Origin of the sequence: Mycolicibacterium aubagnense (assembly GCF_010730955.1) — a bacterium.
GTDB classification, from domain to species: Bacteria; Actinomycetota; Actinomycetes; order Mycobacteriales; family Mycobacteriaceae; genus Mycobacterium; species Mycobacterium aubagnense.
Map to the genome: position 1 here is coordinate 3,082,090 of NZ_AP022577.1, position 114,044 is coordinate 3,196,133.

Annotated in this window: 112 protein-coding genes and 1 pseudogene (2 of these 113 only partly in view); 49 read left to right on the forward strand and 64 right to left on the reverse strand. The window is 65.7% G+C overall.

The annotated features are described in order from the left end of the window. From pks13 to glf, 10 genes are all read right to left on the reverse strand, one after another. A protein-coding gene (gene pks13 / locus G6N59_RS15040) for a polyketide synthase Pks13 (protein WP_268815834.1) crosses the window boundary here: on the reverse strand, window positions 1-997 show its 5' portion. The gene continues 4,454 nt to the left of window position 1, outside the view; 997 of the gene's 5,451 nt are visible here — the first part of the coding sequence; its start codon is at window positions 995-997; its stop codon lies beyond the left edge, outside the window. Window positions 998-1,053: 56 nt separating this feature from the next. Next, complete coding sequence (gene fadD32 / locus G6N59_RS15045; RefSeq protein WP_138233049.1) at window positions 1,054-2,949, reverse strand: long-chain-fatty-acid--AMP ligase FadD32; 1,896 nt, start codon at window positions 2,947-2,949, stop codon at window positions 1,054-1,056. 219 nt (window positions 2,950-3,168) lie between these two features. Continuing rightward, window positions 3,169-4,191, reverse strand: coding sequence for a carboxylesterase Culp6 (culp6, locus tag G6N59_RS15050; RefSeq protein ID WP_138233050.1), 1,023 nt, complete (start codon window positions 4,189-4,191; stop codon window positions 3,169-3,171). Between the two features lie 116 nt (window positions 4,192-4,307). Next, entirely contained in the window at window positions 4,308-5,198 is an 891-nt protein-coding gene (locus tag G6N59_RS15055; protein WP_138233316.1) for an alpha/beta hydrolase-fold protein, read from the reverse strand. 235 nt (window positions 5,199-5,433) lie between these two features. Next, the gene (locus G6N59_RS15060) at window positions 5,434-6,435 is read right to left on the reverse strand and encodes an esterase family protein (RefSeq protein ID WP_138233051.1); all 1,002 of its coding nucleotides are present in this window, start codon (window positions 6,433-6,435) and stop codon (window positions 5,434-5,436) included. A 163-nt stretch (window positions 6,436-6,598) separates the two neighbouring features. Continuing rightward, entirely contained in the window at window positions 6,599-8,653 is a 2,055-nt protein-coding gene (gene zomB, locus G6N59_RS15065; protein ID WP_138233052.1) for a terminal beta-(1->2)-arabinofuranosyltransferase, read from the reverse strand. Next, complete coding sequence (locus G6N59_RS15070) at window positions 8,650-9,564, reverse strand: decaprenyl-phosphate phosphoribosyltransferase (protein WP_138233053.1); 915 nt, start codon at window positions 9,562-9,564, stop codon at window positions 8,650-8,652. Before G6N59_RS15070 ends, zomB begins: the two co-directional genes overlap by 4 nt. Then, window positions 9,561-10,133 (reverse strand): phosphatase PAP2 family protein, encoded by a 573-nt coding sequence (locus G6N59_RS15075; protein WP_138233054.1) that lies wholly within the window; start codon window positions 10,131-10,133, stop codon window positions 9,561-9,563. Before G6N59_RS15075 ends, G6N59_RS15070 begins: the two co-directional genes overlap by 4 nt. Continuing rightward, on the reverse strand, window positions 10,130-12,079 hold the full coding sequence (locus G6N59_RS15080) for a glycosyltransferase (protein ID WP_138233055.1): 1,950 nt from the start codon (window positions 12,077-12,079) through the stop codon (window positions 10,130-10,132). Before G6N59_RS15080 ends, G6N59_RS15075 begins: the two co-directional genes overlap by 4 nt. Window positions 12,080-12,084: 5 nt before the next feature. Further along, window positions 12,085-13,320, reverse strand: coding sequence for a UDP-galactopyranose mutase (gene glf, locus G6N59_RS15085; RefSeq protein WP_138233056.1), 1,236 nt, complete (start codon window positions 13,318-13,320; stop codon window positions 12,085-12,087). 240 nt (window positions 13,321-13,560) lie between these two features. Between glf and G6N59_RS15090 the strand changes: the two genes are divergently transcribed. Together G6N59_RS15090 and G6N59_RS15095 are read left to right on the forward strand one after the other, a co-directional pair. Continuing rightward, window positions 13,561-14,544 carry a hypothetical protein gene (locus G6N59_RS15090; protein ID WP_138233057.1) on the forward strand — a complete coding sequence of 328 codons (984 nt, stop codon included), beginning with the start codon at window positions 13,561-13,563 and terminating at the stop codon, window positions 14,542-14,544. Window positions 14,545-14,701: 157 nt separating this feature from the next. Next, window positions 14,702-16,318 (forward strand): N-acetylmuramoyl-L-alanine amidase, encoded by a 1,617-nt coding sequence (locus tag G6N59_RS15095; protein ID WP_138233058.1) that lies wholly within the window; start codon window positions 14,702-14,704, stop codon window positions 16,316-16,318. A gap of 78 nt (window positions 16,319-16,396) precedes the next feature. Here the strand turns inward: G6N59_RS15095 and G6N59_RS15100 are convergent, their stop codons facing one another. The 3 genes from G6N59_RS15100 to G6N59_RS15110 are packed head-to-tail and all read right to left on the reverse strand — an operon-like array spanning window position 16,397 to window position 18,727. Further along, complete coding sequence (locus G6N59_RS15100) at window positions 16,397-17,209, reverse strand: HAD family hydrolase (protein WP_138233059.1); 813 nt, start codon at window positions 17,207-17,209, stop codon at window positions 16,397-16,399. Beyond that, entirely contained in the window at window positions 17,209-17,949 is a 741-nt protein-coding gene (locus G6N59_RS15105; RefSeq protein WP_138233060.1) for a lysophospholipid acyltransferase family protein, read from the reverse strand. The genes G6N59_RS15100 and G6N59_RS15105 overlap by 1 nt, the downstream gene beginning before the upstream one ends. 4 nt (window positions 17,950-17,953) lie before the next feature. After that, complete coding sequence (locus tag G6N59_RS15110; RefSeq protein ID WP_138233061.1) at window positions 17,954-18,727, reverse strand: lysophospholipid acyltransferase family protein; 774 nt, start codon at window positions 18,725-18,727, stop codon at window positions 17,954-17,956. A 70-nt stretch (window positions 18,728-18,797) separates the two neighbouring features. Between G6N59_RS15110 and G6N59_RS15115 the strand changes: the two genes are divergently transcribed. Genes G6N59_RS15115 through G6N59_RS15125 form a run of 3 tightly spaced genes read left to right on the forward strand, consistent with a single transcriptional unit; the run spans window position 18,798 to window position 21,429 of the window. Then, window positions 18,798-19,475, forward strand: a complete 678-nt coding sequence (locus G6N59_RS15115) for a phosphotransferase (RefSeq protein ID WP_163911340.1) — start codon at window positions 18,798-18,800, stop codon at window positions 19,473-19,475. A 59-nt stretch (window positions 19,476-19,534) separates the two neighbouring features. After that, window positions 19,535-21,085: a Rieske 2Fe-2S domain-containing protein gene (locus G6N59_RS15120; protein WP_138233062.1), complete on the forward strand. Its 1,551-nt coding sequence runs from the start codon at window positions 19,535-19,537 to the stop codon at window positions 21,083-21,085. After that, on the forward strand, window positions 21,082-21,429 hold the full coding sequence (locus tag G6N59_RS15125) for a hypothetical protein (RefSeq protein WP_138233063.1): 348 nt from the start codon (window positions 21,082-21,084) through the stop codon (window positions 21,427-21,429). The genes G6N59_RS15120 and G6N59_RS15125 overlap by 4 nt, the downstream gene beginning before the upstream one ends. Here G6N59_RS15125 and G6N59_RS15130 read toward each other — a convergent pair. Further along, window positions 21,426-23,153 (reverse strand): CocE/NonD family hydrolase, encoded by a 1,728-nt coding sequence (locus G6N59_RS15130; RefSeq protein WP_138233064.1) that lies wholly within the window; start codon window positions 23,151-23,153, stop codon window positions 21,426-21,428. The genes G6N59_RS15125 and G6N59_RS15130 overlap by 4 nt on opposite strands. Window positions 23,154-23,238: 85 nt before the next feature. Here G6N59_RS15130 and G6N59_RS15135 point away from each other — a divergent pair, with 85 nt between their 5' ends. Beyond that, a complete protein-coding gene (locus G6N59_RS15135; protein WP_234884441.1) occupies window positions 23,239-23,868 on the forward strand; it encodes a TetR/AcrR family transcriptional regulator in 630 nt (209 codons plus the stop codon). An 84-nt stretch (window positions 23,869-23,952) separates the two neighbouring features. Here G6N59_RS15135 and G6N59_RS15140 read toward each other — a convergent pair whose 3' ends face one another. Together G6N59_RS15140 and serS are read right to left on the reverse strand one after the other, a co-directional pair. Then, complete coding sequence (locus G6N59_RS15140) at window positions 23,953-24,765, reverse strand: DUF5718 family protein (RefSeq protein WP_138233066.1); 813 nt, start codon at window positions 24,763-24,765, stop codon at window positions 23,953-23,955. A gap of 68 nt (window positions 24,766-24,833) precedes the next feature. Continuing rightward, the gene (serS, locus tag G6N59_RS15145) at window positions 24,834-26,090 is read right to left on the reverse strand and encodes a serine--tRNA ligase (RefSeq protein WP_138233067.1); all 1,257 of its coding nucleotides are present in this window, start codon (window positions 26,088-26,090) and stop codon (window positions 24,834-24,836) included. A gap of 110 nt (window positions 26,091-26,200) precedes the next feature. Between serS and G6N59_RS15150 the strand changes: the two genes are divergently transcribed. From G6N59_RS15150 to G6N59_RS15160, 3 genes are read left to right on the forward strand one after another with little or no spacing between them, the layout of a single operon-like run. After that, a complete protein-coding gene (locus G6N59_RS15150) occupies window positions 26,201-27,658 on the forward strand; it encodes a septum formation family protein (RefSeq protein ID WP_138233068.1) in 1,458 nt (485 codons plus the stop codon). 2 nt (window positions 27,659-27,660) lie between these two features. Continuing rightward, window positions 27,661-28,011, forward strand: a complete 351-nt coding sequence (locus G6N59_RS15155) for a metallopeptidase family protein (RefSeq protein ID WP_138233069.1) — start codon at window positions 27,661-27,663, stop codon at window positions 28,009-28,011. 49 nt (window positions 28,012-28,060) lie between these two features. Continuing rightward, window positions 28,061-28,258: a hypothetical protein gene (locus G6N59_RS15160; RefSeq protein WP_138233070.1), complete on the forward strand. Its 198-nt coding sequence runs from the start codon at window positions 28,061-28,063 to the stop codon at window positions 28,256-28,258. Between the two features lie 3 nt (window positions 28,259-28,261). Here G6N59_RS15160 and G6N59_RS15165 read toward each other — a convergent pair whose 3' ends face one another. Together G6N59_RS15165 and pheA are read right to left on the reverse strand one after the other, a co-directional pair. Beyond that, window positions 28,262-28,936, reverse strand: a complete 675-nt coding sequence (locus tag G6N59_RS15165) for a histidine phosphatase family protein (RefSeq protein WP_138233071.1) — start codon at window positions 28,934-28,936, stop codon at window positions 28,262-28,264. Then, window positions 28,933-29,838, reverse strand: coding sequence for a prephenate dehydratase (gene pheA, locus G6N59_RS15170; protein WP_138233072.1), 906 nt, complete (start codon window positions 29,836-29,838; stop codon window positions 28,933-28,935). The genes G6N59_RS15165 and pheA overlap by 4 nt, the downstream gene beginning before the upstream one ends. A 121-nt stretch (window positions 29,839-29,959) precedes the next feature. Here pheA and G6N59_RS15175 point away from each other — a divergent pair, with 121 nt between their 5' ends. The 3 genes from G6N59_RS15175 (at window position 29,960) to G6N59_RS15185 (ending at window position 32,292) form a co-directional block, all read left to right on the forward strand. After that, window positions 29,960-30,763 (forward strand): DUF2470 domain-containing protein, encoded by an 804-nt coding sequence (locus tag G6N59_RS15175; RefSeq protein WP_138233073.1) that lies wholly within the window; start codon window positions 29,960-29,962, stop codon window positions 30,761-30,763. A gap of 60 nt (window positions 30,764-30,823) precedes the next feature. Further along, on the forward strand, window positions 30,824-31,591 hold the full coding sequence (locus G6N59_RS15180; protein WP_138233074.1) for a CPBP family intramembrane glutamic endopeptidase: 768 nt from the start codon (window positions 30,824-30,826) through the stop codon (window positions 31,589-31,591). A gap of 152 nt (window positions 31,592-31,743) precedes the next feature. Continuing rightward, window positions 31,744-32,292, forward strand: coding sequence for a ferritin (locus tag G6N59_RS15185; RefSeq protein WP_138233075.1), 549 nt, complete (start codon window positions 31,744-31,746; stop codon window positions 32,290-32,292). A 14-nt stretch (window positions 32,293-32,306) separates the two neighbouring features. Here G6N59_RS15185 and G6N59_RS15190 read toward each other — a convergent pair whose 3' ends face one another. The 3 genes from G6N59_RS15190 to G6N59_RS15200 are packed head-to-tail and all read right to left on the reverse strand — an operon-like array spanning window position 32,307 to window position 34,525. Then, entirely contained in the window at window positions 32,307-33,158 is an 852-nt protein-coding gene (locus G6N59_RS15190; protein ID WP_138233076.1) for a glycerophosphodiester phosphodiesterase, read from the reverse strand. Window positions 33,159-33,162: 4 nt separating this feature from the next. Then, on the reverse strand, window positions 33,163-34,164 hold the full coding sequence (locus G6N59_RS15195; RefSeq protein ID WP_138233077.1) for a DUF4328 domain-containing protein: 1,002 nt from the start codon (window positions 34,162-34,164) through the stop codon (window positions 33,163-33,165). A 19-nt stretch (window positions 34,165-34,183) separates the two neighbouring features. Then, window positions 34,184-34,525, reverse strand: a complete 342-nt coding sequence (locus tag G6N59_RS15200; protein WP_138233078.1) for a rhodanese-like domain-containing protein — start codon at window positions 34,523-34,525, stop codon at window positions 34,184-34,186. Between the two features lie 329 nt (window positions 34,526-34,854). Between G6N59_RS15200 and G6N59_RS15205 the strand changes: the two genes are divergently transcribed. The 4 genes from G6N59_RS15205 (at window position 34,855) to G6N59_RS15220 (ending at window position 37,409) form a co-directional block, all read left to right on the forward strand. Beyond that, window positions 34,855-35,076, forward strand: a complete 222-nt coding sequence (locus G6N59_RS15205; protein WP_138233079.1) for a hypothetical protein — start codon at window positions 34,855-34,857, stop codon at window positions 35,074-35,076. Between the two features lie 145 nt (window positions 35,077-35,221). Further along, window positions 35,222-35,845, forward strand: coding sequence for a superoxide dismutase (locus G6N59_RS15210; RefSeq protein ID WP_020099575.1), 624 nt, complete (start codon window positions 35,222-35,224; stop codon window positions 35,843-35,845). Between the two features lie 184 nt (window positions 35,846-36,029). Continuing rightward, window positions 36,030-36,563, forward strand: a complete 534-nt coding sequence (locus G6N59_RS15215) for a peptidase (protein ID WP_138233080.1) — start codon at window positions 36,030-36,032, stop codon at window positions 36,561-36,563. 447 nt (window positions 36,564-37,010) lie between these two features. Further along, window positions 37,011-37,409, forward strand: coding sequence for a helix-turn-helix domain-containing protein (locus tag G6N59_RS15220; protein WP_020099577.1), 399 nt, complete (start codon window positions 37,011-37,013; stop codon window positions 37,407-37,409). A 47-nt stretch (window positions 37,410-37,456) separates the two neighbouring features. Here the strand turns inward: G6N59_RS15220 and G6N59_RS15225 are convergent, their stop codons facing one another. From G6N59_RS15225 to G6N59_RS15235, 3 genes are all read right to left on the reverse strand, one after another. Beyond that, window positions 37,457-38,620, reverse strand: a complete 1,164-nt coding sequence (locus tag G6N59_RS15225; RefSeq protein ID WP_138233081.1) for a hypothetical protein — start codon at window positions 38,618-38,620, stop codon at window positions 37,457-37,459. Then, window positions 38,617-39,108 (reverse strand): ImmA/IrrE family metallo-endopeptidase, encoded by a 492-nt coding sequence (locus G6N59_RS15230; RefSeq protein ID WP_138233082.1) that lies wholly within the window; start codon window positions 39,106-39,108, stop codon window positions 38,617-38,619. The genes G6N59_RS15225 and G6N59_RS15230 overlap by 4 nt, the downstream gene beginning before the upstream one ends. 62 nt (window positions 39,109-39,170) lie before the next feature. Continuing rightward, entirely contained in the window at window positions 39,171-40,172 is a 1,002-nt protein-coding gene (locus G6N59_RS15235) for a hypothetical protein (RefSeq protein ID WP_138233083.1), read from the reverse strand. Window positions 40,173-40,939: 767 nt separating this feature from the next. Here G6N59_RS15235 and G6N59_RS15240 point away from each other — a divergent pair. Genes G6N59_RS15240 through rraA form a run of 3 tightly spaced genes read left to right on the forward strand, consistent with a single transcriptional unit; the run spans window position 40,940 to window position 42,546 of the window. Beyond that, complete coding sequence (locus G6N59_RS15240; RefSeq protein ID WP_138233084.1) at window positions 40,940-41,596, forward strand: DUF6474 family protein; 657 nt, start codon at window positions 40,940-40,942, stop codon at window positions 41,594-41,596. A 20-nt stretch (window positions 41,597-41,616) separates the two neighbouring features. After that, on the forward strand, window positions 41,617-42,042 hold the full coding sequence (locus G6N59_RS15245) for a hypothetical protein (protein WP_138233085.1): 426 nt from the start codon (window positions 41,617-41,619) through the stop codon (window positions 42,040-42,042). 24 nt (window positions 42,043-42,066) lie between these two features. Continuing rightward, a complete protein-coding gene (gene rraA, locus G6N59_RS15250; RefSeq protein ID WP_138233086.1) occupies window positions 42,067-42,546 on the forward strand; it encodes a ribonuclease E activity regulator RraA in 480 nt (159 codons plus the stop codon). 85 nt (window positions 42,547-42,631) lie between these two features. On the opposite strand, the gene G6N59_RS15255 is transcribed toward rraA, so the two are convergent. Further along, the gene (locus tag G6N59_RS15255) at window positions 42,632-44,101 is read right to left on the reverse strand and encodes a flavin-containing monooxygenase (protein ID WP_138233087.1); all 1,470 of its coding nucleotides are present in this window, start codon (window positions 44,099-44,101) and stop codon (window positions 42,632-42,634) included. 78 nt (window positions 44,102-44,179) lie between these two features. On the opposite strand from G6N59_RS15255, the gene G6N59_RS15260 reads away from it, so the two are divergent. Beyond that, window positions 44,180-44,821: a TetR/AcrR family transcriptional regulator gene (locus G6N59_RS15260; protein WP_138233088.1), complete on the forward strand. Its 642-nt coding sequence runs from the start codon at window positions 44,180-44,182 to the stop codon at window positions 44,819-44,821. A 43-nt stretch (window positions 44,822-44,864) separates the two neighbouring features. Here the strand turns inward: G6N59_RS15260 and G6N59_RS15265 are convergent, their stop codons facing one another. The 3 genes from G6N59_RS15265 to G6N59_RS15275 are packed head-to-tail and all read right to left on the reverse strand — an operon-like array spanning window position 44,865 to window position 47,160. Further along, window positions 44,865-46,049 carry an FAD-binding domain gene (locus G6N59_RS15265; RefSeq protein WP_138233089.1) on the reverse strand — a complete coding sequence of 395 codons (1,185 nt, stop codon included), beginning with the start codon at window positions 46,047-46,049 and terminating at the stop codon, window positions 44,865-44,867. Continuing rightward, the gene (locus G6N59_RS15270) at window positions 46,046-46,555 is read right to left on the reverse strand and encodes a nitroreductase family deazaflavin-dependent oxidoreductase (protein ID WP_138233090.1); all 510 of its coding nucleotides are present in this window, start codon (window positions 46,553-46,555) and stop codon (window positions 46,046-46,048) included. The genes G6N59_RS15265 and G6N59_RS15270 overlap by 4 nt, the downstream gene beginning before the upstream one ends. Window positions 46,556-46,593: 38 nt before the next feature. After that, the gene (locus tag G6N59_RS15275; RefSeq protein ID WP_407665891.1) at window positions 46,594-47,160 is read right to left on the reverse strand and encodes a TetR/AcrR family transcriptional regulator; all 567 of its coding nucleotides are present in this window, start codon (window positions 47,158-47,160) and stop codon (window positions 46,594-46,596) included. Window positions 47,161-47,282: 122 nt separating this feature from the next. On the opposite strand from G6N59_RS15275, the gene dinB reads away from it, so the two are divergent. After that, complete coding sequence (dinB, locus tag G6N59_RS15280) at window positions 47,283-48,503, forward strand: DNA polymerase IV (RefSeq protein ID WP_138233092.1); 1,221 nt, start codon at window positions 47,283-47,285, stop codon at window positions 48,501-48,503. On the opposite strand, the gene G6N59_RS15285 is transcribed toward dinB, so the two are convergent. The 4 genes from G6N59_RS15285 to G6N59_RS15300 are packed head-to-tail and all read right to left on the reverse strand — an operon-like array spanning window position 48,500 to window position 50,675. Beyond that, on the reverse strand, window positions 48,500-48,892 hold the full coding sequence (locus G6N59_RS15285; protein ID WP_138233093.1) for a hypothetical protein: 393 nt from the start codon (window positions 48,890-48,892) through the stop codon (window positions 48,500-48,502). The two genes, dinB and G6N59_RS15285, sit on opposite strands and share 4 nt — an antisense overlap. Further along, a complete protein-coding gene (locus G6N59_RS15290; protein WP_138233094.1) occupies window positions 48,889-49,209 on the reverse strand; it encodes a DUF4333 domain-containing protein in 321 nt (106 codons plus the stop codon). Before G6N59_RS15290 ends, G6N59_RS15285 begins: the two co-directional genes overlap by 4 nt. Window positions 49,210-49,237: 28 nt before the next feature. After that, on the reverse strand, window positions 49,238-49,660 hold the full coding sequence (locus G6N59_RS15295; protein WP_138233095.1) for a hypothetical protein: 423 nt from the start codon (window positions 49,658-49,660) through the stop codon (window positions 49,238-49,240). Between the two features lie 10 nt (window positions 49,661-49,670). Continuing rightward, on the reverse strand, window positions 49,671-50,675 hold the full coding sequence (locus G6N59_RS15300) for a PHP domain-containing protein (protein WP_138233096.1): 1,005 nt from the start codon (window positions 50,673-50,675) through the stop codon (window positions 49,671-49,673). Between the two features lie 72 nt (window positions 50,676-50,747). On the opposite strand from G6N59_RS15300, the gene G6N59_RS15305 reads away from it, so the two are divergent. Continuing rightward, window positions 50,748-51,599 (forward strand): LLM class F420-dependent oxidoreductase, encoded by an 852-nt coding sequence (locus G6N59_RS15305; protein ID WP_138233097.1) that lies wholly within the window; start codon window positions 50,748-50,750, stop codon window positions 51,597-51,599. Between the two features lie 142 nt (window positions 51,600-51,741). Here the strand turns inward: G6N59_RS15305 and G6N59_RS30580 are convergent, their stop codons facing one another. The 4 genes from G6N59_RS30580 to gltB all read right to left on the reverse strand — a co-directional run bounded on the left by G6N59_RS30580 (window position 51,742) and on the right by gltB (window position 59,269). Continuing rightward, on the reverse strand, window positions 51,742-51,882 hold the full coding sequence (locus G6N59_RS30580; protein ID WP_138233098.1) for a hypothetical protein: 141 nt from the start codon (window positions 51,880-51,882) through the stop codon (window positions 51,742-51,744). Window positions 51,883-52,128: 246 nt separating this feature from the next. After that, window positions 52,129-52,920 (reverse strand): polysaccharide deacetylase family protein, encoded by a 792-nt coding sequence (locus tag G6N59_RS15310; RefSeq protein ID WP_163912030.1) that lies wholly within the window; start codon window positions 52,918-52,920, stop codon window positions 52,129-52,131. A gap of 282 nt (window positions 52,921-53,202) precedes the next feature. After that, a complete protein-coding gene (locus G6N59_RS15315; RefSeq protein WP_138233100.1) occupies window positions 53,203-54,669 on the reverse strand; it encodes a glutamate synthase subunit beta in 1,467 nt (488 codons plus the stop codon). After that, window positions 54,662-59,269 carry a glutamate synthase large subunit gene (gene gltB, locus G6N59_RS15320; protein WP_138233101.1) on the reverse strand — a complete coding sequence of 1,536 codons (4,608 nt, stop codon included), beginning with the start codon at window positions 59,267-59,269 and terminating at the stop codon, window positions 54,662-54,664. Before gltB ends, G6N59_RS15315 begins: the two co-directional genes overlap by 8 nt. Before the next feature lie 550 nt (window positions 59,270-59,819). Between gltB and aqpZ the strand changes: the two genes are divergently transcribed. Continuing rightward, window positions 59,820-60,539, forward strand: a complete 720-nt coding sequence (gene aqpZ / locus G6N59_RS15325; RefSeq protein WP_138233102.1) for an aquaporin Z — start codon at window positions 59,820-59,822, stop codon at window positions 60,537-60,539. Between the two features lie 83 nt (window positions 60,540-60,622). On the opposite strand, the gene G6N59_RS15330 is transcribed toward aqpZ, so the two are convergent. The 3 genes from G6N59_RS15330 to hxlB form a co-directional block, all read right to left on the reverse strand. Continuing rightward, window positions 60,623-61,648 (reverse strand): 6-phosphofructokinase, encoded by a 1,026-nt coding sequence (locus tag G6N59_RS15330; protein ID WP_138233103.1) that lies wholly within the window; start codon window positions 61,646-61,648, stop codon window positions 60,623-60,625. A gap of 297 nt (window positions 61,649-61,945) precedes the next feature. Next, window positions 61,946-62,308, reverse strand: a complete 363-nt coding sequence (locus tag G6N59_RS15335; RefSeq protein ID WP_138233104.1) for a cupin domain-containing protein — start codon at window positions 62,306-62,308, stop codon at window positions 61,946-61,948. A gap of 95 nt (window positions 62,309-62,403) precedes the next feature. Next, window positions 62,404-62,997, reverse strand: a complete 594-nt coding sequence (gene hxlB, locus G6N59_RS15340) for a 6-phospho-3-hexuloisomerase (protein ID WP_138233105.1) — start codon at window positions 62,995-62,997, stop codon at window positions 62,404-62,406. 475 nt (window positions 62,998-63,472) lie between these two features. Between hxlB and G6N59_RS15345 the strand changes: the two genes are divergently transcribed. From G6N59_RS15345 to G6N59_RS15370, 6 genes are read left to right on the forward strand one after another with little or no spacing between them, the layout of a single operon-like run. Beyond that, entirely contained in the window at window positions 63,473-63,814 is a 342-nt protein-coding gene (locus tag G6N59_RS15345; protein WP_138233106.1) for a hypothetical protein, read from the forward strand. Continuing rightward, complete coding sequence (locus G6N59_RS15350; protein WP_138233107.1) at window positions 63,811-64,236, forward strand: hypothetical protein; 426 nt, start codon at window positions 63,811-63,813, stop codon at window positions 64,234-64,236. The genes G6N59_RS15345 and G6N59_RS15350 overlap by 4 nt, the downstream gene beginning before the upstream one ends. Next, window positions 64,233-64,433 (forward strand): hypothetical protein, encoded by a 201-nt coding sequence (locus tag G6N59_RS15355; protein ID WP_138233108.1) that lies wholly within the window; start codon window positions 64,233-64,235, stop codon window positions 64,431-64,433. Before G6N59_RS15350 ends, G6N59_RS15355 begins: the two co-directional genes overlap by 4 nt. After that, on the forward strand, window positions 64,430-65,857 hold the full coding sequence (locus G6N59_RS15360) for an APC family permease (protein WP_138233109.1): 1,428 nt from the start codon (window positions 64,430-64,432) through the stop codon (window positions 65,855-65,857). The genes G6N59_RS15355 and G6N59_RS15360 overlap by 4 nt, the downstream gene beginning before the upstream one ends. Then, complete coding sequence (locus G6N59_RS15365) at window positions 65,857-66,543, forward strand: hypothetical protein (RefSeq protein WP_138233110.1); 687 nt, start codon at window positions 65,857-65,859, stop codon at window positions 66,541-66,543. The genes G6N59_RS15360 and G6N59_RS15365 overlap by 1 nt, the downstream gene beginning before the upstream one ends. Continuing rightward, a complete protein-coding gene (locus tag G6N59_RS15370) occupies window positions 66,540-66,803 on the forward strand; it encodes a hypothetical protein (protein ID WP_138233111.1) in 264 nt (87 codons plus the stop codon). Before G6N59_RS15365 ends, G6N59_RS15370 begins: the two co-directional genes overlap by 4 nt. Window positions 66,804-66,912: 109 nt before the next feature. Here G6N59_RS15370 and fbaA read toward each other — a convergent pair whose 3' ends face one another. The 5 genes from fbaA to tkt all read right to left on the reverse strand — a co-directional run bounded on the left by fbaA (window position 66,913) and on the right by tkt (window position 72,567). Then, the gene (gene fbaA / locus G6N59_RS15375) at window positions 66,913-67,932 is read right to left on the reverse strand and encodes a class II fructose-bisphosphate aldolase (RefSeq protein WP_138233112.1); all 1,020 of its coding nucleotides are present in this window, start codon (window positions 67,930-67,932) and stop codon (window positions 66,913-66,915) included. 81 nt (window positions 67,933-68,013) lie between these two features. After that, window positions 68,014-68,487 carry a ribose-5-phosphate isomerase gene (locus tag G6N59_RS15380; RefSeq protein ID WP_138233113.1) on the reverse strand — a complete coding sequence of 158 codons (474 nt, stop codon included), beginning with the start codon at window positions 68,485-68,487 and terminating at the stop codon, window positions 68,014-68,016. Window positions 68,488-68,523: 36 nt separating this feature from the next. Further along, the gene (gene rpe / locus G6N59_RS15385; RefSeq protein WP_138233114.1) at window positions 68,524-69,195 is read right to left on the reverse strand and encodes a ribulose-phosphate 3-epimerase; all 672 of its coding nucleotides are present in this window, start codon (window positions 69,193-69,195) and stop codon (window positions 68,524-68,526) included. A 2-nt stretch (window positions 69,196-69,197) separates the two neighbouring features. Continuing rightward, window positions 69,198-70,316, reverse strand: a complete 1,119-nt coding sequence (tal, locus tag G6N59_RS15390) for a transaldolase (RefSeq protein ID WP_138233115.1) — start codon at window positions 70,314-70,316, stop codon at window positions 69,198-69,200. A 112-nt stretch (window positions 70,317-70,428) separates the two neighbouring features. Beyond that, entirely contained in the window at window positions 70,429-72,567 is a 2,139-nt protein-coding gene (gene tkt / locus G6N59_RS15395) for a transketolase (protein ID WP_138233116.1), read from the reverse strand. Window positions 72,568-72,738: 171 nt separating this feature from the next. Between tkt and G6N59_RS15400 the strand changes: the two genes are divergently transcribed. Next, the gene (locus G6N59_RS15400) at window positions 72,739-74,025 is read left to right on the forward strand and encodes a helix-turn-helix transcriptional regulator (protein WP_138233117.1); all 1,287 of its coding nucleotides are present in this window, start codon (window positions 72,739-72,741) and stop codon (window positions 74,023-74,025) included. Between the two features lie 42 nt (window positions 74,026-74,067). Here the strand turns inward: G6N59_RS15400 and G6N59_RS15405 are convergent, their stop codons facing one another. The 3 genes from G6N59_RS15405 to hxlA (G6N59_RS15415) all read right to left on the reverse strand — a co-directional run bounded on the left by G6N59_RS15405 (window position 74,068) and on the right by hxlA (G6N59_RS15415) (window position 77,295). Next, window positions 74,068-75,000, reverse strand: a complete 933-nt coding sequence (locus tag G6N59_RS15405) for a glucose-6-phosphate dehydrogenase assembly protein OpcA (RefSeq protein WP_138233118.1) — start codon at window positions 74,998-75,000, stop codon at window positions 74,068-74,070. After that, window positions 74,997-76,526, reverse strand: a complete 1,530-nt coding sequence (zwf, locus tag G6N59_RS15410; protein ID WP_197907886.1) for a glucose-6-phosphate dehydrogenase — start codon at window positions 76,524-76,526, stop codon at window positions 74,997-74,999. Before zwf ends, G6N59_RS15405 begins: the two co-directional genes overlap by 4 nt. A gap of 145 nt (window positions 76,527-76,671) precedes the next feature. Continuing rightward, window positions 76,672-77,295 (reverse strand): 3-hexulose-6-phosphate synthase, encoded by a 624-nt coding sequence (gene hxlA, locus G6N59_RS15415; protein ID WP_163911344.1) that lies wholly within the window; start codon window positions 77,293-77,295, stop codon window positions 76,672-76,674. A 751-nt stretch (window positions 77,296-78,046) separates the two neighbouring features. Here hxlA (G6N59_RS15415) and G6N59_RS15420 point away from each other — a divergent pair. From G6N59_RS15420 to G6N59_RS15450, 7 genes are all read left to right on the forward strand, one after another. Continuing rightward, window positions 78,047-78,430: a cupin domain-containing protein gene (locus G6N59_RS15420; RefSeq protein ID WP_163911347.1), complete on the forward strand. Its 384-nt coding sequence runs from the start codon at window positions 78,047-78,049 to the stop codon at window positions 78,428-78,430. A 286-nt stretch (window positions 78,431-78,716) separates the two neighbouring features. Continuing rightward, window positions 78,717-80,198: a trimethylamine monooxygenase gene (locus G6N59_RS15425; protein WP_138233355.1), complete on the forward strand. Its 1,482-nt coding sequence runs from the start codon at window positions 78,717-78,719 to the stop codon at window positions 80,196-80,198. A gap of 109 nt (window positions 80,199-80,307) precedes the next feature. Continuing rightward, complete coding sequence (locus G6N59_RS15430) at window positions 80,308-80,895, forward strand: TetR/AcrR family transcriptional regulator (RefSeq protein WP_138233364.1); 588 nt, start codon at window positions 80,308-80,310, stop codon at window positions 80,893-80,895. A 367-nt stretch (window positions 80,896-81,262) separates the two neighbouring features. Then, window positions 81,263-81,556, forward strand: a complete 294-nt coding sequence (locus G6N59_RS15435) for a cupin domain-containing protein (protein ID WP_234884470.1) — start codon at window positions 81,263-81,265, stop codon at window positions 81,554-81,556. Between the two features lie 160 nt (window positions 81,557-81,716). Next, window positions 81,717-83,222, forward strand: a complete 1,506-nt coding sequence (locus tag G6N59_RS15440) for an APC family permease (protein WP_138233357.1) — start codon at window positions 81,717-81,719, stop codon at window positions 83,220-83,222. Between the two features lie 165 nt (window positions 83,223-83,387). Further along, the gene (locus G6N59_RS15445) at window positions 83,388-84,212 is read left to right on the forward strand and encodes a FadR/GntR family transcriptional regulator (protein WP_138233358.1); all 825 of its coding nucleotides are present in this window, start codon (window positions 83,388-83,390) and stop codon (window positions 84,210-84,212) included. A gap of 12 nt (window positions 84,213-84,224) precedes the next feature. Beyond that, a complete protein-coding gene (locus G6N59_RS15450; protein WP_138233359.1) occupies window positions 84,225-84,947 on the forward strand; it encodes a cache domain-containing protein in 723 nt (240 codons plus the stop codon). Between the two features lie 31 nt (window positions 84,948-84,978). On the opposite strand, the gene G6N59_RS15455 is transcribed toward G6N59_RS15450, so the two are convergent. Further along, window positions 84,979-86,631 (reverse strand): APC family permease, encoded by a 1,653-nt coding sequence (locus G6N59_RS15455; protein ID WP_235678685.1) that lies wholly within the window; start codon window positions 86,629-86,631, stop codon window positions 84,979-84,981. Window positions 86,632-87,186: 555 nt separating this feature from the next. Between G6N59_RS15455 and G6N59_RS15460 the strand changes: the two genes are divergently transcribed. The 5 genes from G6N59_RS15460 (at window position 87,187) to gndA (ending at window position 91,628) form a co-directional block, all read left to right on the forward strand. Further along, a complete protein-coding gene (locus G6N59_RS15460; protein ID WP_163911347.1) occupies window positions 87,187-87,570 on the forward strand; it encodes a cupin domain-containing protein in 384 nt (127 codons plus the stop codon). A 13-nt stretch (window positions 87,571-87,583) separates the two neighbouring features. Further along, complete coding sequence (locus G6N59_RS15465) at window positions 87,584-88,051, forward strand: dimethylamine monooxygenase subunit DmmA family protein (RefSeq protein ID WP_138233361.1); 468 nt, start codon at window positions 87,584-87,586, stop codon at window positions 88,049-88,051. Beyond that, window positions 88,048-89,037 (forward strand): PDR/VanB family oxidoreductase, encoded by a 990-nt coding sequence (locus G6N59_RS15470; protein ID WP_138233362.1) that lies wholly within the window; start codon window positions 88,048-88,050, stop codon window positions 89,035-89,037. The genes G6N59_RS15465 and G6N59_RS15470 overlap by 4 nt, the downstream gene beginning before the upstream one ends. Beyond that, the gene (locus G6N59_RS15475) at window positions 89,034-90,032 is read left to right on the forward strand and encodes a heme-dependent oxidative N-demethylase family protein (protein ID WP_138233363.1); all 999 of its coding nucleotides are present in this window, start codon (window positions 89,034-89,036) and stop codon (window positions 90,030-90,032) included. Before G6N59_RS15470 ends, G6N59_RS15475 begins: the two co-directional genes overlap by 4 nt. A 141-nt stretch (window positions 90,033-90,173) precedes the next feature. Next, window positions 90,174-91,628 carry an NADP-dependent phosphogluconate dehydrogenase gene (gndA, locus tag G6N59_RS15480; RefSeq protein WP_163911350.1) on the forward strand — a complete coding sequence of 485 codons (1,455 nt, stop codon included), beginning with the start codon at window positions 90,174-90,176 and terminating at the stop codon, window positions 91,626-91,628. 207 nt (window positions 91,629-91,835) lie between these two features. Here gndA and G6N59_RS31600 read toward each other — a convergent pair whose 3' ends face one another. The 3 genes and pseudogenes from G6N59_RS31600 to hxlA (G6N59_RS15490) form a co-directional block, all read right to left on the reverse strand. Then, window positions 91,836-91,964, reverse strand: coding sequence for a hypothetical protein (locus G6N59_RS31600; RefSeq protein ID WP_268815839.1), 129 nt, complete (start codon window positions 91,962-91,964; stop codon window positions 91,836-91,838). Window positions 91,965-92,128: 164 nt separating this feature from the next. Further along, window positions 92,129-94,704: pseudogene (locus G6N59_RS15485) on the reverse strand (heterodisulfide reductase-related iron-sulfur binding cluster); the annotation flags it as partial. A 274-nt stretch (window positions 94,705-94,978) separates the two neighbouring features. After that, window positions 94,979-95,602, reverse strand: coding sequence for a 3-hexulose-6-phosphate synthase (gene hxlA / locus G6N59_RS15490; RefSeq protein WP_163911344.1), 624 nt, complete (start codon window positions 95,600-95,602; stop codon window positions 94,979-94,981). 389 nt (window positions 95,603-95,991) lie between these two features. Here hxlA (G6N59_RS15490) and G6N59_RS15495 point away from each other — a divergent pair, with 389 nt between their 5' ends. After that, window positions 95,992-96,639 (forward strand): helix-turn-helix domain-containing protein, encoded by a 648-nt coding sequence (locus tag G6N59_RS15495; RefSeq protein ID WP_138233121.1) that lies wholly within the window; start codon window positions 95,992-95,994, stop codon window positions 96,637-96,639. A gap of 7 nt (window positions 96,640-96,646) precedes the next feature. On the opposite strand, the gene G6N59_RS15500 is transcribed toward G6N59_RS15495, so the two are convergent. Then, window positions 96,647-97,201: a carbohydrate kinase family protein gene (locus G6N59_RS15500; protein WP_138233122.1), complete on the reverse strand. Its 555-nt coding sequence runs from the start codon at window positions 97,199-97,201 to the stop codon at window positions 96,647-96,649. A gap of 359 nt (window positions 97,202-97,560) precedes the next feature. Here G6N59_RS15500 and G6N59_RS15505 point away from each other — a divergent pair, with 359 nt between their 5' ends. Both G6N59_RS15505 and G6N59_RS15510 read left to right on the forward strand, forming a co-directional pair. Beyond that, the gene (locus tag G6N59_RS15505; protein WP_138233123.1) at window positions 97,561-98,760 is read left to right on the forward strand and encodes an NAD(P)/FAD-dependent oxidoreductase; all 1,200 of its coding nucleotides are present in this window, start codon (window positions 97,561-97,563) and stop codon (window positions 98,758-98,760) included. 141 nt (window positions 98,761-98,901) lie between these two features. After that, window positions 98,902-99,525 carry an MBL fold metallo-hydrolase gene (locus tag G6N59_RS15510; RefSeq protein ID WP_138233124.1) on the forward strand — a complete coding sequence of 208 codons (624 nt, stop codon included), beginning with the start codon at window positions 98,902-98,904 and terminating at the stop codon, window positions 99,523-99,525. 175 nt (window positions 99,526-99,700) lie between these two features. Here G6N59_RS15510 and G6N59_RS15515 read toward each other — a convergent pair whose 3' ends face one another. The 6 genes from G6N59_RS15515 to G6N59_RS15540 form a co-directional block, all read right to left on the reverse strand. Continuing rightward, window positions 99,701-100,684 (reverse strand): HAD-IIA family hydrolase, encoded by a 984-nt coding sequence (locus G6N59_RS15515; RefSeq protein ID WP_138233125.1) that lies wholly within the window; start codon window positions 100,682-100,684, stop codon window positions 99,701-99,703. Between the two features lie 201 nt (window positions 100,685-100,885). Further along, entirely contained in the window at window positions 100,886-102,220 is a 1,335-nt protein-coding gene (locus tag G6N59_RS15520; protein WP_138233126.1) for an FMN-binding glutamate synthase family protein, read from the reverse strand. Continuing rightward, window positions 102,220-102,903 carry a GltB/FmdC/FwdC-like GXGXG domain-containing protein gene (locus tag G6N59_RS15525; RefSeq protein ID WP_138233127.1) on the reverse strand — a complete coding sequence of 228 codons (684 nt, stop codon included), beginning with the start codon at window positions 102,901-102,903 and terminating at the stop codon, window positions 102,220-102,222. The genes G6N59_RS15520 and G6N59_RS15525 overlap by 1 nt, the downstream gene beginning before the upstream one ends. Next, window positions 102,891-103,787, reverse strand: coding sequence for a class II glutamine amidotransferase domain-containing protein (locus tag G6N59_RS15530; protein ID WP_138233128.1), 897 nt, complete (start codon window positions 103,785-103,787; stop codon window positions 102,891-102,893). The genes G6N59_RS15525 and G6N59_RS15530 overlap by 13 nt, the downstream gene beginning before the upstream one ends. A gap of 19 nt (window positions 103,788-103,806) precedes the next feature. Further along, complete coding sequence (gene glnT / locus G6N59_RS15535; RefSeq protein ID WP_138233129.1) at window positions 103,807-105,129, reverse strand: type III glutamate--ammonia ligase; 1,323 nt, start codon at window positions 105,127-105,129, stop codon at window positions 103,807-103,809. Window positions 105,130-105,452: 323 nt separating this feature from the next. Beyond that, complete coding sequence (locus tag G6N59_RS15540; RefSeq protein ID WP_138233318.1) at window positions 105,453-106,631, reverse strand: ROK family transcriptional regulator; 1,179 nt, start codon at window positions 106,629-106,631, stop codon at window positions 105,453-105,455. A gap of 284 nt (window positions 106,632-106,915) precedes the next feature. Between G6N59_RS15540 and gap the strand changes: the two genes are divergently transcribed. Next, a complete protein-coding gene (gene gap / locus G6N59_RS15545; protein WP_163911354.1) occupies window positions 106,916-107,938 on the forward strand; it encodes a type I glyceraldehyde-3-phosphate dehydrogenase in 1,023 nt (340 codons plus the stop codon). A gap of 121 nt (window positions 107,939-108,059) precedes the next feature. After that, entirely contained in the window at window positions 108,060-108,434 is a 375-nt protein-coding gene (locus G6N59_RS15550; RefSeq protein ID WP_138233130.1) for a WhiB family transcriptional regulator, read from the forward strand. 17 nt (window positions 108,435-108,451) lie between these two features. Here G6N59_RS15550 and G6N59_RS15555 read toward each other — a convergent pair whose 3' ends face one another. From G6N59_RS15555 to G6N59_RS15565, 3 genes are all read right to left on the reverse strand, one after another. Further along, window positions 108,452-109,348, reverse strand: a complete 897-nt coding sequence (locus G6N59_RS15555; RefSeq protein WP_138233131.1) for a DNA-3-methyladenine glycosylase family protein — start codon at window positions 109,346-109,348, stop codon at window positions 108,452-108,454. 9 nt (window positions 109,349-109,357) lie between these two features. After that, complete coding sequence (locus G6N59_RS15560; RefSeq protein WP_138233132.1) at window positions 109,358-109,723, reverse strand: DUF427 domain-containing protein; 366 nt, start codon at window positions 109,721-109,723, stop codon at window positions 109,358-109,360. Between the two features lie 97 nt (window positions 109,724-109,820). Then, on the reverse strand, window positions 109,821-110,456 hold the full coding sequence (locus G6N59_RS15565; RefSeq protein WP_138233133.1) for a chitin-binding protein: 636 nt from the start codon (window positions 110,454-110,456) through the stop codon (window positions 109,821-109,823). 149 nt (window positions 110,457-110,605) lie between these two features. Here G6N59_RS15565 and G6N59_RS15570 point away from each other — a divergent pair, with 149 nt between their 5' ends. Beyond that, window positions 110,606-111,076, forward strand: a complete 471-nt coding sequence (locus tag G6N59_RS15570; RefSeq protein WP_138233134.1) for an SRPBCC family protein — start codon at window positions 110,606-110,608, stop codon at window positions 111,074-111,076. A gap of 66 nt (window positions 111,077-111,142) precedes the next feature. On the opposite strand, the gene G6N59_RS15575 is transcribed toward G6N59_RS15570, so the two are convergent. The 3 genes from G6N59_RS15575 to G6N59_RS15585 form a co-directional block, all read right to left on the reverse strand. Next, window positions 111,143-111,964, reverse strand: a complete 822-nt coding sequence (locus G6N59_RS15575) for a class I SAM-dependent methyltransferase (RefSeq protein ID WP_138233135.1) — start codon at window positions 111,962-111,964, stop codon at window positions 111,143-111,145. Window positions 111,965-112,027: 63 nt separating this feature from the next. Then, complete coding sequence (locus G6N59_RS15580) at window positions 112,028-113,047, reverse strand: NAD-dependent epimerase/dehydratase family protein (protein WP_179970206.1); 1,020 nt, start codon at window positions 113,045-113,047, stop codon at window positions 112,028-112,030. Continuing rightward, on the reverse strand, window positions 113,044-113,556 hold the full coding sequence (locus tag G6N59_RS15585; protein ID WP_138233137.1) for a nuclear transport factor 2 family protein: 513 nt from the start codon (window positions 113,554-113,556) through the stop codon (window positions 113,044-113,046). Before G6N59_RS15585 ends, G6N59_RS15580 begins: the two co-directional genes overlap by 4 nt. A 92-nt stretch (window positions 113,557-113,648) precedes the next feature. Between G6N59_RS15585 and msrA the strand changes: the two genes are divergently transcribed. Further along, window positions 113,649-114,044, forward strand: partial view of a peptide-methionine (S)-S-oxide reductase MsrA gene (msrA, locus tag G6N59_RS15590; RefSeq protein ID WP_138233138.1) — the 5' portion only. Its footprint extends 108 nt past the window's final position; 396 of the gene's 504 nt are visible here — the first part of the coding sequence; the start codon lies at window positions 113,649-113,651; its stop codon lies off the right edge, out of view.

A 114,044-nucleotide genomic window follows, 5' to 3' on the forward strand; every position in this document is an offset into this window, starting at 1 on the left:
GGGTCACCAGGGCGTTGACGCCACCGGCCACGACGACGTCGGCCTCGCCGGAGCGCAGCGCCTTCACGCCCTCGTGCATCGCGACGAGCGACGAGGAACACGCGGTGTCGATGGTCATCGACGGCCCGCGGAAGTCGAAGAAGTACGAAACCCGGTTGGCGATGATGGAGCTCGCGGTGCCGGTGATGGCGTACGGGTGCGTGATCGACGGATCCGAGACCGACAGGAAGCTGTAGTCGTTGGTCGAGCTGCCGACGAATACACCGACCGCCTCACCGCGCAGCGCCGACGCCGGGATGCGGGCGAATTCCAGTGCTTCCCAGGTCAATTCGAGCGCCATCCGCTGCTGCGGATCGATGTTGTCGGCTTCCATCTTGGCCAGCGCGAAGAACTCGGCGTCGAAGCCCTTGATGTCCGACAGGTACCCACCGCGGGTGCGGGCCTGGGCCACGCGTTCGGCGATCCGCGGCTCGGCCAGGAACTCTTCCCAGCGGCCCTCGGGCAGATCGGTGATGGCGTCGCGGCCTTCCAGCAGCGCCTGCCACATCTCGTCGGGGGTGTTCATGTCACCCGGGAAGCGGGTGGCCAGACCAACAATGGCTATGTTCGCGATGTCCTCATCGACGTCAGCGTCGCGGGACCAGTCCTCGGCGTTCGCGGCAGCGGTGTCCACCTCCGGCTCGCCCTCGACGATCACCTGCGCCAACGTCTCGATGGTCGGGTGCCGGAACAACACCGTGGCATTCAACGTGACCCCGGTGAGGTCCTCGATGTCGCTGGCCATGGCCACCCCGTCGCGCGAGGACAGACCCAGCTCGACCAGCGGCGTGCTCTCGTCGATCGAGTCCGCCGACTGACCGGTGGCTCGCGAGACCGCGTTGCGCAGCCACTCGCGCATCTCCGGCACCGTAATGCCATTTGCCCGCGACACGGCCGCGCTGCCACCCTCCTGCGGCGAAGTGTCGAGTTCGTTCGAATTGTCTTCGGTGTCAGTCATTTTCACTGTTCACTTTCGCCGCCGGACGGGGTAGTTCGGGCCCGGGATAGAGGAGTTCAGTTCAGATCGTCGGGGAATGCGTTGGCCACCTTGCCGCTGCGCAGCGAGCCGTCCAGGTAGGCCTGACGGGTGGCGCGGCGGCCGATCTTGCCGCTGGAGGTACGTGGGATGGCGCCGGCCGCGGTCAACACCACGTCGCGCACGGTGACGCCGTGCCGCACGGCGATGGCCGCCCGGATGTCGTCGATGATCGGCTGGGTCTCCAGCTTGTGCGCACCCGGGGCCCGCTCGGCGACGATGACCAGCTGCTCGGAGCTGTCGTCGGGATCGCGCTTGAGGCCGACGTGGGCGTCGGCGAAGACCTCGTCGGGCAGCTGGTTGGCCGGCACCGAGAACGCCGCCACGTAGCCGACGCGCAGTGCCTTGCTGGCCTCCTGCGCGGAGTACTCGAGGTCCTGCGGGTAATGGTTGCGGCCGTCGACGATCACCAGGTCCTTGACCCGGCCGGTGATGTACAGCTCACCGTCGTGGTAGGCCCCGAAGTCACCGGTGCGCACCCAGGTGGCGTCGTCCGCAGCGCCTTCGGCGTGCGACGGGCTGGTGCGCGACTTGAGGGTGTTCTGGAACGTCTCGATGGTCTCTTCGGGCTTGCCCCAGTAGCCGGTGCCCATGTTGGCGCCGCTGATCCAGATCTCACCGATCTGGCCGTCCGGCAGCTCGGTGGCGGTCTCGGCGTCCACGATCACGGCCCACTCATCGACGCCGATCTTGCCGGCGCCGGCCTGTGCCACCGCTTTCGGCGAGTCGTCCGGGACCACCACGAAGGTGCCGGTGTTGAGCGCGTCGCGATCCACCGACACGATGGTCGGCTCTTCGGACGACGGCGTGGTGGACACGAACAGCGTGGCCTCGGCCAGACCGTACGACGGCTTGATGGCCTTGGACGGGAAGCCGAAGGGGCCGAACGCCTCGTTGAACCGGCGCACGGTCGCGGCCGAGATCGGCTCGCTGCCGTTCAGCACGGCCTTGACGTTGGATAGATCCAGCGTTGCCGCGTCCTCCCCCTTGGGCACGCCGCGCGCAGCGGCATGGTCGAAGGCGAAGTTCGGGGCCACCGAGATGACGCCGCCGGTGTCGCCTTCCTTGCGGGCCATCTCGCGGATCCAGCGTTCCGGGCGACGCACGAAGGCGGCGGGGGTCATGAAGGTGAAACTGTGGCCGATCATCGGCGCCAGCAGCGCGGTGATCAGGCCCATGTCATGGAAGAACGGCAGCCAGGACAGACCGCGGTCGCCCTCTTCGCCTTCGAGGGCCTCAACGACCTGCACCACGTTGGTGGCCAGGTTGAGGTGCGTGATCTGCACACCGGTCGGGATGCGGGTGGAGCCCGAGGTGTACTGCAGGTAGGCCACGGTGTTGTCGTCGACGTCGTCGAACGGCACCCAGGTGACGCCGACCTCCTCCGGCACGGCGTCGACCGCGATGACGCGCGGCCGCTCGTTGGCCGGGCGGCTGCGGAAGAACTTGCGCACGCCTTCGGCGGCGGCGGTGGTGGTGAGGATGGCCGACGGCTTGCAGTCGTCGAGCACGGCGTGCAGGCGGCCGACGTGGCCCGGCTCAGACGGGTCGAACAGCGGCACGGCGATGCGGCCGGCGTACATGGCGCCATACATCGCCACCAGGTAGTCGAGGTTCTGCGGGCACAGGATGGCCACCCGGTCACCGGGCTGCGTCACCTGCTGCAGGCGGGCGCCGAGGGCGCGGTTGCGGGCACTGAACTGGGCCCACGACAGATCTTTGGCTTCGCCGTCACGCTCGGTGGAGTAATCCAGGAACCGGAAGGCCAGCCGGTCGCCGCGGACCTTCGCCCAGCGTTCGACGTGCTTCACGATGCCGGCACCGTCCGGGAAGGTGATCTTCCCGTTCTTGACGAACGGGTTGTGGAACGCCATCAAAATCTCCTGTCACAGCCTGCCGCGCCGGCCACGTCGTGTGCAGCCAGTCACGCCAAATCCCGGCAAATGGTACCGGGCAGTAGCGATATGCCACCCCAAGATGCACCGGTCAGCAATACGACCGTGCTCTTAGTTATCTCTTAATGTTAGGTGACGCGTATTCGCAGGCCAAATCGCCCCACCGGTTTGGTACTCGCCAGTAGCCAACCAGTGATGTCAGCCGTGTTTGGGGTGCGGCGCGTTGTCGACGAGCTGCTTGGCCCAGTCCAGTGTCCACTGCGTCGAGGTCTGGCCGTCAAGGCTCCAGAACTGCGGGGTGTTGTACAGCGCGTGCACCGGTCCCGCGGCGCTGCCGGACAGCGTGGCGAGGGTGCTGGGGAGGTTGACGACGTTGAACGCCTCGGTCGGCGCCGCGCAGATCAGGTCGCCCTTTCCGCAGATCTCGTTGACGCGGTCGTTGAGCGCACCGAAGCCACCGACGCGCGGTCCGGTCATGTTGAGCCCCAGCATCCCGAGCGGCAGTTCGTGCAGCGTGATCTCGGCGCCCTGTCCCGGCGGGTTCGGGCCGATGTCCTTGCCCACGTCGGGCTGACGCCGGCCGTCGGCGATCAGCGTCACCCCGAGCACCAGGTCCTGATCGATGGGTCCGCGGCCGTTGCCGATGTCACTGGCGATATCGCCGGCGATGACCGCGCCCTGCGAGAAGCCGACGATCACGAAGCTGGTCAGCGGGCATTTTTCGTTGATCGCCGCGATTTCTTCTACAGCCTTCTTCTTGCCCTCTTCGCGGCTGTCGTTGTACGACATCTGGTTGTCCGCGGCCAGCGGGTTATGGAACTGCGCGGTGTACGGCACCGTGTACTGCGCCAACCGGTCGGCACCGAAATCCTGGCCCAGCGGGTTGCTGACGTTCAGCAGCAGCGCGATCGGGAACGACGGCGTCGGGTTCAGCGGGTCGAGGGCCCGTGACGATTCCCAGGTGCCCGGGATCGAGATCAACTGCACGTCGGGGCAGTCGGCCGACTGGTAGGCAGGCCGCGGCTTGGACGGCTTTGTCGTGGGTCCCGAGGGGGAGGCAGTCGGCGGCTGCGCCGAGGGCGGTGTCGGCCCGGGAATCTCGCCGGGCTGACGCAGCCACACCACGATCGCGAACGCGACCACGATGACCAGCAGAGCTACCGCGCCCGCCGCGGCGATGGCAAGGATGCGGTGGCGGCGACGCCGATTGTTGGTGGCCATGTGGTGTGAAGTCTCCTGCGGGCAGAGTCGATCCGGTTGCGTTCCGAATGTACTCAGCGCTCGTCACGTCGAGGTCACGCCGACGGGTTCCGTCGGCAAGATCACTCCGGCCGGAGCTAGCGGATGACGCTCACCAATTCACCTGACATGGCGCCGAGCTGGCCGCTCCAGCTGCCCCAGTCGTGCTGCGGGCCATCCGGGAAGTCGAAGTGCCCGTTGTGGCCGCCGACGCTGCGGTAGTGCGCGTAGAACGCACGGTTGCTGCCCTGGGCCTGGTCGCAGTAGCCGATCATGGCCGCCGGGTCACTGCAGGTGACCGTCGACGGGCTGAACACCCAGATCCGGGTGTTGTTCTGGTTCAGCAGGCTCACGTGGACGTCCGGGTCGTGCCACTTCCAGCGGCCCAGCTGCGGGGCGCCCCACATGCCGTAGGTGTCCACACCACCGAACTCGCGCATACCGGCGGTGATGGCGCCGTTGAACGTCGTCGACGACGGGGTCAGGAAACCCGACAGCGAGCCCGCGAAGCGGAAGCGGTCCGGGTGGAACTCGGCCAGCGCCAGCGCGGCGGTGCCACCTTGGGCCGCACCGACCACACCGTGACCGTTCGGGGCCAGACCCTTGTTGGCCGCCAGCCAGTCCGGGAGCTCCTGGCTCAGGAACGTCTCCCACTGCTTGCTGCCGTCCTGCTCCCAGTTGGTGTAGAAGCTGAACGCGCCACCGGCCGGGGCCACCACGGAGATGCCCTTACCGGCCAGCGTGCCCATGGCGTTGCCGGCGGTCACCCAGTTGCTCACATCGGGGCCCGCGTTGAAGGCGTCGAGAAGGTAGACCGCGTGCGGACCGCCGCCGGAGAACGTCACGGGGATATCCCGGCCCATCGAGGCCGAGGGCACCATCAGCGTCTCCACACCAGCAGCCCGGGCGGTTCCGGTACTCGTCAGCAGGCCCGCGGTAAGTGCCACCGCGGCTGCGCTCGCAGCCATCGTCCGGAACATCCCCCGCATTGCCTGCAGCCCCATAACCAACCTCACCTGTCGTGTGTCGTCCGAGCGTCCTGAACCCGCGTTGTAGTGAACCACATCACCTCGGTGGCTGGTGACCGAACAATGGGAGGGAACGTTGCCAGTGGCCGGCCGGATGTGCGTCTGCCCGGAGATAAACGACTGGCGGCGACGACCCGTGAAGGTCGCCGCCGCCAGTGCGAGTTGTTGCCAGAGGCTTTACCTCAGGAGCAAGGGCTTACGCCTGTCCCGAAGCACCCAGCACGCGCTGCATGTCAGGCTTCATGGCCTGCAGCTGCTGGCCCCAGTAGCCCCAGTCGTGGGTACCGCTGTTGGGGAAGTTGAACACACCGTTGGTGCCACCGGCAGCCAGGTAGTTCTGCTGGAAGGTGCGGTTGGTGCGGATGGTCAGGCCCTCGAGGAACTTGGCCGGCACGTTGTCGCCGCCCAGGTCGCTCGGGTTGCCGTCGCCGCAGTAGACCCACAGGCGGGTGTTGTTGGCGACCAGAGTGGCCATCTGGACCATCGGGTCGTTGCGCTTCCAGGCGTTGTTCGGGTCACCGGTGGAGCCCCACATGTCGTCGGCCTTGTAACCGCCGGCGTCACCCATCGAGATGTTGACCAGGAACGGCCACCAGCCCTCGGACAGGTTCAGGAAGCCCGACATCGAGCCCGCGTAGATGAACTGCTGCGGGTGGTAGATGGCGAGGGTCATCGCGGCCGAACCGGCCATCGACAGACCGACAGCAGCGCCACCGGTCGGCTTGACCGACTTGTTGGCCTGCAGGTAAGCGGGCAGCTCCTGGGTCAGGAACGTCTCCCACTTGTAGGTCTGGCAACCGGACTTGCCGCAAGCCGGCTTGTACCAGTCGCTGTAGAAGCTGGACTGGCCGCCGACCGGCATGACCATCGAAATGCCCGAGCCGTTGTACCACTCGAAGGCGGCGGTGTTGATGTCCCAGCCGTTGTAGTCGTCCTGCGCACGCAGGCCGTCCAGCATGTAGACGGCCGGCGAGCCCGCGCCACCGCTCTGGAACTGGATCTTGATGTCGCGACCCATGGCCGCAGACGGAACCTGCAGGTACTCAACCGGCAGACCGGGACGCGAGAAAGCCCCTGCAGTCGCCGTTTCACCGACAACCCCGACAAGACCGGGCAGCGCTGCCGCGGCAACGGCCGCGACGGCCATCCGGCGCGGCATGGCCTTGGCCATCGACCGCATCTTCCCAACGAAACTCATACCGCTCCCTAATCTTTCCTATGACGGCGTACGGACAACCCTCATCACCGCCTCTGCCGTTGAGGTGACGATCAGGCCGGGCGCATACGCCCGAGTGGTTATCGCCGCATGGTTCCCCGGCGTTACCTACGCTTCAGGCCAGGTCAGCGCTCATGCGCCGAAACTACGGCCCGGTAGCCGGTAAACCAGTGTAAGGGGTCGACAGCCTCGGAGGCACATCGAGTTTGCACCTGTACAACTCGTATAACGGCACGCGATCGATCCGGTAACGCGTAAATGTGAACGCGTGTACCAGATTTGACGTGAACCGGTGGAAGCTCATCGGCGCGCGCACCGAGCTCAGCATCGTCTCGGTCTCCGGACACGTCAGCGCGACCGCTGCCTGCGCCACCCAGTCCTGGTCCAGATACGTCGGAATCCACGGCGGCTTGCGCAGGAACGGGCCCTCGGCCACCGCCCAGTCCGGGAACAGGTCCTTGTCGTGACCGATGCGCGCGTCGTCCAGCCGCGCCGTGTGCGCGGCCAGCGGATTGGCCAGCCCGATCTGGTCGATCACCCGGACCTCGAGCGGCAGGTTCATGCCCATCATGCCGAGGTTGGTGAAAAAGACTGTGTGCGGACCCTTTTCGAACCAGTTGGGCGGCGGCGGCGACTTCGGGTCCGGTACGGGCGGCGGCATGGCCGGAACCACGTCCCACTGGTCGTAATTGCCCGACGGCAGCAGCAACGCACCCACCGGGGTGTTGTCGATGGCCGTCAGCACCGCCCGCATGCGCGGGTAGTCCAGGTAGTCCGCGGCCGTCAGCGGGTGCGCGTGCCCAGTGGCCTGCGAGTAGAAACGCCGTTCGTCGACGATGCCGGAGTAGGTGACCCGCGTGGCGTCGTATCCGAGCCCCGGCGAGTTGGCCGCCCACAGCGACCAGCCGACCACCGCCAGCCACAGGGCCGCCGTCGTACCGGCCAGCGCGTAGCCGACCTCGCGGGCGATGTTCTTGCCGTCCGGGAGCACGATCGGAATCAACGCGATAGGCGTGACCAGGCAGAACAGCGGGACCAAGAGCACCCGGCCATGCATGAAGTCGCCACCCTGGCGCAGCCAGTACAGCGCCTGCACCAGACCACTGCCCGCCATGAAAATCACGACGGCAGTGGGGCTTTGGACCCGACGAGCCAACGAGCTGTCACCGCGCGACGCCGACTGGCCCCACCACGGCCGGCTGTGAGTGACGAACAACACAATTGCCAGGGCCGCCGTCAGCACCGCCGGAATCCACAGCAGGTACGGGCGGTTGAAGTTGCTGAGATAGATGAAGCCCTGCTGCCATTTGGAGCCGGTGGCGTCCTTGGCCAGCGCGGTGATCGGCACCAACAGGCCGTAGTAACCCATCCGGAAGATCTCGTATGCAATCGGGATCAGGCCGCCGGCCACCATGATGATCACGCGGCGACGCCGGCCGCGGGCTGCGATCAGCAGCATCACCAATGCCACGCCACCGATCAGTGCCAACTCCGGCCGCACCATGACCGACAGGCCCGCCAGGCAGGCCAGTGCGCCGTCGAAACGGGCACTGGTGGCATTGGCGTCGGCTTCGCTCGGGCCGCTGCGGACGTGAGGAGCAATAAGGCCACTGCGGACGTGAGGAGCAATGAGACTGCTGCGGACGTGAGGAGCAATCGGCCCCTGTGACCAGCACACCATCATCCACCAGAGCAGTCCCAGGTAGGCCATGATCAGGCCGTTCTCCAGGCCCGAGGTGGCGAAGTCACGGGCGGGCGGCACGGCCATGTAGACCAGCGCGCCGGCCGGGACCAGCAGCGCGCGGCGGCCCCGCAGGCCGGGGGCGTACAGCCGGCCGGTGCCGAGCATCGCGAAGACCAGGCCCGCCACACTCAGCGTCAGAGCGAGGGCCAGGGCCACGTACTCGAGCTGCACCGAGCCACCGATCCAGGCCCCGAGCGTGACCAGATAGGTCCACAGCGTCGAGGTGTTGGATTCGACCCGCTCACCGACGTTGAAGACGGGGCCGTTGCCGGCCAACAGGTTTCGCACGGTACGCAACACGATGAGGCCGTCGTCGGCGATCCACCGGCGCTGCCAGGCGCCCCAGCCGAACAGTGCCGCACACACCACAACGCTCAGCCACAGGCTGATCCGCGCGGCCCGGCCATACGGGAAGACCGGCCCGCGCAGCAATTGCTGAGCGGGCGAGTCACTCACCGGATCAGTCCGGGCAGAATCGCCGCACCGAGGCTTGCGATCAGCGCCACGCCCAGCAGCTGCAGCACCCGGTCATTCAGCACGATCTCCTCGGGCTCACCGCCCTGGCCGCCGTCGACGTCCACGGCGTACCGCAGGATCGCGATGGTGAACGGCACCATGGACACCGCGAACCACACGCCCTTATTGCCTTCAAAGGCCCACAGGCCGTAGCAGAGCACCACCGCTGTGGCCGACAACGTCCAGATGAATCGCAGATAGCTACTGGTGTAGGACTCCAGCGACTTGCGGATCTTGGCACCGGTGCGCTCGGCGAGTTGCAGTTCGGCGTACCGCTTGCCACCCACCATGAACAGCGAGCCGAATGCCATCACCAGCAGGAACCATTTGGACAGCGGGATGCCGGTGGCCGCGCCACCGGCGATGGCGCGGATCAAATACGCCGATGAAACGATGCAAATATCAAGCACCGGTTGATGTTTCAGGCCGAAGCAGTAGGCCAGTTGCATAACGATGTAGACCGCGATGACCACCGCCAGATTCGGGGTGAGCAGATACGCGCCGACCAGCGCGACCACGCCCAGCACAACCGCCAACCCGTAGGCCAAGGGCACCGACACCACGCCGGCCGCGATCGGTCGGTACTGCTTGGTCGGGTGTGCCCGGTCGGCTTCCACGTCGCGGGCGTCGTTGACCAGATAGATGCACGATGCGGCGAGACTGAACACCACAAAGGCAATACCGACCTGCTTGAGCACCAGTTCGTAGTTCTGGTGGGCGTTCACCCCGAGTGCGGCCAGAGGGGCGGCCAACACCAGCACGTTCTTCACCCATTGCCGGGGCCGCATCGCCTTGACGATCCCAGTCGCCAGGTTCTTCGGCGGCCCCAGTTCTTGCGTCTGTTCGGTCATGCCTTCACCTCTGCAGTTCGCGCTTTGGCCGATCGATCGGAAACCGCCCCGACTGATTCGGCGACCACGGCTCCCACCACGACACCGGTCAGCACATCACTGGGATAGTGCACGCCGAGAACCAAGCGCGACAACGCCATCGGCGGCACCAGGAACCACGGCAGCGGCAGGCCCGTGGCCCGGCCGATCAGGATCGCGGCCGCCGCGGTCGACGTCGCATGCGCCGACGGGAAGCTCAGCCGGCTCGGAGTGCCGACGTTGACGGCGATGGCTGGGTGCTGCGGGCGCTCACGCTTGACCACCCGCTTGATCAGCACCGCGGACGCATGGGCGACGAAGGTGCCGACACCGGCCGTCACCCAGGCCCGGCGGCGCTGTGGCTGGAGCAGCGCACCCAGGCCGCAGACGGCGAACCAGCCCAGGCTGTGTTCACCGAAGTGGGACAGCACGCGGGCGCCGGCGAGCACGCCGGGACGACCGGTCAGCGCAGACTGAACGCCGACCAGGATGGCGTCCTCACCGCGGGGGGTACCAGCGGTGGCTTCGCCTTCGACGCCTTCGAGGCTCATCTGGCACCGGCCGATTCGGTCTGGGTGGCCAGCAGCACGCTCTCCCACTTCTCCTTGCTCGTCAGCTCCGGCAGTGCGTTGCGGTACACCTTCCGCAAGCGGTTGAACTTGCGCGCCAATAGCGCCTGACGCTTGAGCGACTCGCGCAGCAGTTCGAACATCTTCTCGCGATCGCGCTGCCGGTAGACCACACCGCGGCCGTCGGCGGTGGTGACGGTCACACCGTCGACCATGCACAGCGAGAACCAGCGGGCATCCTGCGTCGCGACGTTGATCTGCGGCCGCACATGATGTTCCGGATCGTGCGGCTTGAGCTGGTTCACGACACCGCGCCCCAGACGGTACGCGATCGACGGCAGACTGGTCGGAATCTTGACCTTCCGGCGCCACTTCTTGTCCGACGGCGCGGGCAGCGCGGTCGCGCTCTCCAGCACGACCGCGTCCGGGTACGCGGTACGCATGGCACGTACCTCGGGCAGCGCGGACTCGAGGATCGAGAACAGGTTGTCCGGCCCGGCGAGGAAGTCGTCCATCGCCCGGTTCTGGATCGCCACTGTCGAATACTCAAGGCACAGAAGGTGTTTGAACGTCGCCTTCAGGTGGCTGGCCAGCAGACCCCGGATGTTGCCGTCCCAGTGCAGGGCCGCCACGACGAGGCGGTTACGCAGGTGGAAGTACGCCTGCCAGTCGATGGCATCGTCCTTGTCGCTCCACGCCATGTGCCAGATCGCCGCGCCGGGCAGGGTGACCGTCGGGTATCCGTGCTCGCCGGCCCGCAGTCCGTAGTCCGCGTCATCCCACTTGATGAACAACGGCAGCGGCTGGCCCAGCTCCTCGGCGACCTTGCGCGGGATCATGCACATCCACCAGCCGTTGTAGTCAACGTCGATGCGGCGGTGCAGGATCCGGCTGCGGTACTGCTCTTCGTCGTTGAGCGGATATTTGGCGAAGTTGTGGTCGTACTCGGTGTTGATCGCGCCGGTCCACATGAAGTTCTCGGCGTCGACCATCTCGCCCATCACGTGCAGGTGCGAGGGCTCCTGCAGGTTGAGCATCTGACCGCCGACCAGGGTGGGGACCTTGGCGAAGCGGCTCAGCGCCAGCGCCCGCAGGATCGAGTCCGGCTCGACGCGGATGTCGTCGTCCATGAACAGAATCTGTTCGCAGTCGGTGTGTTGCAGCGCTTCGTACATCACGCGGCTGTAGCCGCCGGAACCGCCGAGGTTCGGCTGGTTGTGGATGGCCAGCCGGTCGGCCAGCGGGGCTGCCGCTGCGGCGAAGTCTGGGTGGTCCTTCACCTTGCTGGTGCCCTGATCGGACACGATGACCGCGCCGATCACGCTGTCCACCAACGGATCCGATGTCAGGGCCGCGAGCGCGTTGACGGCGTCGGCCGGCCGGTTGAAGGTCGGGATACCGATCGTGACGTTCGCCCGCCCGGGCGCTTCCACCGGCGCGTACCAGCCAGCGTTGTGCACGGTTACCGCGGTGTCGGTGGTGATGTCGAACCAGATCCAGCCGCCGTCCTCGAACGGCTCCAGACCGATCTCGAACTCGACGACCTCCGGGAGGCCGTCCTCGCCGCTGACAATTTCGGTGCCGCCCACGGTGATTCGCGCGCCGGTCGACTTCGACCGGTAGACGTCGACACGGGCGCTACCGGTCAACTCGACGCGCAGCACCACGGCAGCCAGGATCGACCAGCGCCGCCAGTAACTGGCCGGGAAGGCGTTGAAGTAGGTCGCGAACGAAACCTCGGACTCCGCACCGATTTCCAGTGTGGTGCGGGTCGGGGCGTGGGCGCGCCGGGCGTTGGTGGCCGACTCCTCGATGTAGAGCTTGCGGACGTCGAGGGGCTCACCCGGCCGGGGCAGGATGACGCGAGACAGCAGACTCACGGCACGGGACTGCCCCGACGCCAGCGCGCCGGATGGAATGTCACTCATGGTTTTCAGCTACTTTCTGTGACGGCATCGCCGAGCGCTGCGCCGTCACGCAGATGCGGCATCAGGACGTTGTCGTACATGTTCAGCGCACTGGCGATGGCCATGTGCATGTCGAGGTACTGGTAGGTGCCCAGACGGCCCCCGAACAGCACCCGGTTCTCCTCGGTCTCGGCCTTGGCGCGGGCCCGGTAGGCGGCCAGGATCGCGCGGTCCGAATCGGTGTTGATCGGGTAGTACGGCTCGTCGTCGTCACCCGCGAAACGCGAGTACTCCCGCATGATGACGGTCTTGTCGGTCGGGTAGTCCCGTTCCGGGTGGAAGTGCCGGAACTCGTGAATCCGGGTGAACGGCACGTCGGGGTCGTTGTAGTTCATGACCGGGGTGCCTTGAAAATCCCCGACGGGCAGCACTTCCATCTCGAAATCCAGGGTGCGCCAGCCCAGCCGGCCCTCGGAGTAGTCGAAGTAGCGGTCGAGCGGGCCCGTGTACAGCACCAGAGCGTCGGGGGACGCAACACGGAGTTCTTGGCGGACGTCGAACCAGTCCGTGTTCAACACCACGTCGATGCGCTCGTCGGCGGCCATGTTCTCCAGCCAGGCGGTGTATCCGTCGACCGGCAGACCCTCGTAGGTGTCGTTGAAGTAGCGGTTGTCGAAGTTGTAGCGCACCGGCAGGCGGCTGATGATCGACGCGGGCAGGTCCTTGGGGTCGGTCTGCCACTGCTTGGCGGTGTAGCCCTTGACGAAGGCCTCGTAGAGCGGTCGGCCGATCAGCGAGATGGCCTTCTCTTCGAGGTTCTCCGCATCGTCGGTGTTGATCTCGGCGGACTGCTCGGCGATCAGGGCGCGCGCCTCGTCCGGGCTGAAGTAGCGCCCGAAGAACTGCGACACCAGGCCCAGCCCCATCGGGAACTGGTAGGCCTGGCCGTCGTACATGGCAAACACGCGGTGCTGGTAGCCGGTGAAGTCGGTGAACTGCCGCACGTAGTCCCACACCCGCTGATTGGAGTTGTGGAACAGGTGGGCACCGTACTTGTGCACCTCGATGCCGGTTTCCGGCTCGGCTTCCGAGTAGGCGTTACCGCCGAGATGGTGCCGGCGCTCGACTACCAGCACCCGCTTGTCGAGTTGAGTTGCCGCGCGCTCGGCAATCGTCAGCCCGAAGAATCCGGAGCCGACGACGATGAGGTCATATGGGCCGGAGGACTGGGTCGCAGCGCCCCGGGAATCAGCGGAGGTCATCGGCGTTCAGGGTATCCGACCGAGGCCGTTCGGCCCGAAAACACCCTGTCGGCCCAGCCAGTGCGCGGGCCGGTCGCAATTCGCTCACGATTCCGCATCGTCACTCTAATCCCACCAATCACAGCTTTAACATCAATTGCGTCGGAGCTGTCGACTCGGCAAGCCGGCCGAACCAGACAGCCACCCACACCGAACATGCGCCTCACGGCGGCATGTGCCCCACAGATTGAGGAGACTTCCGTGCCGAACCGACGTCGACGCAAGCTCTCGACAGCCATGAGCGCAGTCGCCGCAGTGGCCGTCGCAAGTCCGATCGCACTCGTGGCGGTCGCCGAGATGACTCCGGCAAACCCGACTCCGCAGCACCGGGAATTCGTCCAGGCCGCGCTGGTCACCGACCTCCCCAACGAGGTCATGTCCGCGCTGTCACAGGGCCTGTCCCAGTTCGGGGTCAACCTGCCGAACCTCATGGGTGGCGCCGCGGGCTCCCCCAGCCCGTTGACCGGCCTCACGCCCGGACTGTCACCGCAGGCCGGCCTGACCCCTGGCCTGGGCGCCACCCCGGGCCTGACCTCGCCGGGTGGGCTCACTCCGCCGGCCGGTCTGACCCCCGGCCTCGGGACCACCCCGTCCACCGGTCTGACCACGCCGACCGGGCTGACCGCGCCCGGGTTGACACCACCGACCGGGGCGACCGCTCCTGGCCTGACCCCGCCGGCCGGCCTGGGCACCACCAGCCCGTCAGCGCTGACGCCGGGCCTGACGACTCCGGGCCTGCCGACCCCGGGCCTGACAACTCCGGGCCTGACGACTCCGGGTCTGAGCACGCCCGGGCTGACCGCACCCGGCCTGAGCGCCACGGGTCTGACGACCCCGTCCCTCGGCGCGAACCCGGCAGGCCTCGGCGCCGCGGGGATGCCGATGGCCGACCCCAACGCCAGCCTGGGCCTCGGCCCCGGCCAGGGGCTGGGCGGCAGCTACCCGATCCTCGGTGATCCGTCGGTCGGACTGGGCGGTGGCGAAGGTCTCGGCGCAGCCCCGAGCGGCGGCGGCGGGCTGATCAGCGACCTGACCAGCGCAGCCAACCAGCTGGGCGCGACCCAGGCGATCGACCTGCTCAAGGGCATGGTCGTGCCGGCCATCACCTCCGCGGTGAAGTCCGCGCAGGCCGCCCCCGCGGCAGCCGCCGCGGCCGCACCGGCACTGCCGGCACCCGCGGTCTGACATCGCGTCACCACACAACTGAAGACCTGTAACCAAGACGGCACCGCAGAAGCCCCACGGCTCTGCGGTGCCGTTGCGGCGTCTCGCAAGGAATTGACAGCTCAGTAACCCGTGTCGAAACACTGGTAACAACTGGCACATACGTAACATTCGCGCTGTGCCGCCCCGTCGCCCTGCACCGTCAATACTGCTGTCCGCCCTGGCGGCGACCGTAGTAATGGTGCCGTTGGCCGTCAGCGGCATCCCGAACTTCCCCGGCCTGACGGACGACAAACCGTCAGCGCCCGAGCTCCACACACAGCCGCTGGCCGGTGTCGGCGGCGGACAGACCGTCCGGGAAATCCACCAGGACACCCCGTTCTCTCTGGTCGCGCTCACCGCCTCGGACTTCACCGGTACCTCGGCCCGGGTCCGGGCACAGAAGGCCGACGGGTCCTGGGGCCCCTGGTATGTGGTGGAAGCTCCCGACGGCGTCGGCGAAGCGCACGCCACCACCCGCGGCACCGAGCCCGTGTTCGTCGGCCGCACCACGACCGTCCAGATCGCGGTGACCCGGCCCGCCGAGGCAGCTGCCACGCCACCCGCCGCCGACCGGCCACAGGGCCCCGGCCTGGGGTACCGACCCGTCGACGTCGAAAAGCCCTTGGGCCCGAGTATGAAAGCGGTGCTCATCAGCCCGCCGGAAGCGCCGGCCGACGTCCAGTTCCAGCCGACCGCGGTGTCGGCGCCGAACCAGCCGCCGAACATCATCAGCCGTGCCCAGTGGGGCGCCAATGAAAGCGTCCGCTGCGGACAACCGGTCTATGACCGGGGTGTGCGCGCGGCGATCGTCCACCACACGGCCGGCAGCAACGACTACGCACCCGAAGATTCCGCGGGCATCGTGCGCTCGATCTACGAGTACCACACTCGCGAATTGGGTTGGTGCGACATCGCTTACAACGCGCTGGTCGACAAATACGGCCAGGTTTTCGAGGGCCGGTTCGGCGGTATGACGAAGCCGGTCGAGGGGTCGCACACCGGTGGATTCAATGTCGATACCTGGGGCGTGGCCATGCTCGGCGACTTCGACGCCGTGCCACCCACCCCGTTGCAGCTGAAGATGACCGGCAGGCTCATCGGCTGGCGGCTGAGCCTGGACCACGTCAATCCCCTGGGCAGCGTGGTGCTGACCTCCGGCGGCGGCACCTTCACCCATTTCCCCGCCGGCGCGACGCCCACGCTGCCGACGATCTTCACCCACCGCGACGTCGGCAACACCGACTGCCCCGGTAACGCCGCGTACGCCGCGATGGGCGAACTACGCGACATCGCAGCATCTTTCACCGCCCCGCCGGGCGCGCTGAGCGCGATGGACATGCTGCGCGGCGGTGCGATCTTCGACAAGTGGCAGGCCATGGGCGGAGCTTCCGGCCCACTCGGCGTGGCGACCTCACCGGAGGCTGCGGCCGACGGCCACACCCGGTACGCGACCTTCGACCACGGCGCCATGTACTGGTCACCGGCCACCGGCGCCCAGCCACTGACCGGAGCCCTGTATGACGCCTGGGGCGCACTGGGTTTCGAGCGCGGCGCCCTCGGACTGCCGACCAGCGGCGAGATCCCGGAACCGCAGTGGATCGTGCAGAACTTCCAGCACGGCACCCTCAACTTCGACCGCGAGAACGGGACCGTTACCCGCGTCATCGACGGTGTGCCACAAGAACTTCCGCCGCCGCCGAAGCAGGAGCCGGTGCAACTCGAGCGGTTCAGCCGCATCGAGATGCAGGGCTAGCTTCTCCGCCGAAACGGCATTCCAGCAGCAAAAGTGCGAGAACAGGCCTGCTGGAATGCCGTTTCGACGGAAAGTGGGCTACAGCCACCAGCGCTCGAGCACCCGCGCCACACCGTCGTCGCTGTTGGTCGTGGTGACCTCGTCGGCGGCCGCCACGGCCTCCGGGTGCGCGTTGCCCATCGCGACGCCCAAGCCGGCCCAGGTCAGCATCGGGATGTCGTTGGGCATGTCGCCGAACGTCACCACGTCCTCGGCGCCCAGCCCCAGCGGGTGGATGATCTCGGCCACGCCGGTGGCCTTGCTGATACCCAACGGCACCACTTCGATCAGCCCGTTGTTGGTCGAATAGGTCAGGTCGCCCGTGATGCCGACATGCGGAGCCAGTGCCGCGGCCAGATCGGCGCTGTGCGCGCCGGCCTTGCGGATCAACAGCTTCACCGCCGGCACGCTGAGCATGTCCTCGACCGACACCTCGGTGTTGTCCGGGTTGTGCCAGGCGTGCTCGTAGCCGGGTGAGCTCGCGAACTGGGGCATGGACTCGTCGAACGCGGTGCGGCCCACCCGCTCGACTGCCAGTCCGACACCCGGGATCACCCGTGTGGCGATTTCGGCCAACTCGCCCAACGCATCCGGGCTCAAGGTGTGAGCCGAGATGATCCGGTCCGTGGCGGAGTCGTAGAGCACCGCGCCGTTGGCGCACACCGCCAGCGGCGCCAGCCCCAGCCCCTCCACCACCGGCGGAATCCAGCGGGGCGGCCGGCCGGTAGCGAGCACGAACTTGGCGCCGTTCGCGACCGCGGCTTGCACGGCGGCGCGTGTTCGCGGCGTCACCCGCTCATGGCTGTCGAGCAGCGTGCCGTCGACGTCGGTGGCGATCAGCGCCGGCAGCATCAGTGGCCCCCGGCTTCCCGGCGGGCACGTTCGGCCTTCTCCAGCACTTCTGCCTCCTCGGGCGTCGGGGCACCTCCGCCCAGCCGGCGCGGTACCCAGTACTCACCTGCCGGGTGCGGGTATTCCTCCTGCACGGCATGCAGTTGATCGGTCATGGTCTGCTGCAACATCGCCATCACCTCGGCGACCGGGCCGGCCGCCGAGGTGATCGGCGCTCCCACCCGAACAATGACCGGAATTTTCTTACGCCCCAGGCGCTTCGGGTGATCCTTGGTCCACACCCGGTGCACGCCCCACACGATCACCGGGATGATCGGCACCTGCGCGTCGAGCGCCATCCGCGCCACGCCGGTCTTGAACTCCTTGAGCTCGAAACTGCGGCTGATCGTGGCTTCCGGATATACCCCGACCAGTTCGCCCGCGCGCAGCCGCTCCACCGCGATCGGATACGCGTCGCCGCCGGAACTGCGGTCGACCGGGATGAGCCCCGCCTGTTTGACCAGGAAATTGCCCATCGGCACCTGCTGCACCTCGGCCTTGAGCATGAAGCGGACCCGACGCCGCCGATGGGTGGCGGCCAGCCCGGCCGGCAGGAAGTCGACGTAAGCGGTGTGGTTGATGGCGATCACCGCGCCACCGGTATCCGGAATGTGTTCCAGCCCTTGATAAGTGATCCGGGTTCCGGTAGCGACGACCACCGCCTTGGCGGCAATCTCGATGCCGCGGAAGACTGGCTCCATGGCGCTACTCAGGCGCCCCTTCCGCCTGCCGCGCCGCCCGCCGGGCCGCCTTCTCGCGAGCTTCGTCGAGATCCATCTGGTCGGCCTCGGCCAGCGTCGGCGCACCGCCGCCCAACCGGTGCGGCACCCAGAACTCGCCGGCCGGGTGCTCCCCGTAGGCGTCCTGGACCTCCGACAGCAGGTGCTGCATGCGGGCGTGCAGCAGCGCGGTCAATTCGGCCGCCGGCAGCGTCGGGTAGATGGGCTCGCCGACGTGGATGTAGATGGGCACCTTGGGGCGGCGCATGTTGCGCGGATGACCCTTGGTCCAGATCCGCTGAGCACCCCAGATGATGTGCGGGACGATCGGCACGTCGGCCTCGATGGCCATGCGGGCCGCGCCCGACTTGAACGCCTTGATCTCGAAGCTGCGGCTGATCGTGGCCTCGGGGTAGACGCCGACGAGCTCTCCCAGTTTGAGTTGCTTGACCGCCTCTGCATACGAGTCGGCGCCGCTGCCGCGGTCGACGGGGATGTGGCGCATCTTGCGCATCAGCCAGCCGCCGTACTTGTTGTCGAAGACTTCCTTCTTCGCCATGAACCGCACCTTGCGGCCCCGCTTCTGCAGGACAGCGGGCAACCCGGCGAAGGTGAAGTCGAAGTAGCTGGTGTGGTTGATGGCGACCACCGCACCGCCGCTGACCGGCAGGTTCTCTACGCCCGTGACGGTGAACTTCAAGCCCTGCACGCGCCACACCGTGCGCGCCAGCTTGATTGCCGTGCCATATACCGGTTCCACGGGCAACAGCCTAGTGCGGACCGTCGGTACCGTGCGTGGAAGGCATACGAAGGTAGGCCACCCTGTAGAGGTGACCTTCCCAACCGGCCCGGTACCTGTTCCCGACGTCGTCGACGCACTCGCCGCCGGCCGTCCTGTGGCCCCGGTCTGGGTGAACGAACTCGGCGGCGTGACGTTCGCCATCGGCACCGGCGACGAGTATGTGAAGACCTACCCGGCCGATCACGCACCACTGCTGACCGACGAGGCGGTCCGGCTGCGCTGGGCCGGGCAGTACATCGCTGTCCCGCCCGTGCTGGGCGAGGGCGCGGGCTGGCTGCACACCGCGGGGTTGCCCGGGTATTCCGCCGTCGACCCTCGGTGGGCCGACGATCCCGAGACCGCGGCCCACGCGATCGGGGCCGGCCTGCGTGCCATGCACGACGCGCTGCCCGTCGAGGACTGCCGGTTCGGGCGCCCGTCGTGGGTCCCCGCCGACCCGGCCGGGCCGGACCCGGACCGGCTCGTCGTCTGCCACGGTGACGCCTGCGCACCCAACACCCTGATGAGCGCCGACGGCGCGTTCATCGGACACGTCGACGTCGGGGACCTCGGGGTAGCCGACCGGTGGGCGGACCTGGCCATCGCCACCATGTCCCTCGACTGGAGCTACCCCGGCAACTACGAGGCCGCCCTGCTGGACGCCTACGGGGTGGCACGGGACGAAGCCCGCATCGACTACTACCGCGCGCTCTGGGACGCCGGCTGACACAGCTGGACATCCAGCTAGACTCGCTGGCGAACTCGTCACCGCCAAAAGGGGCATTTGTGCAGGTCACAAGCGTTGGACACGCCGGATTCCGGATCGATACGGCCGCGGGCAGCATTCTGTGCGACCCGTGGGTGAACCCTGCCTACTTCGCATCGTGGTTCCCGTTCCCGGACAACAGCCAGCTGGACTGGGACGCCCTCGGCAACTGCGACTACCTGTACGTCAGCCACCTACACAAGGACCACTTCGATCCGGAGCACCTGCGCGCCCACGTCAACAAGGACGCGACGGTGCTGCTGCCGGACTACCCGGTGCCGGACCTGCGCCGCGAACTCGAAGCCCTGGGCTTCCATTCGTTCTTCGAGACCACCGATTCGGTGAAGCACCGCGTGAGCGGCCCGAAGGGCGATCTGGACGTGATGATCATCGCCCTGCGCGCCCCGGCCGACGGCCCGATCGGCGACTCGGGCCTGGTGGTGTCCGACGGCGAGACGGTCGCGTTCAACATGAACGATGCCCGCCCCATAGATTTGGATGTCCTGGACTCGGCCTTCGGCAACGTCGACGTGCACATGCTGCAGTACTCGGGCGCCATCTGGTACCCGATGGTCTACGACATGCCGGCCCGCGCCAAGGAAGCGTTCGGCACCCAGAAGCGGCAGCGCGGGATGGACCGGTGCCGCCAGTACATCGCGCAGGTCGGGGCCACCTGGGTGGTGCCCTCGGCCGGCCCGCCCTGCTTCCTGGACCCCGAATTACGTTGGCTCAACGACGATCACGACGACCCGGCGAACATCTTCCCGGACCAGGTGGTGTTCCTGGATCAGCTGCGCCGGCACGGCCACGACCGCGGGCTGCTGATGATCCCCGGCACGGTGGCCGCGTTCACCGGCTCCACGCTGGACTCACTGGTGCACCCGATTCCCGACGCCGAAGCCGAAGCCATCTTCACCACCGGCAAGGCCGAGTACATCGAGGCCTACGCGCAGCGCATGGCGCCCGTACTCGCCGCCGAAAAGGCCTCGTGGGCACCGGCTTCCGGTGACTCCCTACTGGAGCCGCTGCGGGCAAAGTTCGAGCCCATCATGGTGCAGAGCGACCAGATCTGCGACGGCATCGGCTACCCTGTCGAGCTCCGGATCGGCGCCGAAACCGTGGTGCTGGACTTTCCGAAAAGGGCGGTGCGGGAAGCGATTCCGGACGAGAAGTTCCGGTACGGCTTCGGCATCGCGCCCGAACTGGTGCGCACCGTGCTGCGCGACGACGAGCCGGACTGGGTGAACACCATCTTCCTGTCCACGCGCTTCGAGGCGTGGCGGGTCGGCGGCTACAACGAGTACCTGTACACGTTCTTCAAGTGCCTCACCGACGAGCGCATCGCTTACGCCGACGGCTGGTTCGCCGAGGCACACGACACCTCGGCGTCGATCGAGCTGGGCGGCTACGAGATTCAGCGCCGGTGCCCGCACCTGAAGGCCGACCTGTCGAAGTTCGGGATCGTCGAGGGCAACACCCTGACCTGCAATCTGCACGGCTGGCAGTGGAACCTGGACAACGGCCGCTGCCTGACGTCCAAGGGCCACGAATTGCGGAGCGCCAAGCGGTGACCAGCGCCCACTCGGACGCGCACTACGACGACGGCCAGATCTTCCTGGACCGGCAGGCGATCACGTTGCGTCGCTATCACTTTCCGTCGGGCACATCGAAGATCATCCCGCTGGGCTCGATCCGCGGCTACAGGTCGGAGTCGCTCGGTTTCATCATGGACCGGTTCCTGATCTGGGGCGGCACCGACCCGCGCCGGTGGCTGCCGCTCGACATCTGGCGGCCCATCAAGTCGACGCTGGTGACCCTCGACGTCGTCGGCACGACGCCCGCGCCGGCATGTACTCCATTGCGGCCCAAGGAGTTCCTGAAGGTGCTCGACGAGTTGTTGGCCAGCCGCGACTAGCGCGAAGGTTCGGGCGCATCACCGAGCCCCGCCGTCAGACCTGCCCCGGGGATAGCGGGTACCCGCAATAGTGCGGGTCGGTCGGCACCCCAATGCAGGGTGCATAGTGCCGGCCTGCCGCTGACATACCACCCCGGAAAGCCGCCGAAGAGCGGGTTGCGTGGTGCCAACGGCCGACCCGCGACGATGAGACGGAGTTGCTCCCCGGCACGAAAAATGGTGGCTGAGGGGCCCAGCGCTACCCGGACCGGGACGATCTGGCCCGGCTCAAGCGGTTGGGGTCGGAGAAATGTATGTATAGGCGCAACCGGTGTGCCGTGCACTGGATCAAGTTCTCGCAGGGACGCCCGCTGCCAGCCGGTGGCGATGCGGTCGCGACCGAAACCGTATGAACCTTCGAACGGAATCCATTGATTGCCAACCCATTTCTCGACACCGACGAACAGTCCGACGTCGTCGGCGCCATCCACCGACACCCATAGGTCCAGGCTCATCGGTCCGGTCAGTTCGAGATCGCCACGGACACCGACGGTGAACGCAGCGGCACGGCGTCGGGTGTGGAAGGTGACCGATCCGTCGACCGCCACCGGCGCGGTGGTGAGTACGCCACCGTCGGCCAGGTACAGGCTGCGCCACTCGGTCTGCGGCAACGGCCACTCCTGCTCGGTGCGAACCTGGGCGATGACGTCGCCACGTTCCCGGACTTCGAGCCGGACCACCGGAGGCTTGGGCACCTCGCGGTGTTTGAGGTATCGATCGAAGAAGCCCAGCTGCGCCTGCGGTGCATCGTCGCTGTAGAACGTCGCCCACTTTCCACCGCGGTGGGTGTACATGAATTTGTCTGTGGAACTGACGTTTTCGAACGCACGGAAAGACCCGCGGCTGTGCAGGTTGTTGTCGGAGAAGCTGGCGCAGACGAGCATTGGCACCTCGATCTTGGCCAAGTCGGGCACCATCGATTGCCACCACTGATCCCGTAGCGGGTGGGCCTTGCGCTGCGTGCCGAGGTCCTCGGCGCACCGCATGCCGCGTCGCACCGCCGTCTGCCAAATTCGGGAGAAGCCGTTCTCGACAATCCCTCCGGGGGTGAACAGGTCCCGATAGGCGTCGGTCAGCCCTTCCCAAGGACAGATCGCCTTGAGGCTTGGCGGGTGCAGTGCGGCCGCCTTGTATTGCGACATCGCAAGATAAGACACTCCCAGCATTCCGACGTTGCCGTCAGACCATGGCTGCGCCCCGGCCCATTCGATGATGTCGTACACATCGCGACCCTCTTGGTCGGAGAACAATGCACCGATGCCGCCCGAGGTACCCGCCCCCCGCAGATCGGCGTTGACCACGGCATAGCCCCGCGCTACCCACCACGCCGGATCCGGCGCTTCCCAAGAAGTCAGTGCCGAAAACCGCACCGCGTGTGGCTGGCGCAGGATGCGGTATTGCGAACTGAAGCGCCACCGGCCCCACACGCGTGTGGGCAACTTGTCCTTGCCGTACGGGTGCGCGGACAGGATCACCGGAAACGGTCCGTCGCCCGGTGGGCGGTACACGTTGACCCGCAGCGTGACGCCATCGCGGACCCGGACCGCGACGTTGTGCTCGATCAGCAACTCGGGCGGCCGCGACACCTGCACGGGCGGCCGGACGATGCCGCGAATGCGCGCGGCGGCGTAGCGCACCGCGCCGGCACGCTTCCACGGACGGTCATAGATCTGATTCGAGCTCATGCCGGGACCTCCAGTTCACGCATTGACTTGAGTGGCACTCAATTCGATTAGAGTAGCACTCAATCAATCGCATAGAATGTGCGTTGTGAGCGACAAGCGGACGAGGAACGTCACCCGACGACGAGAGGCGGGGGCGGCCTCGCGCGCGCAGACGCGACGGCTGCTGGTAGTAGCGGCCGGCGAGGAGTTCGCTCGCGTCGGGTATGTCGCGGCGACGGTGAGCCGGATCGCCGAGAATGCCGGGGTCACAGTGCAAACGCTCTACCTGGCATGGGGTAGCAAGCACGCACTGCTGCGGGCCTATCTGGAGAGCACCTTGGCCCCCGACGCCTCGCCATCCGGGGAACACTTCGCGGCCCAGCTCCACCCCGATACGCCGGCGGGAGTTGTCACCCAGATTGCCGCGCTGTTCTGCGGTGTCGCGCAACGCTGCGCGGTGGCCTGGCAGGCCTACCGCGACGGTGCCGCAGTGGACGCGGCCATCGCCGAGGACTGGCGGCAGATCCAGGCACTGCGCCGGAACACGCTGTCTACCCTGTTGGCCACGATTCCCGATGGGGCACTGCGGGTTTCGCGAGAGGATGCCATCGACACCGTATGGGCCGTGGCCAGTCCAGCCATGTATGCAGTGCTGATATCGGACGCCGGCTACACCATCGAACGATTCCAAACCTGGATCGCCACCACCCTGCAGGCCGCGATCCTGCACCCCTAGACCCCAGAGGGGGGTCTGACGCCGCGGTGCGCAGCGCCGGCTGAACGCGAAGCCATCACACGCGGCGTCCCGCTGGGATGCGGGCTAGCTTCCCGCGGCGCGCACCGTCTGCCGCAGTTCCGAGACGTCGTCGGAGACGGTGTCGTACACGCGCACGACGGCCTGGTCACCCGGCTTGAGGTAGGTCGACTCGCCCAGCTCGGTGTAGCGCGTCGCGCCGATGCCGACGAGCAGGCGCGTCGGGTGACCGCTGGCGACCATCAGGGCACCGACGTCTTCCAAAGGCGTGTCGTCCGAACCCTTCTGGTTGGCCAGCCGGTCGACGATCCAGTCCAGCAGCTGCGTCCCGTAGTACGAGTAGCCCAGCAGCGGGCTGTCCTGGCCGTACGCGTGCTCGGTACCGGTGCCGTCGTCCAGGAAGCTGGCCAGCCGCAGCGACGACGTCGGGCCGTCGGGGCTCAAGTCGTCGATCTCGAAGAACCGAGGGGCCACGCCCTTGGACGCCGGACCCCAGTTCTTCTTGTGGCTGATCTTCGGGGCACCCGGCCGGCGGATCGAGCAGTCGTTGAACGCACCCAGTGCGAACGGCCGCAGCCCCACCACCCGGTCGCCCGACCACGACACCTCGCACGCCAGCCCGACCTCGGGCTCGATCTGCAGGTTCAGCGGGGTGTCACTCACCGGCAGGATCACCGCGTCCGTCGACAGCGGGAACTCCCCGAGGAAGGTGCCACTACCCGGCGCGTACCACGGGAAGATGCCCTTGGGCGCCCCGCCCTCCGATCGGACGTTCACGAAATCGACTGCCTCCCCGGCCTGTTCGAGGTGCCCGGCGAAGTTACCCGCCACCCCGAAGCCGAACCAGCCGCGCATGTCGTCCAGGTCGAGATCGATCATGGCTGCCACCCTACTGGGGCCGTGACCAGCACCGGGTTTCCACCGTCATGCCCCCGCCGACGTGGTTCCTACTTGGGCTGTAACACCGAGGTGCCGACGTACGGCACCAGCGCCTCGGGCACCCGGACGCTGCCGTCGGGCTGCTGGTGGTTCTCCAGGATGGCCACCAGCCAACGGGTGGTGGCCAGGGTGCCGTTGAGCGTGGCTGCCGTCTGCGGCTTGCCGTTCTCGTCGCGGTACCGGGTGGACAGGCGCCGGGCCTGGAACGTGGTGCAGTTCGAGGTCGACGTCAGTTCGCGGTAGGCCTGTTGCGTCGGGACCCAGGCCTCGCAGTCGTACTTGCGGGCGGCCGACGAACCGAGATCGCCTGCCGCGACGTCGATCACGCGGTAGGGCACCTCGATCATGGCCAGCATCTGGCGCTGCCAGCCGAGCAGCTTCTGGTGCTCGGCCTCGGCGTCTTCGGGCTTGCAGTAGATGAAGGCCTCGACCTTGTCGAACTGGTGCACGCGGATGATTCCGCGGGTGTCCTTGCCGTAGCTGCCGGCTTCCCGGCGGAAGCACGACGACCAGCCGGCATACCGCAGTGGGCCCGCGGACAGGTCCAAGATCTCGTCGGAGTGGTAACCGGCCAGCGGCACCTCCGACGTCCCGACGAGATACAAGTCGTCGGCTTCGAGGCGATAGATCTCGTCGGCGTGCGCACCCAGGAATCCGGTGCCGCGCATGACTTCCGGGCGCACCAGCACCGGCGGGATCATGAGCGTGAACCCGTTCTCGGTGGCCAGCCGGACGGCCAGTTGCAGCAAGCCGAGCTGCAGCAGGGCGCCCTGGCCCGTCAGGAAGTAGAACCGCGAGCCGGACACCTTGGCGCCGCGCTCCATGTCCAGCAGCCCGATGGCCTCGCCCAGTTCCAGGTGGTCCTTCGGGTTGTCGATGGCCGTGGGGGTACCCACGACGTCCAGCACCTCGAAGTCGCTCTCGCCACCGGCGGGCACGCCGTCGATGATGACGTTGCCGATCGCCATGTGCGCGGCGGTGAACGCCTCTTCGGCCGCGCCCCCGCGTGCTTCGGCGGACTTGACCACCGCGGAAAGTTCCTTGGCCTTCTCCAGCAGTGCGGGCCGCTCTTCCGGTGAGGCCGCGCCGACGAGCTTGCTCGCCGCCTTCTGATTGGCTCGTGCGGTGTCGGCCTCGGCGATGGCGGCGCGCCGGGCCGCGTCAGCATCCAGCAGCGCATCCACAAGGCCAGGGTCTTCGCCACGGGACCGCTGCGACGCCCGCACCCGGTCCGGATCTTCGCGCAACAGCTTGAGGTCGATCACGGGCGTCAGACTACTTTTCGCACCGCGACCATGTCCCTAGCGGGGCCGGGCCACAACCACATAACGTTACAACTGCAACTCTTGTCACAGCTCTAGCTGCGACTGTCACAATGGAACCGATGTTGGACGCACCCGCGGCGGTCGAACCGGGCCTGGATACGCCCCCCGACGAACCGAAGACGACGACCACCTGGCGGCAACGCATGCACGGCATGCATGTCACCGGGACTCAACGCGCGCTCGTCCTCACCGCGCTCGGCGGACTGCTCATCGCCGGGATCCTCACCGTCATGCCCGACGGCTCGCTCGGCCCGACCGGGCTCGGCTTCACAGGCGGCCGCGTCAACGCCAGCCGGGTCAGCGACACGCTGGACCACGCCAAGCCCGGCGACTGCCTGAACTGGCCGGACCGCTCGCCGGACGCCGTCGAGATCGTCGACTGCAAGAACGAACACCGCTTCGAGGTCGCTGAATCGCTCGACATGCGCACCTTCCCGGGCAGTGAGTACGGCCCCAACGCCGCGCCGCCGTCCGACGCCCGGATCAAGCAGATCAGCCAGGAGCAGTGCCAGAACGCGGCGCGCGACTACCTCGGACCGCGCTTCGATCCGAACGGGAAGTTCGCCGTCAGCCTGGTCTGGTCCGGTGACAAAGCCTGGAAGACCAAGGGCCAGCGCCGCATGCTGTGCGGTCTGCAGTTGCTCGGCCCGAACAGCCAGCAGCTGGCCTACAAGGGCAAGGTCGCCGACGTCGACCAGTCCAAGGTCTGGCCGGCCGGCACCTGCCTCGGCATCGACCCCGCGACCAACCAGCCCATCGACATCCCGGTCGACTGCTCGGCGCCGCACGCCATGGAGGTCACCGGTGCGGTCAACCTGGGCGACAAGTACCACGACGTCATGCCCGCCGAGCCTGACCAACTGGCTTACATCAAGGACACCTGTACCAAGTCCACCGATGAGTACCTGGCTCCGGTTCAGCTGCGCGGCACCACGCTGACCCTGGTCTACAGCTCGATCTCGCTGCCCAGCTGGACGGCCGGCAGCCGCCAGGTGTCGTGCAGTATCGGCTCGTCCCTCGGCAACGGCGGCTGGTCGACGCTGGTCAACAGCGCCAAGGGGCCGCTGATGATCAACGGGCAGTCGCCCGCCGCGCCGCCGGCCATCCCCGAGGAACGGCTGAACCTCCCGCCGATCCCGGTCATCGAGCCGCCGGTGGACACGTCGTCGCAGGGCGCGTCCTCGTCGCAGGGCTCCTCGTCGCAAGGTTCGCAGTCCGGCCAGAACCAGAGCGGCCAGCAGACCTCGCAGACGCCGCAGGGCAACCAGCACATGCCGGGCCAGACCGACACGTCGAACCAGCACGGCACCACCCCCGCAGGCACCCCTCAACAGCAACAGGGCAACACCTTCCTCAACGGTCCGCCGCCCCCACCGGCCGTGCCGGGCTCCGGCGCTCCCCTCGAGGGCCCGATGGAGGATGAGCCCGCACCTGCCGCACCGCCGGCCGGGCCCGTGGGCGCCGGGGCACCCCCTGGGCCGGTCGTGGCGCCGCCACCCGCGCCGTAACCATGCCCGTACGCATGGGTCGGCAGCGGTTCGAGGAACTGGTGTCCGACGCGCTCGACCTGATCCCGCCCCGACTCGCCGCGGCGCTCGACAACGTCGTGGTGCTGGTGCAACCGCGGCACCCGGACGAACCCGACATCCTCGGGCTATACGAAGGCGTCGCCCTCACCGAGCGCGATTCGTTCTACGCGGGCGCGCTGCCCGACACCATCACGATCTATCGCGATGCCCTGCTGGACATGTGCGACTCCGAGGAAGAGGTGGTCGACGAGGTCGCCATCACGGTGATCCACGAGGTCGCGCACCATTTCGGCATCGACGACGCGCGACTGCACGAGCTGGGCTGGGGTTGAGCAGCGCGGCACCCCGATTTTGTCGGACCGCGGTGTTACAACAGAGGCCATGAGCACCACCTGCCGCAACTGCGTGGACGGGCTGGCGCACTGCCACGGCACGGTCATCGTGCACGTCGGTCAGCCCGCCGAATGCACCGATGAAACGTGCGCGCTGCCCGAATCCGAACACGCGTTGCGCATCGACTGCGACGTCGTCGGCTGCGGCTGCGCAGAGCCCGCTGTGGGACTGCGCGCCACGGGGTAGTCGTCAGCCCATGGGGTCGGGCGCCGGAGGCGCCTCGGGATCATGTCCCGGGTAGAACGGCGGCAGCACCGCTCCCCACTGCACGCAGCTCCATCGCCCATCCGTGATCGGGCTGAGCACCACGCATTGCCCGTTGCCCAGGTGATGCTCCAACGCGAAATCCGCGTCCACACCGGCCATTTGCGCGGCCACCAGGCGGATCGCGGCGCCATGGCTCACCACCAGGATGTCGCCGGCCCAGTCGTGGTTGTCCAGATTGCGCAGCCGCAGGTTCGTCAGCACCGGTACATACCGGTCCAGCACCTCGCGCCCGGTCTCCCCACCGGGCATCGCGACATCCAGCTTGCCCCGCTGCCAGTCCTCGTACCGGGCTTCGAACTGCTCGATGGCCTCTGCGTCACTCCGGTCTTCCAGGTCGCCGACCTGCACCTCGTGGATGCCGTGGGCCTCGACCGGTTCGAGTCCGAGCCCGTCCGCGATGTCGGCGGCCGTTTGAATCGCGCGCTGCGCCACCGAATGCACCACCAGACCGACGGGGTGCGCCCAATCGATCCCGAAGTCGCGCGCCTGTTGATGGCCGAGCTGCGTCAGCGGCGCGCCGGGCGGCCGGGTGTCCAACCGCTTGGCGACGTTCGCCTCCGACTGCCCGTGCCGCACCAGAACCAAGCGCCCACTCATGTCCGGTCCCCCTCTCTCAACTCCGCCAACCACTGCGCCGCCTCATCGGTGACCGGCGGCGCCGCGCCGGCGGCCACCCCCGTCGGCCACGAACCCAGGTACCGCACGTCGGCCACCCGCCGGTGCAGCGCCTTCAGTGCCTCGGCGACCGGTGCGTCGTCGATATGTCCGACGCAGTCCAGGAAGAAGATGTAGGTGCCCAATTCCGTTCTGGTGGGCCGAGATTCGATGCGGGTCAGGTCGATGTCCCGGATGGAGAACTCGGTCATGGCAGCCACCAGGGCACCTGGTTCGTTGCGCAGCCGAAGGACGACGGACGTGCGGTCGGCGCCGGTGCGCGGCGGCGGCGGACCGGGCCGGCCGACGAGCACGAAACGTGTTCTGGCATTGGGTTCGTCGACCACACCGTCGGCCAGCGAGTCCAATCCCCACCGCGCGGCCGCCAGCGCGGTACTCACACCCGCGTCGACCGTGCCTTCGGAAACCTGCTGCGCCGCACCGGCATTCGAGATCGCAGGGACCAGGGTGGCGTGCGGCAGCCGTTCGGCCAGCCAGCGGCGCACCTGGGCGGCAGCCACGGGGAACGCCGCGACCGTCGACACCGCGTCGGCGGCCACCCCGGGCCGGACGACGATGCTGAACGCGACGTCCAGCGTGTGCTCGGCGAAAATCTGCACCCCGCTGCCGGACGACAGGCTGTCCATGGTCGGCAGCACCGAACCCTCGATCGAGTTCTCGATCGGCACGCACGCGTAGTCCGCGGCCCCCAGGCGAACGGCTTCCACGGCCGCGCTCGAGCTGTCACAAGCGACTGGTTCGAAACCCGGCTTGTCCGCGACCAACTGCAGCATGGCCGCTTCAGTGAAGGTGCCTTGCGGCCCGAGATAGGCGATGCGTGCCACGCCGCAACCCTACTGGCTACCGGTCCGGCAGAGCTCGCGACGCGGTCCTTTCGATGGGCCTTGCGCCGACACCCATCGGTAGTTAACTTAGGCTTACCTCACTTACTAGCGAAGGCGGGACATGCGCGACCTCACGACGACAATCGCAGCACCGACCACAGCCGAACGCGTCCGTAGCGCGTGCGCCCGAGCTGCAGACGCGATGCTGGCCGCCGACGGCGTCACTCCGACCACCACACCGGTCCACCACCTGCTCGCCGACGGCTCCGTCGCGCTGACGATGCCGGCAGCAGGACCACTCGCCGCCACGGTGACCGCCGCCGGAACCGGCGGCGTCGCCGCCATGCTGGAGCTCACCGACCTGGCCGCCCTGCCGCTGCGCGAGCGGGTGCGCTCCCTCGTCTGGTTCCGCGGCCGCCTTCTCGAGGTCCCCCCGGCACGGGTCCCGGCCATGCTCGACCTGGTCGCCTCCGAGAACCCTCACCCGGCATTGCTCCAGGTGAACGCCGGCTCTGGCCACGACGAAACCGACCCGCCCTCCGCGCTGGTCCGCCTCGAGATCGAGTCGGTCGTGGTAGCCGACGCCACCGGCGCCGAGTCAGTGCCCGTCGGGGCGCTCCTGGACGCCCGGCCGGACCCGTTCTGCGCCATGGAGTCGCATTGGGTGCAGCACATGGAGAGCGCACACCGCGACATGGTCGACCGGCTCGCCAGCCGGCTGCCGATGGCGCTGCGCCACGGCCACGTGCGCCCGCTGGGCCTGGACCGCTACGGCGTGCAGCTACGCGTCGAGCGCGAAGACGGCGACCACGATGTCCGGCTGCCGTTCAGCAAGCCCGTCGACGACGTCACCGGCCTCAGCCGCGCCATCCGCATGCTGATGGGCTGCCCGTTCCTCAACGGGCTGCGGGCACGCAGGATCTGAGCGCGCCGATGAGCCGCTTGCGCGACGAGCGATAGCTACGCGCCGGTTACGGTAGCTGCGATGACCGGGCCGCAGCAGGAGCACACCGAACGTCGCGCGCTGCGCATCGAGATCGCCGTGGTGCTGGCGGTGACGTTCGGCCTGTCGGCCTACACGGCAATGGTCAGCCTGGCCGAGGCCGTCATTCTCGGCTTGTCCGGGCAGAAGGTCGCGCTCAATCACCGTCGCTCGCCGATCGACTTCATCGACTTCTTGCTCAATCTGAGCCCGGTCCTCACCCTGGCCGGTTGGGGTTGCCTGGCCCTGTACCTGTTGTGGCGCACCGGCTTCCGGCCCGCGGCGATCGGGCTCGGCCGGTTCCGGTGGCGCCCCGACCTCTTGGGCGGCCTGGGACTCGCCGCGCTGATCGGACTGCCCGGACTCGGGCTTTACGTGGCCGGCAGGGCTCTGGGCATCGGCGTCGACGTGGTGCCGAGCACGCTCGGCGACACCTGGTGGCGGATTCCGGTCCTGCTGCTGACGGCGTTCGCCAACGCCTGGGCCGAGGAGATCGTCGTCGTCGGGTTCCTCCTGACCCGGCTCCGCCAATTGGACGTGTCCCCCACCAAATCGCTGGCCTTGTCGGCGCTGCTGCGCGGCAGCTATCACCTGTACCAGGGGTTCGGCGCCGGGCTCGGCAACATCGCGATGGGGCTGGTGTTCGGCTACGCCTGGCGTCGCACCGGCCGGTTGTGGCCGTTGATCATCGGACACGGCGTGATCGATGCGGTGGCATTCGTCGGCTACGCGTTGGCCGCCCACCATTTGGGTTGGTTGCACTCGGCGTAATTCCCGCGGCCCCGGCCAAGCCTTACCTGTATTTCCATTCAGCAATTCGAATTTCAATATATTGCGTCGGTCACACCCGGTAAGGATACGCTTTCCTGAATTAGGTTGACCTTGCATGACAGGGCCCTCTGACCTGCACTATCTTCGTTTCCATGCCCGACGTGACGCGCCTCGAGACGAAATTCCACCAGCTCCTGCAGGAACAGATTCGGAGCGAATTCGGCGCGTCTCAGCAATACATTGCGGTCGCCGTTTACTTCGACGGAGAAGACCTGCCCCAGCTCGCCAAGCACTTCTACGCACAGGCCGTCGAGGAACGCAACCACGCCATGATGCTGGTGAAGTACCTACTCGACCGGGACATCGAGGTCGAGATTCCCGGCGTCGATCCGGTGCGTAACAGCTTCACCTCGCCGACCGACGCCCTCAAGCTCGCGCTCACCCAGGAACGTGTGGTCACCGAGCAGATCAGCCGGTTGGCCAGCGTGGCCCGCGAAGAGGGCGACTACCTCGGCGAGCAGTTCATGCAGTGGTTCCTCAAAGAGCAGGTCGAAGAGGTCGCGACCATCACCACGCTGGTGAAGATCGCCGACCGCGCCGGGGAAAACCTGTTCAACCTCGAGGATTTCGTCGCACGTGAGCTTGCCGGTGCCGGTGCCGCCGACCCGACCGCACCCGAAGCCGCCGGTGGCAACCTCTAGGCCGGACGACGTACCTAGGTTTCCGCGTCCTGGCCGGCGGGACCCGCGCCGGTGAGCCCGTTCTGCAACCAGTCCTTCGTGCGGCCCGGGTGATTGGTGGCGACCCAACCGACGCCGAGATCCGCGCAGTAACGCACGTCCTCGTAGTGGTCGACGGTCCAGCAGTACAGCGCACGCCCATGCGCGGCGGCGTGGTCGACCAGTTCGGGATGCTCACGCAGCGTCGTGATGGAGGGACCCACCGCCGTCGCGCCGACGGTCGTCGAGGCACTGCCCCCCAGGTACCGCGACGTCTCGCCGAGTAGCACGGTCGGCAGCATCGGCGCCGCGCGGCGGATCCGCCACACCGCGGCCGCCGAGAACGACATCACCACGGCGCGAGCGAGATCTGCCGACGCCGGCGCCGCGATACCGTAGCGGTGCAGAAGCGCCAGCACCTTGCTCTCGACCAGCGCTCCGTACCGCACCGGATGCTTGGTCTCGATGAACAGCTTCACCGGGCGGCCCCACTCGAGCGCCAGCCGGATCAGCTCGTCGAGGGTGAGCAGACCGGCCGCGCTCTGGCCGCCTTCCGCACGACTGGAATGCCACGCGCCGTAATCCAATTCGCGAAGCTGGGCCAGGCTCATCTCGCTGACCAACCCGGTGCCGTTGGACGTGCGGTCCACCTTGCGGTCGTGCACGCACACCAGATGCCCGTCGCGAGTCAGCCGGACATCGCATTCGAGACCGTCCGCGCCCTGGCTCAGGGCCAGCTCGTAGGCCGCCAGGGTGTGCTCGGGCCGCTCGGCCGATGCCCCGCGGTGCGCCACCACGAAAGAGTTGTTGCGCGTGCCGTCTGTGCCGCCACTGCCGTCCACGCCCATGGTCCTATGCTGCCGGTTCCTCCGGCGCGGGCTCAACCGGAACCGCCGATTCGGTGGCCGACACCTCTGTTTCGTCTGTTTCTTGTGCCCCGACGACCACCCAGCGGTGTGCGGGTGCATCCGCCTGCGTGCGTTCGAAGGCGTCATAGACGCGCAGGACCGTGGCCAGCGCCAGCATGCCCATCAGGTACGCGATGACCGTCACCTCGGTGTTGTCGGCGATGCCCTGCGGGTCGGTCGCGAACATGCCCCCGATGGACCAGACGACAACCAGACCCGAGACGGCCCAGATGGACCACCAGATGCCGATGGGACGGCGCAACGCGCTCATCCGGTTCTCGGCCGTCGCCATCTCGCTGACGAACACCGGTGCGAGGAACATGTTCACCACGGGGACGAGGCAGCCCGCCCGCAAGACCCAGAGGCGGCGCGGGTCGGTGGTGCCGGCCCGGTGGTAGGCGGCTGCGCGGCGGGCGATCAGCCAATTGGTCAGCACGATTGCGACCGCAAGCACCGTGAACAGCGCGACGACGCTGGCCGCGACGCCCAGCCAACTGCCCGCGATCGCCACCCACGGGTTGAGCAGCACCGTGCGGTTGATCAGTAACAGGATGTAGCGCACGACGTGCATCAGGGCCGCGGCACCGAGCGCGATCATCGCGATGGCCGCGACGCCCTGCACCGTCCCGATCGACGGTCCACGGCGGGTCGTTTCCGGCTCCGCAGCCTGCCCAGAGACCTGCTCGTCGAACTCCTCGGTCAGGCCCCATCGCGGAATGTGATCGTAGTGAGGCGTCGGCCCCAGCGGCGGTTGGTGTCGCCGCGGCTTCGGCGCCGGGCCGGGACGGACTGCGATCCACCGGTATCCACGCGACGACTTCGCCTGCCCGGCGGCCGGCACCTGCGCGACAGGCGCCAACAACGGACCGCGACAGCGCGGGCACCACTGACGCTGGCGATCACGCACGTTCCAACGCGTCGCGCACCGGGAGCAGACCTGGATCACGGAACCAGCCTACGGGCCGTCAGACGGCGCCGGGGGCGCCGTCGTCGGTGACGACGGCGCGGCCGGAACCCGACCAGGCCAGCATACCGCCGTTGACGTTGACCGGCTCGAACCCGTTGCGGGCCAGGTAATGCGAGACCTTCAGCGATCGGCCACCGGCGTGGCAGATGACGTACAGCGCAGCATCACCGTCGATCTCGCCGAGCCGGGCAGGCACCTCGCTCATCGGGATGTGCTGCGCCCCGGCGGCATGGCCGCGGGCCCATTCGTCGTCTTCCCGCACGTCGAGGAGGACGGCGTTCGCGTCGAACTCGGTGGGCAACTGATCGACGTCAATCTGCGGCACATGCACATCGTCCATGGGGTACATGCTGGCACGAGTCGCACTCGCGCGACCACGGGACGCCACGACAGCAATCGGCCAACTATCCACAGTTTCCACAGGTTCATCCACAGGCTTGCAAGGAGCAATCAGCCGTCCGTACCGGCCAAAGCGCACCGAACCGGAAATTGACTGGGGATAAACAAGGGCCGTTGGTCCCAACTGATCAACAGGCCGATGTGCGGCACGAGCGAAAAAGCTTGCCGAGCTAAGTAATTCTGGTGCCGCAAACCCGACCCACCGCCGATGGCGCCCGATTTCGCCCTCCCGCCGGCAAATGGTTATGATCGGCGTCACAACATCCGGTTGTGACAATCCTCACTCCGCTCGAGATCGGGAACTCAGGATTGTTCTGGCAGGTCAGGGAGTATGCAATGGCGGCACATCCGTTGCGTCCAGGCTCGGGCGCATCGCCGGAGTGGCATTCCGCTTTCCCGTCCCGCACCCACAGTCAACTCATCGCCTGCATCCGCGCCGGCATCATCGCGCTGTTCCTGCTTGTCGTGCTCGTTCTGATCGTTCTGGTCTAAAGCCCCAACCGGCATCGACCACATCCCTGTTACGGGGGGTGTCCTTGCGGTGTGCGCACCGATGGAGCAATGTGGTCTCGGATCTGTGGACGAACCCCAACTAGGGTCGTTGATCCCGCACGCGATCATCTAAGGAAGGAATCCTGTGGCTGAGTACACCCTGCCGGAACTGGACTACGACTACGGCGCTCTGGAGCCGCACATCTCCGGTCAGATCAACGAAATCCACCACAGCAAGCACCACGCGGCCTACGTCAAGGGCGTCAACGATGCGGTGGCCAAGCTTGAAGAGGCGCGGGCCGGAGACGACCACGCCGCGATCTTCCTGAACGAGAAGAACCTGGCCTTCCACCTCGGCGGCCACGTCAACCACTCGATCTGGTGGAAGAACCTGTCCCCCAACGGCGGTGACAAGCCGACCGGCGAGCTGGCCGCGGCCATCGATGACCAGTTCGGTTCGTTCGACAAATTCCGCGCACAGTTCACCGCGGCCGCCAACGGCCTGCAGGGCTCTGGCTGGGCGGTACTGGGCTACGACAGCCTCGGCGGCCGGCTGCTGACCTTCCAGCTGTACGACCAGCAGGCCAACGTGCCGCTCGGCATCATTCCGCTGCTGCAGGTCGACATGTGGGAGCACGCCTTCTACCTGCAGTACAAGAACGTCAAGGCCGACTACGTCAAGGCGTTCTGGAACGTCGTCAACTGGGCCGACGTGCAGGAGCGCTTCGCCGCTGCCACCACGAAGACCAACGGCCTCATCTTCGGCTGATCTCGCGTTTTCCGGTTAACGGGGCGTCGCGCTTCTGCGCGGCGCCCCGTTCTCGTTCACAATGGGCCCAGGGGACACATCTGGCACTCGTGCACTCTTGCGTGCTAACCCGCCACTGCCGCACCCTGTACTGATCGATCCACGGTCGTATCGACATATTGCCGAGCGAGCACCGGAGGCAGCCATGGACAGCGGATCTGGTCAAGCGGTCGAAATTGCACCGTTCCATTCCGGCGGCGCGCTGAAGGGCTTCGTGGTCTCCGGGCGGTGGCCTGATTCCACCAAGGAATGGGCCCAGCTACTGATGGTCGCGGTACGGGTGGCCTCCTTGCCCGGCTTGCTGGCAACCACCACCATCTTTGGCGCGCGGGAAGAACTTCCAGAACATCCACAGCCTGGGACGGTTGGGCTGGTTCTCGCCGAAGGCCCCGTTATCGGCGAAGCTGCGGTGCCACCCGGATACTTCGCCGACCGCCAGCCGCCGGCACTGCTGATGCTCCACCCGCCCGCCGAGACGACACCATCGCTCCCAGAGTGCCGCGGCGCCGCGTCCGGCTGCCTGCTCCTACCCGGGCTCCCTTACCTGGGACTTGATCACCGCGCCGCCTGGGTTGAAGCCGAGGCGGACGGCACCATCACCTCGATGGTCAGCAGGGTCGGGGTGGACCCCATCAGTCACCCCGATACCGCAATTCTGGCGATGCTGCTTGCCGCCTAGCCCAACAGTGGTTTAACAGCAAAGTAGTCCACATTTCCGCCGCGCCTCCGCCATGCCGCTTCGGTGGCTCGACAACCGGCATGAGCGGTTACCGCTTCATGCCGCCACGGTTAATCCCCGGTACGCTAACGGCAAATACTCCGGACGACACCGACCGCCCCATACCCCGATTGCTGAATCGTCCACCACCCGACAGCGACTGCGACGCGACAGGTAGCCGAAGTCCGGGCAAAATAGCATACGCGTCAAAATTTGCCCCACCCGGCTGCAGGTGAGGGCTCGGATCCGCACCCAGAATCCCAGCTCGCGGGCCTATGGACCGACAAATTTGGTAGCTGGACCGGGTTTTCCGTGGTTTGCACTTGGCTCTCGGCGCAACTCTCGCTACGATAGTCAGCAAATAGTGACACTGACGCCTGCAGATATCGCTAAGTGGAGGAATAACCGATGAGCATGACGTTCGCCGCTCGGCTGAACCGGCTGTTTGACACCGTCTACCCGCCAGGACGCGGTGCCCACACATCTGCCGAGGTTATCGCTGCACTCAAGGCCGAAGGTGTGACCATGTCCGCCCCGTACCTGTCGCAGCTGCGTTCGGGCAACCGGACCAACCCGTCCGTCGCGACCATGGCCGCGCTTGCCAACTTCTTCCGGATCAAGCCGGCCTACTTCACCGACGACGAGTACTACGAGAAGCTCGACAAGGAACTGACCTGGCTCGCCAACATGCGCGACGAGGGCATCCGCCGCATTGCCGCTCGTACCGTCGGCCTGTCCCCCGAAGCCAAGAAGGACCTCGCCGACAAGGTCGACGAGCTTCGTCGTCAAGAGAACCTCGACAGCTAATCCGGTTAGCCCGATCGGGCTGACCACAGTACGACCAGCGGATTCCGTTAATCCGCTGGTCGTACTGCTTTAGCCCGGCTTACAGACGCCTTGGCGGTCGTTCTCGCCGCGTCGGCCTTCCCCTGCCGATCCAGCTCGCGGTACTGCGCGGCAATCGCCAGGATCCATTCGCGATCCGAGTACGTCACGGGCTGCCGCAGCCAGGCCGGGCCGGGGAACTTTGTCCGCGACCCACCCTTCGGCCGGTCGCTGCGACCGTCGTAAATCCAGCCGGCCACGCGTCGAGCCTGGGTGTCCGGCGCCACGTCGACGCGCTCGCCGCCCGCAACATGGCCACCGTCCAGCACGGCCGTGGCTTCCAGGTACAGCGCATCGGAGATCAGCGACATCTGCTCCGCGACCCGGAACAGAAGCGGGCCGCGCGGACGCACGCCGATGCCGATGTTCGGATGACGGCGACTCAGTTCGGCGAGCAGCGGAGCGATGGTCCGCAATTCCCGCCGCGCCCCGAACCAATCCTCGACGCTGGGCAGCAGCGAGCCACTGGCCACCACCAGCATGGCGCAGCCGAGGATGGTCGCTGCCGCCCCGACGCCGACCAGCTGGGTGCTGCCCACGGCGCGTAGCAGGATGAAGGCGCTGGCCAGCACGATCAGCACGATGCCGACACTGAAAACGAACAGAGCCCGGCCCCGCCGGGTCCGGTTGGAGTTGCGCACACCGGCCCACGCCACCAGCGTCAGCGCCAGCAGCACGTACAACAACGGCAGCAGCCACGACAGCGAGTTGCCGCCCGACCCGAGATTTCTGCGCAGGTACTCCTCCGGTGCCATCTCCGGCTGCTGCGGGGTCACGAAGAACAGCACCAACGTGAGCACCGCGATCGCCCCGGCGACGCTGTACTGAGCCAGGGCGATGCGGCGGATGACCAGCGGTTTGCGGCTCGACGACGCCGACGTGATCATCACGCAGCTGCCGGCGGCGCAGGCGATCAGTGCCACCTGGCTGAGCATGCTGGAGACGTTGGGCCAGTGCAGGATCGTGTCGAGCAGCAGCGTGAGCGGCTCCCAGTTCAGTGCCGCGACCAAACCCAGACTGCCGAGTGCCACGATCATCGCTGCACTGACGAGTGATTGCTTGTTGACCAGTGCCCAACCGATACGCAGGCCGGTCGCCAGGCCGAGCAGGCCGGCGATTACCCAGATGATCAACCAAACGCCTCGCCGAGACGGATCTGGACGATCGAGGACCGGTCAGAAGGCAGCCGACCCAGCCGGTGGATCAGCAGCGCGGCGAAATCCTCGGCCTCCTGTTCGGCTTCCTCACCAGCCGGACCCATGCAGCCGGTCCGCTGATTCAGCATGTAGCCGATGAGGTCGGAACTCGCCAGCTCCATCGTGTCCCGGGCGGCTTCGACCACGGACACGCCTTCATGGCCGAGCACCAGGTGGCCGAGCTCGTGCGCGAGGGTCCGATCCCCGGCCGGAAGGCCCCGCTGCATGAGGAACACGTCGCGGTCGTTGTACTGGCGCCACTGTCCGCATACCCCGGCCGGGAGGTCTGCCATGGTCACCTCGATGGGGCGGCCACGATCTTCACTGACTGCATCGACGAGACGGGCAAGTGAGACTTCACCACGTCGCGGGGCCAAATCCAGCACCGAATTGACTGCGCGTGTGACACGGCGGCTCGCGGGCATGCCGAACCCCCTTTCACTGCGATTGGCACGGTTGCCATCAATTGTGCCGCAGTCCCGTTCCGTCAGGTCATAAATCGTGCAGTGCCGCTGCGGCGGACCACATGACCAGCGCGCGCCTGCCGGTACCCGACCAGCCCACCGGCACCGGTCAGGATGAGGATGCCGGTGAAGCCGGGGACGGCCACCGCCGCCACCTCACCGAGACCGGCTGCGCGCAGGTAGTCAGGATATCCGGCGCGGAATGCGGGTTCGGCGATGATCTCGTTCTTGGCGCCGAATGTGGTCGGTTGCGGTGACCGCACCGCCGGGACTTCCGCCGGGGCACTGACGACGACCGGGCTGTCGAGTTTCAGGGCGGGAAACGCGGGCGCGTCCAGCACGGGCGCCGACGGCAAGCTCGCCGCCGGCGTGGGCATGCGGTTCTGGCGTCCGAGGTTCATGCTCGGCACGACTTGCTGGCCCAGCATCGAAAGCGACGTCTGCATGAACGGCAGCGACGTCGCCACGTCGAGCGTCGCGTTGGTGAGGCCCGCGACCAAGTCGTACACCGGCTCGAAGTGGGCGAGCACGAAAACCGGAATAGCGGCCAGCTGAGCGAGCACCGGAATGTTCGACATGTCGGGGAGCTGCGGGAGCTGGTCCCACAGCGGCAATCTCGGTACCAGCGACGCCAGCGGAATCTTCGTCAGGTCCACGCTCTGGACGGTGCCGGTCGGACTCATGTGGACCGCCGAGGCCGGCAGGGAGAACGTCAGGCCCATCAGGTTGAGGGTGGTCGTCGGGGCAGGAGTCGTTTTGACGGGCACTGTGGTGGGCAACGTCGGCGATGCGGGACTGGCCGAACCGCTTCCGGAAGTGACGCCGCTCGGGACCGGGAGGGCGGGCAGGCCCGGCAGCGCAGGCAGGTGGGGAAAAGCCGGGAGGCCGAGGAGGCTCGGGATGTTGGGGAGACTGGGGAGCTGAAGGCTGGGGAGGCCCACCGCGGTCGCCGGCGCCGGGCCGGTCACGCCCGTCGGTTCGGTTGCCGCGGCCGGAGCGGGCTGGCTTGTCCCGCCCGTCGTCACGGGCGCCGCGGTGCCGCCCGTCGTCCCGGTTTCGGTCTGCTGCGTCGACGAGCCCGCCGACGGCTGGTGTTCGCCAGCGGCCGGGTTTGACGTTCCGGATTCCTCGGATCGCCCCGGCGAACTTCCCGAATTTTGTTTGCTGGGAGGATTGCTTTCGGATGCATTCTTGCCCGATTCACCGGTATTGCCCGGACTCCGGACACCGGTTTGCGAACCACCGGCAGCAACGCCGCCGGATGTGTCGCGCTTATCCTTCTTCGCGCCCGAACCGGTACTACCGGCAGCCGGCGCCTCGGACTGACCGTCGGCGGGCTTGGTCGCCCGCTCTGGGGTCCCATGCCCGTCACCAGCGGCTGAGCCACCACTGGGCTTCTTGGAGTCGTGATCACCACCGCCACTGTGGTCACTAGAGCCACTACCGGAAGCAGCAGAATCAGCGAAGGCGTTCGCGCCCCCCATGCCAGCGATCAACAGCCCAGATGCCATCAGAGCGGCAGCTGTAGCTATTCGTTGGCGTGGCGCCATCGTCCCCTCCGCTTTCATGGCATCAAAAACCCGCTCAGATGAATTCCGATTAATTGTCTCACAGCGGCCGGACTTTGTTTGCTGGATAAAGTAGCCAGAAATGTGGGAAATTCCACCCTGGAATTGCGGCCGAATTCGACGTGTGACCCGGTGACCGATTCCGGCCCACGGACGATAAGGTGACGTCACCATCGCAGCAAGATCGTGCACACGTGTCGAGGAGACCGGGAGGTCAGCGGAGAATGGGCCTGTTCAAGCGACGCAAGAGCCGGGCAACCCGCCGAGCCGAGGCGAAGGCGATCAAGGCGAAGGCAAAACTCGAGGCGAAGTTGTCCGCGCGGAACGAGGCCCGTCGCATCAAGGCGGACGGCCGTCGGCAAACGAAGCGGGACCGGGCCGGCGTCAAAGCCCAGCGCGACAGCGACAAGATGGCGCTCAAAGTTGCTGAAACCCAGCTGCAAGCGGCCCGCGAGGGCAAGCTGCTGTCGCCGACCAAGATTCGCCGGCTGTTGCTGGTGTCGCGAATCCTCACCCCCGTCGTCGTGCCGGTGGCGTACCGGGCGGTGATCGCCGCGCGCGGAGTCCTGGACCAGCGCCGCGCAGACCAGCTGGGTGTGCCGCTGAGTCAGATCGGCCAGTTCTCTGGCACCGGCGGCGCGTTGTCCGCGCGAATCGCGGGAGCCGAGCGCTCGCTGCGCCAGGTGGCCGAGAACAAGCCCAAGGACGCCGAGACCAAGCAATTCGTGACGACGCTGACGAGCAAGCTGGCCGACCTTTCCGCCGCGGTGACGGCTGCGGAGAACATGCCGGCTCCGCAGCGACGGACCGCGCACGCAGCCATCGACAACCAACTCAATGGCATCGACGCGGACGTCCTGGCCCGGCTCGGGGTGTCGTAACCGCTCGGAGGAGCATCCGCATGGCAGACGAGCAGAATTCCCCCGACGAGTCGCAGCCCGGCGTTCCGGCGAAAGAGGCACCGGCCGCGAAGGCACCGGCCAAGAAGGGCCCCGCCAAGAAGGTGCCGGCGAAAAAGGCCGCTGCCAAAAAGGTGCCTGCCAAGAACGTGCCTGCGAAGAAGACGCCCGCCAAGAAGGCCGCCACCACCGCCCCGGCCAAGAAGGCGCCCGCGAAGAAGGCTCCGCCCAAAGTCGCGCCACCGCAACCGCCGGCACCCGAACCCGAGACCCCGACTGCCGAGCCCCAGGCACCGGCCCCGCTGCCCGTCCTCACGCTGGCTCCGCCAGCTCCCCAGCGCTCCCGGGTGCCGGCGCGCGCGATCATCGCCGCGAGCGTGCTGGTCCTGCTCGTCGTGCTGCTGGTCCGACGCCGCGCCGCGGACTGACACCGCCCCTGAGATAATCAGCGGGTGACCATCGAACCCCGCGCCACCGCTGACCTCGTCGACGAGATCTATCCCGATGTCCGCAGCTGCGATCTGCAGCTGCAGAACTACGGCGGTCGAGCCATGTTCGCCGGCCGGATCACCACGGTGAAGTGCTTCCAGGACAACGCCCTGCTCAAGTCCATCCTGTCGACGCCGGGCGATGGCGGCGTCCTGGTGGTCGACGGCGACGGATCACTGCACACCGCCCTCGTCGGCGACATCATCGCCGGCCTGGCTCACGACAACGGCTGGTCCGGCGTCGTCGTCAACGGACCGGTGCGCGACGCCTCGACGCTGCGCACCATCGACGTCGGTATCAAGGCCCTGGGCACCAACCCCCGCAAGGGCACCAAAACCGGTGCCGGCGAGCGTGACGTCGAGGTCACCTTCGGCGGCGTCACCTTCGTCCCGGGCGACATCGCCTACTGCGACGAGGACGGTATCGTCGTCGTCTCCCCCTAGTCACAAACCGGACCCGCTTGCGGGCACGGCGAAAACCCCCAAAATCCTTTGATTCTGGGGGTTTTCGCGACTGTTGGGCACCGAACTACGCGTTCACGGCCACCCGGTGTTTCGTGAACTGCAGGCCCTGCTCGTCGACCTTGCCGTACCGGATGGTCCGCATGTCGAAGAAGTAGTTCTGCTTCAGCTTCCACGGCGCTTCCGAACCCGACTTGGGCAGGCTGTCCATGGCCCGCTTGAAGTAGCCGGGGGTGAAGTCCATGAATGGCAGCTCGTCGACGCTGTCACCCGGGTGCTGCGGCTCGACGCGGTCAAACCCGTTGGCGTCCATGTAGTTCAGCACGCGGCAGATGAATTCGGACACCAGGTCGGCCTTGAGGGTCCAGGACGCGTTGGTGTACCCGAAGGTGATCGCCATGTTCGGGACGCCCGACAACATGAGGCCCTTGTAGGTCATGCACGACGGCAGGTCGATCGGCTCTCCGTTGCGGTGCGCGACCGCGCCACCGAACAGCTGCATGTTCAAACCTGTTGCGGTGACGATGATGTCGGCCTGCAGCTCCTCGCCCGAGCTCAGCTTGATGCCATTCTCGGTGAAGGTCTCGATGGTGTCGGTGACGACGCCGGCCTTGCCTGAGCGGATGGCCTTGAACAGATCACCGCCCGGCGCCAAGCAGACTCGCTCGTCCCACGGGTTGTAGCGCGGGCTGAAGTGCTTGTCGTAGTCGAAGCCTTCGGGCAGGCGCCGGGTCGCCATCTGGCGCAGCGCCTTCTTGAACACGGCCGGGAACTTGCGGGCGAGCTGGTACTGCCCGGTGCTGTAACCGATCTGCTTCCAGCGGTTCACGAAGTGCGCCAGGTGCTTCGGCAGGTACTTGTTGGTCTGCTTGGCCACCGGGTCCTCGAGCGGCAGCGCGCCGATGTAAGTGGGCGACCGCTGCAGCATGGTCACGTGGCCGACGCCACCGTTCACGAGTGACGGGATCAGCGTGACGGCCGTTGCGCCGGAACCGATCACGACGACGTTCTTGCCGGTGTAGTCCAGGTCCTCGGGCCAGTGCTGCGGGTGCACGATCTGTCCCTTGAAGTCGGCAGCGCCCGGGAACTCGGGCGAGTAGCCCTCGTCGTAGTTGTAGTAGCCGCTACACACCGACAGGAACGACGCGGTGATCTGCTTTTCCTCGCCACCGGCGGTGATGTTGATGGTCCAGCGGTTGTCGGCGTCCGACCAGTCCACCGAGGTGACTTGCTGGCCGGTGCGGATGTGCTGCCGGATGCCGTTCTCGTCGGCGGCCTCGTTGATGTAGTTCCAGATCGACTGGCCATCGGCGATCGACTTGGCCGACTCCCACGGCTTGAACCGGAAGCCGAGGGTGAACATGTCCGAGTCGGAGCGGATGCCCGGGTACTTGAACAGGTCCCAGGTGCCACCGATGTTCTCCCGGCGCTCCAGGATCACGTAGCTCTTGGTGGGACAGCGGTCCTGGAGATGCCAGGCGGTGCTGATGCCGGAGATCCCGGCGCCGACGATGACAACATCGAAGTGTTCGATCATGGTACCGACGGTATCAACACGGTGTTGAGTAGGTCAACGGTGTGTTGAAAAACTCGACAAACTGTTAGTCTCAGCTGCGTGAGTACCGCCGCACAGACCCGGGCGCCCCGGGGCCGACGCGCGGCTCGACCCTCGGGTGACGACCGCGAAGCAGCCATTCTGGCCACTGCGGCGACCCTGTTGGAGCAGCGCTCGTTCTCGGAGATTTCCGTCGACGACCTGGCCAAAGGCGCCGGAATCTCGAGGCCGACGTTCTACTTCTACTTCCCGTCCAAGGAAGCGGTGCTGCTGTCGCTGCTCGACCCGCTGATCAAGCGTGCCGACACCGGCTTCGACGGCGCGCTCGAAGACATGCCGGCCGATCCCAAGCGGGCCATCCGGCACGGCATCGAGATCTTTTTCAGCTCGTTCGGTTCCCACCCGGCCACCGCCAAGGCGGGCGTCGAAGCGGTCAGAACGGTCCCCGAACTACGCGAGTTCTGGGCCGGCCTCATGCACAAGTGGATCACCCTGACCGCCGCCCTGATCACCGCCGAGCGCGCTCGCGGCGCGGCACCCGAGACGCTGTCCGCCCGGGACCTGGCGACCTCGTTGAACTTGATGAACGAGCGCATGATCATGGCCACCCTGGCCGGCGAGCCCGGGGCCGTCGCCCACGACGACGTCGTGAACACCCTCACCCATATCTGGCTGACCAGCATCTACGGCGCCGCCCAATAGCCGTCACCGGCCGCCGTGATGATCACTTCGTGAGGCCGCACCGCTACATTGCGTACGCCGGCAACTCGATCTCGTCGCTGAATTCGCGTCGAATCGCCCACTGCGCCAACGCCGGGACGTCCAGCAGCCTGCTGACCCGGTTGCGCGTCCACAGGCCCAATGAGGTTTTCGGGGCGAGGGCGGCAGCGAATGCCCGCGCCGATTTCTGTTTGCCTTCGATGAGCGCGCGGAGCCGCTGCTCGTAGCAGCGAAACGCCTCACGGTGGTCGCCGCCCGCCTTGTCGAGTTCCCCGGCGAGGACATAGGCCTGCAGCATCGCAAGTCCGGTCCCTTCGCCGGCGAGGAGCGACACACAACACGCCGCGTCGCCGATCAGCGCCACCCGGCCGTTCGACCAGCAGTCCATACTGATCTGGCTGACCCGATCGAAATACAGATCGCCGGCCCGATCCAGCTGGGCGAGGATCTGCGGGCATTCCCACCCGTCGGCTCCGAAAACCTGGCGTAGAACCGTTTTTCCGTCTCGCGTGTCGCCGAGTTCCGCCGGGGCCACCTGGTCGTCGGAAAAGACGAACAGGAACATGGTGCGATCGTTGCGCAGGGCAAACCGCGCCACCATCCGCCCGGCCTGCGCGTAGGCAAGGTAGACGAGTTCGTCGCGCGGCCGGTAGCCCTCGGTTTCGAATGCGGCCACCCAGTACCCCAGATTTTTCGTGAACGCCACATCAGGGCCGAAAACCGCACCCCTTACCGAGGAATGGATGCCATCGGCGCCGATCACCAGGTCGAACTCGCGGTGCCGGCCGCTCCCGAACGCGACCTGCACACCGTCATCACGTTGGTCGATCGCCGCAATGCGGTCGTTGAAGATCGTTTCCACGTCGCCGTCGATGGCTTCGTAGATCAACCTCGCGAGCTCGCCGCGCGGCACGCTGGTGAAGCGCCCGTCGAAGACCTGCCTGAACGGACCCACCCCGAAACCGCCTGTCTTGCGGCCACTTCGATCGAGCAGGCGCACTTCCTCGATCGCGTAGCCCGCCTGCCGCACTGCCGGCGCCAGACCCATTCGGTCGGCGATTGCATAACCCGCGCCCCAGAAGTCGATGACGTAGCCGCCGGTTCGCAACTGCGGGGCGGTCTCGATGAGCACCGGCTCGTGTCCAGTGCGCGACAACCAGTACGCCAGGGTCGGTCCAGCGATGCCGGCACCGCTGATCGCGATCTTCATGAGCGGGCGTCGAGCCGCAGCGCCACCATCGGCAACGGCGTATTGGTCGCGGTCACTTCGGTGCCGAGGGTCTGGTCGAGGACTCCCCTCAACCGTGCCCAGGCGCGCGGGTGGCGGCCGATGTAGGCGCCGAGCGCGCGGTCGGCGTCCGGCTGGTCCAGCACCCGCGCCGTCGCAGCCGCGGGCCGGTGGCTCCCGGCATAGACCCGCACCCGGGGGTTGACCACAATATTGCGGAACCACTGGGCTCTTCCACCGAAACCGGAAGCCACCACGTAGGTATCCGGTGCCGGGTGGTCGATGACTTCCAGGACGACGTGTCGGCGAGCCCCCGACGCGCGTCCGATGTGTTCCAGCATCAACATCCGCGAGCCGAACAGCGCGCCCGCGCCGGCCCGATAGATCCAGATCGGCGCACGCACGAAGCGACGGCACCGCAAGAGTCTCGCCCCGCCGGCGGCCAATGCGCCGCCATCACCAGTCGGCGGAGTGTGGGGGGTGGACATGGTGTTCCCTGCCTTTCTGTAGTGGTGGCGCGGGGCGGTCAGGTGCCGCCCGGCGGCCCGGCCAGACCGTCGCGGTAGATCGCGAAGACCTCCGTGGCCCAGCGGCCCATCCCGGCGGCCGTCAGCGGATCGACGCCGAGCACTTCGGCGAGGTGCCGGCGCAGGATCAGCACCGCCAGGTCGTTGACCATGAGGAAAGCGGCACGCACCGCAGGATCGTCGCCGGCGCCGGCAGCTCCCGCCGTCACCATCGCCGCCAGGGCGTCCTTGCTGATCTCGTACAGCCGCGCGAACAATGTCGAGCCCACGGCGCCGCCCGTGATCAGCAGGCGGCCGAGGTAGTCCGGGATGGCCGACTGCGGCGGCAGATACAAGGCAAACGCATCGAGCATCGTCGGCACCCCGGTCGACTGCAGGCTGGCCTCGCCGCCCTGCTTGGTCACCTGGGTCAGCAGCGCCTCCAGGGTGGCCAGGACATGGTTGTCGACCGCCTCCACCAGACCGTCCTTGGACCCGTAATGCCGTATCACCAGTGCCGCGGAGACGTCGGCCGCAGCGGCGATATCGCGCATCGTGACCGCGTCGGGACCGCGCTCGGCGAACATCCGCAACGCCTCGTCGCGAATTCTGGCCCGCGCCGTCCGATCATCCGCAGCAGGTAAACGCACGTTTACTAATGTAAACAATTGTTTAGCATACGACAAGCCCCTAGGCGCCATACGAACGTATGTGCGAAGCTGATCGAGTGTCAGACCTCCGAGCGGCAATCCTGCATGCCGACCTCGACTCGTTCTACGCATCGGTGGAGCAGCGCGACGATCCCGCGCTGCGCGGGCGGCCGGTGATTGTCGGCGCCGGCGTGGTGCTCGCGGCCAGCTACGAAGCCAAGGCCTTCGGGGTGCGCACCGCGATGGGCGGGCATCAGGCCCGTGACCTCTGTCCGCAGGCCATCGTCGTGCCGCCGCGGATGTCCGCCTACTCGGAGGCGAGTCGAGAGGTCTTCAGGGTCTTTGACGACACCACTCCGTTGGTCGAGCCACTGTCAGTGGACGAGGCCTTCCTGGACGTCAGCGGCCTGGGCCGGGTGTCCGGCACACCGGTGCAGATCGGCGCGCAATTGCGCGACGCGGTCCGCGAGCGGGTCGGGCTGCCGATCACGGTGGGGATCGCCCGGACCAAGTTCCTGGCCAAGGTCGCGAGCCGGGAAGCCAAGCCTGACGGGCTCCTGCTGGTGCCGCCGGACCGCGAGCTGGCATTCCTGCACCCGCTGCCGGTCCAACATCTTTGGGGCGTCGGGGCGAAGACCGCGGACAAGCTCCGCGAACACGGCATCGAGACCGTGGCCGACGTCGCCGCACTGACCGAGTCGGCACTGGGCGCCATGGTGGGTGCGGCAATGGGACGGCAGCTGTACGCGTTGTCGCACAACATTGACCGCAGGCGGGTCACCACCGGTGTCCGGCGCCGCTCGGTCGGCGCTCAACGGGCGGTGGGACGGCGTGGAAACACCATGTCCGACAACGACATCGACGCCATGGTGATCAACCTGGTCGACCGCATCACCCGCCGCATGCGCAGTAGCGGACGGACCGGGCGGACGGTGGTCCTGCGGCTGCGGTTCGACGACTACGGTCGCGCCACGCGTTCGCACACCATGCGCCGCGCCACCGCGTCTACCGAGGAAATCCTCACCGCGGCACGCGGATTGGTAGCCGCTGCGGGGCCGCTGATCGCCGAACGCGGGCTCACCTTGCTGGGGTTCTCGGTGTCGAACGTCGACAACGCCGGCACCGAACAGCTCGAGCTGCCATTCGACGGCGAGCCGGACACCGCCGCGGTCGACTGCGCCGTCGACCTGGTCCGCCACCGGTTCGGCAACGCGTGCCTGACGCGCGGGATGCTGGTCGGCGCAGACCCGGGCTGGGAGATGCCGATGCTTCCGGACTAACCGGTCCGGTACGTCCACCCCGCGTCGGCAACGCACTGCTGGATCGGAATCTTCATGTCGTCGGTCGTGATGAGGTGGTGCATGCAGTTCGAGTTGCCTGACCAGAACAGTTGCAGGTCCCCGGTGTCGTGGCACTCGATCCACTGCCCTTCGGCATCCTGCCGCCATTCGACCAGGTGATCCACTACGTGCAGCAGTTGCTGCTCGGTATCCAGCCGCAGATGGATCTGGAAGGTCAGGGCCACCCCGAGGTCTTCGAGCACCTGCCGCCAGTCCGGATCGCCGAACTTCCACTCGGCCACCAGGTCGACGCCCTCAGCAGCGCCGTCGCGGATCTGCCACGGGCGTGCCGGGCTGTTCAGCTGCAGCAGGCTGTCGCGAAATGTCACTGGCCGGGAATGATCTCGATGCTGAGTGCGATGTCGGACCCCCGGGTGTCGGCAACTCGCACCATCGCGTGGCGAGACTTCGCCCCGGTGACCACGGTGCACGTCTGAGCGGCCCCAACCTTGCCCTCGAGACCGCCATCGCAGACCACGGAGTCGATATGCGATGTGGTCTGGCTGCTCAGTTTGTTCTTGACCGCCGTCTCCAACTGGTCTTTGGACATGGCGGTCACCTGGGAACCAACGTGCAGCGAGCACGAGGCCAGGAGGCCGGCGGCAGCCAACGCGGCGACCCGACGCGTCTTCGATCGAAGGGCCATGCTTACGGAGTATGCCCGCACGCGAGGCTCAGAACTGCGCAACCACGAAACCCGATAGCAGCACCAGGAAACCGCCGACCTCACCGAGGATCAGCGCAACCATCCCGGCATGCAGACCGACGCTCGAGTGCTCGAACTGGTTGGTGGTGTCGCGCCGGAGCCCATGCTGGATGTACGCGGCAATCGCGACGACGAAGAAGAACACCAAAACCATTGCGGCGGTGAGGTTCACCCACGACGGCCAGGCACTGAGCTGCACGAACACCGCGACCAGCAGGGTCGAGAACGAGTACATCAGCGCGGCCCGGTGCGCGATGTCCACATAGGGGTGCGCCAGATGGTCGGGGCCCGTGGCCATCTGCCGGTACTTCCAGATGCCGAGGATCAAGGCCAACAGGAAGATCAGGCCGGCAGCGAAAAGCGTGACGGCGGTGGCGGTACCGAGAAGCATGGGGCCGACGCTACGCGCCGGTCCACGACAGCAACCGATCGACCGGCCAGGTGTTGACGATCCGCTCCTGCGGCACACCGGCATCCAGTGCCCGCTGCGCCCCATAGCCGAGGAAGTCCAACTGGCCGGGCGCATGCGCGTCGGTGTCGATCGAGAACAGGCAACCGGTGTCCAACGCCAGGTTCAGCAGTCGGCTCGGCGGGTCGCGCCGTTCCGGCCGCGAATTGATCTCTACCGCAATACCATTGGTGGCGCACGCTTCGAATACCGCCGCCGCGTCGAATTTCGATTCCGCCCGGATGCCGCGCGAGCCTTCCACCAAGCGGCCGGTGCAGTGCCCCAATATGTTCGCCTGGCCGCCGGACACCGCGCTGACCATACGTCGGGTCATCGCCGCGGCATCCATGGACAGCTTGGAGTGCACACTCGCCACCACCACGTCCAGCCGTTCCAGCAACTCGGGTTCCTGATCCAGCGAGCCGTCGTCGAGGATGTCGACCTCGATGCCGGTAAGGATGTGCATCGGCTCGAAGCGGTCACGGATTTCGTCGATGATGTCCAGTTGCTGCCGGAGCCGGTCCGCACTCAGCCCGTTGGCTACGGTCAGCCGCGGCGAGTGGTCGGTCAGTGCGCAGTACTCGTGACCCAAACGCTGTGCGGTAGCCATCATTTCGCTGATCGGCGCCGATCCGTCGGACCAGTTGGAGTGCAGGTGCAGGTCCCCCTTCAGCGCCGTACGCAGCTCGGCGCCGCCCAAATCGGCTGCGGCGGAACGCAGCTGGACCAACGCATCGGGCTCACGACCCGCCCACGCCTGGGAGATCACCGCGGCGGTCTTGGGCCCGACGCCGGCCAGCTGCTGCCAGCCATTGGTGCGGCCCAGCTTTTCGCGCTGCTCCGGACTCAGCGCCTCAATTACGTCGGCGGCTTTGCGGTAGGCCATGACGCGGCGCGATTCTTCGCGCGCGCGGTCCTTGTAGAAGGCGATCTCCCGCAGCGCGTCCACCGGATCCATGGCGTCCAGTCTGCCAACGCATCGGGGAAACTCACAGGAATTAGTCGACGGTCTTGACTAGTTTCACTAAGCGTGCGATTCGCCTTCAAAACCTCACCGCAAGACACCACCTGGTCGGACATGCTCGCCGTCTGGCAGGCCGCCGACGATATCGACGCCTTCGACTCCGGTTGGACCTTCGACCACTTCTATCCGATCTTCTCCGACTCCAGCGGCCCGTGCCTGGAGGGCTGGGTCACGCTGACCGCGCTGGCCCAGGCCACCACCCGGCTGCGGGTCGGCGTGCTGGTGACCGGCATTCACTACCGGCACCCGGCTGTCCTGGCCAACATGGCGTCAGCGTTGGACATCGTGTCGGGCGGCCGCCTCGAACTGGGAATCGGCGCCGGCTGGAACGAGGAGGAGTCCGGCGCCTACGGCATCGAGCTGGGCTCCGTCAAAGAGCGGTTCGACCGCTTCGAAGAGGCCTGCGCTGTGCTCAAGGGGCTCCTCACTCAGGACACGACGACGTTCGACGGGAAGTTCTACCAACTGAAGGACGCCCGCAACGAGCCGAAGGGGCCGCAGCAGCCGCACCCGCCATTCTGCATCGGCGGTAGCGGCGAGAAGCGCACCCTGAAAATCACCGCCAAATACGCCGATCACTGGAACTTCGTCGGTGGTCCGCCCGAGGAGTTCGCCCGCAAGCGCGACGTCCTCGCCGCACATTGCGCCGATATCGGCCGCGATCCCAAGGAGATCACGTTGTCGGCCCACGTCCGGCTCGGCCAGGATCGGGACTACCGCAAGGTGGTCGACGAGGCCGCAGGCCTGGGTGCCGAAGGCCTGGATCTGGCGATCATCTACATCCCCCAGCCGCATGACCCCGCCGTACTCGAACCACTTGCCGAGGCGATCCGCGACTCCGGTCTGCAGACAGCCTGAGATACGGAAACCGCCCGGAGCCGAGAAATCGGTTCCGGGCGGGCGTGGGTTCTTAATTATCGCGAAGTCACAAATTGGTAACGATCAGCAAATTCGCTGACGTTACCGCCGGCCGCACGTGGCCGAAGCGGTCGATCAGTCGCTAGACGCCGAAGCGGACCATGTCCGCCGCGGTGACCAGACGCTCGTTCTTGGCCGGAAACTCGCGGCTCTTGACCGGGTGGCGGAACAGGGACCAGGCAATACGGCCCATGCGCGAACGCGAAATCGGGTTGTTGTACACGGTGATCACTCCTGCGGTCGGCGATTGGTTGCACCGTGGGGCCAGACTAACGCAAGGCCCTCGCGATTTCATTACAACGCCGGTCACCGGCAAACGTCCGGAGGCGCGCCGAAAGTAACTGCGGCGTGTCTGGTGTGACTGATGTGATTCATGTTGCGCGATAAGTCCTTAAAGCCCTCTTAAGTTAAGAGATTGAACTCCCCCCAAGTGACCCACGAGACAATATGAGCTACATCACTTTTCGAATCAGACAGGGAGTTCGCGCGGCTTCCGGAACACATCGTCGAGCGTGACGGTGCGCAGGTTGCGTTCCTTCAGCAGATCGACCAGTTGGCCATAAACGTGCGTCACCGGCAGGTGGTTCAGGTGTCCGATGACCACCGTCTGCTCGGTGAAGTACTTGCCCGCCATCTTGAGGATGTAGTCCTCGGTCACGATGTTCTCGTCACCCAGCGATCCCGTCCACATCGTCGGCGTCGAGTAGCCGAGCTCCGCGGCGATCCGGTCGACGATCGCGTTGTGGCTGCCATAGGGCGGCCGGAAGTACGGCCGGGAGTCGACGCCGAAGGTCGACTGCAGGAACTTGTGGTTGCGCTCCAGCTGGTCGACGATCTCGTCCTTCGACAGTTTCGCCAGGTCCGGATGTGACCAAGTGTGGTTGCCCAACTGAATCTGCCCCGACTCGACCAACGGCAGCATCAGGTCCCGATTCTCGGTCCACGACTGATACCTGCCGTTGACGAAGTAGGTGAGCCGCATCCCGGTGTCGCGCGCCAGTTTGGTGTACGCGCGCACCACCTCGGAACTCACGCCGTCGTCGAGCGTGATCGCGACTCGATTGCCGGCCACACCCGGCAGGCTGCTGAGTTCGCCGCCACCGGGCAACGCCAACTCCATGCCGCGCCTGACCGGTTCCGCCGGCGCCTTCGGCGGCGCCGCGGCCACGCTGGTGGCCGGACCGTCGACAGCGCATCGCGCCAGGCCGACCCCGGCGACCACCGAGGCCGACAAGCCCACCAAAAAGCGTCGCCGGCTCAGCTCGGAGCCGGCGAACAGGGATCCGGGGGTAGTGGAGTAGTTCGCCATAAGTATTCAGTTCTGGTCGATCGAGACCCGAACCGACTCATTGTGCAACTTTCGTAACACCAGCCTCACACGACACACCCGGATGTATCGAGCTGTTACCAAGGCCATTGACTGAACGCCCACACCGGGGAAGGCAGGTGGGCGCAGAAAGCAGTTCGCCGGCCCCAGGAAACCTGGGACCGGCGAACGGAATGCCTAACTCAGCGCTGTGTCATCGGCTCTTCGCGCAAGCGCTCAGCGCTGAGGCGCAGCTGTCGGCTTGATCGGCTTCGGCAGCGCCGACTCACCCATCAGGTAGCGGTCGGCACCGGCGGCCGCGGCGCGACCCTCGGCGATGGCCCACACGATCAGCGACTGGCCGCGGCCCATGTCACCGGCTACGAACACGCCGGGCACAGTGGTCTGGAAGTCGTTGTCCCGGGCCACGTTTCCGCGGTCGGTCAGCTCCACACCCAGCTCGGTCAGCAGGCCTTCGCGCTCCGGGCCGACGAAGCCCATGGCCAGGAAGACGATGTCCGCCGGGAGTTCGAAGTCCGAACCCTCGACCTTCTCGAACCGGCCGGCCTTCATCACGACCTCATGCACCTTCAGTGCGGACACCTTGCCGTCGGTGCCCAGGAACTCCTCGGTGTTGACCGAGAAGACGCGCTCGCCGCCCTCTTCGTGTGCCGAAGACACCCGGAACATCAGCGGGTAGGTCGGCCACGGGGTCGACTCGGCGCGCTCCTCCGGCGGACGCGGCATGATCTCGAACTGGTGGACGCTCTCGGCACCCTGCCGGTGCGCGGTGCCCAGGCAGTCAGCGCCGGTGTCACCGCCACCGATGATGACGACCTTCTTACCCTTGGCCGTGATCGGCGGCTGGCCGTCCGGTCCGAGGACGTCGTCGCCGAGCTGAACGCGGTTGCCCCACGGCAGGTACTCCATGGCCTGGTGGATGCCGTCGAGCTCGCGGCCCGGGATCGGCAGGTCACGCCATGCGGTCGCGCCGCCGGCCAGGACCACCGCATCGAAGTCTTCCTGCAGCTGCTCGACGGTGAGGTCGACGCCGACGTTGACGCCGGTGCGGAACTGCGTACCCTCGGCCGCCATCTGCTCCAGACGACGGTCGATGTGCCGCTTCTCCATCTTGAATTCCGGGATGCCGTAGCGCAGCAGGCCGCCGATGCGGTCGGCCCGCTCGAAGACGGTCACGTCATGTCCGGCGCGGGTGAGCTGCTGGGCAGCGGCCAGACCGGCCGGTCCGGAACCGACGACGGCGACCGTCTTGCCGGTCTTCACGTCCGGAACCATCGGCTTGACCCAGCCCTTGTCGAAGGCGTTGTCGATGAGCTCGACCTCGACCTGCTTGATGGTCACCGGGTCCTGGTTGATGCCGAGGACGCACGACGCCTCACACGGTGCCGGGCACAGCCGCCCGGTGAACTCCGGGAAGTTGTTGGTGGCGTGCAGGCGCTCGATGCCGTCACGCCAGCGGTCCCGGTACACCAGGTCGTTCCACTCGGGGATCAGGTTCCCCAGCGGACAACCGTTGTGGCAGAACGGGATACCGCAGTCCATGCAGCGCGAAGCCTGGACCTGCAGGGTCTCCTTCGAGAACTCCTCGTAGACCTCTTTCCAGTCCTTGAGGCGCAGGTCGACCGGCCGGCGAACCGGGGTCTGACGGTGGGTGTGCTTGAGGAAGCCGTTCGGATCAGCCACGAGCGGCCGCCATGATCGCTTCGCCGACGTCCTCGCCGGCGGCCTCGGCCCCGGCGATCGCCTCAAGTACCCGCTTGTAGTCGCGCGGCATCACCTTGATGAACTGCTCCTTCTGATTCTGCCAGTCGGCCAGAATCCGCTGTCCCACAGCCGATTCCGTTCCATCGACATGAGCGGTGATGATCTCGTGCAGCCACAGTTCGTCCGTGGCGTCCAGCGCATCGAGATCGACCATCTCGCCGTTGATGTTGCCCGGCAAGGCACCCTGCGGGTCGTACACGTAGGCCATCCCGCCGGACATACCTGCGGCGAAGTTACGGCCGGTCGCACCGAGGATGACCACCTTGCCACCGGTCATGTACTCGCAGCCGTGGTCACCGACGCCCTCGACGACCGCGTGGGCACCCGAGTTACGCACCGCGAACCGCTCGCCCACCACGCCGCGCAGGAAGGCCTGGCCGCTGGTGGCGCCGAACAGGATCACGTTGCCGCCGATGATGTTGTCCTCGGCCACGTAACCCGCCGGCGCGTTCTTCGACGGCCGCACCACGAGGCGTCCACCCGAAAGACCCTTACCGACATAGTCGTTGGCGTCGCCATTCACCCGGAGCGTGATGCCCTTCGGCAAGAAGGCGCCGAAGCTGTTACCGGCCGAGCCGTCGAACGTGATGTCGATGGTGCCGTCCGGAAGACCTTGGCCGCCATGAACCTTCGTGACCTCGTGGCCCAGCATCGTGCCGACGGTGCGGTTCACGTTGGTGATCTTCATCGCGAGGCTCACCGGCACCTTGGACTCGATGGCGTCCCGGCACTCGGCGATCAGCTGCTGGTCGAGCGCCTTGTCCAGACCGTGGTCCTGGCTCGACGTGCAGTACAGATCCTGCTTCATGAAGGCCGACTCCGGTTCGTACAGCACCGGGGTCAGGTCCAGCTTCTGCGCGCGCCAGTGCGCGATGGCCTTGCTGGTGTCCAGCGCGCCGACCTGACCGACCATCTCGTTGATGGTTCTGAAACCAAGTTGGGCCATCAACTCCCGGACCTCTTCTGCGATGAACAGGAAGAAGTTCTCGACGAATTCCGGCTTGCCGGTGAAGCGCTCGCGCAGCACCGGGTTCTGGGTGGCCACACCCACGGGGCAGGTGTCGAGGTGGCAGACGCGCATCATGATGCAGCCCGAGACCACCAGCGGCGCGGTGGCGAAACCGAACTCCTCGGCACCGAGCAGCGCGGCGATCACCACGTCGCGACCCGTCTTGAGCTGGCCGTCCACCTGCACGACGATGCGGTCGCGCAGACCGTTGAGCAGCAGGGTCTGCTGCGTCTCGGCCAGACCCAGTTCCCACGGAGCACCCGCGTGCTTCTGCGAGGTCAGCGGGGTCGCGCCGGTACCACCGTCGTGGCCGGAGATGAGCACCACGTCGGCATGGGCCTTGGACACCCCGGCCGCCACCGTTCCCACACCATTTTCGGACACCAGCTTCACGTGGATGCGGGCCTCGGGGTTGGCGTTCTTCAGGTCGTGGATCAGCTGCGCCAGATCCTCGATCGAGTAGATGTCGTGGTGCGGCGGCGGCGAGATCAGACCGACACCCGGGGTCGAGTGCCGCACCTCGGCCACCCACGGGTACACCTTGTGCCCCGGAAGCTGACCGCCCTCACCGGGCTTGGCGCCCTGGGCCATCTTGATCTGGATGTCGGTGCAGTTCGTCAGGTAGTGCGACGTGACACCGAAGCGGGCCGACGCGACCTGCTTGATGGCACTGCGCCGCCAGTCGCCGTTGGCGTCCCGGTCGAAGCGCTCGACGTTCTCGCCGCCCTCGCCCGAGTTCGACCGTCCGCCAAGGCGGTTCATGGCGATGGCCAGGGTCTCGTGGGCCTCGGCCGAGATCGAGCCGTAGCTCATCGCGCCCGTGGAGAACCGCTTGACGATCTCGCTGGCGGACTCCACCTCGTCGATCGAGATCGGTTCGCGCACACCGTCTTTGAACGTGAACAGACCACGCAAGGAGGCCATGCGCTCGCTCTGGTCGTCGACCAGCTTGGTGTACTCCTTGAACACCGAGTACTGCCCGGTGCGGGTGGAGTGCTGCAGCTTGAACACCGTGTCCGGGTTGAACAGGTGGTACTCGCCCTCACGGCGCCACTGGTACTCGCCACCGACCTCGAGCTCGCGGTGCGCCCACTCGTCGGGCCGGTCCAGGTAGGCCAGGTTGTGTCGCGCTGCGACGTCGGCCGCGATGTCGTCGAGGTCGATACCACCGGTCGGACAGGAGATGCCGGTGAAGTACTCGTCGAGCATCCGCTGGTTCAGACCGACGGCCTGGAACAGCTGGGCGCCGGTGTAGGAGGCCAGCGTCGAGATGCCCATCTTGGACATCACCTTCAGCACGCCCTTGCCGGCGGCCTTGACGTAGTTGGCCTTGGCCTGGTCGCTGGTCAGGCCGGTGATGACACCGCGGTCCACCATGTCGTCGATGGTCTCGAACGCCATGTACGGGTTGATGGCGGCGGCACCGACACCCACCAGCATGGCCATGTGGTGCACCTCGCGGGCGTCACCGGACTCGACCACCAGGCCGACCTGGGTGCGGGTGCGTTCCCGAACCAGGTGGTGGTGGACGGCCGCCGTCGACAGCAGCGACGGGATCGGCGCGAGCCATTCGTTGGACTCGCGGTCCGACAGCACGATGATTCGCGCGCCGTTGCGGATGGCCTGCGACACCTTGGTGCGCACATCCTCCAGGGCGCGGCGCAGGCCGGCACCGCCGTCGGCGACGGGGTACAGGCAGCTGACGACCGCAGCGCGCATACCGTGCTTGCGGCCCCGGATCTCGTGGTCGGGGTCGACGCAGATCAGCTTGGACAGCGCGCCGTTGCGCAGGATCGGCGACGGCACGACGATCTGCCGGCACGAGTTCTCGTCCGGGTTCAGCAGGTCACCCTCGGGGCCGATGACGCCCGAGAGGCTGGTCACGACCTCTTCCCGGATGGCGTCCAGCGGCGGGTTGGTGACCTGCGCGAACAGCTGCTGGAAGTAGTCGTAGAGCATCCGCGGCCGCTGCGAGAGCACAGCGATCGGCGTATCGGTACCCATGGAGCCCAGCGCCTCCGCGCCGGTGCGGGCCATGGGCACGATCAGCTGGGTGACCTCTTCGTTCGTGTAACCGAACGCCTGCTGCCGCAGGACCACGCGGTGGTGCGGCATCTTGACGTAGTCGCCGGGAGGCAGGTCGTCGATATGGAACAGACCGTTGTCGAGCCACTCCTGGTAGGGGTGCTCGGCGGCCAGCTTCGACTTGATCTCTTCGTCGTCGACGATGCGACCCTCGGCCATGTCCACGAGGAACATGCGGCCCGGCTGCAGGCGCATCTTCTTGACGACGGTCGATGGGTCCAGGTCCAGGACGCCGGCCTCGGAGGCCATGACGACCAGGCCGTCATCGGTGACCCAGATACGCGACGGACGCAGGCCGTTGCGGTCCAGGACCGCGCCCACGATGGTGCCGTCGGTGAAGCAGACCGACGCCGGGCCGTCCCACGGCTCCATGAGCGACGAGTGGTACTGGTAGAACGCCCGCCGGGCGGGGTCCATGGTCTCGCTGCGTTCCCAGGCCTCGGGGATCATCATCAGCACCGCGTGGTGCAGCGGACGTCCACCCAGGTGCAGCAGCTCGAGCGCCTCGTCGAACCGCGCGGTGTCCGAGGCGCCCGGCGTACAGACCGGGAAAATCTTGTTCAGGTCGTTGTGGTACCCGAACACGTCGGTGTGGATCAGCGCCTCGCGGGCCCGCATCCAGTTCTCGTTGCCGTTGACGGTGTTGATCTCACCGTTGTGGGCGACCCGGCGGAACGGGTGCGCCAGCGGCCACGACGGGAACGTGTTGGTCGAGAACCGCGAGTGCACGATGCCCAGCGCGCTGGTCATGCGCTCGTCCTGCAGGTCCAGGTAGAACGCCTTGAGCTGCGGGGTGGTGAGCATGCCCTTGTAGACGATGGTCTTGCCCGACAGGCTCGGGAAGTACACGGTCTCGCGACCGGGGCCGTCCTGACCCGGGCCCTTGGTACCCAGCTCGTGCTCGGCGCGCTTGCGGATCACGTAGACCCGGCGCTCGAGGGCCATGTCGGACGCACCGGCGATGAAGATCTGACGCAGCGTCGGCATGGCGTCGCGCGCCAGAGCACCCAGCGACGAGTCGTCGAACGGCACGTCGCGCCAGCCCAGGACCTGGAGGCCCTCGGCTTCGACGATCTTCTCGACGGCCTCGCAGGCCAGATTGGCGTCGCGGGCCGACTGCGGCAGGAAGGCGATGCCGGTGGCGTAGCTGCCCTCGGCGGGCAGCTCGAAGCCTTCCTCCGCGCACACGGCGCGGAGGAACGCGTCGGGAATCTGCAGCAGGATGCCCGCGCCGTCGCCGGTGTTCGGCTCGGCACCTGCAGCACCGCGGTGCTCCAGGTTCAGCAGTGCGGTGATCGCCTTGTCGACGATGTCACGGCTGCGACGTCCATGAATGTCCGCGACCATCGCGACGCCACAGGCGTCGTGTTCGTACGCGGGGTTGTACAGCCCGACCTTGCTAGGCCCGCCGTGCTGCGGCGTCATTCCCACCTAACCCTTCACCATCTTCTTTACGAAGCATCGCTTGACCGCCGCTTTTCAGCGGCGCCAGCGGACTGAGCGACGGTATGCCAGCGTGCAGCACTGAACGACGGGCCGTCCCGCTCGCCTCGATTGAGACAAAACGATATGACAAACCCGGCCTGACATGCCAACTTAGGCAGACCTAATGAGGTTGCTGCGACTGTGGTCGACAACACTCTGAAGCTACCGGTCGGTAGGTCCAATTGTATTGGAGCCCTTGCGGTTTCGCCAATCGATTCCGGTCACATCCAGACGGGGACCGCCCGCACCACTGGCCACAACACCCGATAGCTATTTGCTGAAAATCACATTTGCGCAGGCTGTTACCAAATATTTATTTGCTACAAAGATTGCTCAGATTCTTAGATTCGCCGCCTGCCACCGAGCAACCTCCGGTCACCTTTGGGCGGCTGTTCAGCAACGAGCGGCGGTTCCGCCGCCCATCGGTGAGACGCTCGAACTGCGGTTTGCTGACCCGGCGTTTTCGATTCGAAGTGGAGGGTTTGACCAAATGAGTGCTCCCACGATGACACACAAGCTGGCGGCGGAGGCCGTCGGCACGTTCTGGCTGGTGCTCGGCGGCTGCGGAGCCGCGGTGTTCGCCGCCAACCCGAGTGAACACACCTCGGTGGGCATCGGATTCCTCGGTGTCGCAATCGCTTTCGGCCTGACAGTGCTCACGGGCGTGTACGCGTTCGGCTCCGTGTCCGGCGGTCATTTCAACCCGGCCGTCACACTGGGCGCCGCCCTGGCCCGCCGCATCGAATGGAAGGCCCTGCCGGCGTACTGGATCGCCCAGGTCGTCGGCGGTCTGGTCGCCGGCGGGGTGATCTACTGGGTCGGCACCGGTCAGCCAGGCTGGAGCGCCACCGGGAACATGGCCGCCAACGGGTTCGGCGACCATTCACCGGAACATTTCGGCCTCACCTCGGTGATCATCATCGAGATCGTGCTGACCGCGATGTTCCTGCTGGTGATCCTGGGCTCCACCGACGCCCGGGCACCCAAGGGATTCGCCGGCCTGTCCATCGGACTGTCCCTGACCCTGATCCACCTGATCTCGATCCCGATCTCCAACACGTCGGTCAACCCGGCCCGCTCCACCGCCGTCGCGTTCTTCAACGGGAACGGGGCGCCGACGCAGCTCTGGGTGTTCTGGCTGGCACCGCTGGTCGGGGCCGCGGTCGCCGGCGTCGCCTACCCGCTGCTGTTCGGTAAGGCCTCGGACTAGATCGGGGCTCGATTCCCACAAATTTGGGATCGCCTGGCGCGCAACGCATATCGGATTGCGCGCCAGGCCACTGCCGTGGCAGGTCAGCCGAACAGAAGCGCGGCTTCCTCGTAGCGCCGCTGCGGAACGGCCTTGAGCTTGCCAAGGGCCTCCGCAAAGCTCACATGGTCGATCTCTGTGCCCTTCAGCGCCACCATCGTGCCCCAGCACCCGTCAACCACAGAGTCGATCGCCGCCATGCCCAGCCGGGTGGCCAGGACCCGATCGAACGCTGACGGCACGCCGCCGCGCTGGATGTGGCCAAGGATGGTTGCGCGGGTCTCGATGCCGGTACGGGCTTCGATCTCCGGGGCCAGCTGATCTGCGATCCCACCGAGCCGCGGACGGCCGAAGGCGTCCAGCCCACGCTCGGAATGCGGGGACTCCATGTGTTCGGGAACGAACCCTTCGGCCACCACTATCAGTGGCGCCCGTCCGCGGGAGTGTGCGCCCTTGGCCCACTGGACGATCTGCTCGATACCGATCTTCTGCTCGGGGATGAGGATGGCGTGGGCACAGGCCGCCATGCCGGCGTGCAACGCGATCCAGCCCGCGTGCCGGCCCATCACCTCGGCGATCATGCAGCGGTGGTGCGACTCGCCGGTGGTGCGCAGCCGGTCGATCGCTTCCGTGGCAATCTGCACGGCGGTGTCGAAACCGAACGTGTAGTCCGTGGCGTCGAGGTCGTTGTCCACCGTCTTCGGCACGCCCACGATCTTCAGACCGGCGTCGCTCAGCCGCTTGGCTGCAGCCAACGTGCCCTCGCCGCCGATGGCGATGATCGCGTCGATGCCGAGCCGATCCAGGTGCGCCTTGATGACCTCGGGACCACCGCCGTTGTCGAACGGGTTGGTGCGTGAGGTGCCCAGGATGGTGCCGCCCTGCTTCGCGATACCGCGGATCGCCGTACGGGGAAGATCGATGATGTCGGCCTCGACCACGCCGCGCCAGCCGTCCAAGAATCCAACGAACTCGTGACCGTAGACGGTAATGCCTTTGAGCACGGCGCCGCGGATCACCGCATTCAAACCGGGGCAGTCGCCACCGCTGGTCAGAATTCCTATTTTCATGTTTCGACTCAGATCGTAGGAGAGGGTTTACCGGAGCATCACGCTGTCCTATTGCGGCGCAACATCTTTGAAACGCCGCTACTTGTTGTTCTGCGGCGGCGAGGTGCCGTCGGCGAAGCGTCGTGATCCCGTCGAACACCATCCTGCCGCGCAGCCGACGGGGGAAGTCCCCGTCGGCTGCGTCGGACAGCGTCTGGTTGATGCGGGTAAGGGCAAGGGCCTCAGCAGAATTCAACTGTCCGGCCCGAGCGGGCCGGCCGGGCGCGGGGCGTGCCCGCGGACCCGGCCAGCGCTGAATCAGGCCGCGTAGACCACGAAGAACTTGCGGATCCGTTCCTGGATTTCCCAGGTTCCCTTCCACCCGACCGGGAAAAAGGCGGCAGATCCAGCCTCCAGGGTGACGGGGGCCGTGCCGTCCTGGGTGATGACCATGCGTCCTTCGAGGACGTGGATGGCTTCGCCCCGCTCGGTGAACTCCCAGCGGGAAAGACCCGGCTGGGCCTCCCAGACGCCGGAACGGATGCCGTGGTCTTCGTCGATGAAGGGAACCGAAGAACGCACTCCGATCGGGTCGCCCAACACCTCGGCCGACGGCTGGCCGAGCAGAGTCTCTTCGAGCTGCTCTCCGAAGCGGTCAACGGGCCGGAAGGTCTGGTTCATGGGGTTTGATTACCTTTCTGCTTACCGAATGGAGGCACGGTGCCCCCGCGGTGGTCCTGACAAGATTCAGGCGAGTTGGGCCGTCACAGCCCGGGTCATTCGAGGTTGGCGTGCCGAAGCCACAGCTCTTCGGCCTGAATATCGGCGTGATCCCACAGCGACTGGAACACCGCGTCGGTGACGACAAACAGCACCTGTTCGAACAACGAACCGGCGTACTGCTGCGAGGCGTTGGAACCGTGATCGGTCTTCTGCGCGGCGGGGATGATCACCACCGCATCGCAGAGCGCGGCCAGCGGCGAATCCGCGTTGGTCGTGAACGCCGCTACCCGGGCACCCGACTTCTTCGCCGTTTCAGCCGACTTCACCACGCCCGAGGTCGTACCCGACCCGGAGGCGACCAGAAGCAAATCCCCCGCACCGATCGCCGGTGTGGTGGTGTCGCCGGCGACATGCACGTTCAAGCCGAGGTGCATCAGCCGCATCGCAGCCATCCGCAACACCAGCCCACTACGGCCTGCCCCGGCGGCGAACACGCGTGCCGACTCCGTCAGAAGCCGAGCGAGATCAGCGACCTGCTGCACATCGACTTTGGCCGCGGTACCCGTGATCTCGTCACCGACAAGCGACAAGTTCCGGACGAGCACATCCCCGGTTACTCTCGCGCCGAGATCGGTTGTGACAGTCATATTTTCATCTCCTCGTACAGCGATGGCCTCGACACCTATCGTGCGGTCGTTCACGGGTGGGGGGAACGCCAATTTGGGATGGTTCGATCTACCCGTTTGTGTAGGCGGCGGCGTACGCACCCCTGGTGGCCATGGACCCGGTAACACGCCGCGGCGTGGGGTCGGCGCCGAACGCCTCCCCGAATAGCCGGTTCCCGGCCCTACTTTCAGCTCCCAGCAACGTCCCAGAATGTGACCCTTGACACACCCGCAGGCGGGGTGTTCCATTCATACCGGTGAACAACGTGTCTTGTAAGGAAACATTGGCGGTCATCGTCAGAGCCGCCGCGAGGGACGTTCGATTGCCACATGCCGGTAACTCCGCCACGAGACAGCCGACATCCGCTGAATCACCAATTCGGCGCTCACGGCCTTCTGGCATTTCCCGATGCCGGGCGGAATCGCGACTCACCGCTTCAGGAAGAGGTAAATTGCCATGAATCCAGCGCTCGACGCACGAATTCACACCATGTTCATGCGGGATGTCATCATCGCCTCCACACTCGCGGCAGCGATGTGGGCGACATTGATATTCGTGTTCACCGCCGCTTTCAGCGTCATCGACAGCACCGCCGTCAAAGCAATACTCGCAATTGCGTTCGCTGTCTTGGGCGTATTCAACTCAATGGGACTATTGTCCATGAGCCGTCGTTACAAGATCGAGCGTGAGCATGTGTATGGCGAGGATATCCATCACATCGATGCGAATCGCCAGGCCCGGAAGGCCATTCGGAATTCCCGCCAGGCGACCCGCTCTTTGGCAACGAGCCCAGCATGACAAGCGCCACGTCAACGTCGACGAGGCAAAGCGGCGCTGGACAATTCATCGATGCCGCGACTTTGATCGGTCTGCTGTTCATCACATTGTTCGTCACCACATTCGTCTTCGCGCAGGCAGACGAGGCGCCGAGCGCGGAGCAGACGAAAACCATCTCGCAGCTCAATATCAGCCCGGCCGAAAAACGACAGTTCGAACTCATGAAGTCCAAGGGCATGGTAGACGATGCCACGGCCACAGAACTCGTCAAGAACAACACGCCGAGCAACAACAAGTACTCAATCGAATGGCTTCCGTTGATCGGTATCACCGCGTTGGCAGCGGCGTACCTGGCATTTGTTTATCTCATGTCATTCCGCGAATACGGCGAAGTCATCACGGCCAGGTTTGGACCGCGATTCCAACGAGACGAGGAATCATGAACTTTTGGACTCTTCTTGAAAACGGCGCCTGGGTTCTGTCCGCGCTCGTGGCCAGTTGGTTGCTGTACGACGCATACCGCGTCGGCCGCGACTACGACGAGGACTTCCTCGTCCACACCGTCGAGGATCTCGGCGAGGACGCGGAATGGCAGCACGCGACCGCCGAGTCGCATGACACAGAAAGGCACCCCTCATGAGCGACGTCGATACCGCTGCAGGCGGCGAAGCGCTCACCCTCAAGAAGGTGCTTGGCCCGATCCACATCTGGGGGCTGGGTGTCGGCATCGTTCTGGTCGGCGAGTTCATGGGCTGGAACTTCACGGTGGAGAAGGGCGGCCTCTACGGTGCCCTGATCGCCTGTTGGTTCGTGGGTCTGCTCTACACCTGTGTCGTCATGATCAACTCCGAGGTGGCGTCGGCGATCCCGGCGGCCGGCGGTCAATACGCCCAGGCCAAGCACTCGATCGGGCCGCTGATGGCGTTCAATGTGGGGCTCTATCTCACCATGGCTTACACCATGCTGGAGGCCGCCAACGCGAACGTTCTGGGCGACCTGCTCACCACGATGTCGGGGTTGCTCGGCAATAAGCAGCATCTGTCCGCCTACCCGTTCGCGGTGCTGGCGATCCTGCTCCTCGCACTACTGAATTACCGTGGCGTGCTGGCGACACTGTCGGTCAACTTCATCATCACCGGCTTTGCCTTCGTGACCATCATCGCGCTGTTCGTCGGAGTTTCCGGCTGGGACCTGGATTCCGGCACCCAATTCAGCGCACTCGTCGGATCGAGCGATGCCGGGCTTCCCTACGGCTGGATCGGCGTGATCGCAGCGTTCCAGTTCGGCATGTGGTTCTACCTCGGCATCGAGGGCACCGCGCAGGCCGCGGAGGAGTGCCGCTCGCCGAGCCGGTCCATCCCGCTCGGCAGCCTGGCCGGCATCATGACGCTGATCATCGCGGCCAGCCTGACCTGGTACCTGTGCTCGGCGCTGCTGCCCTGGCAGTACCTGGGTACGTCCATCACGCCGCTGTTCGACGCCGCTCAGCTCGCCCATTCGGGCGTGCTCGTCTGGCTGCTGTTCCTCGGCACGCTCGCGGCGACCCTCGCGTCGGCAAACGGCTGCATCACCGACTCCTCCCGGTCATGGTTCGCGATGAGTCGCGACCGTTATCTCCCGGAGTGGTTCGGAGCCGTGCACCCGCGGTACCGGACGCCGTACCGCTCGATCCTGTTCCTGGTGCCGGTCGCCATCGCCTTCGCGATCCTTCCACTGCTGCTCAACAAGCCGACGCTGCTGTCGACCGTGATCACCTTCTCGATTCTGTCGGGACTGCTGACCTACGCGTTTATGGTCGTCAACATGCTGCGGTTCCGGAAGCTGTGGCCGATCGGCTCCATCAAGCGGGCCTACACGCTGCCCATGCACCCGATCCCCTCGATTGCCCTGGCAGTGGTCGCGATGATCGTGTTCTTCGCGACATACCTGGGCTACGGCAGCACCCTGATGTCGATCCTGGTGTTCTACTTGCTGGCCTCGGTGTGGTTCGTCCTACGGCGGTTCAAGTACGTCGACCGGAACGCCGAGTTCACCGCGCCGTTGCCACGTCCCCGCGGTTACTGATGTCCGGAACGCTCGCGGTCGCGCTGACGCTGGCCGCAGTGGGCGTGGCGGTGCTGACGTACCTGCAGCGCCGCCACCTGGCCCGCGTCCAGCGCGACCGCACGGCTCTGTTCGAGCACGCCACCGGCGTGCTCGAACAGAGCCGTATCGTGCCTCGCGGCCTCGACTACCCCCTGCTCTACGGCCGATATAACGGCCGGAACGTACGGGTCGAGCCCGTGGTCGATGCTCTCGGCCTGCGCGTCGTCCCGGTGCTGCGCCTCATGGTCACCGTCCGTGCGCCACTTCCGGGGCAGCCGAGGTTGTCGGTACTCAGCAATGAGACCGGAAACGAGTTCTACTCCGGTCACCGCGACCTGCTGCGGTGGCGCGACCCGGCGTGGCCCACGTGGGCTTCGGTGGCCTGTGCCCCGGAAGGTGTGGACCGCAAACTGGCCGAAACCGCCGTAGGCATGGTGACCGAGGATTCGATGGTGAAGCAGGTACTGGTGACCGAGCGCGGTGTGCGGTGCGTTGTCCGTGGCGCACAAGCCAATTCGACGGCCTACCGCGTCACCCGCCGGGTCGACCTGTCCGAGGTCCGAGTGACGGCGGAGAATCTGCTGCAGGCGGTCACCATGGCCGGCGAGCTGTGCGACCAGGCTGCGTCTCGTCGCCTTGACGTATCGGAGGCCGAAGCGCGGTGACCCGACCAATTCACCCGTTGTTGGTGCTCCTCATCGCCGCAGTGCTGCCCGGGGTCGGACAAGTCGTCAACGGACAGCCCCGGCGTGGCCTGGTGTTCGTCTTCTACACCGTGCTGCTGGGAATGATCACTTACGCAGCGGCGCCTGCCGCGGCATCTGCCATCGGGCGGGTGGCCGGCGGGGTGTTCGTGTACGCCCTCAGCTTGCTCGACGCCTATCAGGTTGCTGCCCGGCGCTATCACGCCGCCAAGACCTCCTGAGCTGAATCAAGATTCCGGCTGAGAGCCCGGCCAGGGACGCGATTGTGCCGACCAACAGGCCCAGGGGCCCGCTGGTCGGCACAGGGCCGGCGGAATCACGGCGCAGGGTTCAGAAGGTCTTTCCGGCGGAGCGGAGCTGCTGGGTGGCCTCGACCAACCGGGCAGCAAGTCCGGCTTCGGCCTTGGCGCCCCACACGCGCGGATCGTAGGTCTTCTTGTTACCGATGTCGCCGTCGACCTTCATCACGCCGTCGTAGTTCTTCAGCATGTGGTCGGCCACGGGGCGCGTGTACGCGTACTGGGTGTCGGTGTCGATGTTCATCTTGATGGTGCCGTAGGCGACGGCGTCCGCGATCTCCTGCTCACTTGAGCCGGAGCCGCCGTGGAAGACGAGGTCGAACGGCCTGTCCTTGCCGATCTTGTTGCCCACCTGAACCTGGATGTCCTTCAGGATGTATGGACGCAGCTTGACGCCACCGGGCTTGTACACACCGTGCACGTTGCCAAAGGTCAGCGCCGTGATGTAGCGACCGTTCTCACCGGCACCGAGCGCGTCGACCGTGGCCAGCGCGTCCTCGACGGTGGTGTACAGCTTGTCGTTGATGGCGTTCTCGACGCCGTCCTCCTCACCACCGACGGTGCCGATCTCGATCTCGAGGATCATCTTGGCAGCCGACGTACGGTCGAGCAGTTCGCGGGCGATCTTCAGGTTGTCCTGCAGAGGCTCGGCAGAGCCGTCCCACATGTGCGAGTTGAACAGCGGGTTCCGACCGGCCTTGACCTCTTCCTCGGAAGCGGCCAGCAGCGGCAGGACGAAACCATCCAGCTTGTCCTTGGGGCAGTGATCGGTGTGTAGCGCGATGTTCACGTTGTACTGCTTCGCGACCTCGCGAGCAAAGGCCGCGAAGGCGAGGGAACCGACCACCATGTTCTTGGCCGAGGCGCCCGACCAGTAGGCAGAACCGCCCGTGGTGATCTGGAGGATGCCGTCGGACTCCGCCTCGGCGAAGCCGCGCAAGGCCGCATTCAGCGTCTGGGAGGACGTGACGTTCACGGCCGGGTACGCGAAGCCACCTGCCTTCGCGCGGTCGATCATCTCGGCGTAGATCTCGGGTGTGGCAATGGGCATTGGGGACTCCTGTCTCGAGTTCTTCGGCGAATCAGGGCGAACCGGGCCGAATCTGTTGGCGCAGCACCGGATTACGCCGGACTACTCCACGACCTCGCCGGTGGTTTCGTAGGCGGCGATCTTGCCGATGCGCCGGACGTGGCGCTCGGCATTGCTGAACGGTTCGGCCAGGAACGCCTCGATCAGTTCGGTTGCCTCGTCGACGCTGTGCTGGCGGCCGCCCACGGCAACGACGTTGGCGTCGTTGTGTTCGCGGGCCAGCTTGGCCGTGTCGAGGTTCCACACCAAGGCGGCGCGTACGCCCTTGACCTTGTTCGCGGCGATCTGCTCACCGTTGCCCGAGCCGCCCAGCACGATCCCGAGGGCGGCCACGCCGGCAGCCTGGTCGGCCACCACGGCGAGCGCGGCGTTGATGCAGAATGCCGGGTAGTCGTCCTCGGCGTCGTAAACCGCAGGCCCGTGGTTCACCATCTCGTAGCCCTTTGCTGACAGGGCTTCGATCAAGTGGGAGCTGAGCTCCATGCCGGCGTGGTCGGTCGCGATGTGAACGCGCATGAATATTGGGTCTTTCAGGCTGGTTGGGATGCGGCGCTAGCCGGCGAACGCAAGCTGTGCGTTGGCCCGCAGCGATTCGATGGCGTCCGCCGGCGACGGCTTTCCGTACACGGACGATCCGGCCACGAAGATGTTGGCGCCGGCCTCCGCCGCCCGGATGATGGTCTCTTCGGTGACGCCGCCGTCGACCTGGATCGCCACGTTCACTCCGGAGCCGTCGATCGCCGCGCGGGCCCGGCGGATTTTCGGCAGGGTGACGTCCAGGAAGGCCTGGCCGCCGAAGCCCGGCTCCACCGTCATGATCAGGAGCATGTCCAGTTCAGGGAGCATGTCCAGGTAAGGCTCCACCGGAGTGGCCGGACGCAGTGCCATGCCGGCCTTCGACCCGCGCGCACGCAGCTCGCGCGCGAGTTTGATCGGTGCGGCAGATGCCTCGACGTGGAACGTCACCGAATCCAGTCCGGCGTCGGCGAACTGGGGTGCCCAGCGATCGACCTCGGCGATCATCAGATGGGCGTCCAGCGGTACGGGGCTGACCTTCTGCAGCCGTTCCACCACGGGCAAGCCGATGGTCAGGTTCGGCACGAAGTGGTTGTCCATGACGTCCACGTGTGCGGCATCAGCATTGCTGATGCGCGCCAGCTCGGCTTCCAGGTTGACGAAGTCGGCCGACAGGATGCTGGGGTTGATGCAGCAAGACCTGGACATGATCAACCCTTCCGGGCAGCGGCGAGGGCGCTCTCGACATCGGCCAGAAGTGACTTCCAGCTGTCGACGAACTTGTCCAGGCCTTCGGATTCGAGCAGTGCGACGACCTCGTCGTAGGAGATACCGAGCGCATCGATGGCGTCGAGCACAGCCTTTGCGTCCCCGTAGGTTCCGCTGATGGTGTCGCCGGTGACCACGCCGTGATCGAAGGTGGCGTCGAGGGTCTTCTCCGGCATGGTGTTCACCACGTCGGCAGCCACGAGTTCGGTGACGTACAGGGTGTCCGGGTACGCCGGGTCCTTGACACCGGTCGAGGCCCACAGGGGACGCTGCGGACGCGCTCCGACCTTGGTGAGCGACGCCCAGCGCTCGGTGGCGAAGAGCTCCTCGTAGACCTGGTAGGCCAGGCGGGCATTGGCAACGCCGGCCCTGCCCTTGAGTGCCTTGGCATCGTCGGTGCCGATGGCGTCGAGCCGCTTGTCGATTTCGGTGTCGACGCGGGAGACGAAGAACGACGCGACCGAATGGATCGTGGACAGGTCGTGGCCGTTCTCGTGAGCCTGCTCCAGGCCGGACTGGAAGGCGTTGATCACGGCGCGGTAGCGCTCCAGGGAGAAGATCAGCGTCACGTTGACGCTGATGCCCTCGGCCAAGGTTGCGGTGATGGCCGCCAGACCCTGCCGGGTGGCCGGGATCTTGATCAGGACGTTGTCCTTGCCGACCTTTTTGTGCAGGACCTTCGCCTCCGCGATCGTCCCCTCGGTGTCCCAGGCGAGACGGGGGTCGACCTCGATGGAAACGCGGCCATCGAACCCGGCGGTCGCGGCTGCGACCGGGGCGAACAGGTCGCAGGCGTCGGCGACGTCGGCGGTGGTGATCTCGAAGATCGTCTCGTCGACGCTGGCACCCTGTGCGGCCAGTTCGGCGATCTTCGCGTCGTAGTCGTTGCCGGTGGTGATCGCGGCCTGGAAGATCGACGGGTTGGTGGTGACACCCACGACGTTCTTCTCGTCGATCAGCTTCTGCAGCGAACCGCTGTCCAGACGACCACGGGAAAGGTCATCGAGCCAGATCGAGAGGCCGGCTTCCGAAAGCTGTGCGGTGGGGGTTGCTTTGCTCATCGCTTCTGCTTCTTCCTTGAATAACGTGAATAAAGTTGACTGGCCTGCGGTCGCGCCGCGGGACGGCCGGGCAGACGGTCCCGCGGCGCGCCGAGCACCGGGTGTTGTGGGGTCAGTTGCCTGCGGCGGCGATGGAGTCCTTGGCAGCGGCGACAACCGCGTCTGCGGTGATGCCGAACTCCGTGAACAGGCGCTTGTAGTCGGCCGAGGCGCCGAAGTGCTCCAGGCTGATGGACCGGCCGGCGTCGCCGACGAATTCCTTCCAGCCCAGGGCCAACCCGGCCTCTACCGAGACCCGGGCGGTCACGGCCTCAGGCAGCACGGACTCGCGGTAGGCGGCGTCCTGCTGGTTGAACCACTCGACGCACGGCATGGAGACCACGCGAGTGGGGATGCCGTCAGCCTGGAGCGCTTCCCGGGCCTGCACCGCGAGGTGAACCTCGGAGCCGGTGGCGATCAGCAGCACCTGGGCCGGGACGGTGGCGCCATCCTTCGAGGCCTCCGCCAACACGTACCCGCCCTTGGCGACGCCGGCGCTGGACGCGAAGGTGTCGCCCTCGGCCGCGCCTTCGCCGCGAGCGAAGGTCGGGATGTTCTGCCGGGTCAGCACGATGCCCGCCGGGTTGTCGTGGTTTTCCAGGATGGTCTGCCACGCCACACCGACCTCATTGGCGTCGCCGGGACGGACAACATCCAGGCCGGGGATCGCCCGCAGGGTCGAGAGTTGTTCCACCGGCTGGTGCGTCGGGCCGTCCTCGCCGAGGCCGATCGAGTCGTGCGACCAGACGTAGACCGAGGGCACCCCCATCAGCGCGGAGAGCCGGATGGCCGGGCGCTGGTAGTCGCTGAAGATGAGGAATGTGCCCGAGAACGCACGGGTGGGTCCGTGCAACACGATGCCGTTGACGATCGACGCGGCCGCGTGCTCGCGGATGCCGAAGTGTAGGACTCGTCCGTAGGGGTTGCCCTTCCACGAACTCGTCGAGCGGGAGGCCGGGATGAACGACGGCGATCCCTCGATGGTGGTGTTGTTCGATTCGGCCAGGTCAGCCGAGCCGCCCCACAGCTCGGGCAGAACCGGGCCCAGGGCGTTGAGAACCTTGCCGGATGCGGCACGTGTCGAGACGTCCTTGCCGGCTTCGAACACGGGCAGCACCGCCTCGACACCGGCAGGCAGTTCCTTGGCCTCGATGCGCTGCAGGAGCGCATCACCTTCCGGATTGCCGGCCTGCCAGGACTTGAAGGCGGCGTCCCATTCGCTGCGGGCAGCGGCTCCGCGGTCCAGCGCCGCACGGGTGTGGGCCAGGATCGACGGGTCGACCTCGAATGACTTGCCGGGGTCGAAGCCCAGCACCTCCTTCACCGCCGCGACTTCCTCGGCGCCCAGCGCAGAACCGTGGATCTTGCCTGTGTTCTGCTTCTTCGGGGCCGGGTAGCCGATGATGGTGCGCAGCGAAATGATGGACGGCTTCGAGGTCTCGGCCTTGGCAGCCAGCAAGGCTGCGTGGAGCTCCTCGACGTCTTCCTTGTACTCGCCGGTCCGGGTCCAGTCCACCCGCTGGACGTGCCAGCCGTAGGACTCGTATCGCTTGAGGACGTCCTCGGTGAAGGAGATGTCGGTGTCGTCCTCGATCGAGATGTGGTTCTCGTCGTAGACCACCACAAGGTTCCCGAGTTCCTGATGCCCGGCCAGGGAGCACGCCTCGGAGGTCACGCCCTCCTGCAGGTCGCCGTCGGAAGCGATGACCCAGACGGTGTGGTCGAACGGGGAGGTTCCCGGGGCGGCGTCGGGGTCGAACAGACCGCGCATCCGGCGCTGCGAGTACGCGAAACCAACCGACGAGGCGAGCCCCTGGCCCAGCGGACCGGTGGTGATCTCCACACCCTTGGTGTGCTTGTACTCCGGGTGGCCCGGCGTCAGCGAGCCCCAGGTACGGAAGGACTGAAGGTCTTCCAGCTCCAGCCCGTAGCCGGCCAGGAACAGCTGGATGTACAGCGTCAGCGACGAGTGGCCCGGAGACAGGATGAACCGGTCGCGACCCAGCCACTCCGCGTCGCTGGGGTCATGGCGCATCAGCTTCTGGAACAACAGGTAGGCCACCGGCGCCAGGCTCATCGCCGTTCCGGGGTGGCCATTGCCCACCTTCTCCACTGCGTCCGCGGCCAACACCCGGACGGTGTCCACTGCGCGCTGGTCCTCGGCGGTCCAGTTCAACGACGTGGTGTTGATCAAATCTGCGGTTTGAGTCACGACTTCTCCTCTTGATTCGGTCATCGGCCAGGGGCCGCACGGGGCTTTCCGGTACATCGCGCTGAAATCGATGATTGCGAACCAAACGGGCAGGGGTAACGCTATTTTCTGACGGTTGCGACTACACTTTCGAGTTGGTTGCGCCTGTTTCACCCGCGATAAACTGTCGGAGTGAGCGCCACCACTACCCCATCTGCTGAACTTCCGTGGCCACTTCTGGACGCCGTGGCGTCACTCGCCGGCGCCCCGTTGGCCCAGATCGCCGAACGCCTTCGGACGGCGGCGCTGCCCTACCTCAGATGCACCGCGCTGGTCATCTTCACCGAAGACTGCACCGGCCGGCCGCAGAAGAAAGCCGGCGCGGAAACGATCATTTCGCGGGTCTCCATCGCGGAGCTCGACGACATTCGCGCGACCCTTGCGGATGAGACGCCCTGGCAGGGGGAAGCCGAGCTCGCCGGGCGGCCCCGACCTGTTCTCGCCCTGAAGCACGCAGCGTCCGGCGCCCTCCTCGTCCTTGCGGATCCGCAGCCGACCGACGCAGTACACGACGACGACGGACTCGACGTGGTGACGTACCTGTGGCGCATCGCGGCCCAGCGCATCCAGGAGAAAGTGGCCGATGCGCCGCCGTCGTACCTGTTGGAATCGCGAGCGGCGTCGGCTGAACGAATCCGCGTGACGGCCGAACTGACCGATCTGCATTCCACCACCCTGGAAACCCTCCTGGCCGCCCTCCGCTCATCGTCAATGGACGATGCGGCAGCCCGGACAGCTGTCACCGACCTCGCGGCCAGGGCCCTGGTCGGGCTCAGGACTCTCAGCGACCGCACGACGGACATGGCAGAAGTGCCGGTTGCCATCGCTTTCGAGCGCCTACGGGAGGATCTGCGACCGCTCGCCCGTTTCAGCGGTCTCGAGGTCGAATTCATCGAACCCCCGCAGAATGGCCGGGCGCTGCCCGGCGAGGTTGCGCACGCGGGACGCGCCATCGTCCGCGGGCTGGTGTTGGCCATGATGGAACAGCCCGACATCAGTCGGGTACGGACGCAGTGGGACTGCGACGGCGAAAACCTGCTGATCAACGTGCGTGACGACGGCCGGGGCATGCTCGCCGCGGACTCGCCGAGCATCGGCCGGCTGGACCGCCAGGTGCAGGCGCTCGACGGACAGCTGCGGATCGAGGTCATGAGCGGCTGGGGTGCGGACGTGTTCGTCACGCTGCCCCTGGACCTACAGGCCCGCCCCGCCGGGAATGTCGCCGGGTGGGACCTTGCCGCCCGCGAACTCGAGGTGCTCCAGCACCTGGTCGCCGGACATCGCAACCGGACAATCGCGTCGACGCTCGGGATCAGTGAGAACACGGTCAAGTTCCATGTGCGGAACTTGTTCAGGAAGCTCGACGTCAGCTCACGCACCGAGGCGATTGCGTTGGCGAACAGCCACGGCGTCCGGTAGCCGGCCCCGCGCGGTACCGGGGAACCGCCGCGCCGGAGGTCGTTACGACGCCTTCTGGTAGGCGACCGCGCCCGCACCCAGACTGCGAACCGTTTCACCGAAGACCTCGTCGGGGTCGAGTCGGCGGAGCTCCTCGGCGAGGCAGCCTTTGAGGGTGGGACGGGGCAGGGAGATTCGTTGCGCAGGCTGTCCGGGCTGGGTCAGTTCAGCCACTGAACGACCCGGCCGGAGCAACTGAACATCCCCGGTCTCGCGGCCGAGACGGACACTGTGGATACCCGTCCCCGCAGGCTCAGCTACAACAGTCACCGGAACCTGCAGGCGCAACGCGAGCCAGGCCGCGAGGAGCCGAGTGCTCGGCGAGTCTGAGGCGCCCGCGACGGTCACCGAGGTGACGGGCGCGGAATCCACGTGGTCCAGCGCCGCTGCCAACTGGGTCCGCCAGTTTGTGAGACGGGTCCATGCGAGGTCGGTGTCGCCGGCCCGGTAGGTGTTCCGGATGTTCTCCAACGCCGCTACGGGATCGGCCGCGTTCGCGGAGTCGGTGATCCGGCGGTGCGCAATGCGTCCGATGGAGGTCTCGCCGACGTTGGCCGGTGCGTTGCCCGGCCACCAGGCGACGATGGGTGCGTCGGGCAGCAGTAGCCCGGCGACGACGGATTCGCTTTCCGTGGCAAGTTCCCCATACCCACGCACGATGACGACCTCGGAGGCGCCGGCATCGCCGCTGACCCGAATCTGGGCGTCCAGTCGGTTCGGTGCCGACGCCCCGCCATCGGCGAGGACGATGATCCGGCAGGGGTGTTCCCGGCTGGCTTCGTTGGCGGCGTCGATGGCCTCCGTTTCGAGCCCGACCTGGGTGACCACCACCAGCGTCAGCACCCTGCCGAGGGTGACCACACCGTGCTGCTCCCGGAGGGCCACGATCTTCTTTGAAATCTCCGCGGAGGTGGTGTCGGAAAGGTCGATGATCATGGCCTTCTCCAGGTTCGTCCGTCGCGGGCAAGCAGCTCGGTGGCAGAGGCCGGGCCCCAGCTACCTGGTGCGTACTGTTCGGGCTGTTCGTCGAGACTGGCCCAGTACTCCTCGAACGGATCGAGGATTTTCCACGACAATTCGACTTCGGTGTGCCGCGGGAACAGCGGCGGCTCTCCGAGTAACACGTCCACGATGAGCCGCTCATAGGCTTCCGGACTGGACTCGGTAAAGGCGTGGCCGTAGCCGAAGTCCATGGTGACGTCGCGGACCTCCGTCTGGGTTCCCGGCACCTTGGAGCCGAACCGGATCGTGGCGCCCTCGTCTGGCTGGACACGGATCACCACGGCGTTCTGGCCGAAGTCGTCCTCGGCGAATTCATGGAACAGCAGGTTGGGGGCGCGCTTGAACACCACGGCAATTTCGGTCACGCGGCGGCCCAGGCGCTTGCCGGCGCGCAGGTAGAACGGCACGCCCGCCCAGCGCCGCGTGTTGATGTCCACGCGGATGGCCGCATAGGTTTCGGTGGTGGAGTCGGCCGGGATGCCCTCTTCTTCCAGGAAGCCGAGGACATGCTCGCCGCCCTGCCAGCCGCCGGTGAACTGTCCCCGGGCCGAGTGCGTCGATAAGTCGTCAGGCAGCTTGACCGCAGCCAGGACCTTTTCCTTCTCCGCGCGCAGGTCGTCCGCATCGAACGAGATGGGTTCCTCCATGGCCGTCAGAGCCAACAGCTGGAGCAGATGATTCTGGATGACGTCGCGGGCCGCACCCACGCCGTCGTAATAGCCGGCCCGGCCGCCGGTGCCGATGGACTCAGCCATGGTGATTTGGACGTGGTCGACGTAGTTGGCATTCCAGAGCGGCTCGAAGAGCTGGTTGGCAAAGCGCAGGGCCAGGATGTTCTGGACCGTCTCCTTGCCGAGGTAATGATCGATCCGGAACACCGCGTCCGGCGGGAACACGGACTCGACGACGTCGTTGAGTTGACGAGCCGACTCGAGGTCGTGCCCAAAGGGCTTCTCGATCACCACCCGGCGCCAGGTGTCGCCCTCGGCTTGCGCCAGCCCGGAATCGGACAGCTGACGGCAAACCTGCTCGAAGGCCTTCGGTGGGATGGAGAGATAGAACGCGTGATTGCCCCGCGTACCGCGCTGCTCGTCGAGTTCCTCGAGCGTTGCACGCAGCCGCTTGAACGCCGTGTCGTCGTCGAACTCGCCGTGCACGAAGCGGATGCCTTCGGACAGCTGCTCCCACACGGTCTCGTCGAACGGCGTCCGGGCATAGGCCGTCACGGACGCTTTGACCTCCGCGACGAAGTCCACACTCGTCCAGTCGCGCCGGCCGAAACCCACCAGCGCAAAGCTCGGCGGCAGCAGGCCCCGGTTCGCGAGGTCATACACCGCCGGCACGAGCTTCTTCCGGGCCAGGTCCCCGGTAACGCCAAAGAGCACCAGAGACGACGGGCCGGCAATGCGGCTCAGCCGACGATCGCGAGGATCCCGGAGCAGGTTGCGTCTGGGCCTCACGCTCGAAACGCCATGATCAACGGACACGGTGAATGACAGCTCTCTACCGGATTGACTTCTCGGATTGGGGGTGCCCTGGAAGGTGGTGTCCTGCAGTCGCTTTCACGGCGCTGGACACCACCTCCAGGAGGCCAAGGGCGCGCGATCAGGCAATCGCCGCGCGCAGCTCCTTGGCAGCCAACGCCGGATCGGCAGCACCGTAAATAGCACCACCGGCAACAGCAACCTCCGCACCGGCCTTCTGCACCGCCGCAATGGTGCCCACCTTCACACCACCGGCCACCGAGAACGGAACCCGGGCCGCCTCACCAGCGGCCAGCAGGCCGGTCAGATCGAAGCCCGGCTTGGCCTGCTCATCCAGACCCGCGTGCATCTCCACGAACTTGGCACCCAGGGCGCGGACCTGCTGCGCCCGCGCGGCCTTGTCCTCGATACCGATCAGGTCGACAACAACACCCTTGTTGTGCGCCTGCGCCGCCTTCACCGCACCGGCAATCGTGGAATCGTCAGCCGAACCCAGCACCGTCATCAAGTCAGCACCGGCCTTGAACGCGATATCAGCCTCCAGCTCACCGGCGTCCATCGTCTTCATATCGGCAAAAACGATCTTGTCCGGATGCGCGTTCTTGACCGCCGTAATCACCGACAGGCCCTCCGCCTTGATCAACGGAGTGCCCAACTCGATGATGTCGACGTACTCGGCCACCTTGCCGGCCAACTCAAGAGCAGCCTCGGTGGTCAGCAAATCAATAGCAACCTGCAGCTTCATGGTGCGTCCTTCTTTCTGTTAGGGAACTACGTCGGTACTGGAACTGTGATGGTCGGCTGGGACGGTTGACCGCCCGGTCGTTTCGAGGTTGGGGTGGCGGAGCCAGAGTTCTTCGGCCTCTTCAAACCCATCGCTGCCCCCTTCGATTCGGCGATCCGGCTGCGGGGAGCCGAACAGATGATTTCCGGTTGACACTCATCGTTCCGAAGCAGACGGGTGGGGGTAATACTGTTTTCTGACGGTTCCACCTACCCTTTCGGGTTGGTCGGATAGCTCGCCCTCGCGACGCCGTCGGCGCACTCGGCGGCCTCGCCACCCGCGCGGACCTGCGCGCATCGACAACGCGTCGCGTCGTGCGCCCCGGTCATCGGATTCGTGATCGCGTTGGGCGCCAGCGAGATCCCCGGCGATCAAATGGAAACTTCTTTCACGGAAATCCTTCTCGAACGGTTGACATGAACGCCTGTCCATGTCAGGGTTCATGAACGCCGATAGTGATAGGCATCACACCAGGCGCGTTGGGATCAGAACTCGGTTGGTTCTCCGGGAGTCACGGACTGTCAGCTTTCCAGACAATTCTTCCCAGAGCCGAAATCCGATTCAATCCAGTTTGCTGAAGCGATCTCTGGCGCACTCCAACTTGCGACCACTGCGCAATTCCAATATTCGGACACATACACCAAGACAAACAGTTCGAACCAAAGGTTCGACTGGTGAGTTGTTTCCACATCACCACACGACAGGAGTAAGCATGGCTGAAACCACAATCCTCGGAACCCTGAACAAGGCCGGGGCCATCCACAAGGTGCAGGGCGGCTTCAACGGACTGCCCAGCATGAACGAGCCCGGTGTCATCGCCGCCATCGGCGACTCCCTGCACAACCCGCAAGGCTCGGTCATGTGCTCCGGATTCTTCGAGCTCAAGAAGTCAGAACCCCTGATCTACACCTACACCTACGACGAGATGAAGCTCGTCGTCCAAGGCGAATTCATCCTCACCGACCAGGACACCGGCGAAGTCACCCACGCCAAGGAACGCGACGTGCTGTTCTTCCCCAAGGGCACCACCGTCAAATTCGAGACCCCGGACTACGGGCTCGGATTCTTCGTCGGCGACCGCACCTTCGCGCCCTAGATCACTTCACCGCGTTCACTGGGTGGCCAGCCGCCCCTATGACGAACGCAGACTCTGTTTTTCTTTACGCATCGATGTGCCGGCCAAGAAACGGCAAGCCCAATCGGCTATGAATCGAGCGCCAGGGATGCACACCTCCGTCCTGTTTATCTCTGCCCTGGCGAGATGATCCGGTAGTACATCATCTATCGCTGCCGGAAAGCGAAATCGCTTAATTGCTGGCTTGATATGTGGCCCAATCCAAACGTTGGATGACAGCCATGATGATTAGGAAGAGGTAAGTAGCGTGACATTACGAGTCGGAATTATTGGCGCCGGCCCCAGCGGCCTGGCGCAGCTGCGAGCATTCGAGTCGGCACGGCAAAAAGGGATCGCGATCCCCGACATCATGTGCTTCGAGAAACAGGAGGATTGGGGCGGGCAATGGAACTACGGCTGGCGCATCGGCCTGGACGCCGCGGGCGAGCCGGTGCACTCCAGCATGTACCGCCACCTGTGGTCCAACGGACCCAAGGAGTGCCTGGAGTTCGCCGACTACTCCTTTGACGAGCACTTCGGCCGTCCAATCTCCTCCTTCCCACCCCGCGCTGTGCTCGTCGACTACATCAAGGGCCGCGTCGAGAAGTCCGACGTCCGCAAGTACGTCCAGTTCAACACCGTCGCCCGGCACACCAGCTATAACGAGGCCACCGAGGAATTCACGGTCACGGTGGAGAACCTCAAGACCAACCAGACCGAAACTCACGTGTTCGACAAGCTCGTGGTGGCCACCGGTCACTTCCACGTCCCCGCAGTCCCCGACTTCGAGGGCATCAAGACTTTCCCCGGCGAGGTTCTACACGCCCACGATTTCCGCGGTGCCGAGCGCTTCTACGGCAAGCGGCTCCTGATGATCGGCAGCAGCTACTCCGCTGAGGACATCGGCATGCAGGCCCACAAGATGGGTGCCGCCGCTATCACGATGAGCTACCGCACCAACCCGATGGGCTATGACTGGCCCCGGAACACCGTGGAACGCCCGCTGGTCACCCACTTCGAGGGCAGCACTGCACATTTCAGTGACGGCACCCACGATGATTTCGACGCCGTCGTGCTGTGCACCGGCTACCAGCACAAGTACCCGTTCCTGCCCAGCGAGCTCTCGCTGTCCTCACCGAACGTGCTGTACCCGGCCAACCTCTACAAGGGCGTGGTGTGGCAGCAGAACACCAACCTCTTCTACCTCGGCGCGCAGGACCAGTACTACACGTTCAACATGTTCGACGCACAGGCCTGGTTCGCCCGCGATGTCATGACCGGCGTGCTCGCGCTGCCCGAGTTCGACAAGCGCGAGGCCGACATCGAGTCCTGGCTCGCGCGTCAAGCCGCGCTGCCGGATCACGACGCGGAGGCCGAATTCCAGACCGATTACGTGCGCGAACTGCACGAAGCCACCGATTACCCGTCCTTTGACCTCGATGCGGTGTGCCAGTTGTTCAAGGACTGGATGCACAACAAGCACGTGGACATCCTCGGCTACCGCGACGCTCAGCACCGTTCGGTGATCACCGGCACTCTGTCGGCAAAGCACCACACCCGCTGGCTCAACGCCATGGACGACTCCCTGGAGCGCTACCTCTACGGACCTTCGCAGGACGACATCCATGCGCCTGCCGGTCTCACCGACCGCCACCGTGGTGGAGAGGAAAAACCGGGTGCCGGCGCGGGACCATCGCTGATCCACCACACAGAAGTTCTCGGGTCCCAGCCGCAGCCGACTTTTAGCTGACCCGATGCCCCAGTCTCCTGCTATCCCTGGACGGAAGCTTCGCAGCCCAGGCAATAATCTTGGGGAGGTTTCTCAGATGGACCGAAAGCCGGAGACTGGGGGCGTGGCCATGCGGGTGTCCGCAGACGAACGACGTGGACAGCTGATTTCGGCGACCCTGGAACTGATGAGGCGTAAAGGCGTTCAGTCCGTAACCATGCGGGCCATCGCCAAGGAGGCCAACGCCCCCTTGGCCACCGCACATTACTGCTTCGACGACAAGAGCGAACTCATGGACGCGGCCGCCGAAGCCTGGTTGAAGAACTTGAACCGATTTTCTCGCGAGATTTCAGTGCACCTGGGACTCCGTAAGGCCGTGGAACAAGTGGCCGAAGAGTACTGGCGTTCGTTGACAGAAGAGCCGGCAAGTCTCCTCGCCGAGATCGAGCTCATTCTGTGGGCAACACGTAATGCCGCGGTAAGCCCGCTGGCCGCGAAGATTTACCCTGCCTACGTGGTGGAGCTGGGAAATATCTTCTCCGCCGCGGTCGCAAACAATGGCGATCAGTGTCTGACTGACATCGCGACGCTCGTACGGTCATTCCTGATGATCTACGACGGAGCGGCCATTCAGTATCTGACCGACCCAACGGCGACCGATTACCGCGCCATGTTCTTCGAGATGGTCGATGCCCTTCTCCTCAAGGCCGGCGTCTAAACTCCGCGGGCCGCAAGGTATTTGACCCGACAGGCCGATCGGAACCCTGCGCTGGCCGCCGCGCGGGCCCGGCCGGCGACGGCGGGGTCTAGGGCACGCCCCTAGGCGCCGAGAGTTTCTGTTCCAGAAAGGTTGACAGGTTCCGCGCTTTCTTTGAGGTGCCTGTTTGCCCGAAACTCCCGTCTTGCTTTTCCCGAATTATTGACCGGGACTTTCCGCGATGCGGATTGCTCTGAGAAACGGATAGCGAATGACGAAATCCACTTCCCCGACCTCCACACTGACAATGGGGAAAGCAATCGATTCTTGGCGGGCGAAACCCATGAAGGCCATGAGGCCCGAATGGCCCCGGATGCGATGCAGGTTCATGAATGGCGATCCGGTGGGCGCCTGGGATGACGTCTTACTCTCGGAATGGGAACTGGAGCGCTGCGGTTGGGAGGACTTCCACCCCCACACCGAGACGGCCTTCGTCGTGGAAGGCGAGCTCCACATCGAATGCGATGGCGAGGCCGTCATTCTGGGGCCAGGGGACGCGGCTCGCGTGAACCCGGGACGCACGGGCCGATATTGGGCACCCGTCTACGCCCGCATGCTCACCACGTACGGCCCCAATCCCGACGGTTTGGAATCTCACTCGTTCCGGTATTTCGAAATCTGAGTTCGATGTCCGCACCGGGCGGAGATAGCGAAAACACTTCGCCGACAAGCGGTCTCGGAAGAAATACATCGTGGGCCTCTCGGTCCGATCGATCCTGCAGGTCCGCCCTACTTGGCAGTCGGACCATGTGTAGTTCTCACCTTTCATCAAAGGAAAACTCATGACTCAAGAAACTCTGGATGGAGTCGATCAGCTGAAACGCTCGATTGACTGGAAGCAAGGCCTGGCGATTGCGCTGGGTGTGCCATTGCTGATCCTGCCATCCTTGGGCTACCTGCCGACCTACGTGGCGGCCGCCGCGATCCTCGTCTGGGGACTATCAATCCTTCAGACCTTCTTTCAGAACACCGCCTACGCCGAACTGGCCACGACCTTCCCCGAAGCCTCTGGCCTGCCCGGTTTCGTGCAGCAGGTATTCCGCACCGAGAACTACAAGGGCAAGTACGACAAGGGAAAACTGCTCGGCGGCTTCAGCGCCTGGAGTTATTGGTTCGCCTGGAACCCGGTGCTGTCGATCTTCGCCATCCTGGTCGGCAACTACCTGCATGGGCTGTTTCCCGCGCTGGCCGCACACTTCACCCAATACGAGCTTGGCCTGCTCTCGGGTCTGGTGATCTTCACCGGCTTGTCGGTGGTGAACTGGTTCGGCCTCAAGGACGGCGCCATCCTCGGTTACATCCTCGCGGCGGTGTCATTGGTCCCCCTGGCGGTACTGACCATCGCGCCTTTTGCCACCGGGCACATTGACTTCGCCAACATCACCGGCAACTGGGCACCGGCCGACTGGGCCTGGGACGCCCACCACATCCTGATCATCTTCGGCATCTTCTCCATCGCGCTGTGGAGCACCGGCGGCTGGGAAACGGCCGCCATCTACGCCCCCGAATACAAGAAACCCGGCAGAGACGTCCCGAAGGCGCTGTACACCTGTGGGGTCATCTGTTTCTTCTCGTTCGTGCTGGTGGAAGCCGCGGTCATCGGTGTGCTCGGTGTCGACGGTGTCCTGGCCGAGCCCATCTCACCCCTCATCCCCGTCGCCCACGCAGTCTTCGGCCAAGCCGGCACCACTGCCACCATCGTCATGTTGATCGCGGCGATGATCCTGATCATCCAAACCGCTTACCTGGGTTCCGCCCACGCCATGCACTCCATGGCAGAGGAAGGCAACTTCCCCAAGGTGTTCGGCAGAACGAATCGGCAGGGCACCCCGTTCGTTGCCATGTTCGTCACCGCGGCTTTCAACATGACACTGATTTTCATCGGATCCATCCCGGCCATCCTGGCGGCCGCAGCCATCGGCTACACCTGCGCCAACGGCATCAGCCTGTTCGCCTATGTCAAGAGCAAGACGAGTCCGGCCTTCGCCAATCTGGAACGACCGTTCAAGGCACCCAGGGGCTGGAAGTACGTTGCCCTGGTCTTTGGCCTGTTCAATGTGCCGCTGTGCCTGATCGGTGTGGTGTACCTGAACAGCCTGGAAATCGGCTGGACTTCGACCTGGCTGGGCTTCGTAGTACTGGCGGTATTCATCCCGATCTGGCTGTACACGCAGCATCAGTCGAGGTCCGGTGAAGACAAATCGGACGAGACGTCCCCCGAGCCCACACTCGCTACTGACGAACGAGTTGGGTCAATCTCCGGGGTCCAGGAACGCGGCTCAGATTAGCGCGGACGTTCGGACCAGCCGGCCGTGGTCGCGCACGCCGGCTGGTCCGACACGTCATCTCCGTCAAGAGCGCTACCTGCACCGATCCGTGACCGCCGCATATACTTGGCGGCCGGACTAGCTACGATCGTCTTACCCCGCAGTCCATTCTCGGAGCGCAGACTTTTGGCCACGCCGACGCCTTTCCAGTCGCAGATCTATCGGTCGCTGCCGGAAATTGAGCGGGCGGACGCGATCGTTGACCGGCTTTCCAAGGCGATTTCCCTCGGACTGCTCAAAGTAGGCGAACGCTTACCCCCGGAAGCGGCGCTATCGGAGATGTTCGGGGTCGGCGGGGCGACGCTTCGCGAAGCCTTGTCGGAGCTGCGCGAGCGAGGCGTGGTCCAGACTCGCAGGGGCCGAAGCGGGGGGACCTTCGTCGTCACCCAGCCAGAGCCCGAGACCGACATGATGCGGGATTGGTTTCTCTCGACGTCCATCTCGGAAATCCGCGACATCGGAGACGAGCATTCCGCGATAGCTGCCGCGACGATCCGTCTCGCATGCGAGCGCGCGGAGGCCCGCGACTTCGACCGGCTTCAGGAACTTGCACGAGCCCTGGTTCTCGCCGATACCCCCGAAACACGCGCGTCTGCCGACAGCCGTTTCCACATCGAGTTGGCGGTATCCGCACAATCACCGCGGCTCGCCAATGCCGAAATCCGCCTTCAGGAAGAAACGGTCCGGCAATTGTGGGCCCCCTTCACCGAGACGGCCGGATACGACCCGGAACGGGCAACCGCCGAGCATCTGGAAATGGTCAGGGCAGTGGCTCAGGACCACCCCGAAAGGGCGCAGACACTGACACTGGAACACATCAGGCGGAACATCTTCCACCTGATCGACACGAAGCTGGTCCTCGGTTACGCGCAGGCGACGCCGAGCACATCTACCGCCGCAACCGGTATCGGTTCGACCGCTGAGGCGCCGGATCGTCCACCAGGCCAATAATCAGGAGGGCCAATGAACTCCACCGCTGAAGCCACGCATGCTGCCGATGCGCTCACTTCGTGGCTCAGCGGCGTCTCCAGCGAGATCAACAATCTCGCGAAAGACGTTGCCGCGCTGCTGGACCGAAATCTCGCCGGGAAGGCCAAGGTCAGCCGGCCGGCGCTGACCGGGTTGGACGAACTGTCGAAGCAATTCCTGAGGAAGAACACGTACGCCGCGGGCGCTGGGACCTTCTTCGCCGCGGCTTCCGTGGAGGAGGGGGGCCACGCCTTCGAATGGTGGTACCGCAAAGAATCCGGCGACCTCGGCCGACTGGATTTCGACATGACTCCGGGCAGCGCTCGGTACTACGACTACGAAAAGCTACCGTTCTTCTCGACCGCCGCTGCCACGGGCGAGCAGACCGTCTGGGGTCCGTATATCGATTACTCGGGTTGCGAGCAATACATCCTTACGTTCATGGCGCCGTTCTCGGTCCAAGGCCATTTCACCGGGGTGGCAGGGTGCGACATCCGGCTCACTGACTTGGAGCCCATCATCATGCCGGATTTGCTTCTGATTCCAGGCGACGCCGCCCTCGTCAACGCCAGCAACCGCGTCATTCTGGGTAACTCGGGGATGTACCTGGTTGGTGAGCGAATCAAGGCCGGATCGCCGGACCAGCACCGGATAAGTCTCGATATTCCGCACCTGGGGCTCTCGTTGATCTACACCGATACCCGACACACCTTCTGAGGCTGTCACCCGCCAAATCCGCTGCGGCAGACTAGCCGACGGCTCCTTCCGGAAAACCCAATGAGGCCGTCGCATGGGCTTTCGAGCGACTCCCTTCATGCTGGGCATACACCCAGATCGGAATGTAGGCCGCCAACACCAGGAAGCCGACCCACGTTGGAGCCCAACCAATTTCGAGGCTGTTCAGGTAAACCACGCCGATCACACACAGCGGCAGGTTGAACAGGCCGAAGGCCATGGCGACCCCACGCCAGCCCTTGGGCGCTTTGAATGGCCGTTCGAGATCGGCGAAGGCCGGGTCTCTCGTCGCCTTGACATAGGCAAACAGGCTGATGCCGTTGGCGCACGTGTAACCGATGGCAGAGGCAGCGACAATTGCCGCGGGGTTCCCCATGGAGATCAGTACCAGGTTGAACGCGGCGATGACCAACATCGAAATCCACGGGGTGCCCTGGCGATTCGTCTTACCGAGAACTTTGGGAAGGTTGCCTTCCACAGCCATGGAGTGCATGGCGCGAGACGAGCCGAGATACGCCGTCTGAATGATCAGAACCATCGCCGCGATCAACATGATGATGGTGATCGCAGACCCCGCCGAGCCAAAGACCGCATTGGCGACCGGAAGCAAGGGCGACACCGACTCCGCCTGTACCCCGTCGACGCCCAGCACACCGATCACCGCGGCTTCGACCAACACGAATGAGAAGAAGCAGATGACGCCGCAGGAGAACAGCGCTTTGGCGACATCTTTGGCCGGGTTCTTGTATTCGGGACCATAGATCGCCGCGGTTTCCCAGGCGCAGGCACTCCACTGGGCGATGGCGAAGACGCCGAACAGAATCAGGATGTGGTGCAGGTTCCAGGACCAGTCGGCCGGCATCCAGTGGCTGGTGATCTTGGACATCTCGAAATGTCCGGTGGCAAAAGGTGCCACGGTCAGGACAACCAGCGGGATCAGGGAAAGCGCCGCCAGGACGTAACCCAACTTGGCACCGTCTTTGAGGCCGAACCAGTTCACCACGAACAGCACGGTGAAAATCACCAAGCCCGACAACAGCGAAAGCTGATAGTCGGTAAACATCTGCCCCAGCGCGGGAAACAGTCCGTGCAGGTAGCCACCGACCAGGATCGAGAAGATCGCCAACACCGGGGTCCAGGCGAACCAGTAGCTCCAGGCACTGAAGCCGCCGAGCAGCTTGCTCATGACGTACTTACCCTGACTGTTCCTGTTGCCGAAAACGTGCTGTGCAAAGCCCGGTAGCCCAGACGCCTCCGGAAAGGTGGTGGCCATTTCGGCGTACGCGGTGCTCTGCGCGAAACCCTGCAGCACCGATAGCCCCCAGATGAGGATCGCGGAGGCGGCCAGATACATCGGGAGGTAGCCCAATGAAGGCAGAATCAGCAGTGGCACACCCAGCGCAATGGCCAGGCCCTGCTTCCAATCGATCGACCGTTTCAGGTCAACGACTTCATCGGATTGACTGTCACCCATACGAACCTCCCTGAGGTAGTAGAAGGCGTCTGTTTCCAGGTATCCGCCAGTCAAGGCGAAATGGCCGCGCCAGACGAGTCCACCGCCGAGATCCCTTGCGCAAAGCACCGTTATAGAAGCGGTGTGGTGTTCGGGAGTCGCCGTTCGTCGGACCCGCAGAGGACGCCGGACCGCTCCGGCGGCACCTTCCATGATGTGAATTCTGTGATGTGGATCACGCTCGACAATACATCTCAAACCTACAGTTGAGAATCTTTTGCCTGCATTTTCTTCCGGAAATCAGTCACCTTCAGGACATTCCCAGGACAGTTGGGTTCAGTTCACAGGCGCCATTGAACCCGGGGCATTGTCGGCCTGACGCAGCGAAATGCGGCTTTACTGCTTGGCTTTTGCCACGCCACCGCAGGTGGACGCCTCCAACTTAGCCCGCATCCGGCGATGCGGGACGCCACCGAGGAGGCTCCGAGATCGTCTGACCGGAAAATTTCTAAAAGAGTCTGGATTAGATGAATTACAGGGCGTAGCGTGACAACCCTGGAACGTGATCGGCATCACAGCAACAAAGCTCGAGACGAGTTCGACCAATCCGAAGGAAACGAGGATGCCGGTTCCAGAGGGTCCTGAAGGGACCTCGACCGGGACTACCTAATTTCGGCGCACTCCTTGTGCACCGAAACCGACCCGACCTGCCAAGCGACGGCCAGGGCCCGGACCACCGTGATCAGTTCTGACACAACAGGAGTAAGCATGGCTGAAACCACAATCCTCGGAACCCTGAACAAGGCCGGGGCCATCCACAAGGTGCAGGGCGGCTTCAACGGACTGCCCAGCATGAACGAGCCCGGTGTCATCGCCGCCATCGGCGACTCCCTGCACAACCCGCAAGGCTCGGTCATGTGCTCCGGATTCTTCGAGCTCAAGAAGTCAGAACCCCTGATCTACACCTACACCTACGACGAGATGAAGCTCGTCGTCCAAGGCGAATTCATCCTCACCGACCAGGACACCGGCGAAGTCACCCACGCCAAGGAACGCGACGTGCTGTTCTTCCCCAAGGGCACCACCGTCAAATTCGAGACCCCGGACTACGGGCTCGGATTCTTCGTCGGCGACCGCACCTTCGCACCGTAAGGACCGAAATCCCATGAGTTCCAAGTCTTTCCCGTTGGAACTGGGTTTCCGCGGTGTCATCTGCGCCTCGTTCGGCTCCACAGATGACACCGCGGGCCGGGATACTGGTCCACGGCCCAGGTACGACGTTCACTTCACCTCCGCAAACCCGGAAACCCTCGCTGAGCTGAGGTCCGCACTCGACCGATCACGGGTCGGGGTCCGCCTCGTGCTCGTCGGCTCCCCCGCCGATGTCCATGCCGCTGCCGCCACCGCGGCGGACTGCGGAATGTTGGACGCCGAGATGACCCTCGTGTGTGACGAGAACGGCCCGTGGGTCGTCTGCTGCGGCCACTGTCACGTTGGTACCGCCACAACTGCACCCAGGGGCTCCGAGGTGGTCTGCCAGGGATGCGGCATCCTGCTCGCCACCACTGACCACTTCTCTCGTCGTTTCGGCGGGTACTTGGGATACGCCGCCCACGCCGAGGAGGCATCATGACCGCCGAGGCTCTCGAGCCCATGGTCCATCCAGCGGTCGAAGCCGGCTTCGAGCTGGCGGTGACGGGCCGCCACCTGCAGACCGACTCGATTGTCAGCATCACGCTGAGTGACCCGTCGGGAATGCGGCTTCCTTCCTATGTCGCCGGGAGCCATCTGGTGGTCCAGTACGGGGATTGCGCGAATCTCCGCGCGAATGCGTACTCGCTGACCGGGTCCGGCAACGATCCCGCCGAATACACCATCTCGGTCCTGTTGGTCGAAGACGGCGCGGGCGGCTCTTTGGCCATGCACCAGCTCGCGGTCGGAGATCGTGTTCGGGTTTCGCGTCCCCGCAGTAACTTCGCGCCAACGGCAAACGCCAAGCACAGCTTGCTCATCGCCGCAGGAATCGGAATTACGCCGGTGCTGTCGCACGCCCGGTACGCCGCGGAATGGGGCACGTCGGCGTCCATGATCTACGTCTACCGGCACGGCCAAGGCGCGCACGTGGACGAAGCGCGGGATCTGCTGGGAGAGGCACTGACGGAGTGCCATGATCGCAACAGTTTCCAGAAGGTGCTGACCGAGCAGCTCATCACCCAGCACCTCGGCACTCACCTCTACGTCTGCGGGCCGGCCGACTTCATGGACTCAGTCCTCGAGCAAGCCCGCGATCTGGGCTGGCCGGAGGGCCTGCTTCACCTGGAGCACTTCGGTGCGGGTGAGCTGGACGCGGGCGAACCGTTCGCGGCGATCCTGACCCGCAGCGGCGTCAGATTGGAAGTGCCAGCAGGCGTTTCGTTGCTGGAAGCCCTCGAAAGACAGGGGAAGCAGATCCCCAACATGTGCCGCAAAGGCATCTGCGGCGAGTGCACCGTGCCAGTACTTCGCGGAACCCCTCATCACCGGGATATCTACCTGAGCGACGAGGAAAAGGAAGAGAACGCACTCATGATGTGCTGCGTTTCCCGCAGCGTGGATCAAGAATTGGAGTTGGACCTGTGACTATCACGCTCGACAATGACCTGGACGCTGCCCTGGCAGACCGGATCCGGGGCTTTCCCTTCCCATACACCAGTGACAACTACCGCTACAGCGCCAATGTCGAACCCGCCCGCAAGATCGTGGAGACCGAAGCCGGTGCCTGGGGAGGCACCGTGGTGGACGTCGACGAGTTCTACGTTTCAGATCTGAACGCTCGCAACGAAGTTCTGGAAAAGGATCCCTCCCGCATCGCCACCCTCCCGCACATGCGGCCCGCGGTGTGGGATGCCATCACCACCCTGCTGCCCGATATGGCGGAGAACAACCCGTCCACGATGTCCTGGCAGCGCGACGGTGACAAGTGCCGCTGGCGGAACACCCTGCTGAACCTCGACATCGAGTTCACCATCGGCGACGACGCGTCAGTACCTACCGGGGATCCGTTGCGGTTCTTGGGCAGCCAGATCCAAGACGACATCGTCTTTCTCGATCAGCGCGACAAAGCGCTATGGCTCGACGCAGGCGTCGTCACGTTTGCCGCGGACTGGTCCATGGGATTCGACGTCGGCATGAGCTTCACGGAGATCCACAGCCCCGTCCCGCGAGTGAATCAGGAAAAGATCGTCTCCCGGGCCCACCACTTCCTCATGAGCCTGCAGCCCGGCGAAATGTACCGGCGGACCAACTGGACCATGACCATTGACCGACGCCTGGACACGTCCACCGAGACCTATCCCAACTGGGCCCCGGATCGTGGCATCATCGCCCTGGACCCGGCCCTGCCGGACAGGGTTCACCTGCGGGTGGAAGTTCAGCACCTCATCTGCCTCCCCCATTCGGGCGCCGTGCTTTTCCTGATCCGCACCTATCTTCTGCCCCTCTCCGACCTTGCCAAGGTTCCGGCCTGGCGTAGGCGCTTGGGCGCGGTGCTGGCCGAACTCCCGGAGGACATGGCGGAATACAAGGGCATCAGCCGGTACCGAAAAGCTGCATCCGAGTGGCTGCTGTCGGGATAACACACCCGGGCAGCTGACGCAGGTGCTGGTCTTCGAAGGCAGTGGCGGGCCGGAAGACCAGCACCTGCCCACGTTGGCCATCCGGATCCCGGTTCCGGTCGAAACACGTTCTGCGATAACAAAACAACGAAAGGCTGCTACATGACCAAGTCCGGCAACACCGCTACTGCCCAGATCGGGGTCACCGGCCTGGCCGTGATGGGCTCCAACATCGCCCGTAACTTCGCCCGCCACGGCTACACCGTCGCCCTGCACAACCGCTCGGTCGCCAAGACCGACGCCCTGATCACCGAACACGGCTCCGAGGGCACCTTCGTGCGCAGCGAAACCATCGCCGAATTCCTCGACGCCCTGGAAAAGCCGCGCCGGGTGCTGATCATGGTCAAAGCCGGCGACCCCACCGACGCCGTCATCAACGAACTCGCCGACGCCATGGAACCCGGCGACATCATCATCGACGGCGGCAACGCCCTCTACACCGACACCATCCGCCGCGAAAAAGCCATCCGCGAACGCGGCCTGCACTTCGTCGGCGCCGGCATCTCCGGCGGCGAAGAAGGCGCCCTCAACGGCCCCTCCATCATGCCCGGCGGGCCCGCCGAGTCCTACACCTCACTCGGCCCGCTGCTCGAAGAAATCTCCGCCCACGTCGACGGCGTCCCCTGCTGCACCCACATCGGCCCCGACGGCGCCGGCCACTTCGTCAAGATGGTGCACAACGGCATCGAATACTCCGACATGCAACTCATCGGCGAGGCCTACCAACTCCTGCGCGACGGCCTCGGCATGACCGCCGGGCAGATCGCCGACGTCTTCGCCGAATGGAACAAAGGCGACCTCGACAGCTACCTCGTCGAGATCACCGCCGAGGTACTGCGCCAAGTCGACGCCACCACCGGCACGCCGCTGGTCGACGTCATCGTCGACGAAGCCGAACAGAAAGGCACCGGCCGCTGGACCGTCAAATCCGCCCTCGACCTCGGCATCCCCATCACCGGCATCGCCGAAGCCGTGTTCGCCCGCGCCCTGTCCGGCTCGGTGCCCCAACGCCGCGCCACCGTCGGCATGGCCTCGGGCACCCTCGGCGACAAACCCAGCGACGCCACCACGTTCATCGAAGACGTGCGCCAAGCCCTGTACGCCTCCAAAATCGTCGCCTACGCACAGGGCTTCAACCAGATCGCCGCCGGCAGCGCCGAATACGGCTGGAACGTCAAACCCGGCGACCTGGCCACCATCTGGCGCGGCGGCTGCATCATCCGCGCCAAGTTCCTCAACCGGATCAAAGACGCCTTCGACGCCGAACCCGAACTCGCCACCCTGCTGGCCGCACCCTACTTCCGCACCGCCGTCGAATCAGCCATCGACAGCTGGCGCCGCGTCGTGGTCACCGCCACCGAACTCGGCATCCCCATCCCCGGCTTCGCCTCATCGCTGTCCTACTACGACGCCCTGCGCACCGAACGACTCCCCGCCGCCCTCACCCAAGGCCTACGCGACTTCTTCGGCGCCCACACCTACGGCCGCACCGACGCCCCCGAAGGCAAAAAATTCCACACCCTCTGGAGCGGCGACCGCACCGAGGTCGAGGCGTAGCCGATACTCGCGATCAGCCGAATTCTCTTCCTATGCCAGTGGCCAGTTGCGACACGTGATTCGTCGAAAGCGTGTCGCAATTGGCCACTGGCAGTTGGCATTTCTAGCTAGTTGACATTTCTCGCGTTGTCCGGCTCGCCGTGTTGTCAGCTTCATGCCCGATCCGACGACCGGCAGCCTTCTTGACGCCCGAGCGACGGGCATCGGTCACCACACACCGGCCGACAACCATGCATCAACAAGCATGTCGATTCGCTCGTCCAACACAGAAACTTCGTAATCCTTCGTGATGGCGTGAGCTACGAGATTCGCCGCATAGACCAGCTGCCGTTCCATCGGGATCCCCTTCACTCCTTACGTTGACTCAAAGGTGTCGGTAGCGCGATCGACTCTGTTTCCGGACCTGGCCCGCAACGAGCCGTCACTCGACCAGGACGCCGGCACACGCATTGAATCGATTGCAACTCAAGGCATTTACTACACAGACGCTGGTGGTGTTACTGGCGCCTTCCAGGGCGTCGTGCGCCTGGTTTGATGCCCAGTCCGACGACCGGCGGTTCCGGCTTCGGCTTGTCCTCGGCCGCCGGAGCGGGGGCAGCAGCTGCCGCCGGAGCGGCTGCTTTCTTGGCGCCGGGGCGTTTGGCGCCGGGGCGTTTGGCGGCCATGCCCAGGCCGGTGACCGGCTTGGCCGCGGCAGTCGGAGCGGCAGCCTCAGCAGCAGGTGCGTCAGCAGCCGGTGCGGCCGGCGCAGCCTCGGCGACAGGTGCCGGTGCGGGCTTGGGGGCTGCAGCGGCTTTCTTCTCCGCGAGGGCGGCGGACGCGGCGGCGGCGGTGCCCTTGGCGGGCAGCGTCACCGTGCTGGTGTCCAGGGAGCCCAGCAGCAGCTGCGCGACGTCGAGCACCTCGGTTTTGTCGATGCTGCGGGTCGCGGCGACGTCGTCGACGCCGTCGCTCATCATGACGCGGCAGAACGGGCAGCCGGTCGCGATCGCGGAGGCGCCGGTGTCGACGGCCTCTTCGGCGCGCTCGGTGTTGATGCGTTTGCCGATGTGCTCTTCCATCCACATGCGGGCGCCACCGGCACCACAGCACAGGCCACGGTCGGCGTGCCGGGGCATCTCGGTGAGCGTCGCGCCGGCCGCGCCGACCAGCTCACGCGGGGCCTCGTACTCCTTGTTGTGCCGGCCCAGGAAGCACGGGTCGTGGTAGGTGACCTCTTGGCTGGCGCTGGAGACGGGGATCAGTTTTTTGTCCCGCACCAGCCGGTTGAGCAGCTGGGTGTGGTGCACCACGGTGTAGTTCGCCCCGAGTTGCGGGTATTCGCGGCCGATGGTGTTGAAGCAGTGCGGGCAGGTGACCACGATCTTGCGTTTGGCCGCATCGACCCCGTCGAACAGCTCGTTGATGGTTTCGACGTTCTGCGCGGCGAGCTGCTGGAACAGGAACTCGTTACCGGCGCGGCGGGCCGAATCCCCGGTACAGGTTTCCCCGGTGCCCAGCACCAGGAACTTCACCCCGGCGGTGGCGAGCAGTTCAGCGACGGCCTTGGTGGTCTTTTTGGCGCGGTCCTCATACGCCCCGGCGCAGCCCACCCAGAACAGGTACTCGAACCCCTCGAAACTGTCCACGTCTTGGCCGTAGACCGGGATGTCGAAGTCCAGCTCGTCGATCCAGGTGGTGCGTTCTTTGGCGTTCTGGCCCCAGGGTTGCCCTTGAGTTCGAGGTTCTTGAACAGCACACCGAGCTCGCCGGGGAATTCGGATTCGACCATGACCTGGTAGCGGCGCATGTCCACGATGTGATCGATGTGCTCGATGTCCACCGGGCACTGCTCCACACACGCCCCGCAGTTGGTGCAGGACCACAACACATCAGGATCGATGACGCCGCCCTGCTCGGCGGTGCCGACCAGCGGGCGCAGCGCCTGCTCGGGCCCGGACCCTTCGATGCGGGCGAAACCGTCCTCGGGCACCCCGTGCCCGTGCAGGCTGTCGCCGAGGGTGGCGAAGTCGACCGAGCCGGCTTCGGGCATCGGTTTGCCTTCGATGATGTACGGCGCCTTGGCGAACAGGTGATCGCGCAGGTTCATCATCACCAGCTTGGGGGACAACGGTTTTCCGGTGTTCCAGGCCGGGCACTGGGACTGGCAGCGGCCGCACTCGGTGCAGGTCGACATGTCCAGGTTGGCTTTCCAGGTGAAGTCCTCGATGCGGCCGCGGCCGAACACCGCGTCCTCGGCCGGGTCGTCGAAGTCGATCGGCTCGCCCTGGTATTCCATCGGCAGCAGCGGGCCCAGACCATCGGGCAGGCGCTTGAAGGTGACGTTGATCGGGGCCAGCCCGATGTGCAGGTGCTTGGAATGCAGCACGATCAGCAGGAACACCAACATCACCCCGATGTGGGCGAGCAGGGCGATGGTCTCGATCCACACGTTGGCGGTGTGCCCCAGCGGGGCCAGCAGCGCGGCCATGCCGTCGGAGAAGAACGCGCCGTTCTGGTACGGGAAATGCTCACCGAGCACGTTCACCGCGGCGCCGCGGAAAATCGCGTAGGTCAGGATGACCAGGAAGATCATGATCAGGATCTCCCACGCGCCGCCGTTGTGCGAGCCGTAGAACCGGGACTCACGACCAATAGTGTCGGGGTTCTTGGTCAGGCGGATGATCGCGAACACGATGATGCCGGCCAGCACCGCCAGGGCGAAGAAGTCCTGCAGGAAACCCAGCACCGCCCAATGCCCCACGAACGGGATGGCGAACTTCGGGTCGAACAGGACCCCATAAGCCTCCAGATACACCGACGCCAGAACGAAAAAGCCCCACATCGTGAAAAAGTGCGCGATACCCGGGATCGACCACTTCAGCAGCTTCGACTGCGCGAACACTTCCTTGTTCTGATTCAGGAAGCGGCGGGCCAGATCGTCTTTACGGCCACGCTCATCACCAAGCTTCTGCCCCGAGCTGATCAGCTTGGTCAACCACAGGACACGCTTAGCCGCGAACCCCAGGACCACGACCGTTGCCAACAGCCCGATGACCAACCTGGCCACGTCGAGCGTGTGTTCGAGATTCTCCACCGCGCCTCTCCCAGTTATGTAGCTACCAACCGCCAACTCAATCGAGTTACCGTCTGGCGCCCATTGCCGGTCGTTGAATGTTGTTCGCGTCGAATCGCATTCGACAGCGGCGTGACGTCGCCTCGACGCGGACTCCCCCGGGCACAGACCGTTCGGGGTTACGGCTGTGCCCGGGGGAAGATTTCACTATTTCTCAGATGTGCCCGGGAGGTGTTGTCCTGCAGCCACTTTCACGGCGCTGGACACCACCTCCCGGGAGGCCAAGGGCGCGCGATCAGGCAATCGCCGCGCGCAGCTCCTTGGCAGCCAACGCCGGATCGGCAGCACCGTAAATAGCACCACCGGCAACAGCAACCTCCGCACCGGCCTTCTGCACCGCCGCAATGGTGCCCACCTTCACACCACCGGCCACCGAGAACGGAACCCGGGCCGCCTCACCAGCGGCCAGCAGGCCGGTCAGATCGAAGCCGGGCTTGGCCTGCTCATCCAGACCCGCGTGCATCTCCACGAACTTGGCACCCAGGGCGCGGACCTGCTGCGCCCGGGCGGCCTTGTCCTCGATACCGATCAGGTCGACAACAACACCCTTGTTGTGCGCCTGCGCCGCCTTCACCGCACCGGCAATCGTGGAATCGTCAGCCGAACCCAGCACCGTCATCAAGTCAGCACCGGCCTTGAACGCGATATCAGCCTCCAGCTCACCGGCGTCCATCGTCTTCATATCGGCGAACACAATCTTGTCCGGATGCGCGTTCTTCACCGCGGTGATCACCGACAGGCCCTCCGCCTTGATCAACGGGGTGCCCAGTTCGATGATGTCGACGTACTCGGCAACCTTGCCCGCCAACTCAAGAGCAGCCTCAGTGGTCAGCAAATCAATAGCAACCTGCAGCTTCATGGTCCGTCCTTCTTTCTGTTAGGGAACTACGAACGAGCGCGAGAACGAGAAGCACCTGCAGGGTCGTTGAAGCCGAGATCATTCGGGACTGGAACGCTGCCTCGGCGACGTGACCAACGGATGCTTCCTGGTCGATGTCCATCATCACGAGGCAAACGGGTGGGAGTAATACTGTTTTCTGACAGTTTTGGCCACCCTTTAGGATTGGTCAGGCGGTGCGCAGGCGGCTGGAGCGGGTTCCCGACTGCCACCCCGGACGCGCTGAAACAACCGCAAGTCGGCCGAAGAGTCATCACAATTGACCACGGCGAGACCAATTCACAGCTTTTGCACAGTTGACTTGCCCAAAGACCAACCGTGCGAATTAGCTGCCGGTCTACATTGGGAGGGTGACCGACACCCCGCTGCTGCGCAACACCTCGGGCATCGCTCGGAATCGTGACCCGGGCGAGTCGTTCGAGGAGCTGGAACTCGAAACCGCGATCGCGCGCAACGTTCGGCAACTGCGCTTGGCTCAGGGGATGACTGTCGCCGAGATGGCCATCACCGTGGGGATCTCGAAGGCAATGTTGTCCAAGATCGAGAACGCCCAAACCTCATGCAGCCTGTCGACGTTGTCGCTGCTCGCCAAGGGGCTGGACGTACCGGTGTCGTCGTTGTTCCGCGGCTCGGATGTGGAGCGGCCCGCCGCGTTCGTGAAAGCGGGCACCGGCGCACGCATCGTGCGTGACGGCACGGCCGAGGGTCACGAGTACCAGCTGCTCGGCTCCCTGCGCGGTGAGCACAAGCGACTGGAATGCCTGTACGTCACTTTGACCGAACAGAGCCGGAATTACCCTTTGTTTCAGCATCCCGGCACGGAGTTCATCTACCTACTCAACGGCGTGATGGACTACGGCCACAGCCGTTCGGTGTACCGCATGAACCCCGGGGATTCGCTCCTGATCGATGGCGAAGGCACGCACGGGCCGGTCGACCTGATAGAGCTGCCGATCCGATTCCTATCAGTGATCGCCTTCCCGGAATCTCGCATCTAGCAGCCCATTAGCCGGCCCGCAGCATCGCGTCGCGCAGGATTTCCTGCAGGTCGTCGAGGCCGATCGATCGGCGATGGCGCGCGGAGCCGCCGGCCGGCACGTCGCGCCCGGTCAGCGCAGGCAGCAACCCAGCGATAAAGGCGCGCTCCCGGTGGACGCGGTCAGTGACCGAGATCGCGTGCCCGCGGACGCGCACGGACCCACTTTTGGCGTAGCCCGTAGCGGCGGTATCTCCGTGGGTCACAACGAGGATCGCCGGGCCTCGCGACATCAACCACCGGATCGCATCACTGGGACGATCACCTGGTCGCAGCCAAGCGAGGTCAGCGTCGCTGAGGACGGCGATATCACTGCGGGCGATCATGTCGTCGATGTGGGCGAATGCGCCGGCCTGGTCCATCCGGACGCCGGAGTACACCGCCTCGTCGTCGATGACCCCGCCCGGTAGGTCTGCGCCGAACGCGGTCAGCCACGTCTCCCCCAGACAGACGAGGACTGCGCTTCGCGCAGCCACCGTTCCCGTTGCGCCCGAGGCCAGGTCGGGCATGACGGACAAATTCATGTGCTGCCTCCTGCCGCAGTGGATATGGCCTTCAACTGTCCGGCCGGATGCCGGTAGCTCGAAACGCCAATTTTGGATGGATCGGCCTACCCATTCGCATAGGCCACCGGCTCGATCGTCCCGAACACTCCAGGCACATAGGCCGTACGCGACGGTGAGACATCGTCGACGAGTTTCATCACATTAAATGCTGTTTATTTTAGCGAAACGGTAGTAACGTGGATCACATCCACTAGTAGTGGATTGTGTCAACTGGCAGTACCGGTGCGTCGCGAAGGGAGAGCTCATGTGGACCCCGACACCGTGGCTCAGGGTACGAGGTTGCACCACCATCACGTCTGAACCAGAAAGCCACCATCATGTCTGAAACAGTCTCCACGACCGACGTCGTCATCGTGGGCGGCGGATTGGAAGGCTGCTCGGCAGCCTGGTCGCTGGCCCAGCGCGGCGTCTCCGATGTCACCATTCTCGAACGCGATACCGTCGGCTCGGGCGGCACCGGGAAGTCTTCCGGCGTCGTACGCTGCCATTACGGCGTCAGCTCGCTCGCCGCGATGGCAACCCGAAGCCTCGAGCTGTTCGAGAACGCTGCAGAGATCCTCGGTGAGGATGTCGGTTTTCATCAGACCGGCTACGTGGTTGGCGTCGGCCCGCAGAACGTCCAAGCCATCCGCGACTCGATGGCCGCGCAGCGCGCCGTCGGAGTGCGCACTGAGGACATCGACAAGTCTGAGGTCGAAAAGCTTTGGCCGGTGGCCGATCTGGAGCCGTTCGCCGCGTTCGCGTGGGAGGAACGGGGCGGATACGGCGACGCCTACCAGACCGCGCAGGGCTTCGCCGCCGCAGCTCGCCGACACGGGGTGCGCCTGCGGCAGAGCACCACGGTCAGCGAGATCATCGTCGAGAACGGCCGGGCCACGGGTGTGCGCCTGACCGATGGAAGCGTCGTCTCCGCCAACACCGTTGTTCTCGCCGCAGGCCCGTGGTCGGTTGCGTTGCTGGCTGCCCACGGCATCGAGTTGCCGATCACGGTGCACCGCGAGCAGATCGTGCTCATCGACCCGGGCCAAGATCTCGGCAAGGTTCCGGTGTTCTCCGACCTGGTGTCACTGCAGTACGTACGCCCCGAGGGTTCCGACGGCCAGATTCTGTTCGGCAACTCCGCTCTCGACGTACTCGAGCCCGCGGACCCCGACAACTACCTCAACCGTGCCGACGACGACTTCATCGACCTCACCGTCGACAAGATCGGGACCCGCTTCCCCGGCCTCGAGAACCCGTCGATCGCGTCGACCTATGCCGGTTGCTATGACGTGACGCCGGACTTCAACCCGGTGATCTCCGAAACCCCGGTCGACGGCCTGATCGTCGCCGCTGGATTCTCCGGCCACGGTTTCAAGATCGCCCCCGCGGTCGGCAAGCTCGTCGCCGACCTCGTCGTCGACGGCAAGAGCTCCGATGCGGACATCCCGGCTGACGACTTCCGGCTGTCGCGATTCGCCGAAGGAGCCCTGCTGAAGAGCCCGTTCCCCTACATCGGCGCGGGACAGATGCGCTAGACGCGCTCATGGAATCGACCCTGGTGCGCGCAGGCCGGTGCACCGGGGTCGATTCCGTCGCCAATCCGGCTGATACACCACCGAACCCGCCCCGCGCACAGCGCGCGACGGTGATGACCTACCCGCGATAGGGGCGTCCGTATGACCACCATCCAACGCGTCGTGACCAGTGGCACCTTCAGCCTCGACGGCGGCACCTGGGACGTAGACAACAACATCTGGATCATCGGTGACGAAACCGACTGCATCGTGTTCGACGCCGCACATACCGCGGCACCCATCCTCGATGCGGTCGCGGGCCGCAACGTGTTGGCGGTCGTGTGCACACACGGGCACAACGACCACATCACCGTGGCGCCCGAACTCTCCGCAGCACTCGACGCCCCGATCCTGCTGCACCCGGCCGACGAGATGCTCTGGCGCGAAACCCACCCCACGGCAACGTTTTACGCGGTGGACGACGGGCAAGTGCTCAAGGTCGGCGGAATCGACATCCACGCCCTCCATACCCCCGGCCACTCCCCCGGATCGGTGTGCTGGTCAGCGCCCGAGCTGGGTGCCGTCCTCTCAGGGGACACCCTCTTCCAAGGCGGCCCCGGCGCCACCGGACGCTCCTACTCCGACTTCCCGACCATCCTGGACTCCATCGCCCAACGACTCGGCGTCCTGGCTCCAGAAACCGTCGTCTACACCGGCCACGGCGACACCACCACCATCGGCGGCGAAGTCGTCCACTACGACGACTGGGTAGCGCGCGGGCACTGAAGCGCCGGCACCGAAACCACAGGACCCCATCGGCAGCGCGGCCGATGGGGTCCTGTCATTGGTTCCATTGGGCTGGCACCATGAATATGGTTACAGGTCAATGCTTTTCGCAGGGCTCAGAATTGCCGGCATCGCCGTGACAGTGCCCGCCCGGCATCAGCTCGGGCAGCGTCGATCACACCGTCGCGAACACGATCTCCGGTGCGGCGTCCGGAATCACACCCGGGTGAGCGGCCCACCACGCGGCACAGCCGGCGCGCCAACTGTCGAGGTCGTCTTCGCGGCCGCTGATGTTCACCGTCGATCCCGAGACCCGGGCCGTGGCGCCCCCGCAGGAATAGGTCCCATTGTCAGCTGTGATCGCCGGGTAGTCCTCGTAGAGTTCCGTCAGAGAACCGACCATGTACGTCGGACGTTCATCCACGCGCGCAGCGAGGGCCGTGCGCGGCGAGTCCACGCCGGTGAGGACGAGCAGAGTCGCCATTCCTGCGCGATTGCCGCCCAGGATGTCGGTGTCCAGCCGATCGCCGATCACCAAGGGGCGCTCGACGTTTGAGTGACTCGCCGCCGTCTCGAATAGGGCCGGCCCAGGCTTTCCCGCCACCAAGGGATACTTGCCGGTGGCGGTCGCAATCGCCGCCACCATGGTGCCGTTGCCGGGCGCGAATCCACGCTCCTGCGGCAGGGTCATGTCCGTGTTCGTCGCCACCCAGAGCGCGCCCGCCGCGATCGCAAAGGAGGCCTCCGCCAGATCCTTCCAGGCCAAGCTCGGGGTGAACCCCTGAATGACAGCGTCCGGTTGATGATCCCAGGAATTCGCGACATGGAGGCCTTGAGACCGCACGGAATCCGCGAGCGTCTGACTGCCGACCACGAACACCGTCGCACCGGCGGAGACGTTGCGCGCCAACAACTCTGCTCCGGCCAACGCCGACCCGAACACCTGCTCTGCGGTGGCGGGCGCACCCAACTTTCGTAGATGCGAGGCAACCTCCGCCGACGATCGCGACGCGTTGTTGGTGACGTATGCCAGGCGCTTACCGTCCCCGACCAGCTTGCTGAGCGCCTCTGGTGCGCCGGTGATCGCCTTCGGACCCGCGTACACGACACCGTCGAGGTCTGTCAGTACCCCGTCAAAACCGTCGATCAGCCTGGTCATCAGTGTTCGCCTCCGATGTCGCGGAAAAATCATGTCGCGAGAATCTCCGTGTGGTGCGGTGCTGCACGGAACTGGGTGAACCAGCCCGGTCATGTCGTATTGCGCAACGCCACAACGATGTTCGTGGCGCTGCGGCACGCAAGGGCCAAGGTGGTGATCTCCCCGTAAAGCTCCGACGGGGAAATCACCACCCTCGCGTACTCAGAACGTCCGGCCGGGCACCCACGATGTGCCGGCGAGCGGGATGCGAGACATCGCCGACGCTTCAATCGTCAGCGCGACCATGTCCTCCGGCTCCAGGTGCTGCACGTGGGCCTTACCGCAGGCGCGTGCGATGACCTGGAGTTCCAGCGTCAGCACCCGCAGATAGTTCGCCAACTTCCGGCCGCCCTCGATCGGGTCGAATCGGGCCGCCAGCTCAGGATCCTGCGTGCTGATGCCCGTCGGGTCCTTTCCGTCCTGGAAGTCGTCGTAGAAGCCGGCGGCGCTGCCGAGCTTCTCGTATTCGGCGGCGTACCGAGGATCGTTGTCGCCGAGGGCGATCAACGCAGCGGTTCCGATGGCCACCGCATCGGCGCCCAGCGCCAGGCACTTGGCAACATCGGCGCCGTTACGAATACCGCCCGAGACGATCAGCTGAACCTTGCGGTGCATGCCCAGTTCCTGCAGCGCCTGCACAGCCTGCGGAATGGCGGCCAGCGTCGGAATACCGACGTGTTCGATGAACACCTCTTGGGTCGCCGCGGTACCGCCCTGCATGCCGTCGACGACGACCACGTCGGCACCGGCAGCGACAGCCAGCTTCACGTCGTAGTACGTGCGGGTGGCACCCACCTTGACGTAGATCGGCTTTTCCCAGTCGGTGATCTCACGGATTTCCGCGATCTTGATGGCCAGGTCATCCGGGCCGGTCCAGTCGGGATGCCGCGATGCGGACCGCTGGTCGATACCCTGTGGGAGAGTACGCATTCCGGCGACGCGTTCGGAGATCTTCTGCCCCAGGAGCATGCCGCCGCCACCTGGCTTGGCACCCTGCCCGAGTACGACCTCGATGGCATCCGCCTTACGCAGATCATCGGGGTTCATCCCATAGCGCGACGGAAGGTACTGGTACACCAGCGTTTTCGACTGGCCCCGCTCCTCCGGCGTCATGCCACCGTCACCGGTGGTGGTGGACGTGCCCATCGCACTGGCGCCGCGCCCCAGGGCCTCCTTGGCGCGCCCGGACAACGCGCCGAAGCTCATACCTGCGATGGTGACCGGGATATCAAGGTGCAGTGGGTATTTCGCGAACCGACTACCGAGCACTACGTCGGTGGCACACTTCTCGCGGTAGCCCTCGAGGGGGTAACGCGACACCGACGCGCCGAGGAACAGCAGGTCGTCGAAGTGCGGCAGCTTCCGCTTGGCGCCCCAACCGCGGATATCGTAGATACCGGTGGCGGCGGCCCGTTGGATAGCGGCGATCGTGGTCCGGTCGAAGGTGGCGGACTCACGCAGGCCGAGCCGGGCCCGGTCGTCGTCTGTTTGGCTCATCAGTATGCTCCGGCGTTGTCGACTTTGAAGTGGTAGAGGTTGCGGGCAGACCCGTACCGCGTGTAGGACGCGGTGTCGTCGTCCTCGAAGCCGGCCGCCTTCAGCAGCAGGGCGAGCTCCTGGTGGTGCTCGTCACGCATTTCCTTGGCAATGCAGTCCGCGCCCAGCGATGCGGGCGTGCCGCGCAGGTAGATTCGCGTCTCGTAGATCGAGTCACCGAGCGCTTCACCGGCGTCGCCGCGGATGACGAGGCGTCCGGCTTGCGCCATGAAGGCACTCATGTGGCCGACGTTGCCGCCCACCACGATGTCGACGCCCTTCATCGAGATACCGCACCGCGCAGAGGCGTTGCCCTCGATGACCAGCAGTCCGCCGTGCGCGGTTGCACCCGCGGACTGGGAGGCGTCGCCCTTGACGACGACGCTGCCGCTCATCATGTTCTCGGCGACGCCGGTGCCGGCATTGCCGTTGATGACGATCTCGGCCTGCTGGTTCATGCCCGCGCCGTAGTAGCCCAGGTGACCGTTGATCGTGATCTTCACCGGCGCGTTGACGCCAACCGCGACGTTGTGTGCCCCGGCCGGGTTGTTGATGATGAACTCGCCGGACAGGTCCGCGGCATGCAGGGCGGTGTTCACCTCCCGCAGCGGCGTCTCTGCCAGGTCAAATGTCAACGGCTCCATGCGTACACCACCTCGGGCTCGGGTTCCCAGATCTTTGCGTTCTCAACACCCGGCAGGGATGCCAGGGCGCGGTATTCACTCGCCATCGCGACCCAGTCGTCGGTCTCGGCGATCACCGCAGGCTTGCACGAGATTGCATCGCGCACGACTGCGAACGAGTCATGGTTGGACACCAGCAGGGTGTAGAACCCATCGAAGGTCGCGCACAGTTCCTTCAGCGAGGTTTCGACGTCACGGCCCTGGGCCAGTTGGTGTGCCACGAACCGGGCGCCCACCTCAGTGTCGTTTTCGCTGTCGAAGGTCACGCCCGCGCGGCGCAGGTCGCGACGCACGGTGGCGTGGTTCGAGAACGATCCGTTGTGGACCAGGCACTGCCCGGTGCCCACGGCGTAGGGGTGAGCGCCGGACGGGGTGACCGCCGACTCGGTGGCCATGCGGGTATGCCCCACGCCCTGCCAACCCTGTGCCTTCGACAGGCCCCATGCGTCCGCGAGCGTCCGCGGAGCGCCAACGCCCTTGAGCACTGCGAGGTCGGCGCCGAAGCCGACGACCAGCGCCTTGGGGAGAGCCGCACGAGCGGCGGCGAGCAGCGCTTCGGAGTCGATCGCAGCGGTCAACAGGTAGGTCGCATCGAGGACGCGCACGTTGACGGTGACGCCCGCTTCAGCACCGACGGCGGCGGCAACTTCGTCAGCCGGGGCGTCAACCTCGAGCAGCGACACGGCACCGTAGCCGGCCGGCGTCCAGTTGGGGTCGCCGTAGACCGCGACACCAGCCGAATCCATTCCGCGGTCGGACATTTCGCACAACATCCCGGTGAGCATTTCGCCCAACTTGGGATACAACTCGGGGTTGCGCAGATGCAACCCTACGATTCCGCACATTAGTTGTTGGTCTCCTTTCTCAGAAAGCCGTCAGGTACTGATCGATTTCCCAGGCGCTTACCTGGCTGTGATAGGTGAAGAACTCTTCGCGCTTGAGGTTGGTGAAGTACTTGGACACCCCTGCGTCTGCGCCGACCGCATCGAGCACTTCCATCATCACGGGATCGGCTTCCAGGGTTTCGACGGCGTGGATCAGCGTCGCCGGCAGCGCGGGCCGTGAGGTGACCTGTGCCCCGATTTCACCCGGGTCGGTTCCGTTGGCGATTCCGTCCAGTCCGGCACCGATCGCCGCCGCGGCCGCCAGGTATGGGTTCGCCGATCCGCAACCGCCACGCAGTTCGATGCGCTGGTTGTCCGGGATGCGGATGTAGTGGGTGCGGTCGTTACCCCCGAAGGTCGGACTGTTCGGCGCCCAGGACGCACCCGAGGTCACGGCAACCGCACGGGTTCGCTTGTAGGAGTTGACAGTTGGCGCGATAATCGCCTGCAGCGCACTCGCGTGCTCGAGGATGCCGCCGATGAAGTGGTATGCCGTGTCCGATAGACCCAGATTGCGATCATCTGTGTCAGCCGGGAAGACCGGGGTCCCACGACTGGTCAGTGAAATGTGCAGGTGCAACCCGCTGCCGGTGCGGTCGGCGAACGGCTTCGGCATGAAGGTGGCCGTCATGCCGCGTTCCTCGGCGCTCATCGCCAGGAGATAGCGCAGCGTCACCACGCGGTCGGCGGTGATCAGCGCTTCCGCGTACTGGAAGTTCTGCTCGAACTGACCGTTGCCGTCTTCGTGGTCGTTGGCGTAATTGGACCAGCCGAGTTGGTTCATCGCCTTGGAGATCCCGGAAAGGTGGTCGTACATCCGGGTGAGGCCGCGCACGTCGTAGCAGGGATTCGCTGCCAGGTCATTCTTGTCGGCGGTCGTCAGGGAACCGTCAGCATTGCGGTTGACCAGGTAGTACTCCACCTCCGCGCCCATCCACGGCTCGTAGCCGGCCTCGGCGGCGCGCTGGATCATCGCCTTGAGGATGTTCCGGGGCGCGTACGGCCAGAGCTTGCCCTCGACGTACACGTCGCAGTGGACGAGCGCCAACCCTTCCTTGACAAAAGGAATGGGGGTGAACGACGCCGGATCGGGAACGGCGACCAGATCAGGGTCTTTGGGCTCCTGCCCCATGGCGCCGGCGGCATAACCGGCGAAACCCACACCGTCCTTGGCGAGTTCGTCGATCGCTTCGACCGGCACCAGCTTGGCACACGGCTTCCCCCGCAGGTCCACAAAGAGGGCGAGGATGAACTGCGTTCCTGACTGTTCGGCCAGGGTGGCCAGTTCAAGTGTTGGGGTCATGGGTTACACCTTGTCTCATGTGATGAATCAACGTATACGGCTAGTAAACCCTCGCGAGTCGGGTTTGGGCAAGGATTTCTGAAAGAAAAATCACACTTTGTTGCCGAAGCCGACTGCATCACACTCCGTCAGCGAGTCCGCCCACCCCCTGCGACAGGCGCCTGGCAGGCAAGATGCGGACGCGGGGTACCGCACGGACACCAGCATCGGAAACGAGCCGACGGGCGCGGCACGAGGCCGGCCACATCCGGCCAGTCCGTCGTCAGCCCCGGACCACCGCACCATCCGCATCCGCCGGTCTACGACCGAAGGTCGCGCTACCGTCAACCGGCCAGCGATGCGTCAATCACGTTGGGGCTCAAGACATAATCGAGCACAGTGGTGGCGCAACCGGCGATGCCGACGCGCCCGGGAAGAGCCGACGGAACAACCTGCAGCGTCCGGGTGGCCAGGGTGCTGGCGTTGCCGTACAGCGTTTCTCGCAGACCTGCCACGAACACGTCATAAGCACCCACCACGTCACCGGCGACAACCAGCACCGCCGGGTTGATCAGGTTCACCGCGGCCGCGAGCACCTCACCAACATGCCGACCGCTGTCACGAATCATGCTGCGCGCCTTGGCGTCTCCACCTTGAGCCAGCGCGACGACGTCACGCAGGTGACTGACGGCGTATCCGTCGCGCTGCAGCGCTCGGACGATTGCCCAGCCGCCGGCCACCGCCTCGACACAACCGGTGTCACCGCAGCGACAGGGAATGCCGGCGGCTGCTGCGATCTTGCTGTGCCCGAAATCCCCGGCCGCCTGCACGGCGCCCCGCCGCAGTTGGCCGCCCATGATGACACCGGCACCCAGCCCGGTCGACGCTTTCACAACCAGCATGTCTTGCACGTCAGGGAATCCGGCGCGGCGTTCCGCCAGGGCGATGACATTGGCGTCGTTGTCCATGACCACCGGGGCATCGGTGAGGTGCTGGAAGTACGGCGCCAACGGCACCCCGTCCCAACCGCTCATGTTCGGCGAGTCCAAGCTGGCTCCGCGCTGCCGATCGACAGTGCCCGGCAGGCTGAGGCCGATCCCGAAAATTCGGTCGCCGCGGCGCCCGGAGTCGTCGAGCAGCGCATCGAGACGCTTCACCAGGTCGGGCATCAGATCGTCCGGGCCCATGCCGGGCTCTTGATCGATGTCAGCGGTGGCGATGATGTCGCCGGCGAGATTGCACAGGGCCAGCTGGGTGCGGCTGCGCCCGATGGCTACCGCGAAGACGATGCCGGCATCGACGTTGAACATCAGTTGGGTCGCCGGTCGTCCGCCGGTCGACGCCGCATGTGCGGGTTCGATCACCAGATTGTCGGCCGCCAACGCGGTGATCCGCGCGGTCACCGCGGTCCGGGACAGGCCCGTGATCCGGCCGATCTCGCTGCGGGTGATCGCCTCGCGATCCCTGATCAGCGCAAAGACTTCGCCGGCGGTGGGTGACACCGACGTGCCGTTGAGCGCCATAGCCCATTGAAGCAAGGCAACACCAACCGACGCAAACGTAAGACTGCCGATCTTTCGTATCTGAAATACAAAAGACCGTTGCAAAAAATCCTCAAGCCGGTATGGTTCGTTCTGAAACGATCAAGCCCTGCTGCGGAGCCTCCGCGACGCCGCCCACGACGGCCGGCCCCGTGCGCTCAGTGGCACCCCACCACGCGGCAGCAGCACAGTTGCCCGCGGCCATACCGACCACGGTTGTGCCGCAACATGATTCGCAATTTCACCCCCAGCCAAGGAGATCAGCAGTGACCATTCGGATCGGCGTCAACGGTTTCGGCCGGATCGGGCGTAACTTCTTCCGGGCCCTGAACGCGCAGAAAGCGGCGGGTGGCAACACCGATCTGGAAATCGTGGCGGTCAACGACCTGACCGACACCACCACGCTGGCGCACCTGCTCAAGTACGACTCGATCCTGGGCCGGCTGCCCTATGACGTCCGTCCGGACGGCGAGGGGACCATCATCGTCGGCGACTCGAAGATCACCGCGCTGGCGATCAAGGACGGCCCCGCGGCCCTGCCGTGGGGTGACCTGGGCGTGGACGTCGTCGTCGAGTCGACCGGCCTGTTCACCGATGCGGCCAAAGCCAGAGGTCACCTTGATGCGGGGGCCAAGAAGGTGATCATCTCCGCCCCGGCGACCGGCGAGGACATCACCATCGTGATGGGTGTCAACGACGACAAGTACGACGGCAGCCAGAACATCATCTCCAACGCCTCGTGCACCACGAACTGCCTGGGCCCGCTGGCCAAAGTGTTGAATGACGAGTTCGGGATCGTGCGTGGGTTGATGACGACCATCCACGCCTACACCCAGGATCAGAACCTGCAGGACGGCCCACACAAGGACCTGCGCCGCGCGCGCGCCGCCGCGTTGAACATCGTGCCCACCTCCACCGGAGCGGCCAAGGCCATCGGCCTGGTCCTGCCCGAGCTGCAGGGCAAGCTCGACGGCTACGCGCTCCGGGTGCCGGTGCCCACCGGTTCGGTCACCGACCTGACCGCCGAGCTGGCGACGTCGGCCACGGCCGCGGAGATCAACGCCGCCATGCTGGCCGCGGCCGAGGGACCGCTGCGCGGAATTCTGAAGTACTACGACGAACCGATTGTCTCCAGCGACATCGTGACCGACCCACACAGCTCGCAGTTCGACGCGGGCCTGACCAAGGTCATCGGCAACCAGGCCAAGGTCGTCTCCTGGTACGACAACGAATGGGGCTACTCCAACCGCATCGCCGACCTCGCCGCACTGGTCGGAAAGTCCCTCTAGCCCGGCACAGGTGGTCCGCGGGCCGTTTGGTGCTTCGCGATCGGCGGCCGGTGGCCGGCCGCGGATCGCCAAGCAGCCCCGAAAGAACAGCGCCGAAAGAACAAGGAAGGTGCAGGCCAACATGACAGGCAGCCGAACAACGCTCCCGCTGCCCATGCCGACCGTCCGGCCGGTGGCCGACGAATGGGAGTGGCAAATCCAGGCGCGGTGCCGCACCGCGGACACCAACATCTTCTTCCATCCCGATGATGAACGCGGACTCGCACGCCGACGGCGGGTTGAACAGGCCAAGCAAATCTGCAGCACCTGCCCGGTCATAGTCCAGTGCGCCAACTTCGCGATGCGCGGCCGAGAACCGTACGGCACGTGGGGCGGCGTCTCGGAGACGGATCGGATGCAAATCCTGGACATCCGCAGCCGCCGCTCTGCGACGGGCCTGGCCCACGCCGCGCGCCGAGCCGCCCGGGAAGCCAAGCTCGATCGCGTCAGTTCCTGAGGTCGAGTACTCGACGACTAGAGTTCCTTCAGGTTCGGGATCGCCTGGCGCGCACCGAATCTCGGGTTGCGCGCCAGTCCACTGACCTCGAGCAGCCGCACGGCCCGGTGCCGGTGCGGGCGCAGAGGTTCCAGCAGTTCGACCATCGCGGCGTCGTCGATCGGGTGGCCCAACAGGGTCCAGCCGACCATCTTCGCCAGGTGGTAGTCACCCACCGAGAGGGCGTCGGCGTCGCCGAATGCCTTCTGCACGGTCTCGGCCGCCGTCCACACCCCGACGCCTGGTAACGACATCAACGCCGCCGTCGCGGTATCCGGCGTCAGCCGCTCCAGCGCGTCGGCCCGCTGCGCACACCCGACCAGGGTCCGGGCCCGGCCGGGGTCCACGTTGGCCCGGTGAAACTCCCACGACGGCACCCGCCGCCAGACGTCGGCCGTCGGGGGCAGACGCATGCCGGCCGGCGCCGGTCCGGGCGGCGGCGCGCCATACCGCGTGGTCAGCTTGCGGAACGCACTCCACGCATCGATGCCGTGCACCCGCTGTTCGAGGATCGCTGGGACCAGCGCCTCCAGCACGCGGCCGGTGCGGCACAAGCGCAGGTGAGGAACCCGCCGCCAGGCCTCGGCGATGACCGGATCGGTGGGCGCGAATCCGGTGGTGTCGTCTTCGGCGCCGACCAACCCTGGTAACCAGTCCAGGAATTCGGCGGCGCCCTGCCCCCACGCCTCGCAGTCGACCGTGTTCGGCTGCGACGAGGTGAGCCGGGCGGTCACCCCGCCGGTGCGCATCAGGCTGGTTCGCCAGATGGCGCCGTCGACGGTACGGAAGGTCGGGTCGGTCCCGCCGCGCCGCAGCGGCGACAACGTCAACCCGAGGCCGGCCGGACCGTCCAGGACCAGACTGACGGTGGGCACGGCTCCAGGTTAGGCGGGCTGCACCACGATCTCGGCCTTGTCGGGATAGAACGCGACCCGGCCCGCGATGTCCGCCACCGCCGGGTACGGCTGTTCGTAAGTCCAGATGACGTCTTCGACATCGCCGACGTGGTAGTACGCCGCGTCACCCTTGTACGGACAGTAGCTCGCGGTCACGCTCCGGGTGAGCCGCGACTGGTCGACGTCGGAAATCGGAAGATATTGCACCGCAGGGTAATTCGACTCTTGCAATGTGAGTGCTTCGGTCGATTCGGCAACCACGCTGCCATTGACCGTGACGGTGACGCGCCCGCGCGTGGGCGTAATCGTGATGGGATGTGCAGGACCGGGTTGCAGCACAGGACGTTCGCTCATATCTGGCCAACGTCTTTCCCGCCGCGTCGATTCCCGGGATGACGCTGGGCCCGCCACCAACGGCAGGCCCAGAGATCAGACGGCGATTGCTAACTGTTTACAGCGGAATCCAGATACCGAAGAACCAGAAGCCCCACGCATTGAATCCCGGATCGAACACCGGGAACACGGTCTGGCCCCAGTAGTCGAACGGCGGAGGCGGAGGCGCCCACGGCGGCGGCGCGACCCAATCGATGTCTGGCCTCGGCGGGGGTCCCCAGCCCCACGGCCCTGGGCCGTCGCCCCACGGCGGCGGAGCGCCGCGCCAGTGCCAGTCACCAGGGCCCGGGTCGCCCGGTCTGGGGTGCCAGTTGCCCTGGCCGGGGTGCCAATCGTCATGGTCGCCGGGTCCGCCCGGCGGCGGACCACCCGGCGGGTTCCAATTGCCGTGATCCCCGGGCCCACCCGGCGGCGGACCACCCGGCGGGTTCCAATTGCCGTGATCCCCGGGCCCACCCGGCGGCGGTCCACCCGGCGGGTTCCAGTTGCCATGATCTCCCGGTCCACCCGGGGGCTGGCCACCATTCGGCCCATTGTGTGGCCCACCCGGCCCCGGCCCACCTGGACCGTTACACGTCTGCCCAGGTGGGCAGAACCCCGGCTGTGCCTGTGCGATATTGACGCCAAATCCCGCAATCGCCGCGCTCACCCCGCCGGTGAGTGCGGTCGCTATGACTAGTTTCTTGATGCTCATATCAACTCAACTCCTTCATTGGAAGGTGCCGCCATGCGGTTTATCGCACGGGGACCCCTAAACGGTTACCCCCGCAATTAGGAATTAGCTGTGTCTGAACTATGCAAAATTTTCTGGCCCTCGCTCGAGCGTGTGCCTACGATCGCCCCATGACCGCACAGGGCCCCGCCTCCGTCACCGCCGCCATCGAGATCGCCGCCAGCCCGTCAGCTGTGTACGCGTTGCTCACCGATCTGCCCACGCTGGCATCGCTGGCCGAGGAGGCCCACACGATGGAGTGGCAGAAGGGGTCTTCGGCCACTCCCGGATCGGTCTTCAAGGGATACAACCGCAACGGCTCGAAGACGTGGACCACCAGCTGCACCGTCACCGAGGCCGAGCCGGGCAAGACGTTCGGCTTCGCTGTGAAGTCCGCTATCGTGCCCATCGCGCACTGGCGCTACGACATCACCGAGACCGCGGGCGGTTGCCTGGTCACCGAGTCCACGTGGGACAACCGGCCGGGCCTGCTGAAGATGTTCGCCGCCTCGCTCACCGGTGTCGCTGACCGCGATGCGGCCAACGCCGAGAACATCCGGTTGACGCTCGAGCGCCTGAAGGCCCGCGCCGAAGCCGCGTAGCCGCACGACGATCAAGTGGCGAGGGACGAGCCGCGATGAGAAGTGCGGCAAATCAGGCGTAGCCGGTCAGCCCCACGAATACCGGTGGTACTGCGACATATAACGCATACCGGGCACGACACGCATGACGGCGGCCACCACGCGCAGTCCCGTCGGCAGCCGGTCGTAGCCGTCGGTGTCCAAAGCCGACACCCACGACAGCAGCCGCAGACCCGGGACCGCCGACAGCACGTCGTCGGGGCTGTCCATGGCCCACTGCAACGTCGCACCCGAACGGCGCACGACCGAGTTGGTCCATTGCAGTTTCACGCCCAGCCGGCTGAAGGCGTCGAATTGCAGCTCCCCGCAAGGGAACTGCGCCACGATACGGCGCAACAGGGCCTGCCCGTCGGCCTCGCTCAGGTACATGGTGAGGCCCTCGGCCAGCATGAGCACCGGACGGTCCGCCGGGATATCAGCCAGCCACGCCGGGTCGGTCACCGATGCGGACACGATGTGACAGTGCTCGCGGGCGGGATACAACCGCCGGCGCAGATCGGCGACTTCCGGGTAGTCGATGTCGTACCAGTCGACGCCCGGCCCCGGATCCAGCCGGTAGTACCGGCTGTCCAGCCCGCAACCCAGATGCAGCACAACGGCTTCCGGATGCACGGCGAGGAACTGCCGGGTGGTCATATCGAAGTAGGCGGACCGGAGGGTGACCCCTGGCGATCTGGCCGCCGTCATCGTCGTCCGCGACCAGTCGTAGTCGATGCCGGCGACGACGTCCCTGGCATAGGTGTCATGCAGCACCGAGTTCGGCAGGTCGGCATCGAGCGCCTTGCCGTACAGCGTGGCCAGCATGGTCTGGGGCGCCCCCGTCAGGTCCACCGGCAATCTGTCCGTCATGGTTTCGACGCTAGCCGTGGCCGGCGCTGTCGCGCCACGACTTAACGCCGTACGGCGCGTTGTTCAGCCCGTGGATTTCTGGGCTTGGCGCGCCTTTCGCAGGCCGATCCAGAACCGCGCCGCCTCCCGCACCGCGTCCTCCACCGGCCTTGGCTCCCAACCCAATTCGGCCCGCGCCTTGGTGCAGTCGACCGGCGCCTCGGCACGCATCAGCCGCAGCGACGCCAGCGACAAGTGCTCGTCGGTGCCTTTGAGCCGGCCCTTGATGGTGCCCATGGTGGCCAGCGCGTAGGTCACCGGCAGCGACAGCGACTTGGCCGGAGGCGGTACGCCCGCCTCGGCCGCGGCGATCCGCGCCACCTCCGCATTGCTGATCATCTTGTCGGAGATCAGGTATCGCTCACCGGGCCTGCCCCTTTCGGCCGCCAGGATCAGTGCCCGCGCGGCGTCGTTGACGTCGACCGCTTCCAGTTCGATGCCGCTCATCACGAACGGCAGCTTCCCGAACGCGGCGCCGGCGATGATGGCGCCGTGCGGGGTACGGCCCCAGTCGGTTCCGCCGTACGTGGTGGACACGCACATCGCGACCGCCGGCAGCCCGCGCTCGCGGGCGTACGCGAGCACCAGCTTCTCGGCCTGCACGCGTGACCGCACGTACGGCGGCAACGTCCGTTCGTCGGCGATGTCCGCTTCGGTGGAGACGAACCCACGCTTGCGCCCGACCGTGGCGTAGCTACTGGTGAAAACGAATTTCTTGAGGCCCGAAGCGATTTCGGGCTCCACCGCGACGTCCAGCACGTTGCGGGTGCCCTCGACGTTGGTGCGGAACAACGGCGACGGGTCCCGAAGCCAGCCGCGGGTGTCGACCACGCAGTAATAGACGACGTCGGCTCCGGTCATCGCCGCACGCAGGGTGTCGTTGTCCCAGATGTCGCCTTCGTAGCGGGTGACGGCAAGGTCGTCGATGCCGATGGTGTTCGCGCCGGCCCGCACCATGACCCGCACGTCTTCCCCGGCGGCCGCGAGCTGCCGGGTCACGTGCGAGCCGAGGTAGCCGTTGGCCCCGATGACGAGCGCGGTCACCGGTGCCCCCTGCCGCCGAACTTGCGCATCCATTCCTCGGCCACGTCGGGCAATGTGCCCAGGGCTTCGGCCTTCCTGCACCACGCCATGGTGGTCTCGAGGAACTTCATGGGGTTGTAGATGTCTTCCTGCTTGCTCCACAGCCCGTCGCCCGCGTACGTCATGATCGAGATGTTGGTGGCGCCGATGATGGTGCCGTCACCGGGATCGCGCATGGGGTTGTCCAGTTCGCAGATGACGCGGCCGGTCGCCTCGTCGTACACCTTCCACAGCGACGGAAACGACGTCATGTAGCTGCCGGGGAAGTTCTCCATGGTGTTCCAGATCCAGGGCCGCACCTCTTCGCGCCCGTGCATGGTGCCCATGGCGTGCTCGATGTACAGCACGTCCTCGGTGTAGTGGTCGGTCCACGGATCCCAGTCGCGCGTCTGGGCGGCGCGATCCACGGTCTGCTCGAAGACCTCGAAGGCCGCGATGAGCTCCTCGCGGCTGAAAGTGTTGCCCGTCACAGGAAAACTAGAACACGTTCTAGCGGCGTTTGTCGAGCACTTGCGCAGTCGCCGGGAGTTCGGTTCTCTGGAGTCAAACCGAGGAGGCGTACATGACCGACACTGCGACCGCGATCCTGGCCGGCGGCTGCTTCTGGGGGATGCAGGACCTGATCCGCAAACAGCCGGGGGTGCTGACCACGCGCGTCGGCTACACGGGCGGAAAGAACGATCACCCGACCTATCGCAACCATCCGGGCCACGCCGAGGCCGTCGAAATCGAGTACGACCCGAATCAGACCGATTTTCGGGCGCTACTGGAGTTCTTCTTCCAAATCCACGATCCGTCGACCGTCAATCGGCAGGGCAACGACGTCGGCACGAGCTACCGCTCGGCGATCTTCTACACCGATGACGACCAGAAGCGCGTCGCCGAAGACACCATCGCCGACGTCGACGCGTCCGGGCTGTGGCCCGGCAAGGTCGTCACCGAGGTGACGCCGGCCGTC

Coding starts and splice junctions, on each gene's coding strand:
- fadD32 (WP_138233049.1), bottom strand. CDS start 2,949: ATGGCGTTCCACAACCCGTTCGTCAAGAACGGGAAGATCACCTTCCCG.
- culp6 (WP_138233050.1), bottom strand. CDS start 4,191: ATGGCCACCAACAATCGGCGTCGCCGCCACCGCATCCTTGCCATCGCC.
- G6N59_RS15055 (WP_138233316.1), bottom strand. CDS start 5,198: ATGCGGGGGATGTTCCGGACGATGGCTGCGAGCGCAGCCGCGGTGGCA.
- G6N59_RS15060 (WP_138233051.1), bottom strand. CDS start 6,435: ATGAGTTTCGTTGGGAAGATGCGGTCGATGGCCAAGGCCATGCCGCGC.
- G6N59_RS15070 (WP_138233053.1), bottom strand. CDS start 9,564: ATGACCGAACAGACGCAAGAACTGGGGCCGCCGAAGAACCTGGCGACT.
- G6N59_RS15075 (WP_138233054.1), bottom strand. CDS start 10,133: ATGAGCCTCGAAGGCGTCGAAGGCGAAGCCACCGCTGGTACCCCCCGC.
- G6N59_RS15080 (WP_138233055.1), bottom strand. CDS start 12,079: ATGAGTGACATTCCATCCGGCGCGCTGGCGTCGGGGCAGTCCCGTGCC.
- glf (WP_138233056.1), bottom strand. CDS start 13,320: ATGACCTCCGCTGATTCCCGGGGCGCTGCGACCCAGTCCTCCGGCCCA.
- G6N59_RS15100 (WP_138233059.1), bottom strand. CDS start 17,209: ATGCTGCCGGCGCTGATCGCCACCGACGTCGACGGCACGCTGCTCGAC.
- G6N59_RS15105 (WP_138233060.1), bottom strand. CDS start 17,949: ATGGAGCCAGTCTTCCGCGGCATCGAGATTGCCGCCAAGGCGGTGGTC.
- G6N59_RS15130 (WP_138233064.1), bottom strand. CDS start 23,153: ATGAGCTCGAATCAGATCTATGACCGTCCGTGGAAGCGTGCCGGCGCG.
- G6N59_RS15140 (WP_138233066.1), bottom strand. CDS start 24,765: ATGATCGATCTCGACCTGGACGACATGCGCGGCTGGTTCGGCTTCGGG.
- G6N59_RS15150 (WP_138233068.1), top strand. CDS start 26,201: ATGGAACCGATGTTGGACGCACCCGCGGCGGTCGAACCGGGCCTGGAT.
- G6N59_RS15155 (WP_138233069.1), top strand. CDS start 27,661: ATGCCCGTACGCATGGGTCGGCAGCGGTTCGAGGAACTGGTGTCCGAC.
- G6N59_RS15160 (WP_138233070.1), top strand. CDS start 28,061: ATGAGCACCACCTGCCGCAACTGCGTGGACGGGCTGGCGCACTGCCAC.
- G6N59_RS15165 (WP_138233071.1), bottom strand. CDS start 28,936: ATGAGTGGGCGCTTGGTTCTGGTGCGGCACGGGCAGTCGGAGGCGAAC.
- G6N59_RS15175 (WP_138233073.1), top strand. CDS start 29,960: ATGCGCGACCTCACGACGACAATCGCAGCACCGACCACAGCCGAACGC.
- G6N59_RS15180 (WP_138233074.1), top strand. CDS start 30,824: ATGACCGGGCCGCAGCAGGAGCACACCGAACGTCGCGCGCTGCGCATC.
- G6N59_RS15185 (WP_138233075.1), top strand. CDS start 31,744: ATGCCCGACGTGACGCGCCTCGAGACGAAATTCCACCAGCTCCTGCAG.
- G6N59_RS15190 (WP_138233076.1), bottom strand. CDS start 33,158: ATGGGCGTGGACGGCAGTGGCGGCACAGACGGCACGCGCAACAACTCT.
- G6N59_RS15200 (WP_138233078.1), bottom strand. CDS start 34,525: ATGGACGATGTGCATGTGCCGCAGATTGACGTCGATCAGTTGCCCACC.
- G6N59_RS15215 (WP_138233080.1), top strand. CDS start 36,030: ATGGACAGCGGATCTGGTCAAGCGGTCGAAATTGCACCGTTCCATTCC.
- G6N59_RS15220 (WP_020099577.1), top strand. CDS start 37,011: ATGAGCATGACGTTCGCCGCTCGGCTGAACCGGCTGTTTGACACCGTC.
- G6N59_RS15230 (WP_138233082.1), bottom strand. CDS start 39,108: ATGCCCGCGAGCCGCCGTGTCACACGCGCAGTCAATTCGGTGCTGGAT.
- G6N59_RS15240 (WP_138233084.1), top strand. CDS start 40,940: ATGGGCCTGTTCAAGCGACGCAAGAGCCGGGCAACCCGCCGAGCCGAG.
- G6N59_RS15245 (WP_138233085.1), top strand. CDS start 41,617: ATGGCAGACGAGCAGAATTCCCCCGACGAGTCGCAGCCCGGCGTTCCG.
- G6N59_RS15255 (WP_138233087.1), bottom strand. CDS start 44,101: ATGATCGAACACTTCGATGTTGTCATCGTCGGCGCCGGGATCTCCGGC.
- G6N59_RS15265 (WP_138233089.1), bottom strand. CDS start 46,049: ATGAAGATCGCGATCAGCGGTGCCGGCATCGCTGGACCGACCCTGGCG.
- G6N59_RS15270 (WP_138233090.1), bottom strand. CDS start 46,555: ATGTCCACCCCCCACACTCCGCCGACTGGTGATGGCGGCGCATTGGCC.
- G6N59_RS15275 (WP_407665891.1), bottom strand. CDS start 47,160: ATGTTCGCCGAGCGCGGTCCCGACGCGGTCACGATGCGCGATATCGCC.
- dinB (WP_138233092.1), top strand. CDS start 47,283: ATGTGCGAAGCTGATCGAGTGTCAGACCTCCGAGCGGCAATCCTGCAT.
- G6N59_RS15290 (WP_138233094.1), bottom strand. CDS start 49,209: ATGGCCCTTCGATCGAAGACGCGTCGGGTCGCCGCGTTGGCTGCCGCC.
- G6N59_RS15295 (WP_138233095.1), bottom strand. CDS start 49,660: ATGCTTCTCGGTACCGCCACCGCCGTCACGCTTTTCGCTGCCGGCCTG.
- G6N59_RS15300 (WP_138233096.1), bottom strand. CDS start 50,675: ATGGATCCGGTGGACGCGCTGCGGGAGATCGCCTTCTACAAGGACCGC.
- gltB (WP_138233101.1), bottom strand. CDS start 59,269: ATGACGCCGCAGCACGGCGGGCCTAGCAAGGTCGGGCTGTACAACCCC.
- aqpZ (WP_138233102.1), top strand. CDS start 59,820: ATGAGTGCTCCCACGATGACACACAAGCTGGCGGCGGAGGCCGTCGGC.
- G6N59_RS15330 (WP_138233103.1), bottom strand. CDS start 61,648: ATGAAAATAGGAATTCTGACCAGCGGTGGCGACTGCCCCGGTTTGAAT.
- G6N59_RS15335 (WP_138233104.1), bottom strand. CDS start 62,308: ATGAACCAGACCTTCCGGCCCGTTGACCGCTTCGGAGAGCAGCTCGAA.
- hxlB (WP_138233105.1), bottom strand. CDS start 62,997: ATGACTGTCACAACCGATCTCGGCGCGAGAGTAACCGGGGATGTGCTC.
- G6N59_RS15345 (WP_138233106.1), top strand. CDS start 63,473: ATGAATCCAGCGCTCGACGCACGAATTCACACCATGTTCATGCGGGAT.
- G6N59_RS15350 (WP_138233107.1), top strand. CDS start 63,811: ATGACAAGCGCCACGTCAACGTCGACGAGGCAAAGCGGCGCTGGACAA.
- G6N59_RS15355 (WP_138233108.1), top strand. CDS start 64,233: ATGAACTTTTGGACTCTTCTTGAAAACGGCGCCTGGGTTCTGTCCGCG.
- G6N59_RS15360 (WP_138233109.1), top strand. CDS start 64,430: ATGAGCGACGTCGATACCGCTGCAGGCGGCGAAGCGCTCACCCTCAAG.
- G6N59_RS15365 (WP_138233110.1), top strand. CDS start 65,857: ATGTCCGGAACGCTCGCGGTCGCGCTGACGCTGGCCGCAGTGGGCGTG.
- fbaA (WP_138233112.1), bottom strand. CDS start 67,932: ATGCCCATTGCCACACCCGAGATCTACGCCGAGATGATCGACCGCGCG.
- G6N59_RS15380 (WP_138233113.1), bottom strand. CDS start 68,487: ATGCGCGTTCACATCGCGACCGACCACGCCGGCATGGAGCTCAGCTCC.
- rpe (WP_138233114.1), bottom strand. CDS start 69,195: ATGTCCAGGTCTTGCTGCATCAACCCCAGCATCCTGTCGGCCGACTTC.
- tal (WP_138233115.1), bottom strand. CDS start 70,316: ATGAGCAAAGCAACCCCCACCGCACAGCTTTCGGAAGCCGGCCTCTCG.
- G6N59_RS15405 (WP_138233118.1), bottom strand. CDS start 75,000: ATGATCATCGACCTTTCCGACACCACCTCCGCGGAGATTTCAAAGAAG.
- hxlA (WP_163911344.1), bottom strand. CDS start 77,295: ATGAAGCTGCAGGTTGCTATTGATTTGCTGACCACCGAGGCTGCTCTT.
- G6N59_RS15420 (WP_163911347.1), top strand. CDS start 78,047: ATGGCTGAAACCACAATCCTCGGAACCCTGAACAAGGCCGGGGCCATC.
- G6N59_RS15430 (WP_138233364.1), top strand. CDS start 80,308: ATGCGGGTGTCCGCAGACGAACGACGTGGACAGCTGATTTCGGCGACC.
- G6N59_RS15435 (WP_234884470.1), top strand. CDS start 81,263: ATGAATGGCGATCCGGTGGGCGCCTGGGATGACGTCTTACTCTCGGAA.
- G6N59_RS15440 (WP_138233357.1), top strand. CDS start 81,717: ATGACTCAAGAAACTCTGGATGGAGTCGATCAGCTGAAACGCTCGATT.
- G6N59_RS15450 (WP_138233359.1), top strand. CDS start 84,225: ATGAACTCCACCGCTGAAGCCACGCATGCTGCCGATGCGCTCACTTCG.
- G6N59_RS15455 (WP_235678685.1), bottom strand. CDS start 86,631: ATGGAAGGTGCCGCCGGAGCGGTCCGGCGTCCTCTGCGGGTCCGACGA.
- G6N59_RS15460 (WP_163911347.1), top strand. CDS start 87,187: ATGGCTGAAACCACAATCCTCGGAACCCTGAACAAGGCCGGGGCCATC.
- G6N59_RS15465 (WP_138233361.1), top strand. CDS start 87,584: ATGAGTTCCAAGTCTTTCCCGTTGGAACTGGGTTTCCGCGGTGTCATC.
- G6N59_RS15470 (WP_138233362.1), top strand. CDS start 88,048: ATGACCGCCGAGGCTCTCGAGCCCATGGTCCATCCAGCGGTCGAAGCC.
- gndA (WP_163911350.1), top strand. CDS start 90,174: ATGACCAAGTCCGGCAACACCGCTACTGCCCAGATCGGGGTCACCGGC.
- G6N59_RS31600 (WP_268815839.1), bottom strand. CDS start 91,964: ATGGAACGGCAGCTGGTCTATGCGGCGAATCTCGTAGCTCACGCCATC.
- hxlA (WP_163911344.1), bottom strand. CDS start 95,602: ATGAAGCTGCAGGTTGCTATTGATTTGCTGACCACTGAGGCTGCTCTT.
- G6N59_RS15500 (WP_138233122.1), bottom strand. CDS start 97,201: ATGAATTTGTCCGTCATGCCCGACCTGGCCTCGGGCGCAACGGGAACG.
- G6N59_RS15505 (WP_138233123.1), top strand. CDS start 97,561: ATGTCTGAAACAGTCTCCACGACCGACGTCGTCATCGTGGGCGGCGGA.
- G6N59_RS15510 (WP_138233124.1), top strand. CDS start 98,902: ATGACCACCATCCAACGCGTCGTGACCAGTGGCACCTTCAGCCTCGAC.
- G6N59_RS15515 (WP_138233125.1), bottom strand. CDS start 100,684: ATGACCAGGCTGATCGACGGTTTTGACGGGGTACTGACAGACCTCGAC.
- G6N59_RS15520 (WP_138233126.1), bottom strand. CDS start 102,220: ATGAGCCAAACAGACGACGACCGGGCCCGGCTCGGCCTGCGTGAGTCC.
- G6N59_RS15525 (WP_138233127.1), bottom strand. CDS start 102,903: ATGGAGCCGTTGACATTTGACCTGGCAGAGACGCCGCTGCGGGAGGTG.
- G6N59_RS15530 (WP_138233128.1), bottom strand. CDS start 103,787: ATGTGCGGAATCGTAGGGTTGCATCTGCGCAACCCCGAGTTGTATCCC.
- glnT (WP_138233129.1), bottom strand. CDS start 105,129: ATGACCCCAACACTTGAACTGGCCACCCTGGCCGAACAGTCAGGAACG.
- G6N59_RS15540 (WP_138233318.1), bottom strand. CDS start 106,631: ATGGCGCTCAACGGCACGTCGGTGTCACCCACCGCCGGCGAAGTCTTT.
- G6N59_RS15550 (WP_138233130.1), top strand. CDS start 108,060: ATGACAGGCAGCCGAACAACGCTCCCGCTGCCCATGCCGACCGTCCGG.
- G6N59_RS15560 (WP_138233132.1), bottom strand. CDS start 109,723: ATGAGCGAACGTCCTGTGCTGCAACCCGGTCCTGCACATCCCATCACG.
- G6N59_RS15565 (WP_138233133.1), bottom strand. CDS start 110,456: ATGAGCATCAAGAAACTAGTCATAGCGACCGCACTCACCGGCGGGGTG.
- G6N59_RS15570 (WP_138233134.1), top strand. CDS start 110,606: ATGACCGCACAGGGCCCCGCCTCCGTCACCGCCGCCATCGAGATCGCC.
- G6N59_RS15575 (WP_138233135.1), bottom strand. CDS start 111,964: ATGACGGACAGATTGCCGGTGGACCTGACGGGGGCGCCCCAGACCATG.